Here is a 113,247-nt window from a genome sequence, read left to right as displayed (position 1 = left end):
AGCACCAGCTGTGGTTCCTCAAGCGCAGCGAAAGCGACGCCGACCAGGCCAAAATCAAGGCCGACTCGGAAAAGGCGATCAACGACCTCGAGTCGCGCACCGCCGACCTGCGCCGCATCGAATCCGAACTCGAAACCGTGCGCCAGGCCCACTACGCGGCCGGCGACCAGGTCAACCAGGCCCAGGGCAAGCTCTATGAAGCCAGTGCCGAAGTGGGCCGCCTCGAAGGCGAGATCCGCTTCGTGGTCGAAGGCCGCCAGCGCGTGGAGCAGCGACTGGTCCAATTGCGCGAGCAGATGGGCCAGTGGGGCCGCCGCCGCGAAGAGGCCGAGGCAGAGATCGAAACCCTGGCCGGCCAGGGCGTCGACGCCGAGGAGCAGGCCGTGCTGCTGGCCGCGCAGCTCGAGGAACACGACGCGCGCATGCCCGAGCTCGAGGAAGCCGTGCAGCGCGCCCAGGACGAGGCCAACGCCCAGCGCAGCACCGTCTCGCAGGTGCAGCAGCAGATCCAGGTGCTGGCCGCCGACCAGCGCAACATCGAAGAGCAGAGCCGGCAGCTCACGCAGCGCAGCGAACGCCTGCGCGCCGACCAGAACGCGCTGGCCGCGCCTGACGAAGCGCGCCTGCAAGCCCTGCAGGAAGAGCACGCGGCCGCGCAGGAAACCGCGAGCGAGGCCGACGCCCGCCTGCACGAGCTGCAGGAATCGGTGCCGCAGCTGGACGACGACCGCCGCGCGAAGCAGCAGGCCGTCAACACCGAAGGCGCGCGCCATGCCGAGCTCTCGGCGCGGCTTGAAGCGCTGCGTGCGCTGCAGGAAAAGGTCAAGACCGACGGCAAGCTGGCGCCCTGGCTCGCCAAGCACGGGCTCGAAGGCATGCAGGGGCTGTGGAGCCGCATCCACATCGAGCAGGGCTGGGAAAACGCGCTCGAAGCGGCGCTGCGCGAGCGCCTGGGCGCGCTCGAGGTCAGCCGGCTCGACATGGTGCGCGCCTTCGGCAACGATGCGCCGCCCGCCAAGCTCGCGTTCTACAGCCCGCCCGCGGCCGGCGTGCCGCAAGGCGCTGCCGCGCTGCCGCGCCTGTCGAGCCTGCTGCGCCTGAACGATGCGGGCCTGCAGGCCTTGCTGACCGACTGGCTGCACGGCTGCTACACCGCGCAGAGTTTCGAGGAGGCCCTCGCGCAGCGCGCAACGCTGCAGCCGGGCGAAGTCATCTATGTGCAGAGCGGCCACGCCGTGTTCTCGCACAGCGTGAATTTCTACGCCCCCGATTCTGAGCAGGCCGGCCTGCTGGCGCGCCAGCAGGAAATGGAAAACCTCGAGCGCCAGCTGCGCGCCCAGACGCTCATCAGCGAAGAGGCGCGCACCGCGCTGGTCCGCGCCGAAGCCGCCTACGCCGATGCTGCGCAGCGCCTTGTCACGGCGCGCCGCGAAGCCGCGGAGACGCAATCGCGTGCGCATGAACTGCAGGTCGAGACGCTGCGCATGACGCAGCTCGCCGAGCAGACGCGTGCGCGCAGCGAGCAGTTGGCCACCGACCTGGCCGAGGTCGACGCGCAGCTCGAGGAACTGCAGGAAAAGCGCATGGCCGCCGAAGGCCGCTTCGAAGAACTCGACATGCAGCTGGCCGACAGCCAGGAGCGCCACGCGCAGCTCGACGAACGCGTGATCGACGCCGGCCGCGCGCTGGCCGCGAGCCGCGAGCAGCACCGCAGCCTGGAGCGGCAGGCGCAGGAGGCCACCTTCTCGCAGCGCACGCTCGAAGCCCGTCGTGGCGAGCTGAACCGCGCGATCGAAACCGCATCGCAGCAGGTGCTGTCGCTCACCGACGAAGACGAGCGCGCCCGCGCCGAACTCGGCCGCCTCTCCGACGCGGCGGCCCAGGCCGGCCTGCAGGACGCGCTGGCGCTCAAGCTCGAGCGCGAAGCCGCGCTGGGTGCGGCGCGCAGCCAGTACGACGACCTCACGCTGAAGCTGCGCGCCAGCGACGAACGCCGGCTGCAGCTCGAGCGCGAACTCGATCCGCTGCGCCAGCGCATCACCGAATTCCAGCTCAAGGAGCAGGCCGCACGGCTGGGCGTCGAGCAATACCAGCAGCTGCTGGACGACGCCGGCGCCGACCTCGAAGCCGTTGCCCAGTCGATCGACGCCGACAAGGTCCGCCTCGCGGGCCTGCAAGGCGAGATCGATCGCCTGAACCGCGAAGTGGTCGCGCTGGGCGCGGTCAACCTGGCCGCACTCGACGAACTCGCCGTGGCCAGCGAGCGCAAGACCTTCCTCGATGCGCAGTCCGCCGACCTGAACGAGGCCATCGGCACGCTGGAAGACGCCATCCGCAAGATCGACGCCGAGACGCGCGACCTGCTGGGCGGCACCTTCAAGATCGTCAACGAGCACTTCAGCCGCATGTTCCCCGAACTGTTCGGCGGCGGCAATGCACGGCTCGTGATGACCGGCGACGAAATCCTCGATGCCGGCGTGCAGGTGCTGGCGCAGCCGCCCGGCAAGAAGAACCAGACCATCCACCTGCTCTCGGGCGGCGAGAAGGCGCTCACGGCCATTGCGCTGGTGTTCGCGATCTTCCAGCTCAACCCGGCGCCCTTCTGCCTGCTCGACGAAGTGGACGCGCCGCTGGACGACGCGAACACCGAACGCTATGCCAAACTCGTGACCGCCATGAGCCGCGAAACCCAGTTCCTCTTCATCAGCCACAACAAGATCGCCATGGAAATGGCCGAGCAGCTGATCGGCGTCACCATGCAGGAGCAGGGCGTCTCGCGGATCGTCGCGGTCGACATGGAAGCGGCCGCCTCCATGGTCGAAGCTGCTTGAACCGGGCAGCGCATGAGCAATCTCACTCTCGCCCTGGCCATCCTCGGCGGCCTCGTCCTCGCGGCCGTCGTTGCCTACAACACCCTGACCTCGCGCCGCAATGCGCCGCGCCAGCCCGACGCCGCTGAGCGCGACCTGTCCGAAGCGGGCCATCGGCCATCGTCCCCGTCCGACGGCGTGGAGCCGATGCTGCACATCGATCCGCACGCGACGCCGGGCCACGAACGCCACGAGCCCCTGTTCGACCCGGACCTGCCCGCGCCCAGTGGGAACCCGGTGCCGACAGCCGAGCGGCGCGGCGGGCTCGATCCGCTCATCGACGTGATTGCGCCGGTGTCGCTGGACGGGCTCGCATCGGGCGACGCCGCCATTGCCGCCATGCCGCCCACGCGCCGCGCCGGCAGCAAGCCCGTGGCCATCGAGGGCCTCAACGAACACACCGGCCAGTGGGAGCCGCCCGTGCCGGGCCAGCGCTACAGCGCCTTCCAGGTGGGCGTGCAGCTGGCCAACCGCACCGGGGCGCTCAACGAGATCGAGTATTCCGAATTCGTGGTCAAGGCGCAGGCCTTTGCCGATGCCGTCAATGGCGCGCTTGAATTCCCTGAAATGCTCGACGAGGTGGCGCGCGCCCGCGAGCTCGACCAGTTCGCCAGTGCGCACGACGCGCAGCTGGGCTTCGTGCTGCGCGCGCTGCACGCTGCCTGGAGTCCCGGCTACGTGCAGCAGAACGCGGCGCGGCTGGGCTTTGTGGCGGGCATCATTCCGGGGCGCATGGTGCTGCCGACCAGCGAGGCCGGGCTGCCGCCGATCCTCGGGCTTTCGTTCGACACGCAGGCCGCGCTGGCCGACGATCCGGCGCAATCGGCCATCCGCGAACTCAGCCTGAGCCTGGACGTGCCGCAGGTCGACCGCGCCGAGCAGCCGTTCCGCCGCATGCGCGAAGCCGCCGCCACGCTGGCGCGCGAGATGGACGGCGTGGTCACCGACAGCGACGGGCAACTGCTGCGCGAAGAAACCATGGACGTGATCGGTGCCGACCTCGAGCAGCTCTACGACACGCTCGAGTCGCGCGACCTGGCCGCCGGCTCGCCCTTGGCCCGCCGCCTTTTCAGCTGATCCGATCGTTCGGGAGACACCCATGACCACGCGCGACGAAGCGGCACGCGAAGCCGCCGCACTGAGCGAACAGCTCCACAAGCACGCCCATCTCTACTACGTGCTCGACGCACCCGAGTTGCCCGACGCCGAGTACGACCGGCTGTTCCAGCGGCTGCAGGCACTGGAAGCCGAATACCCCGAACTGCGCACGCCCGATTCGCCGACGCAGCGCGTCGGCGGCAAGGTGCTCGAAGGCTTCGTGAAGGTGCGCCACAAGGTGCCGATGCTGTCGATCCGCACCGAGACCGACATCTCGCCCGGCGGCGCCAGCGCCTTCGATGCCCGCGTGCGCAAGGAACTGGGCCTGGCCGAGGACGGACCGCAGGTCGCGTACGTCTGCGAACTCAAGTTCGACGGCCTGGCCATGAACCTGCGCTACGAGAACGGCGTGCTGGTGCAGGCCGCGACGCGCGGCGACGGCGAGATCGGCGAGGAAGTCACGCAGAACATCCGCACGGTGCGCGAGATTCCGCTGCGGCTCAACGGCAAGGCGCCGCCCGTGGTCGAGGTGCGCGGCGAGATCTACATGAAGCGCGCCGACTTCGAGGCACTCAACGAGCGCCAGCGCGAGAAGATCGCGGCCGGGCAGAAGAACGAGAAGGTCTTCGTCAACCCGCGCAATGCCGCGGCCGGCGCGGTGCGCCAGCTCGACCCGGCCATTGCGGCGGCGCGGCCGCTGAGCTTTTTTGCCTACGGCCTCGGCGAGGTCACGCCGGCCAGCGAGGGCGGGCCGGATTTTCCGACCCAGTTCGACTGGCTGCAGCAGTTCGATGCCTGGGGATTCCCGGTGGCCAAGCAGACTGCGCGTGCGACCGGCGCCATTGAACTGATTGCCTTCCACGAGAACATCGGGCGCCAGCGCGATGCCTTGCCCTACGACATCGACGGCGTGGTCTACAAGGTCGACAGCATCGAGCTGCAGCGGCGGCTGGGCTTCGTCTCGCGCGAGCCGCGCTGGGCCGTGGCGCACAAGTATCCGGCGCAGGAGCAGATCACCGAGGTGCTCGGCATCGAGGTGCAGGTCGGGCGCACCGGCAAGCTCACGCCGGTGGCCAAGCTCGCGCCGGTGTTCGTGGGCGGCGTGACCGTGACCAACGCCACGCTGCACAACGAGGACGAGGCGCGCCGCAAGGACGTGCGCGTGGGCGACAAGGTCATTGTGCGGCGTGCCGGCGACGTGATCCCCGAAGTGGTCGGCGTGGTGCCCGAAAGCCTCGTCAAGCCCGACAGCGAGCGGGGTCCGCTGTTCACCATGCCGCACCAATGCCCGGTGTGCGGATCGGAGGCGTTGCGCGAAGAGGGCGAAGTCGACTACCGCTGCACCGGCGGCCTGTTCTGCGCCGCCCAGCGCAAGGAGGCCATCCTGCACTTTGCAGCGCGGCGCGCGGTCGACATCGACGGGCTCGGCGACAAGCTGGTCGAGCAATTGGTCGATGCCAACCTGATCCGCACCTTGCCCGACCTCTACAGGCTCGGGTTCACCACCCTGGCGGGCCTGGACCGCATGGCCGACAAGTCGGCCAGGAATCTCGTCGATGCGCTCGAGGCCTCGAAGAAGACCACGCTGCCGCGCTTCCTGTTCGGGCTCGGCATCCGGCACGTGGGCGAGAGCACGGCCAAGGACCTCGCCAAGCACTTCGGCAAGCTCGACGCGATCATGGATGCGACCGAGGAGGAGCTGCTCGAGGTCAACGACGTCGGGCCGGTCGTTGCGCAGAGCCTGCGTACCTTCTTCGATCAGCCGCACAACCGCGAAGTGGTTGAGCAGCTGCGCGCATGCGGGCTGACCTGGGAAGAGGGCGAACCCGCCGCCCGGGCGCCCAAGCCACTGGCGGGGCTGACCTTCGTGATCACCGGTACCCTTCCTACGCTGAACCGGGACGAAGCGAAGGACAAACTGGAAGCAGCCGGTGCCAAGGTAGCGGGCTCCGTCAGCAAGAAGACCAGCTACCTGGTGGCCGGCGAGGAAGCCGGCAGCAAGCTCGATAAGGCGCGCGAGATCGGCGTGGACGTGATCGACGAGGCGCGTATGCTGGAGCTGCTCGCCAGCGGCGGGCCTGGTTGAAGGTTTGAAGGCGCTGTTCTTACCGGCGGTTACGCGACTTCACACCAGCGCAGTCAACAGGGCCTACAAGCTGGCGTTGAAAACGGAAGGCTGACAAGGAGTCCCTCATGCAGAAAATTCGTGTTCTCGGTATCTGTGTCGCCGTCGGCGGCTTCGCGCTGCTCGGCGGCTGCGTGGCCGTTCCTGGCGACCCCTACTACAGCGGGGGCTATTCGCAGCCGTACTACTCGGACCCGGTGGTCGTGAACCCGGCGCCGGTCTATATCCAGGGCGGCGGCTACTACGAAGGCGGACGCCGCTACTACGACCGGCCCTACTACGGCGGCAGGCCCTACTACGGGCGTCCTGGCTACCCGGCGGTGCGCCCGGTACCCGTGCCGGTGCCTGTGCCTTCTCGTCCCGGCTGGGGCGGCGGTGGACGGCCATCGGGCAGTGCCGGCGTGTCGCCGCTGCCGCAATACCGGTCGGATCCGCCGCGCGGCGCGTCGCGGCTGTGGTCGTCGCCGGATTCCAAGACGCCAAGCCAAACCCCTCCGTGACAGCGTGGCGGGGCCGCTCGCGATAATCCCCGCTATGGCCATCCGCGAAATCCTCAAGATGGGCGACCCCCGGCTGCTGCGCATTGCGCAGCCGGTGGCTGCCTTCGACACCGACGAGCTGCACCTGTTGGTGCGCGACATGTTCGAGACCATGCTGGCCGTCAACGGCGCCGGCCTGGCTGCACCGCAGATCGGTGTCGACCAGCAGCTCGTGATCTTCGGCACCGATGTCGCCAATCCCCGCTACCCCGACGCGCCGCCCGTGCCCCGCACCGTGCTGCTGAATCCGGTCATCACGCCGGTCGGCGACGAGGAGGAAGAGGGCTGGGAAGGCTGCCTCTCGGTGCCGGGCCTGCGCGGCGTGGTGCCGCGCTTCGCCAATGTCCGCTATACCGGCTTCGATCCCTACGGCGATCCGATCGACCGCGTCGCGAGCGGCTTTCATGCACGCGTGGTGCAGCATGAAGTCGACCACCTGCTGGGCAAGCTCTATCCGATGCGGGTGCGCGACTTCTCGCGCTTCGGCTATACCGACGTCCTGTTTCCAGGGCTGGACGCCAACGACGACGATTGATGAAAGAACGGCCGGTACATCACCGGCCGCTTGCTTTCTTTTATCTTTCTTCAGTTGTACTTGCCGCCCAGGCCGAACCGGCCGCCGCCGAAGAGCGCGATGGCAATCGCCGAGAACAGGAACATGCCCTGCAGTTCCAGCGCCCAGCCACCCTGGCCATTGAGTGCGCCCAGGTCCTTCATGTGCACGAGCCAGATGGCCACCAGCATGTTGAGGGCAACGATCAGCGCGGCCGGACGGGTGAACAGGCCCACGATCAGCAGCACCGGCGCAAGGATCTCGCCAACATAGACCAGGTAGGCCATGGCCGCGGGCAAGCCGTGGGATGCCAGCATGCCGCCGATGCCGTCGACGCCTTTGCCGACCTTCGCAATGCCGTGCAGCAGGATGAGGATACCGAGCGCGACGCGCAGAACGAGCTTGCCGGTGTCATCGGATTTGGTCATGTGCAGATTCCTGGTGAAGTTGTTGGAGGCCCGTATGTTAGTGAATGCGGCGGGCTAGAAAAACCCGACGCAGCCGCTGCGCCCGGCATATGCATTCAACTGCTGGTTCCTTGGCAGGGCGGCGCGCGGCCCCGTACACTGCCTTTTGCTTGTTGTTGAGGAGAACACACGAATGAAGAACCGATTCCGTCCCGTGCTGGCGCTTGCCGCAGCCGTTGCCGCTTTCGCCGTCGCCGCCCCGGCCCTTGCCGGCAAGACCCTCGATGCCGTCAAGCAGCGCGGCACCGTCAAGTGCGGCGTGACCAATGGCGTGGCCGGCTTTTCCGCGCCCGACACGCAGGGCAACTGGTCGGGCCTGGACGTCGACACCTGCCGCGCCATTGCGGCGGCCGTGCTGGGCGATCCGAAGAAGGTCGACTTCGTGCCGCTCAATTCGCAGCAGCGCTTCTCGGCCCTGCAGGCCGGCGAGATCGACATCCTCGCGCGCAACACCACCTGGACGCTCACGCGCGATGCGTCGCTGGGCTTCAACTTCACCACCATCACCTACTACGACGGCCAGGGCTTCCTGGTGCCGAAAAAACTCAAGGTGACCAGCGCCAAGCAGCTCAAGAACGCAACCATCTGCACGCAGTCGGGCACCACCAACGAGAAGAACGTTTCCGACTACTTCCGCGCGCAGAATATCCCGGTCAAGACGGTGGTGTTCGAGAGCTTCGAGGCCTCGTTCAAGGCCTTCTTCTCGGGCCGGTGCCAGGCCTTCACCACCGATGCCTCGGCGCTCGCGGGCCTGCGCAACAAGGAGGCGCCGAACCCCGACGACTACCTGATCCTGCCCGAACTCATTTCCAAGGAGCCGCTCGCGCCACTGGTGCGTCGCGGCGACGACGAGTGGTTTGCCATTGCCAAATGGGTGCCCAACGCGCTCATCGAGGCCGAGGAATTCGGCGTCACGCAGGCCAATGCCGACGAGCTCAAGGCCAGCAGCAAGGACCCGGCGCAGCAGCGCCTGGTCGGCACCGGCGAAGACCTGGGCAAGCTGCTGGGCCTGGACAAGGACTGGTCGTTCCGCGCCATCAAGGCCGTGGGCAACTACGGCGAGATGTTCGAGCGCAACGTGGGCCCCAAGTCGGTCCTGAAGCTGCCGCGCGGCTCGAACAACCTCTGGAGCAAGGGCGGCCTGATCTACGCACCACCCGTTCGATGAGCAGTGGAGCCGCGCGCCGCGGCGCCTGGCTGGCCTGGATCGTCCAGGCGCTGCTGGTGCTGGCCGTCGTGGCCGGCGCGGCCTGGGTCGTGAACCATGCGCTCGAGGTCTTGCGCTCGCGCGGCGTCCGCTCGGGCTTCGACTTTCTCGCCGAGCCCGCGGGCTTCTCCATCAGCGAGGGCTGGCTCGACTTCGATGCCAGCCAGCCGTTCTGGCGCGCCTTTCTCGCGGGCTTGGTCAACACGGTGCGCGCCTCGGTGCCCGCCGCCATCTTTTCGGTCGTGCTCGGCACCCTGATCGGCATCGGCCGGCTCGCGCCGCATGTGCTGCTGCGCGGCATCTGCACCGCGTATGTCGAACTGCTGCGCAACGTGCCGTTGCTCGTGCAGCTGCTGATGCTGGCCTTTGCGATTGCCAACCTGCTGCCCGATCCCACCGAGCCCGTACGGCTGCTGCCGGGCGTGTGGCTCAGCAAGGGCGGCCTCAGCGTGCCCTGGCCGGCATCGGGCGAGGGCGGCGGCTGGTGGCCCACGCATTTCGAATGGCCCGAGCGCGGCGACTTCGGCGTGAGCGGCGGCGCGGCGCTGAGCCCGGAGTACGTGACCATCGTCGCGGGCCTGTCCTTCTATTCGGCCGCGTTCGTGGCAGAGATCGTGCGTGCCGGCATCCTCTCGGTGCCGCAGGGGCAGGTGCTTGCGGGCCAGGCGCTGGGCCTCGCGCCGGTGCAGCAGCTGCGCATCGTGATCCTGCCGCAGGCGCTCCGGGTGATCGTGCCTTCGCTCACCAACCAGCTGCTGAGCCTCGTCAAGAATTCATCGCTCGCGGTGGCCGTGGGCTATCCGGAGCTGGTGTCGGTGGCCAACACCACCATCGGCTCGAACGGCCGCGCCTTCGAGTGCATCGCCATCATCATGGCGGTCTACCTGCTGCTGTCGCTCGTGATCTCCTTCGGCATGAACCGTTACAACGCGCGCGTCGCGCTCAGGGGCTGGCGATGAGGAACGTCGCCCAGGGCCCGATCGCGTGGCGCAGCGAACTCTGGGGTTCGCCGCTGCGGGCGCTGGCCACCGTGCTGCTGCTCGCGCTGCTGGCGTGGGGCGGCTTCCACGCCATCGAATGGGGCGTGGTGCACGCGGTGTTCCGGCCTGACGCAGAAGCCTGCCGCGCGGTGCAGCATGGCGCCTGCTGGGGCGTGGTGGCCGAGAAATGGCGCCCGATGCTGTTCGGCCGCTTTCCCTACGAAGAGCAATGGCGCCCGGCCATTGCCGTGACCGTGCTGTCGGCCGTCACCATGCTGAGCGCCTGGCCGCGCAGCTGGCGCTGGTGGCTGGTGCCGCTCTGGGTTGCGGCGCTGCTGCTGTTCGTGCTGCTGATGCGCGGCGGCGTGGCGGGCCTCGCCCCCGTGCCGACCAGCCGCTGGGGCGGATTGCCGCTCACCATCGGCCTTGCGGTGGTGGGCCTGGCGCTGGCCTTTCCGCTCGCGCTGCTGCTCGCGCTCGGGCGCCGCTCGGACTGGCCGGTGGTACGCACGCTCTGCGCGAGCTACATCGAGCTGGTGCGCGGCGTGCCGCTGATCTCGGTGCTGTTCATGGCGTCGTTCCTGCTGCCGCTGCTGTGGCCTGCGGGTTGGCAGCCTGACGTGCTGGTGCGCGTGCTGGCGGGGCTCACGCTGTTCGTGGCGGCTTACCTGGCCGAGATCGTCCGCGGCGGACTGCAGGCCGTGCCGCGCGGCCAGACCGAAGTGGCGATGGCGCTGGGCTTCGGGCGCTGGCCGGTGCAGCGGGACATCGTGCTGCCGCAGGCCCTGCGGCTGGTGGTGCCGGCGCTGACCAACAGCGTGGTCGGCACGCTGAAGGACACCTCGCTGGTCACGGTGGTCGGCCTGTTCGAGCTGACCGGCGCGCTGGGCCTGGCGCTCGGCGGCGACCCGACCTGGCGGCCGTTCTACCTCGAGGGCTACCTCTTCATTGCGGCGGTGTACTGGGCGCTGTGCTTCGGGCTGTCGCGCTACAGCGTGTGGCTCGAGCGGCGGCTGGGAGAGGGCACGCGCTGAGCGGGGCCGGCCGAGGATGCATGCGATTGCGCCAGTGCCTCGAGAGTCTGGACCTGCCACGCGAATTCATCCTCGAAGGCCGTCGGGTCCGTGATCGCATAGCCGCCGTAGGCATAGACCGCCGCATAGGCTGCGTAGCTCGCGGCCTCGAGGGCCCGGCCGGCCAGGGCATTGGCCACCGCATACGTGGCGGAAACCGCCGCATGTGCCGAGCCATCGATCGAATTCGAGCCCCGGTGCCCGTTTGCCACGGCCGCCAGCTCCGCGCGGGCCGCCGCCAAGGCCGCTTCGTCAGCCTTGCCGTCGAGAAAGGCATGCGCCACCGCGAGGCCTTCGATGGCGCGCGGGTCTTCCAGCAGATGGCCGATGCGGTCTGCGCAAGCCAGGCCGAAAGCCAGGCGCAGCGATGCGTGCCCGGGATCGTTCAGGCCAAGCTCGGCGGCAAGACGCGACAGTTCGGTGTTCATGGCAGCGCCGGACGTTCGATGAAGCTTCTCAGCCCGCCGCCAGCGCCTTGTCGACCAGCTGCTGCGCTTCCTCGAGGATGCGGCCGAGGTGCTCGGCGCCGAGAAAGCTCTCGCCGTAGATCTTGTAGATGTTCTCCGTGCCCGAGGGCCGCGCGGCGAACCAGCCGTTCTCGGTGACCACCTTCACGCCGCCGATAGCCGCGCCGTTGCCGGGCGCGTGGCTCAGCACGTTCTGGATCTTCTCGCCGGCGAGCTCGGTGGACAGCACCTGCTTCGGCGACAGGCTCGAAAGCTTCTTCTTCTGCTCGACGGTGGCCGCCGCGTCCACGCGATTGGCCACGGGCTGCCCCAGCGCCTGCGCCAGTTCGGCAAAGCGTTCGCCGGGGTCGCGCCCGGTGCGCGCGGCAATCTCGGCCGAGAGCAGGGCGGGCACGATGCCGTCCTTGTCGGTGGTCCAGACCGAACCGTCGCGCCGCAGGAAGGTGGCGCCCGCGCTTTCCTCGCCGCCGAAGCCCAGCGACGAATCCACCAGCCCCTCGACGAACCACTTGAAGCCCACCGGCACCTCGTACAGCCTGCGGCCCAGCCGGGCGGCCACGCGGTCGATCATCTGGCTGCTGACCACCGTCTTGCCCACGGCCGCATGCGCCGCCCATTGCGGCCGGTGCGTGAAGAGGTAGTCAACCATCACCGCCAGGTAGTTGTTGGGCGGCAGCAGCCCCGCGCTTCGCGTGACGATGCCGTGGCGGTCATGGTCGGTGTCGCAGGCGAAGGCGATGCCGAAGCGCTCCCGCAGGCCGATCAGCTGGTGCATGGCATCGGGCGACGACGGGTCCATGCGGATGCGGCCGTCCCAGTCGAGCGACATGAAGCGGAAGGTGGGATCGACTTCCTGGCTCAGAACGTTGAGCCGCCCGAGCTTGTAGCGCTCGGCGATGGCCGGCCAGTAGCGCACGCCCGCGCCGCCCAGCGGGTCGACACCCAGGTCGATCTCGACGCCGCGGATGGCATCCATGTCGAGCACCTGCGCGAGGTCTTCGACATAGGTGTTCAGGTAGTCGTGGCGGTGCGTGGTCGAGGCGCGCAGCGCCTGGGCGAGCGGCAGCCGCTTCACGCCCTTGAGATCCGCCGCAAGAAAGGCATTGGCCGCGGCTTCGACCGCCGAGGTGATGTCGGTGCCCGCGGGGCCGCCGTTCGGCGGGTTGTACTTGAAGCCGCCGCTTTCGGGCGGATTGTGCGAAGGCGTGATCACGATGCCGTCGGCCAGCCCCGTCGTGCGTCCGCGGTTGTAGACCAGGATGGCGTGCGAGACGGCGGGCGTAGGCGTGTACTCGTCGTCCTTCGAGAGCATCAGCTCGACGCCGTTGGCCGCCAGCACTTCCACCGCGCTGTTGAAGGCGGGCGTCGAAAGCGCATGCGTGTCGATGCCGAGGAACAGCGGACCGTCGATGCCCTTCTGGCGCCGGTAGTCGGCAATGGCCTGGCTCATGGCCAGCACATGCCATTCGTTGAACGCGTCGTCGAAGGAAGAACCGCGGTGGCCCGAAGTTCCGAAGGCCACGCGCTGCGCAGGCACCGAGGGATCGGGGCGGCCCGCGTAATAGGCGGAGACGAGGCGCGGGACATTGACGAGCAGGTCCAGCGGTGCGGGCTGGCCCGCGAGGGGATTGGTTTTCTGGCTCATGTCGAGGGTTGCCGTTCGAGTTGAATCAAGAGTCGGCACCATCATGCCGCAGGATCCGCCCGCGGATGAAACAAGCGGCAAGCGCGCCTCAGGAGGCCAGCGCTTCCATCAGGTCGGTCTCGATGGCCAGCTGCGTCTTCTGGCCCTGCAGTTCGGGCCCGCTGATCAGGAAGGTGTCTTCCACGCGCTCGCCGAGCGTGGTGACCTTCGCGAGCTGCAGGTTCAGGTGATGCCGGGCGAGCACGCGCGCCACCGAGTAGAGCAGCCCGGCACGGTCGCTGGCCGAGATGTTGAGCAGCCAGCGCTGCGCCTTGTCGTCGGGCAGCAGGCTGATGCGCGGCTTGATCGGAAAGCTGCGTACGCGCCGCGACACGCGGCCCACGCTGGGCGGCGGCAGGGGGCCGGCTTCGGTCAGCGTCTGCGCCAGGCCCGACTCCACCATGCTGATGAGATCGCGGTAGTGGTCGGGCAGGAAGGTGGTCACCACCTGAAACGTGTCGAGCGCGTAGCCGTTGGTCGCGGTGTGTACTTTCGCATCGAGGATGCTGAACGAGGACTGGTCGAAGTAGCCGCAGATGCGCGCGAACAGGTCGGGCTGGTCGGGCGTGTAGACCACCACCTGCAGGCCTTCGCCCACCGGCGAAAGACGGGCCCGCACAATCGGCGGCGCCTTGGGGTCGACCGGCACGTTGGGCGGCGGCACGAAGCGCGAGAGCTGCTTGGCATGCCAGGCGATCTCGGTGGCTTCGTGGCGCATGAAGTAGCCGACGTCGAGCGTGGCCCACAGGGCCTTGTGGGCCTCGAAGGGCTGCGCGTGCAGGGCAAGCTGCACCAGCGCCTCGCGCTTGCGCGATTCAACCTCGGCGTCGGGGTCGGGCATGCGGCCGCCGAGCGCGCGCAGCGTGTAGCGGTACAGGTCTTCGAGCAGTTTTCCCTTCCAGGCATTCCACACGCGCGGCGAGGTGCCGCGGATGTCGGCCACCGTCAGCAGGTAGAGCGCCGTGAGGTAGCGCTCGTTGCCCACGCGCCTGGCGAAGGCGCCGATCACCTCGGGGTCGCTCAGGTCCTGCTTCTGCGCGACCTGGCTCATCACCAGGTGCTCGGCGACCAGGAATTCGATCAGCCTGGAATCCTCGCGCGCGATGCCGTGCTGCTTGCAGAAGCGCTGCACGTCGCGTGCGCCGAGCGTGGAATGGTCGCCGCCGCGTCCCTTGGCGATGTCGTGGAACAGCGCCGCTACGTAGAGGATCCACGGCTTGTCCCAGCCTGCCGCGAGCTGCGAGCAGAACGGGTATTCATGCGCATGCTCGGCAATGAAGAAGCGCCGCACGTTGCGCAGCACCATCAGGATGTGCTGGTCCACCGTGTACACGTGGAACAGGTCGTGCTGCATCTGCCCCACGATGCTGCGGAACACCCGCAGGTAGCGACCCAGCACCGAGGTCTGGTTCATGAGCCGGAACGCGTGCGTGATGCCGTAAGGCTGCAGCAGGATGCGCATGAAGGTCTGGTGGTTGACCGGGTCGTTGCGGAACTTGCTGTCCATCACGTGGCGCGCGTTGTAGAGCGCGCGCAGCGTGCGCGCCGACAGGCCCTTCACGCCGATGGTCTTCTGGTAGAGAAGGAAGGTCTCCAGAATGGCGTGCGGTTCGCGCTCGTAGAGGTCGTCGCTCGCAATCTCGATGAGGCCCGCGCGCTCGAAGAAGCGCTCGTTGATCGGCGTGTGCTGCTCGTCCACCGGCTGCAGCCGCTCCGCGATGTTCAGCAGCAGGATCTGGTTGAGCTGCGACACCGCCTTGGCCGCCCAGTAGTAGCGCCGCATCAGCGCCTCGCTGGACTTGCGCTGCGATTCGCTTTCATAGCCGAAGCTCGCGGCCACCGCGGTCTGCAGGTCGAACACCAGGCGGTCCTCGCGCCGGTTGGCGATCACGTGCAGGCGCGCGCGGATCAGCGAGAGCAGCGCTTCGTTGCGCTTGATCTGCTGCGCCTCGAAGGAGGTGGCCAGGCCGTTCTTGGCAAGGTCGTCCCAGCGGCTGCCGAAGCCGGCGGCCTTGGCCATCCAGAGGATGGTCTGCAGGTCGCGCAGGCCGCCCGGCGATTCCTTGCAATTGGGTTCGAGCGCGTAGGGCGTGTTGTCGAACTTCTGGTGGCGGTGGCGCATTTCCTGCGACTTGGCCACGAAGAAAGCCTGTGGATCGATGGCGCGTGCGAAGCGCCTGCGGAAGCCCACGAAGAGCTTCTTGTCGCCCGTGATCAGCCGCGATTCGAGCAGCGAGGTCTGGACCGTGACGTCCTTTTCGGCCTCTGCCAGGCATTCGTCGACGGTGCGCACGCTGGAGCCGATCTCGAGCCCCGCGTCCCAGCAGTGGCCGATGAAGGCCTCGATGCGGGCGGGATCGATCGCGCCGGCCTCGCCCTCGGGCGGCAGCAGCAGCAGCACGTCGACATCGGAGTAGGGAAACAGTTCGCCGCGGCCGAAGCCGCCCACGGCCACCAGCGCGAGCGCGTCGCCGAAATCGGCTTCGCGCCAGAGCGCGCACAGCGTCTGGTCGGCCAGGGCCGACAGCTGCCGCAGCACCGTGTGCACGCTGCGCGTGGGCGCGCGCGCAAAGCGCAGGGTGTCGAACAGCGCCAGCTTCCTGGCGCGATAGGCTTCGCGCAAGGTGGCGACATCGATCTTGGCGGGTTCGATCACGGCTGTGTCCGGGGCCGTGCGCCGCTCGCGCGGCTCACGTTTTCGTGGAAGTGACGAACGAGGGCAGGGGTGGGCTGCCTTCCGACAGCGTGAGCACCTCGTAGCCCGTTTCGGTGACCAGCACCGTGTGTTCCCATTGCGCCGACAGCGAATGGTCGCGGGTGACGATGGTCCAGCCGTCGTACTGGCCGCCCTTGAAGTCTTCCTTCACCTCTCGCTTGCCGGCGTTGATCATCGGCTCGATGGTGAAGATCATGCCGGGCTTGAGTTCTTCCAGCGTGCCCGGACGGCCGTAGTGCAGCACCTGCGGTTCTTCGTGAAAGCGCTGGCCCACGCCGTGGCCGCAGAATTCGCGCACCACCGAGAAGCCCTGGCCTTCGGCGAATTTCTGGATCGCATGGCCCACGTCGCCCAGGTGGGCGCCGGGTCGCACCTGCAGGATGCCGTGCCACATGGCCTCGAACGTGATGCTGCACAGGCGCTTGGCGGCAATGGAGGCATCGCCGATGATGAACATGCGGCTGTTGTCGCCGAACCAGCCGTCCTTGATGACGGTCACGTCGACGTTCATGATGTCGCCCTTCTTCAAGGGCTTGTCATTGGGAATGCCGTGGCAGACCACGTGGTTCACCGAGGTGCAGAGCGACTTCGGAAAGGGCACGCTGCTCGCGCCCATGTAGCCCACGGTGGCCGAGGTGGTGCCCTGCTTGACCATGTATTCGGCGGCCAGGCGGTCGACGTCGTTCGTGGTGATGCCGGGCTTGATGAGGGGCGTGAGGTAGTCCAGCACCTCGGAAGCCAGGCGGCAGGCGACGCGCATGGCTTCGATGCCTGCGGCGTCTTTGTAGGTAATGCTCATCCCGGAATTATCCCATTCAGCAGATGAACCTGCCCCCAACGCGGGGCACTTCGTGTCCCGCTGCCCCCCGAGGGGGACGGCCATCTTGGGGCGGCCCGGCGATGGCCTAAAATTCAGGGCTTACGCGGATGGCCCCAGTCAGCGGCCATCCGCCCAGATTTCTTGATTCCCAACGCGGCCCCAGGCCCATTCGACCGTGACGCAGCCCGCATCCCAAGCCCTTCCCGTCGTAACCTTTTTCGAGGGCGGCAGCGCACTCAGCGATTTCCGCGCGCGGCAGCTGCTGCCGAAGCTGCAGGCGATCGATGCGCGCATCGAGGGCGTCAGCGCCCGTTTCGTGCACCTGGTGGTCACCGACGCGGCGCTCGATGCGGCCGGCCAGGAGCGCTTCGCAGCGCTCCTGGCCTACGGCGAGCCCTTCGAGGCGCCGGCCAAGGCGGGCACCTCGGTGGTCGTCACGCCGCGCCTGGGCACCGTCTCGCCCTGGGCTTCCAAGGCCACCGACATCGCCCACAACTGCGGCCTGGCGCTGCGCCGGGTCGAGCGGGTCATCCAGTACCACCTGAAGCTCAAGGCCCCGCTGATCGGCAAGGCGCCCGTGCTCGAGGGCGACCTGCTGGCGGCAGTGGCCGGCCCGCTGCACGACCGCATGACCGAATCGGTGCTGGCCACGGTGGAGCAGGCCGCCAGCCTGTTCAGCGAGTTGCCGGCCCAGCCGATGGCGCTGGTCGACGTGCAGGGCGGCGGCCGCGCCGCGCTGGTGGCGGCCAACACGGGTTTCGGCCTGGCGCTGGCGGAAGACGAGATCGATTACCTGGTCGAAGCCTTCACCCGGCTCGGGCGCAACCCGAGCGACGTCGAGCTGATGATGTTCGCGCAGGCCAACAGCGAGCACTGCCGCCACAAGATCTTCAACGCCAGCTTCACCATCGACGGCCAGGCCCAGCCGCAGAGCCTGTTCTCGATGATCCGGCACACCGAGAAGCAGAACCCGCAGCACACCGTCATCGCCTATGCCGACAACGCCTCGGTGATGGAGGGCACGACGCTCGAGCGCTTCATTCCGGCTTCGGACTCGCAAAGCTATCAAAAAGATAGCGCGCTGAGCCATGTGCTGATGAAGGTCGAGACGCACAACCATCCGACCGCCATTTCTCCGTTCCCGGGCGCCTCGACCGGCGCGGGCGGCGAGATCCGCGACGAAGGCGCCACCGGCCGCGGCTCGAAGCCCAAGGCCGGCCTGACGGGCTTCACGGTGTCGAAGCTCTGGCCGGAAGAGGGCCATTACGGCAAGCCCGAGCACATTGCCAGCCCGCTGCAGATCATGACCGAGGGCCCGCTGGGCGGCGCCGCGTTCAACAACGAATTCGGCCGTCCCAACCTGCTGGGCTACTTCCGCGAATATGAACAGACCGTGGCGAGCAACGTCGACACGGTGCAGCGCGGCTATCACAAGCCCATCATGATCGCGGGCGGCCTTGGCAGCATCGACGCCACGCAGACCAAAAAGATCCAGTTCCCGGCCGGCTCGCTGCTGATCCAGCTCGGCGGCCCCGGCATGCGCATCGGCATGGGCGGCAGCGCCGCCAGCTCCATGGCCACGGGCGCCAACGCGGCCGAACTCGATTTCGACTCGGTGCAGCGCGGCAACCCCGAGATCGAGCGCCGTGCGCAGGAGGTCATCAACCACTGCTGGCAGCAGGGCGCGGCCAACCCGATCCTTGCGATCCACGATGTGGGCGCGGGCGGCCTGAGCAATGCCTTCCCCGAACTGACCAACGACGCCGGCCGCGGCGCGCGCTTCGACCTGCGCGCCGTGCCGCTCGAAGAATCGGGCATGGCGCCCAAGGAAATCTGGTGCAACGAAAGCCAGGAGCGCTACGTGCTGGCCATCGCGCCCGAATCACTCGAACAGTTCAAAGCCTTCTGCGAGCGCGAGCGCTGCCCGTTCTCGGTGGTGGGCGTGGCGACCGAGGAGCGCCAGCTGCTGGTGGCCGACGAAGGCACTGCGCGCAGCGAGGACACGCCGCAGCCCGTCGACATGCCAATGGACGTGCTGCTCGGCAAGCCGCCCAAGATGCACCGCGACGTGAAGAGCGTCGCCCGCACGTTCAAGCCGCTCGACCTCACGGGTGTCGACCTGCAGAAGGCCGCCATCGACGTGCTGTCGCACCCGACTGTGGCCTCCAAGCGTTTCCTCATCACCATCGGCGACCGCACCGTGGGCGGCCTGAGCCATCGCGACCAGATGGTCGGCCCCTGGCAGGTGCCGGTGGCCGACTGTGCCGTGACGCTGGCCGACTACAAGGGCTTTGCCGGCGAGGCGATGAGCATGGGCGAGCGCACGCCGCTGGCCGCACTCGACGCGCCGGCCTCGGGCCGCATGGCCGTGGCCGAGGCCATCACCAACCTGCTGGCTGCGCCGATCGAGCTTTCGCGCGTGAAGCTCTCGGCCAACTGGATGGCGGCCTGCGGCGAGCCCGGCGAAGATGCCGCGCTGTACGAGACCGTCAAGGCCGTGGGCCTGGAGCTGTGCCCGGCGCTGGGCGTGTCGATTCCGGTCGGCAAGGATTCGCTGTCGATGCGCACGCAGTGGAAAGACGGCGACGAAGCCAGGAAGGTCACCTCGCCCGTGAGCCTGATCGTGACCGCCTTCGCCACGCTGGCCGACGTGCGCGGCACGCTCACGCCGCAGCTCGACGCCACGGAGTCCGACACCACGCTGGTGCTGATCGACCTGGGTCGCGGCCAGCACCGCATGGCCGGCAGCATCCTGGCGCAGACGCTGAACCAGAGCGGCGACACCGTGCCCGACCTCGACGATCCGGCGCAGCTCGTCGCGCTGGTCAATGCCGTGAACGCGCTGCGCGCCGACGGCAAGATCCTGGCCATGCACGACCGCAGCGACGGCGGCCTGTTCGCCACCGCCTGCGAAATGGCCTTTGCCGGCCACGTGGGCGTGGCGCTCAACGTCGACATGCTGGTGACCGAAGGCGACGGCATCTCCGACAGCCGCATGGAAACCGGCGACGCCAAGAACTGGGCGCAGCAGGTCAGCGCGCGGCGCGAGGAGCTCACGCTCAAGGCGCTGTTCAACGAAGAGCTCGGCATGGTGCTGCAGGTGCGCACCGAAGAGCGCAACGACGTGATGCAGGTGCTGCGCGCCCACGGCCTCAGCGCCCACAGCCACTTCGTTGGCAAGACGCGGCCCGCCAGCTCCACGATGGATGCCGGCAAGGGCAAGCTCGAAGTCTGGCGCGATGCCAAGTCGGTGTTCAGCGCAACGCTGCAGGACCTGCACCAAGTGTGGGATTCGGTCAGCTGGAAGATCGCGCGCGAACGTGACAACCCGGCTTGCGCCGATGCAGAGCATGCCGCGGCCGGCGAGCCTTCAGACCCCGGCATGCACGTCTTCCTCCCTCTCCCTCCGGGAGAGGGCAGGGGTGAGGGCGGCGGCGTCAACGCCCCCGCGATCCTCCAATCACGCCCCAAGGTTGCGATCCTGCGCGAGCAGGGCGTCAATTCGCATGTCGAGATGGCCTACGCCTTCACCGAGGCCGGCTTCGAAGCCTTCGACGTCCACATGACGGACCTGCAGGCGGGCCGGGCGGACCTCGCCGACTTCAAGGGCGTGGTGGCCTGCGGCGGCTTCAGCTACGGCGACACGCTGGGCGCCGGCATCGGCTGGGCGCGCAGCATCACCTTCAACCCGAAGCTCGCCGAGCAGTTCAAGGCCTTCTTCGGCCGCGAAGACACCTTCGGCTTGGGCGTGTGCAACGGCTGCCAGATGTTCGCCGAGCTGGCCGACATCATTCCGGGCGCCGAGGCCTGGCCGCGCTTCACCACCAACCAGAGCGAACGCTTCGAGGCGCGCCTGTCGATGGTCGAGGTGCTCGAATCGCCGAGCATCTTCTTCGCGGGCATGGCGGGCACGCGACTGCCGATCGCGGTGGCGCACGGCGAGGGCTATGCCAACTTCAAGCACCGCGGCGACGCCGCCAAGGCCATTGCCGCCATGCGCTTCGTGGACAACCACGGCAACCCGACCGAGCAGTACCCGTTCAACCCGAACGGCAGCGCCGGTGGCCTGACTTCGGTGACCACGCCGGACGGCCGCTTCACCGCGGTGATGCCGCACCCCGAGCGCGTGTTCCGCAACATCCAGATGAGCTGGACCGGCGGCGACAGGAGCGAGCTGAGCCCCTGGATGCGCATCTGGCGCAATGCGCGCCGCTGGGTGGGCTGAAAGAAAAAGCCCGGAACGAAAAAGCGGCCCGCGGGCCGCTTTTTTCATGGGTCGGGAAAGCCGCGGGGCTTACTCGACCTTTGCCTTCGCGCGCAGCTCTTCCTGATACTTCTGCAGGCGCTGCTGCTGCAGCTGCTGGGTGATCTGCGGCTGCACTTCTTCCAGCTTCGGCAGTTGCGCCTGGCGGATGTCATCGACGCGGATGATGTGATAGCCGAACTGCGTCTTGACGGGGGCGGCCGTGGTCTCGCCCTTCTTGAGCTTGATCATCGCCTCGGAGAACTCGGGCACGAAGCTCGCGGGGTTGGCCCAGTCGAGATCGCCGCCGTTGGCGCCCGATCCCGGGTCCTTGCTCTGCTTCTTGGCGATGTCCTCGAACTTGGTGCCCTTCTTCAGGTCGGCCATGATCTTCTTGGCCTGGTCTTCGGTCTCGACCAGGATATGGCGCGCCTTGTATTCCTTGCCGCCATTGGCCGCCACGAACTTGTCGTACTCGGCCTTCACGTCGGCGTCCGAGACCGGGCTGGTCTTGCGGTAGTTCTCGAACAGTGCGCGGATCAGGATGGCCTGGCGGGCGAGTTCGAGCTGGTTCCTGTAGTCGTCGGTAGCGTCCAGGCCCTGCTTCTGCGCTTCCTGCATGAACACTTCGCGCGCGACGATTTCCTCGCGCAGCTGGCCCTGCATTTCCGGCGTGACCGGGCGGCCGGCCGCGGCCAGCTGCTGGGCCAGCACGTCCATGCGCGCCTTGGGCACGGGCTTGCCGTTGACGATGGCTGCGTTCTGCGCCACGGCCGCCAGAGGAATCGCACCGAGCAGCGCTGCGGCCGCAACGGCCTGCAAGAGTTGTTTTTTCATGAAATGAATATCAGGCTGGAGGGGAAATGCGCGTGTAGGAAAAGCGCGTGGAAAAAAGCGGAGGAGCGGGAAGAAAGGGGGCGGGGCTGCCGCGGCCGTATCGGCGCGTGCCGGCAATCGAACGACTCAGAGCACCTCGATGGCGATGGCGTGCAGACCCTGTGCGATAAAAACTTGGAGGGCATCATACACAAGGCGATGGCGCGCCACGCGGGGCTTCCCTTCGAACAGTGGGGAGGCAATGCGAACCCGGAAATGGGTGCCGTGGCCCTCGGCATTGGCACCGGCATGGCCCGCGTGGGCGCCGCTCTCGTCGATCACCTCGAGCGTGGTGGGCCGGAGCGCTTCACACAGCGCCGCTTCGAGGTCGCGTGCGGTCGGCAGGGGGTGGCTCAAGGCAGCACTCATGATGCGGGCTTGTCGTCGCCCTTGAGGTGCGGCGAGATGTAGAGGCCCTGCGCCACCAGGAACACGATCGGGAACACGTAGCCCCAGAGCTTGAAGTTGACCCATGCCTCGGTGGTGAAGTACGCCGCCACGTAGCCGTTGATGGCCGCCATGAAGAGGCAATAGCCGATCCACGCCACGTTCAGGCGCCCCCAGATGCGGTCTGGCAGCTGGAGCTGCGAGCCCAGCAGCATCTTGAGGAAGTTCTTCTTCAGCGCCCAGAGCGCCACCGCCAGGGCAATGGCCATGGCGCCGTAGAGCACCGTGGGCTTCCACTTGATGAAGCGGTCGTCATGCAGCACCAGCGTGAGCGTGCCGAACAGCAGGATCAGCACCAGCGTGGCCTTCTGCATGGCCTGCAGCTTGCGGTCCAGAGCGTAGATGATGCCCATCTGCAGCACGGTGGCGGCCATCAGCACGCCGGTGGCGGTGTAGATGTCGGCCAGCTTGTAGGCGCCGAAGAACAGCAGGATCGGAAAGAAGTCGAGGATCAGTTTCATTTTTTCTTGAAGTCGAGCGAGGCCGAGTTCATGCAGTAGCGCAGGCCGGTTTCGGTGGGGCCGTCGGGAAACACGTGGCCCAGGTGGGCGCCGCAATTGGCGCAGACGTTCTCGGTGCGCACCATGCCGTGCGAGCGGTCGACGATGTTCCTGATGGCGCCCGGCACGGCCTCCTCGGAAAAGCTGGGCCAGCCGCAGCCCGCGTCGAACTTGGTGCCCGATTCGAACAGCTTGGCGCCGCAGCAGATGCAATGGTAGGTGCCGTCATCCCAGTGCGCCTCGTACTTGCCGGTGAAGGGCCGTTCGGTGGCCGCGTGGCGCGTGACCTCGAAGGCCGCGGGCTCGGCGCCTTTTTCGGCAAGCAGGGCCTTCCATTCGGCGTCGGTTTTCTCGATGGGAGTGGTCATGATGAGCAGCTGATTTCGATCGTGGAGGCCCAGTCGGGCGGGAACCCGGCATAGGCTTCGGCGCCGGGATGTTCTTCAGATGGGGTTTCGAGCAGGGCCAACAAGGTTGCCACAGCCGAGAAGTCTTTCTGGCTCGCCGCTTCGATGGCTTGCTGGCCCAGGTGGTTCCGCAGCACGTACTTCGGATTCGACTTGAGCATCAGGTCCGCGGCTTGGGCGCGCGGCACCTGCGCGTGCCGCTGCGAAAAGGATAGCAGCCAGGCATCGAAGCCCGCGCGGTCCAGGAACAGGTCGCGCACCGGTTCGGCGTTGCCGCCGGCCAGGTGCTGCGAAAGGCGGCGCCAGAAGATGGTGTAGTCGACCTTTTCGGCGGCCAGCAGCTTCAGCACGCCCTCGATGAGCGCGCGGTCGCCTTCGGCGGGCTCCGCGAGGCCGAGCTTGGCGCGCATGCGGCCATCGAATTCGCGCGGGAAAACCGTCTTGTAGGACTCCAGCGCGGCGACGGCGATTTCCTGGTCGCCGATCAGCGGCAACAGCGCCTGCGCGAGGCAGAACAGGTTCCAGTAGGCCACGTTGGGCTGCTGGTTGAAGGCGTAGCGCCCGCTGGTGTCGCTGTGGTTGCAGATGTGGCGCGGATCGAAGCCGTCCAGGAACTGGAACGGCCCGTAGTCGATGGTGAGCCCGAGGATGCTCATGTTGTCGGTGTTCATCACGCCGTGGCAGAAGCCCACGGCCTGCCACTGCGCGAGCAGGGCGGCGGTGCGCTCGCTCACGGCTTCCAGGAACGCCGCGTAGGCATTGCCGTTGAAGCGCTCGGTGGTGCGGCAGGCCGGGTAGTAGCGGTCGATGACGTAGTCGGTCAGCGCGCGCAGTTCGGCATCGCGCTGGTTGGCCGCAAAGTGCTCGAAGTGGCCGAAGCGGATGAAGCTGGGCGCCACGCGGGTCACGACGGCGGCGGTTTCGGGCATTTCGCGGTACACGCGGGCGTCGGAGCCTGTGACGCAGAGGGCGCGGGTGGTTGGGATGCCCAGGCCGTGCATGGCCTCGCTACAGAGGAATTCGCGGATGCTGGAGCGCAGCACGGCACGGCCGTCGGCGCCGCGCGAGTAGGGGGTGCGGCCTGCGCCCTTGAGCTGCACTTCGAGGCCGCCCTCGGTTTCGCCGAGCATGATGGCGCGGCCGTCGCCGAGCTGGCCGGCCCAGACGCCGAACTGGTGGCCGCTGTACACGGTGGCGAAGGGTTGCGTGCCGGCGACGGGCAGGTTGCCGGTCAAGGCCGACAGCGTGCTGTCCGATTGCCGCCAATCGGCCGGCAGGCCGAGCATGCGCGCCGCTGCCTCGCTATGGCCCACCCAGTAGGGATCGGGCAGGGGCGTCGGCCGCAGCTCGGTGAGAAAGGCGGGGCCCAGCGCCCGGAATCCGGGTTTCCAGCGCAATCCCAGGTCCGCGGCGGCCGTGTCTTCAGCAAGCAAGCTCATGCCCGGATTGTCCGGCAGAGCGCGAGACCCCTGGCGATGCGGGCCATCGGGAGGTCAAGACCCGTTCAGTGGGCCAGCGCCGGCGTGTCCCAGATGCGCGCCCGGTACTGGGCGGGCGGCAGCCCGAACCAGCGCTTGCAGGCCCGGAAGAAGTTGCTGCTGTCGACGAAGCCGAGCATGTCGGCCACGTCGGTGAGCGTGTGGCGGTCTTCCGCCAGGTACTGCTGCGCCAGTTCGCGGCGGGTGCGGTCGAGCAGCGACTGGAACGACACCGACTCCTGCTGCAGCCTCCGCTGCAGCGTGCGCTCCGCGAGGCCGAGGCCGGCGGCCACGTCCTGCCGGCGCGGTTCGCCTTGCGGCAGCCGCCGTGCGATCTCGGCGCACACCAGGGTGCTGGTGGTGGTCTGGCCCAGCAGGTTCAGCTGGTCGTCCAGCAGGTGCTCCTGCATCTCGCCGAGCGCCGGGTGATGGGTGGGCAGCGGCATCGCCATGTCGGCCGCCGACAGCAGCAGCCGGTTGGCCGGCGCGTTGTAGCGGATGGCGCAGCCGAAGGCCTCGCGGTGCAGCCGGTCGTCGGCCGGCGGCGGATAGACGAATTCGAGCGCGAGCGGCTGCAGCTCGCGCCGCGTGAGCCACTGGCACTGCATGAAGACGGTCAGCAGGGCGTATTCGACGCGCTGGCGCGGAATCGGGAGGCTGCCGCCGGTGTGCTCCATCACCATCCAGCAGCCGCGCGCATCGCGCTGCAGCGAGAAAGCGGTCGCGTCGGAGATCACCGCCATGTAGCGCGTGAGCCGCACGAGCGCCGCGCCCAGGTCTGCACTGCAGGCCATGGCGTGGCCGACCGTGCCCAGCTTGCTGTGCGTGGCGGCCAGGTCGCGGGCGAGGCCCAGCGTGGGCTTGCCGGCGCGCGCCACCGCGAGTTGCCAGAGCACCGAGATCTCGTCGACCGGCACGCGCGCGTTCTGCCGGTGCAGCGAGTCGGGGTCGAAACCGGCGTCGCGCAGCAGCGAAGGCACGTCGAGCCCTTCGGCCTCGAACATCGAGAGCACGCCTTCGAGCCAGGCGGCCGAACTGGTCCGTAGCTCGGGCTGCTGCGCGCAGCCGGACCGGCGTTGCGGCCGGCGCTGGGCATGCGGCATGGAGGCTCCTGAAGTCATTGAATTGGCGCGCTTGCGATAGCGGCGGAAACGGCGTGCGTTCCTAGAATTTTTTAGGGGTTCGGCGGGCCGGAGTATGGCCACCGGACGCGCAGGCAGGAATTCCGATTAACCCGGTGTGGAGACAAAAAATGAATACGGCACTGACAGCAGCGGTACGCGCCCGGCCAGAAAACCAGGGCATGACGGCAACGACCACAGCGGCGCGGGCCCTGGCCGCGGCGGCCTGTCTGGCCCTTGCGGCCTGCGGCGGCGGCTCCTCGGGCTCGTCGTTCTCGTTCCTGCCGGCCGCGCCGCCTGCGTCGCCGCCACCACCACCGGCCGCGCCGCCACCGGCCGCCGATGGTCCCATGGTGCGCCAGACCACCGCCGGCAAGATCGAGGGCGTGGACGACAGCGCCAGCTCGGGCACCTGGTTCTGGAAGGGCATTCCCTTCGCGCAGCCGCCGGTCGGCGCGCTGCGCTGGCGTGCGCCGGTGGAACCCGAGGCTTGGAGCGGCATCCGCCCGGCCGCGAAGTTCGGCAATGCCTGCCTGCAGATCGGCCGCCTCTTCAGCCCCGGCGCCAACAACACCTACGACGCCTCCATCGGCACCATGCTGGGCAAGCCGGTCGGCAGCGAGGACTGCCTGTTCGTCAACATCTGGCGGCCCGCGACGGACGAGCGGAACCTGCCGGTGCTGCTGTTCGTGCACGGCGGCAGCAATATCTCGGGCTACACGGCCGATCCGCTCTACGACGGTGCCCGGCTCGCGAAGGCCGCCAACGCGGTGGTCATCACCGCCAGCTACCGCCTGGGCATCCTGGGCTTCCTGAACATGCCGCAGCTGCGCCCGGGCGGCAGCGCGGGCGACGACTCGGGCAACTTCGCGCTGCTCGACAACATGGCGGCGCTGCGCTTCATCAAGAACAACGTCGCGAGCTTCGGCGGCGATCCGGGCAACGTCACGCTGTCGGGCGAATCGGCCGGCGCCACCAACCTGCTGGCGGTGATGACCTCGCCGATGGCCAAGGGCCTGTTCCACAAGGCCTTCGAGATGAGCGGCGGCATCTCGCTCGCGAGCAACCTGCCGCCAGGCACGCTGCCGACGCTGGCGCCGGCATCGGCTTCGCTCGCGCAGGGGCAGGCGATCCTCGAGAAGCTGCTCGTGGCCGATGGCACCGCCGCCGACGCGGCCGCCGCCAAGGCCTACATCGGCACGCGCACGCCGGCGCAGATTGCCGAGTACCTGCGCGCCCAGGAGGGTGGGGCGATGCTGGCCACGGCGGTTGCCAACGGCCTGGGCAGCGTCGCGCCGATTCCCGACGGCACGGTGCTGCCCGTGGATCCGATCGGCGCCATTGCGGCCGGCAACTACGCCAAGGTGCCGATGCTCGCGGGCAACACGCGCGACGAGGGCAAGCTCTTCGCCTCGCTGCTGGGAACCATCGGCTTCCCGAAGCCGGGCTGGATCGTCACCGATGCCCAGCGCTTCTCGATGATGTTCGGCTTCGACCCCGACGCGCCGTCCACGCTCACGGTGGCCGACATCATCGATCCGTTCTACCTTCCGGTAGACACGCCCGTCACGGGCTACAACGCGGCGACCGCCGTCATCACGAAGGGCCTGTTCGAAGCCAACCGCGACAACCTGCTCAACACGATGAAGACGCAGCAGTCGAACATCTGGCACTACCGCCTCGACTGGGCGCAGGAGCCCTCGCCGTGGAACGACGTGTACGGGGCCTCGCATGCCTTCGACCTGCCCTTCGTGTTCGGCAACTTCGGCGGCTCGCTGCTCAGCAACGTGATGGGCGGCAAGGCCAACCAGCCGGGCCGGCTCGCCCTGTCCAACGCCGTCATGGCCAGCGTCGGCGCCTTCATGCGCAAGGGCGACCCGAACACGCCCGAACTTGGTGCAACCTGGGCGACATGGCCGTCGCAGCTGCGGCTCGACGCCACGGCCTCGGCGGCCGTGATCACACCGGTGCAGGCCGTGCCTTGAGCGCGGCTCCGATGAGCCGCTCCGTTCAATCCGGCAGTGCGGGTTTGTGTCATTGTGGAAGTGGCCGAAGCTTGCGTGAATCCGTTGTTCGCAAGCTTTCATGAAGTCATTTCAAAAAGGAGTCCGTAGATGCTGGGTTTGATGCAAGACCAACCGCTTTTGATCTCGTCGCTGATCGAGTTCGCCGAGCGCCACAACGGCGACGGCGAGATCGTCTCGCGCCGGGTCGAGGGCGACATCCACCGCACGACGTGGGGCGGTATCGCATCGCGCGCCCGGCAGGTGGCCAATGCGCTGGACGGCGAGCAATTGCTGTTCAGCGACCGCATCGCCACCCTGGCGTGGAACGGCTACCGGCATCTGGAGCTGTACTACGGCGTGAGCGGCAGCGGCCGCGTGCTGCACACCATCAATCCGCGCCTGCACCCCGACCAGATCGCCTGGATCGCCAACCACGCCGAAGACCAGATCCTGTGCTTCGACCTCAGCTTCCTGCCGCTGGTGCAGGCAGTGCATGCCAAGTGCCCCACGATTCGGAAATGGATTGCACTTTGTGATGTCGACAAGCTGCCGGCGGACAGCGGCGTGCCCAACCTCGTGAGCTACGAAAGCTGGATCGGCGGGCAGTCCACCGGCTACGACTGGCCCACCTTCGACGAGAACTCGGCCTCGAGCATGTGCTACACGAGCGGCACCACGGGCAACCCCAAGGCCGCGCTCTACAGCCACCGCTCGACCATGCTGCATGCCTACGCCGCGGCCCTGCCCGACGTCATGCGGCTGTCGGCGCGCGACTCGGTGCTGCCGGTGGTGCCGATGTTCCACGTCAACGCCTGGGGCATTCCGTACTCGGCCGCGCTGGTGGGCTGCAAGCTCGTGTTTCCCGGCCCGGCGCTTGATGGCAAGTCGGTGTACGAACTGATCGAATCGGAGGGCGTGACCTTCGCGGCCGGCGTGCCCACCGTGTGGCAGATGATGCTCGGCCACATGCAGTCCAACGGCCTGAAGTTCAGCAAGCTCAACCGCACCGTCATTGGCGGTTCGGCCTGCCCGCCGGCCATGATCACGGCGTTCCAGGAGAACTACAACGTCGAGGTGCTGCATGCCTGGGGCATGACCGAGATGAGCCCGCTGGGCACGCTGTGCACGCTCAAGAACAAGCACCTGTCGCTGCCGCCCGACGCGCAGCTGCAGATCCGCATGAAGCAGGGCCGCGCGATCTTCGGCGTCGACATGAAGATCGTCGACGGCGACGGCAAGGAACTGCCCTGGGACGGCAAGGCCTACGGCGACCTGTTGGTCAAGGGCCCGTGGATCGTGAAGGAATACTTCAAGGGCGAGGGCGGCGATCCGCTCATCCGCGACGAGCAGGGCCGCGGCTGGTTCCCCACCGGCGACGTTGCCACCATCGACGCCGAGGGCTACCTGCAGATCACCGACCGCAGCAAGGACGTGATCAAGTCCGGCGGCGAGTGGATCAGCTCCATCGAGATCGAGAACATCGCCGTCGCGCACCCGGCCGTCGCCATGGCCGCCTGCATCGGCGTGTACCACCCCAAGTGGGACGAGCGGCCGATCATCGCGGTGGTGAAGAAGCCCAACGCCGAGGTCGCGCGCGAGGAACTGCTGAAGTTCTACGAGGGCAAGACTGCCAAGTGGCAGATTCCGGACGACGTGGTTTTTGTCGAGGCGATCCCGATCGGTGCCACCGGCAAGATCCTCAAGACCCGGCTGCGCGAACTGCTCAAGGACTACAAGCTTCCCACCACCACCTGACCAAGCGCCAAAGCCCCGCTGCACTGTCGCGCATGCGATAGCAAGGCCGCTTCGGCGGCCTTGCTTCCGGGCAATCCCTGTGCGGCGAAGAAAAGGGCGCTTGTACGCTGGCATCCCGCCTTTCACTTCGGAGACTCTTCATGCAATTTGCCATCAAGTCAGCAGCCGCCTGTGCCATGTTGGTCGGCATGACGGCCGCATTCGCCCAGAAGGGCGAGACCGTCAAGATCGCCTGGCTCGATCCGCTGTCGGGCCTGATGGCGGCGGTGGGAACCAACCAGCTCAAGACCACGCAGTTCCTGGCTGAAGAGTTCAACAAGAAGAATGCCTCGGGCGTGAAGTTCGAGATCATTGCCATCGACAACAAGCTGAGTCCGCAAGAGACGACCGCGGCGCTGCGCTCGGCGCAGGACCAGGGGGCGCGCTACATCACCCAGGGCAATGGCTCCGGCCCGGCGCTGGCAATCATCGATGCCGTCGAGAAGAACAACGCGCGCAATCCGGGCAAGGAGCTGCTCTACCTGAACTATGCGGCGGTCGATCCAGACCTCACCAACAGCAAATGCAGCTACTGGCACTTTCGCTTGGACGCCGACACCTCTATGAAGATGGAGGCGCTGACCACCTGGATGAAGGACCAGGCCGATATCAAGAAGGTCTACATCATCGGGCAGAACTATGCGCACGGCGTGCAGGTGTCGAAGTTCGCCAAAGAGAACCTCAAGACCAAGCGCCCCGATATCCAGATCGTGGGCGACGACCTGCACCCGCTCGCCCAGGTGCGCGACTTCTCGCCCTACATCGCCAAGATCAAGGCATCGGGTGCGGACACCGTCATTACCGGCAACTGGGGTTCCGACCTGTCGCTGCTCATCAAGGCGGCCAACGACTCGGGCCTGGACGTCAAGTTCCTCACCTACTACGCATTCGGCACCGGCACCCCAACGGCCATGGGCGCCACCTCCGCCGGCAAGATCTACACGGTGGCCTATGGCCACTACAACATGGGCGGCGAGATCCAGAAGCTGCTCGCCGGCTACAAGAAGAAGATGAACGACGACCTGACGCAATCGTCGATCTATCACACGTTCGCGCTGCTTGACGCCGCCTTCGTGCAGACCAGGTCGACCGATCCGGTCAAGGTGGCCGCGGCGCTCGAAGGCATGAAGATCAAGAGCTTCAACGGCGAGGTCGAGGTGCGCAAGGCCGACCACCAGCTGCAGCAGGGCCTCTACATCTCGCGCTGGGAAAAGGCCAGCGCCAAGTACCCCTACGACGCCGAGAACACCGGCTACACCAATGTCCCCGTGAAGTACTACGAGTCGTATGTGGCCAGCACGCCGACGACTTGCCAGATGAAGCGCCCTTGAGCGTCTTTGTGAACGCATTTCCTACTCGTGGGTAGAAGCTGTTTACCCTTAGGTAGAAATTGGAGAAATGCGCTGTCGCCTGCGCGATAGAAACGGGCCTTTGCGGCCGCCCCCTTCGGGCATTCCCTGAGGGGAGGGGCAGTGAACGCTTGTACGCTCGTGCAAGTCTTTTTGATTCGGTTTGACCAGGAGATATAGATCGTGAAGTTCGCTCTGAAAATCGCTACCGCAGCCATCCTTGCCGCAAGTGCCGCCGGCGCACTGGCCCAGAAGGGTGAAACCGTCAAAATCGCGTGGCTCGACCCGCTGTCGGGCCTGATGGCCGCGGTCGGCACCAACCAGCTCAAGACCTTCCAGTTCCTGGCCGAGGAGTTCAACAAGAAGAACGCGGCCGGCGTGAAGTTCGAAGTCATCGCCATCGACAACAAGCTCAGCCCGCAGGAAACCACCAGCGCCCTGCGCTCGGCCATGGACCAGGGTGCGCGCTACGTGGTGCAGGGCAACGGCTCCGGGCCGGCGCTGGCCATCATCGACGCGCTCGAGAAGCACAACGCCCGCAACCCGGGCAAGGAAGTGCTCTACATCAACTACGCGGCCGTCGACCCCGACCTCACCAACAGCAAGTGCAGCTACTGGCACTTCCGCCTCGATGCCGACACCTCCATGAAGATGGAAGCGCTGACCGCCTTCATGAAGGAGCAGCCCGACATCAAAAAGGTCTACCTCATCAACCAGAACTACTCGCACGGCCAGCAGGTCTCCAAGTTCGCCAAGCAGAACCTCAAGGACAAGCGGCCCGATGTCGAGATCGTGGGCGACGACCTGCATCCGTTGGCCCAGGTGCGCGACTTCTCGCCCTATATCGCCAAGATCAAGGCCTCGGGTGCCGACACCGTCATCACCGGCAACTGGGGTTCCGACCTGGCACTGCTCATCAAGTCGGCCAACGACTCGGGCCTGAACGTCAAGTTCTACACCTACTATGCCGTGACCAACGGCACGCCCACCGCCATGGGCGCGGCTTCGGACGGCAAGGTCTACCAGGTGGGCTACAGCCACTACAACGCGCCCGGCCCCGTGCAGCCGCTGATGAACGAGTTCAAGAAGAAGTTCAACGACGACATGTACACCACCGACATCTACACGGTGTACGCCATGCTCAGCGAAGCCTTCGTGCGAACCAAGTCGACCGAGCCCGTCAAGGTGGCGGCCGCGATGGAAGGCATGAAGTTCAAGAGCTTCAACGGCGATGTCGAGATGCGCAAGTCCGACCACCAGCTGCAGCAGGGCCTGTGGATCACGCGCTGGCAGAAGGCCGACGCCAAGAACCCCTACAGCCCGGAGAACACCGGCTACACGCTGGCGCCCGTCAAGTTCTACGAAGCCTACGTTGCGAGCACGCCCACCACGTGCCAGATGAAGCGGCCCAACAACTCGTGATCGCCTGATCGCGCGCCGACCGGTCGAGGCCCGACTTCAACACTCGGGCCTTTTTCTTTTCTTACCTGACACGAAAGACCGATGAACGTCGAATTCTTCGTCATCTCGCTGCTCAACGGCGTCAGCTACGGGCTGCTGCTGTTCATGCTGAGCTCCGGCCTTACGCTGATCTTCAGCATGATGGGCGTGCTCAACTTCGCGCACGCCAGCTTCTACATGCTGGGCGCCTACATCGCCTACACGCTGTCGGGCATCGTCGGCTTCTGGCCGGCGCTGTTCATCGCGCCGCTGCTGGTGGGCCTCCTGGGCGCGGCCTTCGAGCGCTACAGCCTGCGCCGGGTCCACAAGTTCGGCCATGTGCCGGAGCTTTTGGTGACCTTCGGGCTTTCGTACCTCATCCTGGAGCTGGTGCAGCTCGCCTGGGGGCGCTCGACGGTGCCCTACGGCCTGCCGCCGCAGCTGCAGGGGCCGCTGTTCTCGCTGTACGGCACGCAGTTTCCCAAGTCGCGCTCGTTCATCATGCTGGTGGCGGTGCTGATGCTCATCTCGGTGTGGCTGCTGCTCACGCGCACGCGCATCGGCCTGGTGATCCAGGCGGCGCTCAAGCACCCCGACATGGTCGAGGCGCTGGGCCACAACGTGCCGCGCGTCTTCATGCTGGTCTTCGGCGGCGGTGCCGCGCTCGCGGGTCTTGCGGGCGTGGTGGGCGGCAACACCTATGTCACCGAGCCTGCGATGGCGGCTTCGGTCGGCTCGATCATCTTCGTGGTGGTGGTGGTCGGCGGCATGGGCTCGCTGGCCGGCGCATTCCTGGCGTCGCTCTTGATCGGCATCATCCAGACCTTCGCGGTGGCCATGGACCAGTCGTTCGCCGGCGGCCTGCAGATGCTGGGCTTTACCGTGACCGACCAGACCTTCGGCTACGAGCTGCTCAAGCTCACGATCTCGCAGGTCGCGCCGATCCTGCCGTACCTGTTCCTGGTGCTGATTCTCATCTTCAGGCCCAAGGGTCTTCTTGGCACCCGGGAGGACTGAAACCATGACAAGCACAACCACCACGACCACTGCGATCACCACGCAGTACTACCGCTTCAAGCCCTGGAACATCGGCCGCTTCCTGATCTGGTCGCTGTTCGCGATCGTGCTGATCGTCTCGCCGATGCTGTTCAAGAGCAGCCTGGCGCTCACCATGCTCTCGCAGATGGGCTACCTGATCGTCATCTGCCTGAGCTACAACATCCTGCTGGGGCAGGGCGGCATGCTGAGCTTCGGGCATGCCGTGTATGTCGGGCTCGGTTCCTTCCTTGCCATCCACGTGATGAACATGGGCGACAAGGGCGGGCTGCAGATTCCGCTGGTGGCCATTCCGTTGGTGGGCGGCCTGGCCGGCATGTTCTTTGCCATTCTGCTGGGCTTCGTCACGACGAAGAAGTCGGGCACCACCTTCGCGATGATCACGCTGGGCATCGGCGAGCTGGTGGCCTCCATGGCGCTGATGTTCCCGAGCTTCTTCGGCGGCGAGGGGGGCATCACCACCAACCGCGTGTACGGCCCGACCTTCTTCGGCTTCAACTTCGGCCCGCAGATCCAGGTGTACTACCTGATCGCCGCCTACTGCTTCGTCTGCACAGCGCTCATGTATGCCTTCACCGGCACGCCGCTCGGGCGCATGCTGAACGCGGTGCGCGACAACCCGGAGCGCGTGGAGTTCATCGGCTACAACACGCAGCGCGTGCGCTACTTTGCCTTCATCATCGCGGGCTTCTTCGCAGGCATTGGCGGTGGGCTGGCGTCGATCAACTTCGAGATCGTGAACGCGGCCGACAGCCTGAGCGCCATCCGTTCGGGCGGCTACCTGCTGTTCACCTTCCTGGGCGGCGCGGTGTTCTTCTTCGGGCCGATCATCGGCGCGGTGCTGCTGGTGTTCGCCTCGATCCTGCTGTCGGAGCTCTCGAAGGCCTGGCAGCTCTACTTCGGCCTGGTGTTCGTGTTCATGGTGATGTTCGCACCCGGCGGCATCGCCAGCCTGGTGATGATGAACCTGCGGGTCGCCAAGTTCGGCAAGTTCAACCGTTTCTGGCTGCTGTACATCGCGCTGGCCGTGGCGCTGGTGCCGGTGGTGGTGGGCGCCGCCGCGCTGATCGAGATGATCTATCACATCCAGCTCAATGCGGCGCTCGGGCCTAACCTGAACTTCTTCGGCATGGCGCTGGACACCTCGGGTGCGACCAGCTGGCTCGGCGCCGCCGCGATCCTGGCCGTGGGCCTGGCTGCGCTGGAGGTGGCGCGCCGCCGCTTCGTGCGTGTCTGGGGCCAGGCGCAGGAAGAGATCGAAGCAGAAATCAAGCGCCGGGAGGCTGCGTAATGAGCGCGCAATTCGCATTGGAACTGAAGTCGCTGCGCAAGAATTTCGGCAAGACCGAGATCATCCGCGGCGTGGACCTGGCCGTGAGGGCCGGGGAACGCGTGGCCATCATCGGCCCGAACGGGGCGGGCAAGTCGACGCTGTTCAACCTGATCAGCGGGCGGCTCGCACCCACCAGCGGCGAGGTGCTGCTGAACGGCCAGCGCATCGACGGCAAGAAGCCCTACGAGATCAACCGGCTGGGCCTGTCGCGCAGCTTCCAGATCACCAACATCTTCCCAAAGCTCAGCGTGTTCGAGAACCTGCGCTGCGGGGTGCTGTGGAGCCTGGGCTACCGCTACACCTTCCTGCGCTTTCTCTCGAACCTGGACGACGCCAATGCGCGCACCGAAGAGCTCATGAAGCAGATCGGCCTGCAGCGCAAGCGCGACGTGCACGCGGTGAACCTCACCTATGCGGAGCAGCGCGCGCTGGAGATCGGCGTGACCATCGCGGGCGGCGCCGGCGTCATTCTTCTGGACGAGCCCACGGCCGGCATGAGCAAGACCGAGACGGCGCACTTCATCTCGCTGATCAAGCACGTGACGGTCGGCAAGACGCTGCTGACGGTGGAGCACGACATGGGCGTGGTCTTCGGGCTGGCCGACAAGATCGCGGTGGTGGTGTATGGCGAGGTCATCGCCTTCGACACGCCGGCCGCGGTTCGTGCCAATGCGCGCGTTCAGGAGGCGTATCTGGGGTCTTCGGTCGCCGATGCACAAGGGGCGGGGCACTGATGACAATCCGCTCTTCTTTGCGTCGCGTTGTTCGTCGTTCGGGGCGCGATCCCGCCGACGGGGTGCCTTGCTCCGCGAATGTCCCCCGGCCTTCGGCCTCCTCCTTGATTTCGCTGCGCAAGGCACCCCATCGGCGTGATCGTTGGTCAGAGCGGCGGGTAATCAGCCGCACACCAGCCGCGTATCCCAGTGCACAGGGCATCGGGTGCTCCCCGCAGCGAAATAAAGGAGGAGGCGAAGCCGGGGGACATTCGCGGAGGGGAGTGCCCGGTGGCCTGTGCACGCGCCCTGAGCAACAGCGCTCGAACACACGCAATCCGCAACAACAACGTGCCGCGAGCCAACTGACATGCTGAAGCTTCACGACATCCACGCCTACTACGGCAAGAGCCATGTGCTGCATGGCGTTTCCTTCAACGTCGGCGCCGGTGAAATCGTCGCGCTGCTGGGCCGCAACGGCTCGGGCCGCTCGACCACCGCCAAGGCCATCATGGGCCTGGTGCACGCCGAGGGCACGCTGCGCTGGAAGGACCAGGACATCCTGCGCAGGAAGGCCTACGAGATCGCGCACCTGGGCATCGGCTACGTGCCCGAGAACCGCGAGATCTTTCCCAAGCTCACGGTGCACCAGAACCTGCTCTTGGGCCAGAAGGGCTCGGGCAAGGGAAGCCGCTGGTCCTTCGACGACATGTACGGCATGTTCCCGCGCCTGAAGGAGCGCCAGCACACCGAGGCCGGAGTGCTTTCGGGCGGCGAACAGCAGATGCTCACGCTGTGCCGCACACTCATGGGCGACCCCGACCTGATCATCATCGACGAGCCCACCGAAGGCCTCGCGCCCAAGATCGTCGAGCTGGTGGGGCAGTACCTGAAGACGCTCAAGGACAAGGGCATCTCGGTGCTGCTGATCGAGCAGAAGCTGACCATCGCGATGCAGATCTCGGACCGTGCGCTCGTCATGGGCCACGGCAGCATCGTGTTCGACGGCACGCCGGACAGCCTGCGTGCGGACGCAACTACTCGCAAAGAGTGGCTCGAGGTCTGAAGAAGCCCTCCAGGGATCCGGGCCGCGCCCCGGATCCTCTTGTCCCAACAGCGACTGCGTGCCATTGTTGAGCCACGCCAAACGCCTAGAATCTCTCGAAAAAGAACACTCGTGCTTTTTCTTCTTTTTCTTCACACACCAAGGAACGCAGCATGACGGCTGAATACAAAGTGCTCGGCGATGTCGCCGTGATCACACTGACCAACCCGCCGGTCAACGGTCTCGGTTTCTCGACCCGCATCGGCATCACCGATGGGCTCGCGAAGGCCAACGCCGATGATGCCGTCAAGGCCATCGTCATCACCGGCGCCGGCAAGGCGTTCTCGGGCGGTGCGGACATCAAGGAATTCGGCACGCCCAAGGCGCTGCAGGAGCCCAACCTGCTGAGCGTGATCCTCGCGCTCGAGGCTTCGCCCAAGCCGATCGTCGCGGCGATCCATTCGGTCTGCATGGGCGGCGGGCTCGAACTGGCGCTCGGCTGCCACTACCGCGTGGCGGCGCCCGGCACCAGCATTGCGCTGCCCGAGGTCAAGCTGGGCCTGATTCCCGGCGCCGGCGGCACGCAGCGCCTGCCGCGTGTGCTGGGCGTGGAAACCGCGCTCAACATGATCGTGAGCGGCGAGCCCGTCAAGAGCGAACTGCTCGCCAGCCTGCCGGGCCAGAAGCTGTTCGACAAGCTCGCGGCCTCGCCCGAATCGGTGTTCGAGGAGGCCGTTGCATTCGCCAAGAGCGTCGCGGGCAAGACCGGCGAAGCGCTGCCGCTGGTGCGCAACCTGCCGTGCAAGCACCCGCAGGGCGATGCCTACTTCCAGTTCGCAAAGAACATGGTCGGCGGCATGTCGAAGAACTACCCGGCGCCGCTCAAGTGCGTCGATGCGGTGCAGGCCGCCACCAAGGTGAAGTTCGACGAAGGCATGGCCGAGGAGCGCCGGATCTTTACCGCGCTGATGTTCACGCCCGAATCGCTGGCGCTGCGCCACCTGTTCATGGCTGAGCGCGCGGCCTCGAAGATCCCCGACGTGCCCGAAGACACGCCCAAGCGCGAGATCAGGTCGGTCGGCGTGATCGGCGCCGGCACCATGGGCGGCGGCATTTCGATGAACTTCCTGAACGCAGGCATCCCCGTCAAGATGCTCGAGATGAAGCAGGAGGCGCTCGACCGCGGCATTGCCACCATCAAGAAGAACTACGAATCCCAGGTCAAGAAGGGCAAGCTCAAGCAGGACAAGTACGAGCAGCGCATGGCGCTCTTGAGCACCACGCTCGACTACAACGATCTGAAGGATGCCGACCTGATCATCGAAGCCGTGTTCGAGGAACTCGGCGTGAAGGAGAAGGTGTTCAAGGAACTCGACCGCGTGGCGAAGAAGGGTGCCATCCTGGCTTCCAACACTTCGACGCTCGACGTCGACAAGATCGCATCGTTCACCCAACGCCCGCAGGACGTGGTTGGCATGCACTTCTTCAGCCCGGCCAACGTGATGAAGCTGCTCGAGGTGGTGCGCGGCAAGGAAACGGCCAAGGATGTTCTCGCCACCGTCATGGACATCGGCAAGAAGATCAGGAAGACGGCCGTGGTCTCGGGCGTGTGCGACGGCTTCATCGGCAACCGCATGATCGAGCAGTACTCGCGCCAGGCGGGCTTCCTGCTGGACGAGGGCGCCACGCCGCAGCAGGTCGACAAGGCGGTCGAGAAGTTCGGCTTTGCCATGGGCCCGTTCCGCATGGGCGACCTGGCCGGCAACGACATCGGCTGGGCCATTCGCAAGCGGCGCGCCGTGGAGCATCCAGACATGAAGTACAGCCGCACGGCCGACAAGCTCTGCGAACTGGGCCGCTTCGGCCAGAAGACCGGGGCAGGGTGGTACGACTACCAGGCCGGCAAGCGCGATGCGATTCCATCGGAGCTGGTCAACAAGATGATCGAGGACCACCGCAAGGAACTGGGCATCACGCCGCGCAAGATTTCCGATGAAGAGATCGTGCAGCGCCTGGTCTATGCACTGATCAATGAAGGCGCGCACATCCTGGAGGATGGCATTGCCTCGAAGTCCGGCGACATCGACATGGTGTACCTCACCGGCTATGGCTTTCCGATCTGGCGCGGCGGCCCGATGCACTACGCGTCGCAGGTCGGCCTGTACAACGTGGCCGAAACCATGAAGCGCTTTGCGAAGAATCCGCGCGACGATGCCGAGTTCTGGCAGCCCGCGCCGCTGATCCAGAAGCTGGTCGCCGAAGGCAAGCAGTTCGGCTGATCGCGACGGGACACCGACCGCCCATGTTGAAACGCATCTTTCTCGGGCTGCTGCTGGTGCTGCTGGCACTGGCGGCGGCCGTGGCGGTCAAGACCTGGACCACGCCATCGCAGCAGCTGGCGGTGGCATCCGCACCCAAGCTGGACATCGACCTGCAGGCGGCCGCGAAGCGGCTGTCCGCGGGGATCACGTTCCGCACGGTGTCCAGCCTCGACGACCCGGCCGCGAATCTGGCCGAGTTCGACAGGCTGCATGCCTACCTCGCGCAGCAGTTCCCCAAGCTCCACGCCACCCTCAAGAAGGAAGTGGTCGGCAACAGGGCGCTGCTCTACACATGGGCCGGCAGCGATCCGCAGGCCAAGCCCGTCGCACTCATGGCGCACCAGGACATGGTGCCGATCGCCCCGGGCACCGAGAAGGCCTGGGCGGTCGACCCCTTCGCGGGCGAGATCAAGGACGGCTTCGTCTGGGGCCGCGGGACGCTCGACAACAAGAGCAACCTGTTCGCGCAGATGGAGGCCATCGAGCTGCTGGTCGCGAGCGGCTTCCAGCCGAGGCAGACCGTCTACCTCGTGATGGGCGACGACGAAGAGGTGAGTGGCCTGCGCGGCGCGCAGCCCATTGCCGAGCTGCTCAAGTCGCGCAACGTGCGGCTCGACTGGGTGCTCGACGAGGGCCTCCTGATCCTCGACGGCGTGCTGCCCGGCCTGTCGAAGCCCGCGGCGCTCATCGGCCTGGCCGAGAAGGGCTACGGCACCTTCTTTCTCTCGCTCGACACCGCGCCCGGCCATTCGTCGATGCCGCCGCAGCGCAGCGCCATCGGCAGCATGAGCGCGGCGCTTGCGCGGCTCGAAGCCAACCCGATGCCCGGCGGCATCAAGGGCGTGGCCGCACAGATGTTCGGCGCGCTCGCACCCGAGATGGGCGGCGTCAACCGCGTGATGCTCTCCAACCTGTGGCTCACCGAGCCGCTGGTGCGCGGCCAGCTCGAAAAAAGCCCAAGCAGCAACGCGATGCTGCGCACGACCACCGCGCTCACCATCGTGCGCGCCGGCAACAAGGACAACGTGCTGCCCGGCCGCGCCGAGGCGGCGGTCAACTTCCGCATCCTGCCGGGCGACACCATCGACAGCGTGGAAGCCCACTTGCGCAAGACGCTCGGCAACGACGAGATCAAGATCAAGCGCTATCCGGGCAACTCGGAGCCGTCGCCCGTCTCGCCGATCGACAGCACGGGCTACCGCGCGATCCAGCAGGCGGTGCGGCAGTCGTTTCCCGATGTCGTGGTCGCGCCCGGCCTCATGACGGCCGCCACCGACTCGCGCCACTTCAGCCTGGTGAGCGACGCGGTCTTCCGCTTCTCGCCGTTGCGCATGAAGGGCGAGGACCTCGCGCGCTTCCACGGCAACAACGAGCGCGTCTCCATCGCCAACTACGGCGAGATGATCGGCTTCTATCACCAGCTCCTGCGCAACGGCAATGCTGCGCCGGCGCAATAACGACCACAACCCTCTTTCCCTTCCATCTTCAAAGGACCTCACCATGACCAGCGCCGTCATCGTTTCCACCGCCCGCACGCCGCTCGCGAAGAGTTGGAAGGGTGCCTTCAACATGACGCACGGCGCCACGCTCGGCGGCCATGCCGTGCAGCACGCCATCGCGCGCGCCGGCATCGAAGCCGCCGAGGTCGACGACGTCATCATGGGCTGCGCCACGCCCGAAGGCGCCACCGGCTCCAACATCGCGCGCCAGATCGCGCTGCGCGCCGGCTGCCCGGTCACCACCTCGGGCATGACGATCAACCGCTTCTGCTCGTCGGGCCTGCAGACCATCGCCACCGCCGCCCAGCGCATCATCGCGGGCGAGGGCGAGGTGTACGTGGCCGGCGGCGTGGAGAGCATCTCCTGCGTGCAGAACGAAGCCAACAAGCACATGCTGGCCGACCCCTGGCTCGTGAAGCACAAGCCCGAGATCTACTGGAACATGCTGCAGACGGCCGAGCAGGTGGCCAAGCGCTACAACATCGGCCGCGACGCCATGGACGAGTACGGCGCCGCCAGCCAGCAGAAGGCCACCGCCGCGCTCGAGGCCGGCCGCTTCAAGGACGAGATCGCGCCGATCACCGTGCTGGCCGGCGTGGCCGACCCCGTGATGGGCCTGCGCACCAAGGAAGTCACCGTCGAGAACGACGAAGGCATCCGCCCCGGCACCACCAAGGAAGGCATCAGCGGCATCCGCCCGGCCATTCCCGGCGGCCTCATTTCGGCCGGCAATGCCAGCCAGTTCTCCGACGGCGGCGGCGCCTGCGTGGTGGTCGACGAGAAGTATGCGCAGCAGAAGGGCCTGAAGCCGCTCGGCCGCTTCCTCGGCTTTGCCGTGGCTGGCTGCGAGCCCGACGAAATGGGCATCGGCCCGGTGTTCGCGATTCCGAAGGTGCTCAAGCGACTGGGCCTCACGGTCAACGACATCGACCTGTGGGAGCTCAACGAGGCCTTCGCGGTGCAGGTGATCTACTGCCGTGACAAGCTCGGCATTCCAGGCGATCGCCTGAACGTGGACGGCGGCGCCATTGCCGTGGGCCACCCGTACGGCGTGAGCGGCCAGCGTCTCACGGGCCACGCGCTCATCGAAGGCAAGCGCCGCGGCGCCAAGAAGGTGCTGGTCACGATGTGCATCGGCGGCGGCATGGGTGCTGCGGGCGTGTTCGAAATCATCTGACTCTCCCCCAGTCTGCGGCGCACTTCGTGTCGCCTCCGCCAACCCCCTTCCGGGGGCAACACCGGCGGACCGGCTGAGCCGGTTCCGCGGTGTTTCACGAACGGGCCTGGCTTTGCCGGCCGACGAGTGCTACCGGTCGAAGCCGGTAGCCTCAACATCACGATTCGATCATGAGCCTGCGTCCCACACTCGACTTCCTGCTTTATGACTGGCTCGACGCGGAATCGCTGAGCCAGCGCGAGCGTTTCTCAGACCACTCGCGCGAAACCTTCGATGCGGTGCTCGACACCTGCGAGCGCATTGCGCGCGAGAAGTACGCGCCGGCCAATCGCATCGTCGACACGCAGGAGCCGCACTTCGATGGCGAGAAGGTCGTGCTGCCGCAGGCCACGCATGATGCGCACAAGGCCTTTGTCGAATCGGGAATGATGAGCGCGGCGCAGGACTACGACATCGGCGGCATGCAACTGCCCTACACGCTGCAGGCCGCGGCCAACAGCTTCTTCGCGATGGCCTCGGTCAGCATCGGCTCCAACATGCTCACGAGCGGCAACGCCAACCTGCTGATGGTGCATGGCACCGAGATGCAGAAGGAAGTGTTCGCCAAGAACGAATTCTCGGGGCGCTGGGCCGGCACCATGTGCCTGTCCGAGCCGCAGGCCGGCTCGTCGCTGAGCGACGTGGCCACGCGCGCCGTGCCCGATGGCGACGACTACCAGGGCGATCCGCTCGGGCCGCGCTATCGGCTCACCGGCAACAAGATGTGGATCTCGGCGGGCGACCACGAGCTCACCGAGAACATCGTGCACATCGTGCTCGCGAAGATTCCGGACGCGAACGGCAAGCTGGTGCCGGGCACGCGCGGGATTTCGCTGTTCATCGTGCCGAAGCGCATGGTGAATACCCAAGGCGAGCTGACCGGCGAGCGCAACGACGTCGCATTGGCAGGCCTCAACCACAAGCTCGGCTGGCGCGGCACCACCAACACGCTGCTGAACTTCGGCGAAGGCAAGTACCCGGTCGGCGGCAAGGCTGGTGCGGTAGGCTACCTGGTCGGCGAGCCCGGCAAGGGGCTGCACTGCATGTTCCACATGATGAACGAGGCGCGCATCGGCGTCGGCACGGCCGCCACCATGCTGGGCATGGCGGGCTACCACGCCTCGCTCGATTATGCGAAGACGCGGCCGCAGGGCCGGCTCGTGAAGAAGGCGCAGCAGCCCGGCACGGCGGTCGCCAAGGACTCGGCCAGCCCGCAGGTGCGCATCATCGAGCATGCCGATGTGCGCCGCATGCTGCTCGCGCAGAAGGCGTACTGCGAAGGCGCGCTGGCGTTGGAGCTGTACTGCGCGCGGCTGGTCGACGAACAGAAGACCGGCAACGCGCAGGCCGCGGACGACGCGCGCCTTTTGCTCGAAGTGCTCACGCCCATTGCCAAGAGCTGGCCCAGCGAGTGGTGCCTGGAGGCCAATTCGCTGGCCATCCAGGTGCATGGCGGCTACGGCTACACGCGCGATTTTCCGGTGGAGCAGTACTGGCGCGACAACCGCCTGAACATGATCCACGAGGGCACGCACGGCATCCAGGCGGCCGACCTGCTGGGCCGCAAGGTGCTGATGGAAAAGGGCCGCGGCCTGCAGCTGCTGGGCGGGCGCATTGCCGAAACCATCGGCCACGCGGCCAAGGTGCCCGCGCTCGCGGCGCATGCCAGGGCGCTGGAGGCCGCATGGCAGCGCATCGTCAGCGCCACCGAGGCCGCCTGGTCCACCGGCGACCCGGCCGACGCGCTGGCCAACGCCGTGCCCTACATGCAAGCCTTCGGCCACACCGTGCTGGCCTGGATCTGGCTGGACGTGGCGCGGCGGGCGCTCGAGATCGATGCGGACAAGGCGAGGGCGGTAACAGCTGGCAAGATAGGCGCCACGGACTACTTCTTCCACTACGAGCTGCCGAAAATCGGTGCCTGGCTCAACGTGGTCGAGAGCCGCGACCCTACCTGTACCGCATTGCCCGAGGACGCTTTTTGACAATGGCCAACGCCGCTCCCAACAACACGCCCAATCCCGTCAAGCCGCCGAAGCCGCATGCGCGGCTCGAAAAGTGGATATGGATCCTGATCTACGGCGGCCTGTTTCTCGTGATTCTCGGCATTGCCACGGGCCGCACCGAGCCGGCGCTCGGCTGGTCGATGGCCGTGCCTGGCGCCGTGGTCGCACTGGTGGGCTTCGTGCTCATCTACGTGCGCTCGCGCCTCGACGACAAGTAGGCAGGAAGCGCCTGGCCCATGAAGCCTGAACCCCGCGCGCCCGACGCCAAGGCCTCGCCGGCCGACCGGCGCGCATTCGGCCGCGCACAGCGTGCCCGTTGCGCGCTCGACCAATGGGCGGATGCGCCCAAGCCCGACGCGGCCGGCCGCGATCCGCTCGGATGGCTGAAGACCTCCAATCGCGGCCGGGTGCCCGAACTGGTGCCGGTGCGCCACGGCCGCATGCTGGCCACTCCGTTCACCTTCTACCGCGGCGCCGCCAGCCTGATGGCCAACGACCTGGCAAGGCTGCCGCACAGCGGCATCGCGACGCAGCTGTGCGGCGATGCGCACCTCGCGAACTTCGGCTTCTTCGCCAGCCCCGAGCGCTCCCTCGTCTTCGACATCAACGACTTCGACGAAACCCTGCAGGGTCCCTTCGACTGGGATGTGCGCCGGCTCGCCACCTCGTTCGTCGTGGCTGCGCGCGATCTGGGCTTCAAGCCGCGCGTCGGGCGCGACGCGGTGCGGCAAATGGCCGAGGCGTACCGCGATCGCATGCGCCGCTTTGCGCGGATGGATACGCTGGATGCCTGGTACGCACGCCTCACCTCGCAAACGCTGCTGAAGCTCGGGGCCGAGGATGCGACCGAGCTCGCGGTCATCAAGAAGGCCCGGCGCAGCACCTCGCGCGTGTTTGCCGAAGAGGCGACCGAGATGGTTCAGGGCCGTCTCATGGTGCGCGACCGGCCGCCGTTCGTGTACCACGACGCCAAGGCCACCGCGCGAGAGATCGGCCGCTTTCGCGCCGGGTTGCCGGCGTTCCTGGCGCAATACCGCGCAAGCCTGGCGCCCGAGCGCCAGCGGCTGTTCGACCGCTACGAGCTGCACGACGTTGCGGTGCTGACGCCCGGTATCGGCTCGGTGGGCCGGCGCTGCTTCCTGTTGCTGCTGGTGGCCGACCAGATCCACCCCCTGTTCCTTCAGTGCAAGGAAGCCGGCGAATCGGTGCTGCAAGCCCACCTGGGCGTGGCGCCGGATACAGGCTCGCCGGGCCAGCGCGTGGTGCAGGGGCAGCGACTGGCGCAAGCCGCCAGCGACGTTTTCCTCGGCTGGGTCGAGGCGCAGCAGGGCGGACGCGGCTTCTATGTGCGCCAGTTGCGCGACATGAAGGCTTCCTACAAGGTCGAAGACTTCAAGCCGGTCGACCTCGCCGAGTTTGCCGAAGCCTGCGGCTACAGCCTGGCGCGCGCGCACGCCAAGGGTGGCGACGCCTGGGCCATCGCCGGCTACCTCGGGCGCTCCAGGACCTTCAATACTGCGCTTGCGGACTTTGCCGAGGCCTATGCCGATGTCAACCTGGCTGACTGGCGCCTGCTGAAAAAAGCAGTGGCGTCGGGCAAGGTCGCGGCGGTCGAGGCCGCCAGCGCCGATTTGTAGCGGCCTCGGACCGCGAACCTTCTTTTCCATCGACTCCGGAGACACAGACATGACACCCCGCACCACCAGGCAACTCTTCGACCTCAGCGGCAAGACCGCCCTCATCACCGGCGGCTCGCGCGGCCTGGGCCTGCAGATGGCGCATGCGCTCGGCGAGGCCGGCGCGAAGATCATGCTGAGCTCGCGCAAGGCTGACGACCTGGAGCAGGCCGCGGCCGAACTGCAATCGGCCGGCATCGACGCGCGCTGGATCGCGGCCGACTGCTCGAAGGAAGAAGACACGCGCCGCCTGGCCGACGAGATGCTGCAGCGCATGGGCGCGATCGACATCCTCGTGAACAACGCGGGCGCCAGCTGGGGCGCGCCGGCCGAGAGCCATCCGGTCGAGGCCTGGGACAAGGTGATGAACCTCAATGTGCGCGGCTATTTCATCCTGTCGCAGCATGTCGCCAACGGCTACATGATCCCGAAGAAGACGGGCCGCATCATCAACATCGCGTCGATCGCGGGCCTCAACGGCAACCCGCCCGAGATGCAGACGCTGGCCTACAACACCTCGAAGACGGCAGTGATCGGCTTCACGCGCACGCTGGCCGCCGAATGGGGCAAGTACAACATCAACGTGAACGCGATCTGCCCGGGCTTCTTCATGACCAAGATGGCGGCCGGCCTGATCAAGTCGCTCGGGGAGGAAAAGATGGCCTCGCATGCGCCGCTCGGGCGGCTTGGCGACGACGAAGACCTGAAGGGGCTCACGCTGCTGTACGCGAGCGATGCCGGCAAGCACATCACGGGGCAGTGGCTGGCTGTGGACGGCGGCGTGAGCGTGGTCCTCGGTGCATGAAATGACTGAAGATTCCAGCGACCTCAACATCCGCTCCTACACGAGCCAGATCCCGTTCGCGCGGCACCTGGGCTTCGAGCTCACGAAGTTCGAGGGCGGCGAGTCCGAGATCATCTACACCGCCAAGCCCGAACACCTCAACACCTTCGACGTGACGCACGGCGGCGCCTGCATGACGCTGCTCGACATCACCATGGCAGCAGCGGCACGCAGCGTGGCGCCCGAGACGGGCGTGGTCACCATCGAGATGAAGACCAGCTTCATGCAGCCCTCGGTCGGGCCGCTGCATGCGCGCGGCACGCTGATCCACCGCACTGCGACGCTGGCCTTCACCGAAGCCAAGATCTACGACGAACTGGAGCGCGTGTGCGCGCACGCCACTGGCACCTTCAAGTACGTGAAGCGCCGCCTGCCCACAGGCCCCGCGAGCGCCAACGCGATGCGCCCGCCTTCCACCGATTAATTGCATTCCTCCGGAGACACCCATGCCTGCCAACAAACAGATCCACCTCGACAACCGCCCCGATGGCGAAGCCGTTGCCGGCAACTTCAAGCTGGTGACCGCCGAGACGCCCGCGCTCAAGGACAACCAGGTGCTGGTGCGCCACCACTACATGAGCCTCGACCCGTACATGCGCGGGCGCATGAACGATTCCAAGAGCTACGCCCAGCCACAGCCGCTGGGCCAGGTCATGCAGGGCGGCACGGCCGGCGAAGTGGTGGAGAGCAAGCACCCCAAGTACGCGGTCGGCGACAAGGTGGTGGGCTTCGGCGGCTGGCAGGAATACAGCGTGGTCGATGCCTCGCAGCCCGGTGCGCTCAAGAAGGTCGACACCACGCAGGTGCCGCTGTCGCACTACCTCGGCGCTGTCGGCATGCCGGGCGTTACGGCCTGGTACGGCCTCGTGAAGATCATCGCGCCGAAGGCTGGCGAGACGATGGTCGTCACGGCCGCCAGCGGCGCGGTCGGCAGCGCGTTCGGTGCATTGGCCAAGGCGCGCGGCTGCCGCGTGGTGGGCATCGCGGGCGGGCCGGACAAGTGCAAGTACGTGACCGACGAGCTCGGCTTCGATGCCTGCATCGACTACCGCCAGCATCCCGACGTGAAGAGCATGAGCGCCGCGCTCAAGGAAGCCTGCCCTGACGGCATCGACGGCTACTTCGAGAACGTGGGCGGCTACATCTTCGACGCCGTGCTGCTGCGCGCCAACGCCTTCTCGCGCGTGGCGCTGTGCGGAATGATCGCGGGCTACGACGGCCAGCCGCTGCCGCTTGCGAACCCGGCGCTGATCCTCATCAACCGCATGAAGATCGAAGGCTTCATCGTGAGCGAGCACATGGAGGTGTGGCCCGAGGCGCTGGCCGAGCTCGGTGCGCTGGTGGCCAGCGGCAAGCTCAGGCCGCGCGAGTCGGTGGCGCAAGGCATCGAGGCTGCCCCTGAGGCCTTCCTGGGTTTGCTCAAGGGCAAGAATTTCGGCAAGCAGTTGGTCAAGCTGATCTGAATGCGCTGAACGCGCGGCAAAGGAGCCGGCCATGGAAACGACGCACGAGGTGTTCAACCAGCCCGAGCCGCTGGTGGGCTACAACCTCTTCGAAACCAACCGGCCCCTGCGCGATGCGTTGAAGTTCAATGCGCCGCAACTGCAGGTGGCGCAGTTGCAGGAGCTGGGGGGTACACTCGGCTCGGCCGAGATGCAGGCGCATGCGCGGCTCGCCAACGTCCACCCGCCTGAACTGCGCACGCACGACCGCTTCGGGCGACGCATCGACGAGGTGGAGTTTCATCCGAGCTATCACGTGCTCATGGCCGCCGCTGTGGGCGCGGGCCTGCACGGTACGCCCTGGACAGGCACTTCCGCTTCCCCGCACGTGCTGCGGGCGGCAGGCTTCATGCTCTTCACCGAGCTGGAGCCATCGATCCTTTGCCCGGTCTCGATGACCTACGCGGCCACGCCCGCGCTGCGCGGCAATGCCGCCGTGTACGCCGATTGGGGCCCGAAGCTCGGCAGCCTCTGGTACGACCCGGCGCTTGTGTTGTTCAAGGACAAGCCCGGCCTGACCATGGGCATGGGCATGACCGAGAAGCAGGGCGGCTCCGACGTGCGCGCCAACACCACCAAGGCGGTGCACGATGGCAGCGACGCCTGGGGCGAGCGCTACGCGATCACCGGCCACAAGTGGTTCTTCTCGGCGCCGATGTGCGATGCCTTCCTCGTGCTCGCGCAGGCGCCCGCCGGCCTGAGCTGCTTCTTCCTGCCGCGCGTGCTGCCCGACGGAACGCGCAACGCCATCCACATCCAGCGCCTGAAGGACAAGCTCGGCAACAAGGCCAACGCGAGCTCCGAGGTCGAGTTCCACGGCGCCAGCGCATGGCTCGTGGGCGAAGAGGGGCGCGGCATTCCGCAGATCCTCGAGATGGGCACCATGACCCGGCTCGACTGCGCGCTGGGCACCAGCGGCCTGATGCGGCAGGCGCTGGGCATCGCGCTCAACCACGCGAGCCAGCGCATGGCCTTCGGCAAGCCGCTGATCGAGCAGCCGCTCATGAAGAGCGTGCTGGCCGACCTTGCGCTCGAAAGCGAGGCCTCCACGGCGCTGGCCATTCGCCTCGCGCACGCCTTCGACCAGCAGGCCGACGAGCACGAGCGCCTGATGGCGCGCCTGCTCACGCCGGTCGCCAAGTTCTGGATCTGCAAGCGCGGCAGCCACTTCGCCCAGGAAGCCATGGAATGCCTCGGCGGCAACGGCTATGTGGAAGAGGGCGGCGAAGGCATCATGGCCCGCATCTACCGCGAGATGCCGCTCAACTCGATCTGGGAAGGTGCCGGCAACATCATGGCGCTCGACCTGTTGCGCGGCCTGCGCAAGGGCGATGCGGTGGCGGCACTCGCGAAAGAGCTGGCGCCCGCGCGCGGCCAGCATGCGGCGCTCGACCGCCTGGCCGGCGCGCTGCCGGCACGCATCGAAGCCATGGCTTCCGAGGCCGAGGCGCGACGCCTCGCGCAGGACGTGGCCCTGGCGGTGCAGGCGGCATTGCTTGCACAGACCGCGCCGCCGGCCGTCGTGGGCGCCTTCTGCGCATCGCGGTTGGGCGGCGACTGGGGCAATGCCTTCGGCACGCTGGGCGCGGGCACCGATTTCGACTCGATCATCGAGCGTGCGCAGCCGCGCTGAACTCCGCTCCACAACACTTCATCCACGGGAAACCAGCACATGGCCGAACTCATCCTGCACCACTACAACACCTCGCCGTTCTCCGAGAAGGTGCGGCTCATCCTCGGCGCCAAGAAGCTGGCGTGGAAGTCCGTGCTCATTCCTCCCGTCATGCCCAAGCCCGATGTGGAGGTGCTCACGGGCGGCTACCGCAAGACGCCGTTCCTGCAGATCGGCGCCGACATCTACTGCGACAGCGCGCTGATCGCCGATGTGCTCGAGCACCTGCAGCCTGAAGCCACGCTCTACCCCGAGCCCGAGAAGGGCATGTCGCGCATCCTCGCGCAATGGGCCGACACCACCCTGTTCTGGGCCGCCATGGCGTGGAGCATGCAGCCCCGGGGCGCGGCCGAGATTTTTGCCAAGGCGCCGCCTGAGGCCGCCAAGGCCTTCGGCGAAGACCGCGCGAAGATGAGCACGGGCAACATGACGCGGCTGCGCCCGGCCGACGCCACCAGCGCCTACAAGTCGTACCTGCGCCGCCTGTCCGACATGCTCGACGACAAGCCCTACCTGCTCGGCGAGGTGCCGTGCATTGCCGACTTCTCGGCCTACCACCCGCTCTGGTACACGCGCCGCATCGACTCGGTGCGCGGCATCCTCGATCTCACGCCCGCGGTCATCGACTGGATGGACCGCATGGCCGCCATCGGCCATGGCACAACCGAAAAATCCAGCTCGGACGAAGCCATCGCCATCGCCAAGGCCGGCACGCCGCACACGCTGCTGACCGACAGCACCTTCCAGGATGACCACGGCATTGCACTGGGCAGCGCGGTCACCGTTCGCGCCGAGAGTTTTGGCCTGGAGGAAACCCCCGGCACGCTGGTGGCCGCCACGCGCACGCACTACACGCTGGAGCGCAGCCACGAGCGCGTAGGCACGGTGCACGTGCACTTCCCGCGCATCGGCTACGTGCTGAAGAAAGCAGAGGCCTGAAGAAGAAGCAAAAGCGCCGGCATGGGGCACCTTCGTGACTGCGCCGCGGCGCGTTCCGTATTTCAATAGCGGCTCCAACCTCGGTCAGAGACATTCAACGCAAGAAGGACACCGGCAAATGATTCAGGACTTCAAGGGCAAGACGGCCGTACTCACCGGCGCGGGTTCGGGCTTCGGCCTCGAGTGCGCGCGCATCGGCGCTGCGCGCGGCATGAACCTCGTGCTGGTCGACGTGCAGCAGGACGCGCTAGACAAGGCCCGCGCCGAGATGGAAGCCGCGGGCGCGCAGGTGCTGGCTCGCAAGGTCGACGTGTCGGACGCCGCGCAGATGGAGGCCCTGGCCCTTGCCGTGAAGGAACGCTTCGGCGCGCCGCACTTCGTGTTCAACAACGCCGGCGTGGGCGCGGGCGGACTGGTGTGGGAGAACACCGTGGCCGACTGGGAGTGGGTGCTGGGCGTGGACCTGTGGGGCGTGATCCACGGCGTGCGCCTGTTCACGCCGATGATGCTCGAGGCCGCTGCGAAAGACCCGGCCTACCGCGGCCACATCACCAACACCGCCAGCATGGCCGGTCTGCTCACGCCGCCCAACATGGGCATCTACAACGCCGCCAAGGCTGCGGTGGTGAGCCTGACCGAGACGCTGTACCAGGACCTGACACTGGTCACCGACCAGATCGGTGCGAGCCTCCTGTGCCCGTACTTCGTGCCGACCGGCATTACCAGCAGCGAGCGCAACCGGCCGAATGCGCCCAAGGAAACCGAGCTCACCAGGAGCCAGCTGATCGGCCAGGCCATGAGCAACAAGGCGGTGAGCAGCGGCAAGATCACGGCGGCCGAGGTGGCGGCAAAGGTGTTCGATGCCATCAGCGACAACCAGTTCTACGTGTTCAGCCATCCGAAGGCGCTGGGCAACGTGAGAAGCCGCATGGAGAACATCGTGGCGGTCAAGAACCCGGCCGATCCGTTTCTCGAGCGGCCGGAGATCGGGCAGAAATTGCGGGAGCAGTTGCGCGGGGCGTGAGAGGCTGGCGCCGGGGACGCGCGCGGGTTGGTTTCAGGCCTTCGCAGCCTGCGACGCAATCCACTCCCACACGGCGCGCACGGCTGGCTCCCCTTCATGCCCGGCAGCCACCGCGAGAAAGTAGCTGCCCGTGTCGAGCGCCGGGCCGAAGGGCTGCACCAGCGCGCCACTGCGCAGTTCCTCGGCCGCGAGCGTGAGGCTCAGGAGCGCTACGCCATGGCCGGCGAGCGCGGCAAGGATGGCATGGGTCTCGTCCGAGAACGACAGGCCCGCGGCCTTCATCGACCGGCCCCGCGGCGGCGTGAGGCCGGCTTCCTTGAACCAGCGCGGCCACAGCGCGGGCGCCGCGGCGCCGGGCTGCCAGTCGCAATGGATCAGCTCGTGCTTCGGCAGATCGGCCGCGCGCTTCAGGCCCAGCATCGGGCTGCACAGCGGCGCGTAGCGCTCGGGCATCAGTTCGCGCGACACCAGGCCCGGCCAGTTGCCGCTGCCTGACCGCACGGCAATGTCGGCGCCGCCGCGGGCCAGGTCGACCAGTGTGTCGCTCGCATGCAGTCGCAGCTCGATGCCCGGGCAGGCCTTGCGAAAGGCCGCCATGCGCGGCAGCACCCAGCGGGCCGCGAAGGCGGTGTTGGTGGTGAGCGTGACGGCCTGCGCGGCCGATGGCTGGCGCAGCCTTTCGACGCCGGCCTCCAGCGCGTCGAAGCCCGCGCGCAGGTCGTCGAAGAGCCGCTCGCCCGCAGGCGTCAGCGCGAGCTGCCGCGTGAGCCGGCGAAACAGCGGCCGGCCCAGCGTGTCTTCGAGCGCGCGCACCTGGTGGCTGATGGCCGAGGGCGTGACCGAAAGTTCGAGCGCCGCGCGCTGGAAGCTCAGGTGCGCGGCCGCCGCCTCGAAGGCCCGCAGAGAGAGCAGGGGAGGCAGGCGCCGGGGGCGCCGAACGGATGAGCCAATCTCGTTCATCGATGGAGAAATGATCGTTTGTCGTTAGCTGAGCGCGTCTCTAGATTAGAGACCTGTGCCGCCATTGTGGCAGTGCAAGACAGAACAGAGAAATTCATCCATGAACACAACGAACCTTCTTCACATCGACGCCAGTGCCCGCCCGGGCCGCTCCGGCATCGATCCCCATGGCTCGCACACGCGTCGGCTGTCCGCGCGTTTTGTCGAGCGCTGGCGCGAGGCGCGGCCGAACGACCGCGTTGACTACCTGGACGTGGGCCAGCACCCGCCCGCGCATGTCGATGCCCGCTGGATTCACGCCGCGTTCACCGCGCCCGCCGAGCGCGAACCCTGGATGGCCGACGCGCTGGCCGAGAGCGACCGGCTGGTCGACCAGCTCGTGGCCGCCGACCTGATCGTGGTGGGCCTGCCGATGTACAACTTCAGCGTGCCCGCGCAGTTCAAGGCCTGGATCGACAACATCGTGCGCGTGGGCCGCACCTTCGGCTTCGACCGTGCGCGCGGCGCGGTGCCGTACTGGCCGATGCTCGCCGATGCGGGCAAGCGCATGGTGCTGCTTGGCGCGCGCGGCGACCACGGCTACGACCCGGGTGGACGCATCGCGCACCTGAACCATGCCGAGCGCACGGTGCGGTCGGTGTTCGGCTACATCGGCATCACCGAGGTGTTTGAGGCCGCGGCGGAATGCGACGAGTTCGGCGGCGAGCTGCTGGCCGAGTCGCTGCGGCAGGCCGAGCAGAAGGTCGACGGCCTGGTGGACCAGCTCGCGGCCGAGCCGCGGTCAGCTCAAACGGCCACCGGGCTGCGCTCGGCGAACTGACCGTTCCAGTACGGGTAGTAAGGATAGGGCGGCGTCACCGCGCTGGCCGCATCGAGCCGCTTGATCTGCTCCGCGCTGAGCTGCCAGCCGAGCGCGCCGAGGTTCTGCCTGAGCTGCTCCTCGTTGCGCGCGCCGATCAGCACGCTCGACACGGTGGGCCGCTGCAGCAGCCAGTTGAGCGCGATCTGCGGCAAGGTCTTGCCGGTTTCCTCGGCCACCTGGTCCATCGCATCGACCACGCGGTACAGGCGCTCGTCGTCCACGGGCGGCGCGAAGCCGGCTGTTTCATGCAGGCGGCTGCCGGCGGGCAGCGGCTGGCCGCGGCGAACCTTGCCGGTCAGCCGGCCCCAGCCGAGCGGGCTCCAGACGATGGCGCCCAGGCCCTGGTCCAGGCCCAGCGGCATCAGCTCGAATTCGTAGTCGCGGCCGATCAGCGAGTAGTAGGTCTGGTTGGCCACGAAGCGCTGCAGCCCGAGCCGGTCGGAGGCCGAGAGCGATTTCATCAGCTGCCAGCCCGAGAAGTTGGACGCGCCGATCAGCCGCACCTTGCCCGCGCGCACCAGGTCGTCGAGCGTGTCGAGCACCATCTCGACCGGCGTCATCGCATCGAAGGCGTGCAGCTGCAGGATGTCGATGTAGTCGGTGCCCAGGCGCTTGAGCGCGGCATCGGTCGCGGCGATCAGGTGGTGGCGCGAGGCGCCGACGTCGTTCGGCCCGTCGCCGGCGCGCAGCGCGAGCTTGGTCGAGATGATGGCCTTGTCGCGCCGGCCCTTGAGCGCGGCGCCGAGGATCGATTCCGAAGCGCCGTTCGAATACACGTCGGCCGTGTCGAACAGCGTCACGCCGGCGTCCAGCGCGAGGTCGACGATGCTGCGTGCGCCTTCGACGTCGGTGTTGCCCCAGGCGCTGAAGAGCGGGCCTTGTCCGCCGAAGGTGCCGGCGCCGAAGCCGAGTGCGGGGACCTTGAAGCCGGAGCGGCCGAGAAAGCGTTGTTCCATGATGTTTGTCTTTATGGTCGTTGAAAAAGATGGGGAGTTCAGGCCTGTGCCGACGCGCAATCGGCCGCCTCGGCATTGCGGTTTTCGCGCCGGTCGAGCGAACGACTCCAGAGTGCGATCGCCAGCCCGACGAGCGTGAGCAGCGCGGCCACCCAGCCGAGCGCACGCAGGCCTGGGCCATGGTCGATGACCACACCGCCCACCCAGGCGCCGAGCGCATTGCCCAGGTTGAAGGCCGCGATGTTGAGGCTCGACGCCAGGTTCTGGCCCGCGCCCGAGGCCTTCTCGAGCACGCGCAGCTGCATCGGCGCCACGGTGGCAAACGAAGCGATGCCGAGCAGGCCCACGAACACCACCGCCGCGAACGGCGTTCCGATGGTGAACTGCATCGTGCCGAGCACCGCGGCCAGCGCCACCAGCGTGCCGAGCACGGCGGGCATCGTCGACCTGTCGGCCAGCCTGCCGCCGAGGATGTTGCCCACGGCCAGGCCACCGCCGAACACCAGCAGGATCGGCGACACCGCCGATTCGGACAGGCCCGTGACCTGCGTCAGCAAGGGCTGGATGTAGGTGAACACCGCGAACACGCCCGCAAAACCGAGCACCGTCATCGCCAGGCCGAGCAGCACCTGCGGCCGCGCGAGCACCGCGAGCTCCTCGCGCAGCGGCGCCGGCCTGGCTTCGCCCTTGACGCGGGGCACGAACACGGCAAGCACCGCAAAGGCCAGCACGCCGATCAGCGTCACCGCCCAGAAGGTGGCGCGCCAGCCGTACTGCAGCCCCAGCCAGGCACCGGCCGGCACGCCCAGCAGCGTGGCGGCCGTGAGGCCGGTGAACATGATGGCAATGGCCGAAGCCCGCCGCTCTGGCGCGACGAGCCCGGTGGCCACCACCGAGCCCACGCCGAAGAAGGTGCCGTGCGCGAGCGAGGTGACCACGCGCGCGGCCATCAGCAGCTCGTAGCTGGGCGCGAGCGCACAGGCCAGGTTGCCGAGCGTGAAGATCGCCATCAGCGCGAGCAGCACGGTCTTGCGCGGCAGCTTGCGGGTGGCGATGGTGAGGATCGGTGCGCCCACGGCCACCCCGAGCGCATAGCCCGAAATCAGCAGGCCGGCAGCCGTGATGGAGACGTGCAGATCCGCCGAGACCTGCATCAGCAGGCCCATGATGACGAATTCGGTGGTACCTATTCCGAAGGCACCGGCGGTAAGGGCGAGTAGAGCGATTGGCATGATGCCCTGTACTGTGCGGGCATCCGGACTTGATGACTAGAATGCCGCTGCTACACGCACTTGTGAATTGAAGTCATAAACAAGGACGCCCACCATGCCGCGTATCGATGTCAACCGCTCCGGCGAAATGGAAGCCTTCGTGCAGGTGGTCGAAGCCGGCGGCTTTTCCGCGGCGGCGCGCCTGCTCGACATGACGCCCTCGGCTGTGAGCAAGCTGGTCGCGCGGCTCGAGTTGCGGCTGGGCATCCAGCTGGTGTACCGCTCCACGCGCAAGCTGCAGCTCACGCCCGAAGGCCTGCATTTCTACGAGCGCAGCACGCGCGTGTTGGCCGACATGGACGAGGCGGAGCGCTGCGCCGCCGCGGGTGCTGCGCCGCGCGGGCGCGTGAGCATCAACGCGAGCGTGTCCTTCGGGCACCACAAGCTGGCGCCACTGGTGCCGCGCCTGCTCGAGCTGCATCCGCAGATCACGCTGGACATCGCGCTCACCGACCGTATCGTCGACCTGATGGACGAGCGCGCCGACATCGCGATCCGCTGGGGCCAGCTGCCGCCGTCCGACCTGGTGGCCCGGCGCCTGGGCGAGACCAGCCAGTCCATCGTGGCCTCGCCGGGCTACCTTGCGAAGTACGGCACGCCGCACACGCCGCAGGAACTGGAGGCGCACAACCGGCTGGGCTGGTCCTACCGGCGCAACACGCCCGACTGGCCCTTGCGCGTGGATGGACGAATGATTGCGCTGCCCGTGGCCGGGCCGGTGCGCGCGGGCGACGGCGAAACCCTGCGCCAGCTGGCCCTTGCCGGCGCGGGCGTGGCGCGGCTGTCGCTGTACCACATCCAGCACGACATCGATGCCGGCCGGCTGGTGCCGCTGCTCGAGGAATTCAACCCTGGCGAGGTGGAGCCGATCCACGCGGTGTACATCGGCAAGGCGGGCACCCTGCCGGCGCGCGTGCGCGCGGTGCTCGACTTCCTGGTGGCGTACTCGGGCGTGGGAGGAGGGCGCTACACGCTCAGGCGCAGCGCGCCGATGCCGGCGAACTCCACCGTCACCTGATCGCCGCGGCGGCAGGGCACGATGCCGACCCACGAGCCGGTGGTGACCACGGTGCCGGCCGGCGCCGTCTGCCCGTGCCGCGTGACGTGGCGCAACCAGATCGGCAGCAGCCACGCCGGATCGGCCAGCGGATGGGTGCCTTCACGCACCACGGTGTCGGCGCTGCCGACCTTCGTTTCGCAGCGCTGCGAAGCCCAGTCGACCGCCGCATAGGGCTGCCACTCGCCGATGGCAAGCGCGCCATGCACCTGCGAATCGGCCAGGCGCAACAAGGCGGGCGTGGCGGCCAGGTCCTGCCAGCGCGAATCGACGATTTCCACCGAGACGGCCATGGCATCGATGAGCGAAGCCGCATCGCCATGGTCGAGCTGCGCGGCTTGCGCGGGCGTCACGTCCTGTCCGAGGCGCAGCGCGATCTCGGCCTCGATGCCGGGCACGTGAAAGGCAAGGTCGCCAAAATCCGCCTGGCTCGTGCGCACGCCGGCCGGGGGCAGCGGCGCATGCGTGAGCGTGGCGCTGCGCGAGGCGCCGCCGGATTTCCAGGCGCGGGGCACGGTTTCGTCGCTGAACCAGGCCAGCGCCGAGGCAACGGCATCCTGCACTTCATAGGCTTGCTCGGCCGTCTCCAGCGTGTTGAGCCAGGGCGTGGTATCGAGCGTCTGGTTGGTTTGGCGGGCCTGGATCAGGGCGTTGGCGAGGGCTGTCATCGAAGGGGTCATGGAGGGATTGTCTTCGCTGCTTTTGTGTTTTGTTCGGGAGGTTTTTGTTCGGGGCGCTGCTGTTCAGGGCGCGTGCACAGGCCACCGGGTACTCCCCTCCGCGAATGTCCCCCGTCGGCGGGAGCGCACCCCGAACAACAGCGTTTGAGTCAAGTATCCACATGCACCTTGCCGTCCTTCACCACCTTCGCCCACTTGGCGATCTCGGTCGAGATGAACTGCTTGAACTTGTCCTGCGACCCGCCGCCGTCCTCGGCGCCGTAGGTGTCGAGCTTTTCCTGCACGTCGGGCATCGCGAGCACGGTGTTGACGTCGCGGTTCACCTTCTCGGCAATGCCCTGCGGCAGCTTGCCCGGGCCCGCGAGCCCGTACCACGTGGTGGCCTCGAAACCCGCGAAGCCCTGCTCCTGCATCGTCGGCACGTTCGGATGTCCCTTGGCGCGCTTGCCGCGCGTTTGCGCCACGGCCAGCACGCGGCCGCTCTTCACGTGCGGCGTGGCCGCAGTCATGGTCTCGAAGCTGTACTGGATCTGGCCGCCCATCAGGTCGGCCAGCAGCGGGCCGCTGCCCTTGTAGGGCACATGCATTGCATCGACCCGGGCCTGCAGCTTGAACATCTCCAGCGCCAGGTGCTGCGCCGAGCCCGCGCCCGCTGAGCCGAAGCTCACCGTGCCGGGCGAGGCCTTGCAGGCGGCCACGATGTCGTTCACCGTGAGCGCCTTCTGCGCCGGGCTCGCGATCAGCAGGTTGGGCGTGACGCCCACCAGCACGATTGGCACGAAGTCGCGCTCCACGCTGTAGCGCAGCTTGGGCTGCAGGCTGGGCGCGAGCGCATGGCTGTTGATGTGCGCCATGAGCAGCGTGCTGCCGTCGCTGGGCTGCTGCGACACGTATTCGGCCGCCAGCACACCGGCCACGCCGCCCTTGTTCTCGACGATGACCTGCTGGTTCCACATCACCGTGAGCTTCTGCGCCACCACGCGCGCGAGCGCATCGGTGCCGCCGCCGGGCGGAAAGCCCACCACGATGCGCACCGGCCCCGAAGGCCACTCCTGCGCGAAGAGCCGGGGCACGCCCAGCGTTGCGGCCGCGGCACCCGCGGCCTGGATCAGCGAACGTCTCTGCATCATCTTTGTCTCCAGTGGTGGTGGGTCCGATGCGTGCCGGGCTCGAAAGGCCAGCCGGTGTTTTCTTGCGGCTACGCGGCCTTCTGCAAGCCGGCATGCGCCGCGGCATGGCTCGCGAAATGGTCCATCGCGGCCTGCACGCCGCTGCCCGCGAGCTTGATGCCGCTGAGCTTCATGCCCATCTCGACGCCCGCCACCATGGCCACCAGCGTCAGGTCGTTGCTGTCGCCCAGGTGGCCCATGCGGAACATGCGGCCCTTGAGCTTGCCCAGGCCCGTGCCCAGCGAAAGGTCGAAGCGCTGGTGGATGAGCCGGCGCAGCGCATCGGCATCCACGCCTTCGGGCGTGATCACGCCGGTGAGCACGGGCGAATACACGGCCGGGTCGGCGCACTGGATCGGCAGGCCCCAGGCATCGACCGCCGCGCGCACGCCGGCGGCCCAGCGCTGGTGGCGTGCGAACACGTTGTCCAGCCCCTCGCCCAGCAGCATGTCGAGCGATTCCGACAGGCCGTAGAGCAGGTTGGTGTTGGGCGTATAGGGCCAGTAGCCGTCCTTGTTCATCTCCACGATCTCGTCCCAGGCCCAGAACGCGCGCGGCAGCTTCGCGCCCTTGGAGGCTTCGAGCGCGCGCGGCGAGAGCGCGTTGAAGCTGATCCCGGGCGGCAGCATCAGGCCCTTCTGCGAGCCGCTGATGGTGACGTCCACGCCCCATTCGTCGTGCCGGAAATCGGCGCTCGCCAGGCCCGAGATGCTGTCGACCATCAGCAGGGCAGGGTGGCCTGCTGCGTCGATGGCCTTGCGCACCAAGGCGATGTCGGAAGTGACGCCGGTGGAGGTTTCGTTGTGCACCACGCACACGGCCTTGATCTTCCTTTCGGTGTCCTTGCGCAGGCGCGCCTCGATGAGGTCTGCCTGCACGCCGCGGCGCCAGCTGGGCGCGGCAGGCAGCTGCTCGTCCTTGCCGGACCAGGCGAGGAATTCGGTCGACAGGCCGAGGCGCGTGGCCATCTTCTGCCACAGCGATGCGAAGTGGCCGGTCTCGTACATCAGCACGTGGTCGCCCGGGCTCAGCGTGTTCGCGAGCGCAGCCTCCCAGGCGCCGGTGCCGGAAGCGGGGTAGATCGCGACCGGATGCTTCGTCTTGAAGATCTGCCTGATGCCGCCGAGCACCTTGAGCCCCAGCGTGCCGAACTCGGGCCCGCGGTGGTCGATGGTCGGCAGGCTCATGGCCCGCAGGATGCGGTCGGGCACCGGGCTCGGGCCGGGGATCTGGAGGAAGTGGCGGCCGGTGGGATGGATGTCGAGTTGCAGCATGGACTGTCCTTTCGCTTTCAGTTTTGCATTCAAAACTGATTTAGACATGATGGTTTACCCGTATTCAATAGGATTGCGGCTGTGGTTTTTTGCATTCAAAATGCATTCAAGGGAAACAGAAATGACCGCAGACATCATCGAAATCTCGCGCCTCGCGCTGCACGACCAGGTCGCTTCGCGCCTGCGCACGATGCTGGTCGAAGGGCACATCGCGCCCGGAGCCAAGCTCAACGAGCGCGAGCTCTGCCTCCAGCTGCGCGTCTCGCGCACGCCGCTGCGCGAGGCCATCAAGCTGCTGGCGGCCGAAGGGCTGGTCGACCTGCTGCCCAACCGCGGCGCGGTGGCGGTGAAGCTCACCGAAGCCGACGTGCTCAACACCTTCGAGGTGCTGGCCATGCTCGAAGGCATGTCGGGCGAGCTCGCGGCCAAGCGCATCACCGACGAAGAACTGGCCGAGGTGCGCGCGCTGCACTACGAAATGATGGCCTGCTTCGCGCGGCACGATCTCTCGGGCTACTACCGCCTCAACGCGCGCATCCACACCGCCATCAACGACGCGGCGGCGAACCCGGTGCTATCGAGCACCTACCGTTCGATCAATGCGCGCGTGCAGTCGCTGCGCTTTCGCACCAACCAGGACGAGGCCAAGTGGAAGAGCGCGGTCGAGGAGCACGAACAGATGATCGAGGCGCTGGCCGCTCGCGATGCGCCGGCAATGCGCAAGGTGCTGGTCGCGCACCTGACGCGCAAGCGAGACACCGTGCTGGCGCTGCTGCGTGCCGGCGAAATCTATCCCCAGGCCCACAAGGCGAGCTGAGCTCCACCACAACACCATGCGCGTCGATCCCGCCAGCCACATCCAGCCCGCCGGAACCGTTCTTCCGCCCAGCGACACCTGCGAGCTGCTCGCACGCCGGCTGCGCGCCGAGACCGAGGGCGAAGTGCTGTTCGACGCCGGTTCGCGCGGCCGCTATGCCACCGATGCGTCGATCTATCAGATCACGCCGGTCGGCGCCTTCGTGCCGACGAATGAACGCGACATTGCCACGGCCATCGACATCGCGCGCGACCTGAAGGTGCCGGTGCTCGCGCGTGGCGGCGGCACCAGCCAGTGCGGCCAGACCACGGGCGCCGCGCTGGTGATCGACAACAGCAAGCATTTCCGCCGCGTGCTCGATGTGAACGTGGAGGAGGGCACCGCCACCGTCGAGCCCGGCCTGGTGCTCGACCATCTCAATGCGCAGCTCAAGACGCACGGCCTGTGGTACCCCGTGGACGTGTCGACCAGCGCGCAGGCCACGCTGGGCGGCATGGCGGGCAACAACTCCTGCGGCTCGCGCTCCATCGCCTACGGCAACATGGTGCACAACGTGCTGGGCGCGAGTGCCTGGCTCTCGAGCGGCGAGCTGGTGGAGTTCGGGCCGCAATCCACGCTGGGCGCCCGTGCGGCGGGCATCGCGAAGTTCGTGCACGGGCTCGCGCTGGCGCACCGCGAGCAGATTCACGCCCACTGGCCCAAGGTGCTGCGCCGCGTGGCCGGCTACAACCTCGACATCTTCGACAACCAGAGCGAGCGCCCCTACACCGCCGACGGCAGCGTGAATCTCGCGCACCTCCTGATCGGCGCCGAGGGCACGCTGGCCTACACGAGGAGCCTCAAGCTCAAGCTCGCGCCGCTGCCGCGCGCCAAGGTGCTGGGCATCGTCAACTTCCCGACCTTCCATGCGGCCATGGATGCGGCGCAGCACATCGTGAAGCTGGGCCCTACGGCGGTGGAACTGGTCGACCGCACGATGATCGAGCTGAGCCTCGCCAACCCGGCCTTCAAGCCCACGGTGGAAACCGCGCTGATCGGCAAGCCCGCGGCCATCCTGCTGGTCGAGTTTGCCGGCGCCGACAAGGCCGCTTTGCTGCCGCAGCTCAGGCAACTGGTCGAGCTGATGGGCGACCTCGGCCTGCCCGGCAGCGTGGTCGAAATGCCCGACGACGCGCGCCAGAAGAACCTCTGGGAAGTGCGCAAGGCCGGCCTCAACATCATGATGAGCCTGAAGGGCGACGGCAAGCCGGTGAGCTTCATCGAGGACTGCGCCGTGCCGCTCGAGCACCTGGCCGAATACACCGATGCATTGACCGAGGTGTTTGCGAGGTACGGCAGCCGCGGCACCTGGTATGCGCATGCCTCGGTCGGCACGCTGCACGTGCGGCCGATCCTGGACATGCGCACCGACGGCGGCGCCAAGATGCGCGCCATTGCGGAAGAAGCCGCCGCGCTGGTGCGCAAGTACAAGGGCGCCTTCAGCGGCGAGCATGGCGACGGCCTGTGCCGCGGCGAGTGGATCGAATGGCAGTTCGGCCCGGCCATCAACGAGGCCTTCCGCGCCGTCAAGCGCGAACTCGATCCGGCCAACCTGTTCAACCCCGGCAAGATCGTCGATACGCCGCGCATGGACGACGCCTCGCTGCTGCGCTTTGCGCCGCCCACCGCGCCCAGGCCCTACCGGCGCATCGAACTCAAGCCCGTGCTCGACTGGTCGGCCTGGAACGTCAATGCCGACCCGGTGACCGAGCAGACCACCGCGCCCGGTACCGGCGGCGACAGCACCGGCGGCCTCGCCAAGGCCGTGGAGATGTGCAACAACAACGGCCACTGCCGCAAGTTCGACGCCGGCACCATGTGCCCGAGCTACCGCGTGACGCGCGACGAGCAGCACCTCACGCGCGGACGCGCCAACACGCTGCGGCTGGCGCTGTCGGGCCAGCTCGGCGCCGATGCCTTCACCGGCGAAGAGATGCACGAGACCATGGACCTGTGCGTCGGCTGCAAGGGCTGCAAGCGCGATTGCCCGACCGGCGTCGACATGGCGAAGATGAAGATCGAGTTCCTCGACCACTACAAGAAGCGCCACGGCCATTCGCTCAAGGACAAGCTCGTGGCGCACATGCCCGACTATGCGCACCGCGCGAGCCGCGTGCCGTGGCTCATGAACCTGCGCAACACCTTGCCCGGCGCGGCCTGGCTGGGCGAGAAGCTGCTGGGCTTTTCGGCGCGCCGGTCGCTGCCGGAATGGCGCTCCGATACTTTCTGGCGCGCCAAGGCCGACCTGCACGGCATGTTCGCCAGCCGCGAGGCCGTGCTGTCGGTGCAGGCGAACGGCGGCCGCGCCGCGGTGCTTTTCGTCGACACCTTCAACGGCACCTTCGAAAGCGAGAACGCGCTGGCGGCGGCCCGCGTGCTCAAGGCCGCGGGCTACACGCTGCACACGGTCGAGAAGAGCGGCGGGCACCACTGCTGCGGCCGCACCTTCCTGGCGAGCGGCATGGTGGGCGAGGCCAAGCGCCGTGCGGAAGCATTGATCGACGCGCTCCGGCCGCTGGCCGAGGCCGGTGTTCCCATCGTCGGGCTCGAGCCCTCGTGCCTGCTCACGCTGCGCGACGAGACCCTGGTGATGGGCTTCGGCAAGAAGGCCGAAACCGTGGCGAAGCAGGCTTTGCTGTTCGAGGAGTTCATTGCGCGCGAACTGAAGGCAGGCCGCTTCAAGCTCGCGCTCACGCCGGCCACGGCGCCGATCCTGCTGCACGGCCACTGCCACCAGAAGGCCTTCGGCGCGGTGAGCCCGATATTGGACGTGCTGCGGCTCATTCCCGGTGCCGAGCCCGAGCTGATCGAAAGCTCCTGCTGCGGCATGGCGGGCAGCTTCGGCTACGAAGCGCGGCACATCGACGTGTCGATGCAGATGGCCGAGGCCAGCCTGCTGCCCGCGATCCGCGCGCGGCCCGACGCCATCGTCGTGGCCGACGGCACCAGTTGCCGCCACCAGATCGCGGACGGCGCGCAGCGCGAGGCGGTGCATGTGGCGGTGCTGCTGGAACGGCACCTCGCGCCGCCAACCCTGTCGCCCGAGCAGGCTTAGCGGCTGGCACAAAATGGCGCGATGAATGCAGCATCGAGCAGCACCAGCAGCGAAACCATCGAGCCGGGCTTTGCCTTGTTCGAAACCGCGATAGGTACCTGCGCGCTGGCCTGGGGGCCGCGCGGAATCATCGGCGTGCAGCTGCCGGAAGAAAACGGCGAAGCCGCCACGCGGGCGCGCATGCGGCGCCGCTTTGCGGACCTCAATGAAGCCGAGCCGCCCGAAGGCGCGCGGCATGCGATCGCGGCCGTCCAGGGCCTGCTGAACGGCGAGTCCGACGACCTCAGCGACATCGTGCTCGACATGAGCGCCGTGTCGGAATTCCATCAGCGCATCTATGCGATTGCACGGCGCATTCCGCCCGGGCAGACGCGCACCTATGGCGAGATCGCGGCCGAGCTCGGCGACAAGGGCCTGTCGCGCGCGGTGGGCCAGGCCATGGGCCACAACCCGTTCGCGCCGGTGGTGCCGTGCCATCGCGTGCTGGCCGCGGGCAACAAGCCTGGCGGCTTTTCGGCCGGCGGCGGTGCGCTGACGAAGCTGCGCATGCTCGACATCGAAGGCGCGCGGCCGAACGGAATGGCTTCGCTTTTCTAGCAGCCCCAGAGGCAGTCACGCCACCGCAACCGGCAGCCGGTGCAGCCCCGCGATGCGCGAGGCAAAAATGATTCCCGCCTGCAGCATGAAGCCCGCCAGCGTGAGCAGCAGGCAGGCCGGCTCGCCCCATGCGGCACCCACCGCGCCGCCCAGCGCAGCGCCGACCGGCCGGGCGCCTGCATTGATCGTGAGGAACACCGCCGACACCCGGCCCAGCATCGCCGAGGCCGTAACGCTCTGCCGCAGCGTGGTGGTGGTGATGGTCCAGACCATCGGCCCGGCACCGAACAGAAAGAACGACAACGCGGCCAGCGACGCGGCCGGCACCACCAGCGTGGCCGCCATGGCCGCCGCAGCCACCATCGCCACCGCGGGCCCGACCTGGATCGCACGGCCGAACGGCAGGCGCACCACCACGCGCGATGTCAGCAGCGCACCCGCCACCATGCCCGCGCCGTACATGGCCAGCGTGAAGCCGACCGCCTGCGCGCCGAGGCCCAGAACCCGCACCGCATACGACACGTAGCCGGCCTGCAGCACGAACCACGAGATGTTGAAGACTGCGCCCGTCATCAGCATGGGACGCAGCAATTCATGCCGCCAGACAAAGCGCGCGCCATCGCGCACGTCGAGCAGCGGATGGCGCCGCGATGCAGCCGGGCGCGGCGCCTCGGCCAGGCGCAGCAGCAGGCCCACCGCCGACATCGAAAGCACGGCCGCCAGCACGAAGGCCGTCGAAGCGCCCGCCCACGCGACCAGCGCGCCCGCCAGCGCAGGCCCGCCCGTGAATGCGGCACTGCGCGCAAGCTCCAGCCGGCCGTTGGCGGCGGCCAAGGCATCGCGCGGCACGAGTGCCGGCACCAGCGCGGGTGCCGCGACGCTGAAGCCCACGGTGCCGACCGCGCCCAGGAACCCGAGCACCGCCAGCCAGCCGATGCCGAGCTTCGACGCCAGCACCATGGCCAGCAGCACCAGCAGCGAGACGGTGCGCAGCCCCTCGGATGCGACCATCAACCGCTGCCGCGACATGCGATCGGCCAGCACGCCCAACGGCATCGACAACAGCAGAAAAGGCAGTGTCTGAATGGCGGCAAGAAAGCCGATCTCGCCCGGCCCGGCGCCGAGCACGAGCACCGCGACCAGCGGCACCGCCGCAAGGCTCAGCTGCTCGGCGGACTGTGCCGCGAGGTTGGACCACGCAAGGTAGGCAAAGGGGCGGGGAAGGGCGGCTTTCATGCTGGAGGTGCTTTGTGCGAGGAAGCCTCCATGCTGCTGGCGCGCGCCGCCCGGCGCTGGCCGTTTACGGACCTGCGAGCGTCATCACGCCTTGCGAGTCCGAGGCCATCATTTCCTCGAACCATTGCGCGACGTACGCGGCTTCCGGCGCGGCGTCGGGCGCGAGGCCGTAGTAGTAGCGGTTCAGCGCCATGCGCAGCGCGGGGAGCGGCGACTGCAGCCGGCCCGAGGCCAGGTCGTGCGCCACCAGCGAGGTCGGCGCCAGCGCGATGCCGAGCCCGTCGACCGCGGCCTGCAGCACGAAGTGCAGGTGGTCGAACTGCAGCCGCCCCGCCGGCTTGGCGCGCGGTGCGCCGACGTGCTTCTTCCAGGCGTCCCAGTCTTCCTTGCGCGTGCGGGCCGACAGCTGCACGTGCGAGGCCAGCGCGCGCAGGTCCGCGAGCGGATGCGCCTTGAACAGCGCCGGCGCGCCGACCACCAGCACCTCGTCTTCGAGGAAGGGGCGCACCTCGATGGAAGGCGGCCAGCCTTCGAGCCCGCGGCGCACTGCGATGTCGAAGCTGCCTGCGGCCTGCTCGGGCATGACCGTGCTCGTGACCACCTGCGGCTCGATTTCGGGGTAGTGCTCGACGAACGAAGGCAGGCGCGGAATGAGCCACCGCACCGCGAAGGAAGGCCGCACGTTGATCCTGACGGCACGGGCCGGACCTTGCGCCTGCAGCGCACGCGCCGCCGCATGGATCTGCGCGATGGCCGGGCCTGCCTCAGCGAAGAACTGCTGTCCTTCGGCGGTCAAGGCGACCTGGCGGATGCGGCGCTCGAACAGCGCGACGCCCAGGCATTGCTCGAGGCTCTTGATCTGCCGGCTCACCGCGCTGTGCGTCACGTGAAGCTCGATGGCCGCCCGCGTGAAGCTCTGGTGGCGGGCTGCGGCGACGAAGGCGCGCACGGCATTGAGGGGCGGTTCTCGAAGCGGCATGTGTGCAATTTTCTCACGCATGGCAGGCGTTAATGTCGTTTGTCGGCATGCCCAGCCACGGCGCACCATGCGGGCTCGATGTTTCGCACACAGCCCGCTCCAGCCCTCGCCGCCACCGACCTGAACTCCCGCCACGCCGCCATTGCGCTCGGGCTTTCGCTGCCGGCCGACGTCGTGCTCTACCTGCTGCTCCCGATGTATGCCGGGCAGTTCGGCGTCACGCTGGCGGAGGCCGGCATGCTGCTTGCGGCCAACCGGCTCGTTCGCATTGCAGGCTATGGCGCGGTGGGGCGCTTCTACGCGCGCAATGGCGACCGGCTCACCTGCACCATCGCGGTGGTGGCGGCTGCCTTCTGCGGACTCGGCTACGCCACGCTCTCGGGCTTCTGGGCGCTGCTGCCGCTGCGGCTCGTGTGGGGCCTGTGCTTTGCCGCGCTCAACCTGTCGACGCAGTCGCTGGCCACGGCCGAACTGCTTGGTGCGGCGCGCCGCAGCGGACGTTCGCGCGCGCTCATCGCGATGGGGCCGGTGCTCGCATTGCCGCTGGGCGCGCTGCTGGCGCTGTGGGCCGGACCGCGCATCATCTTCTGCATTCTTGCGGCGTTCTCGCTGGTGGCGGTGCTGGCCACGCGGCGCCTGCCTTCGGTGCCGCACGGCAGCGCACACAGCAGGCCCATGCGCCGCTTCAAGCGGCCCAACAGCCTCGATGCCTGGTCGTTCATGGAAGGGCTCACGCTCGACGGGCTCTTCATCGTCGGCCTGTCCTACCTGGGCAAGGACCTGATGCCGGGCGGCGCGGTGGTGGTGGCCGGTTCGCTGATGGCGCTGCGCTACCTCGCGGAAATCCTGCTGAGCCCGGTCGGCGGCCACATGGCGGAGCGCTTCGGTGCCGAGCGGCTGCTGGTGGGCCTCTCGCTCGTGACCGCGATCGCGCTGGTCGGCTTCGGGCTGGGCTGGCTGTGGAGCTGCGCGGCACTGATCGTGGTGCTGCGCGCCTTGCAGCTGCCCTTGCTGCCGCCCATCGTGGCACGCCGCACACCGGGGCCGGAGCGCATGCACGCGCTGGCCGCGCGGGCCGTGTGGCGCGACGTCGGCGCCGGCATCGGGCCGCTGCTGGCCGGGCTCCTGCTGCCGGTCGTGGCATCGTCATGGCTTTACGGCACTTGCGCGCTGCTGCTGGCCGCGGCGGCGCTGGCCTGCGGCAGGAACCCGTCGGCATCGCCGGACAAGCAACAAGGAGTGATCCCATGACCCATGCCATCGACACCATCGAGCAGCTCGAAGCGCTGTTCGGCGAAGCCGGCGAGGCCTCGCTCAAGAAGGAGGTGCCCTGGCTGCACCCGAGCTACCAGGCGCTGATTGCCGCTTCTCCTTTCGCGGTGCTGGCCACCACCGGGCCCGGCGGCCTCGACGCCTCGCCGCGCGGCGACCCGCCCGGCTTCGTGGCGGTGCAGGACGAGAAGACGCTGCTGCTGCCCGAGCGCCGCGGCAACAACCGCATCGACAGCCTGCGCAACATCGTGGCCGATCCGCGCGTGGCGCTGCTGTTCCTGATTCCCGGCGTGGGCGAGACCTTGCGCGTGAACGGCAGGGCGCGCATCACGACCGCGCCCGAACTCATGGCGCGCTTCGCGATGGAGGGCAAGCTGCCGCAGTGCGTGATCGAGATCCGGGTGGAATCGGTTTTCTTCCAGTGCGCGCGCGCCATCCAGCGCTCGAAGCTGTGGGCGCCGCTGCCCGCGGAATCGCGGCGCGAGGTGCCCACGCCCGGCGCCATCCTGTCGGCCCTCACCGATGCCGCCTTCGACGGCGAGACCTACGACCGCGAACTGCCTGAGAGGCAACGAAGAACGCTGTACTGAGGCGGTGCAGCGCTCCGGCCGTGTGAATACGAAGGTCATACATGCAAAGGTCATGACGGCATTTCTTTTGCCTGAATGAGCACCGCCTCGCTCTCCAACCCCACGCCTGCATCGATTGCCGCGCTTGGCGACAATCGCTCCAATGCGTCCTTCGTCTCCCTTCTTCAAGATGGCCCTGCTGCTGGGCCTGCTCTCCGCCATCGGGCCCTTCGCCATCGACATGTACCTGCCGGCGCTGCCGGCCATCGGGCAGGCGCTGCGTGCCGACATCGGCGCGGTGCAGATGAGCCTCACGGCGTTCTTCCTTTCGCTGGGCGCAGGCCAGCTGCTGTACGGGCCGGTCTCGGACATGGTCGGGCGCAAGCCGCCGCTCTACGCCGGACTGGTGCTGTTCGCGCTGGCGAGCGTGGGCTGCGCGCTGGCCACCGACATCCACACGCTGATCGCGCTGCGCTTCGTGCAGGGCCTGGGCGCGGCGGCCGGCATGGCGATTCCGCGCGCGGTGGTGCGCGACCTGCACACCGGCACCGATGCGGCGCGGCTCATGTCGCTGCTGATCCTGGTGTTCAGCGTGTCGCCGATCCTCGCGCCGCTGGTGGGCAGCGCCGTGATCGCGGTGGCGGGCTGGCGCGGCGTGTTCTGGGCCGTGACCATCGCCGCAGTGGCGGGCCTCGCGATGATGGTCACGCAGCTGCGCGAAACGCGGCCGCCCTCGCAGCGCGTCGAGAGCAGCCTCGGCAGTGCCTTGTCGGCCTACTGGCTGCTGCTGCGCGACTGGCACTACCTCGGGCTGGTGTTCATCGGCGGCTTCGCGATGGCGGGCTTCTTCACCTACCTGGCGAATTCGTCGTTCGTGATGATCGACCACTACGGCCTGTCGCCGGCGCTGTACAGCGTGGCCTTCGGCGTGAACGCGGCGGCCTTCATCGGCGCCTCGCAGCTCACGGGTTCGCTGGGCGAGCGCTTCGGCCTGGTGGGCCTCGTCAAGTTCGGCGTGGTGGCCTCGGGCATTGCGATGCTGGCCATGTTCGCGTACTTCGCGGCGGGTGGCGACAGCCTCTGGGTGCTGATCGTGCTGTACTTCATCGCCTCCGGCTTCATGGGCCTGGTGATTCCGACCACCGGCGTGCTGGCGCTGGAGATGCACGGCGCCATCGCGGGCACGGCCTCGGCGCTGCTCGGCACGCTGCAGATGCTGACCGGCGCACTGGCCATGGCGGTGGTGGGCCTCTTCACCGACGGCCGCCCGCTGCCGATGGTGACCGGCATGGCGGGCGGCGCGCTGATCGCGCTGGTGCTGACCTGGCTCACGCTGGGCAGCGTGCGGTCCGAACCCACGCGCAGGACGCAGCAGGCGTGAGCGGCACGGCGCACATGGAAGCCCCGGCATCCGTGGACGGCAAGGCCGCGCAGCCCGTCGACGGACTGGACCAGCCCGCGCGCCAGCGCGCAATGCTGGTGATCATTCTCGGCATCATGGTGGCCGTACTCGACGGCACCATCGTCAACCTGGCGCTGCCGGGCATTGCGCGCGAACTGCAGGCCAGCCCCTCGCATGCCATCTGGGTGGTGAATGCCTACCAGATCGCCACGCTGGTCATGCTGCTGCCGCTGGCGTCGCTGGGCGACCTGGTCGGCTACCGGCGGGTCTACCTGGTGGGCATGGCGGTGTTCACGGTGTCCTCCATCGGCGCCACCTTTGCCAATTCGCTGGCCACTCTGATCGCCGCGCGCACCTTCCAGGGCCTGGGCGCGGCCGGCATCATGAGCGTGAACGCGGCGCTGGTGCGGCTGACCTTTCCCTCGGCGCTGCTGGGGCGCGGCATGGCGATCAACTCGATGGTGGTGGCCACGTCCTCGGTGGCCGGGCCCTCGGTGGCGGCCGCCATTCTTTCGGTGGCTTCGTGGCCGTGGCTGTTTGCCATCAACGTGCCGCTGGGCGCCATCACGCTGGCGCTGGGCCTGCGGGCGCTGCCGTTCAACCGCGTGGCGCCGGCGGCAGGCCTGCGCTTTTCGCCGGTCGACGTGGCGCTCAACGTGCTGATGTTCTCGCTGGTGTTCCTGGGCGTCGACCGCCTGGGCGTGCGCGAGGGCGGCGGCGGCTCGCAGCAGTCGGCCTGGGCCATCCTGCTGGCCGGTGTGGCGGTGGGCTTCGTCTACCTGCGGCGGCAGCGCACGCTGGCGGTGCCGCTGTTTCCGATCGACCTGCTGCGCATTCCGGTGTTCGCGCTTTCCATGGGCACGTCGGTGGCGGCCTTCTGCGCGCAGATGCTGGCCTACATTGCGCTGCCGTTCCTGCTGCTCGAGGTCTACGGCCGCAGCCACATCGAGGCCGGGCTGCTCATCACCGCCTGGCCGCTCGCCATCGTGGCCATGGCGCCCATCGCGGGCCGGCTGATCGGGCGCTATCCGGACGGGCTGCTCGGCGGCATCGGGCTGGGCCTGCTCGCCACCGGCCTGGCGCTGCTGGCGGCACTGCCGGCGCATCCGGGCAATGCCGACATCGCCTGGCGCATGGCGCTGTGCGGGCTGGGCTTTGGCCTGTTCCAGTCGCCCAACAACCACACCATCGTCACCTCGCCGCCGTCGCACCGCAGCGGCGCGGCCAGCGGCATGCTGGGCACTGCGCGGCTCACGGGGCAGACGCTGGGCGCGGTGGTGCTGGCCGGCGTGTTCAGCGTCTGGAGCCCGCATGGCGGCCACGGGCCGGTGGTGGCGCTGGTGCTGGCGGCCTGCTGCGCGGGCCTGGCGGCGGTCTTCAGCAGCCTGCGGCTGAAGACGACAGGGCAGGGCGGCTGAATAGGTTAGGGTACGCCCCTATGACGGAAGTACCTGAAACCGTGGTTTGTCCGGGCTGCGACGCGGTCTTCAGCCGCGCGCGCCTGAAGCCGCGCGAGGTGTCGCGCTGCGCCCGCTGCGGCACCGAGCTCTACCGCCACGCGGGCGACCAGCAGCGCCGCATCCTGCCGCTGACGGTGGCCTCGCTGATCATGTTCGCCATTGCCAACCTGTTCCCGATCGTCGAGATCGAGCTGCAGGGCCTGCGCAGCCAGACCACGCTGGCCGGCGCGGTGCTGGTGCTGAGCCGCGAGGGCATGTCGGTGGTGGCGCTGCTGGTGCTGGCCACGACGCTGCTCTTTCCGCTGATGCAGCTGTGCATCCTGGCCTACCTGCTGGTGCCGCTCAGCCGCGAGCACCGGCCGGCCGGCTTTGCGATCCTGGTGCGCGCCATGCAGATGCTGCGGCCCTGGGGAATGATCGAGGTGTTCCTGCTCGGCGTGCTGGTGGCGATCGTCAAGCTCTCGAGCATGGCGAGCGTGGTGGCGGGGCCGGCGCTGTGGGCCTTCGTGGCGCTCACGGTGCTGCTCACCGCCGTGCTCTCGTTCAATCCCAATGCCTTCTGGGAAATGACCTTTCGCCCGCCCGGCGAGCCCGACAGGGAGGCCGCGTGAGCGCTGGCGAATTCCACGCCCGGGACGAGGGCGAAGCGCCGGTGGCCACGGCCCGCGCGATGGGCCTCGTGGCCTGCCCGCATTGCGATGCCGTCTGGCGCGACGCGGCCGAGGGCGAGCCCTGCGGGCGCTGCGGCACGCACCTGCACACGCGCAAGCCCCACAGCCTGAGCCGCACCTGGGCCTTCCTGATCGCGGCGTGCATCATGTACATCCCGGCCAACCTGCTGCCGGTGATGATCACGCGCACCCTCTTTGGCGCGCAGTACGACACCATCCTGAGCGGGGTCATCTATTTCTGGGTGTCGGGCGGCTACGGGCTCGCGGCCATCATCTTCATTGCGAGCTTCCTGGTGCCGCTGTTCAAGCTCACGGCACTGATACTGCTTGCCTTGCTGGCGCAGCGTGGCAGCAGCTGGCGCCGGCCCGAGCGGGCCAGGCTTTATCACATCATCGAGATCATCGGCCGCTGGTCGATGCTCGACGTGTTCGTGGTGTCGCTGCTCACCGGGCTGGTGCAGATCCAGGGCTTTGCGGTCATCAACGCGGGCGTGGGCATTGCGGCCTTCGGATCGGTGGTGGTGCTGACGATGCTGGCTTCGCTGAGCTTCGACCCCAGGCTCACCTGGGACAGCAGGCAGGAGCAGCAGCAGGAAGCCAAACGGGAACGCCGGGAACCGGCACGCGACAACAGGGAACACAAGCCAGCATGAGCGACGACGAAGCCAGACCCAACAACGATCCATCGCCCCCGCCCGGGCTTTCTCCGCCGCGCGTGGTGCGCCGGCGCGAATGGCTGCCCTCGCTGATCTGGCTGATCCCCATCGTTGCCGCGCTGGTCGGCGTGATGCTGGTGGTCCGGATCCTGATGGAGCGCGGGCCCGAGATCGTGCTCACCTTCAACACGGCCGAAGGCCTGGAAGCCGGCAAGACGGCCGTCAAGTACAAGGACGTGCAGATCGGCACGGTGCAGAGCCTGCGGCTCGCTCGCGACCGCTCGCATGTGCGCGTGACCGTGCAGCTCAGCAAGGAAGCCGAGAGCTTCACCGCCGAGGATTCGCGCTTCTGGGTGGTACGGCCGCGGCTCGACACCTCCGGCATCTCGGGCCTGGGCACCTTGCTGTCGGGCGCCTACATCGGCGCCGATGCGGGCGTGTCGAAGGAGACCGCGAGCGAGTTCAAGGGGCTGGAGGTGCCGCCCATCGTCACGCGCGATGCCTCGGGCCAGCAGTTCCTGCTGCGCGCCACCGACGTGGGCTCGCTCGACGTGGGCTCGCCGGTGTATTTCCGGCGCATCAAGGTCGGCCAGGTGGCGGCCTACGAGCTCGACGGCGACGGCCGTGGCGTGACGCTGCGCATCTTCGTGAATGCGCCCTACGACAAGTTCGTGGGCGTCAACACGCGCTTCTGGCAGGCCAGCGGCATCGACGCACAACTGAGCGCCAGCGGCTTCACGCTGCGCACGCAGTCGCTCGCCACCATCCTGCTCGGCGGCATTGCGTTCAAGGCGCCGGACGATGCCATGGGGCCGCTGGCCAAGGAGAACACGGCCTTCACGCTCGCCGAGGACGAGACCACGGCCATGAAGGAACCCGACGGTCCGCCGCAGACGCTGCTGATGTACTTCAACCAGTCGCTGCGCGGCCTCACGCCGGGCGCGCCGGTCGATTTCCGCGGCGTCGTGATCGGCGAGGTCAAGTCGATCGGCGTGGAGTTCGACCGCGCCGAGCGCGAGTTCCGCATGCCGGTGCTGGTGCAGGTCTATCCGGACCGGCTGCGCCGCCGCGCGGGCGAAAGCGGCGTGGAGTCGCGCGCCACCCAGCAGGAGCGGCTGCGCTTCCTGGCCGAGAAGGGCCTGCGCGCGCAGCTGCGCAACGGCAACCTGCTGACCGGTTCGGTGTACGTCGCCCTCGACTTCTTCCCCAAGGCGCCACCGGCGAAGATCGATCTCGAGAAGAACCCGATCGAGCTGCCCACCATTGCCAACAGCCTCGACGAGATCCAGTCGCAGGTGCAGGAGATCGCAAGCAAGCTCAACAAGGTGCCCTACGAGCAGATCGCGGCCGACCTGCGCACCACGCTCGCCTCGCTCAACAAGACGCTGGCGAGCACCGAGCAGGCGGTGAGCCGCATCAACACCGACCTGACGCCCGAGCTGGCCGCCGCCATGAAGGACGTGCGCAAGACGGTCAACAGCGCCGAGCGCACGCTGGCCGACGACTCGCCGCTGCAGCAGGACATGCGCCAGACGCTGCGCGAACTCACGCGCGCCGCGGGCTCGGTGCGCGTGCTGACCGACTACCTCGAGCGCCATCCCGAGTCGCTGCTGCGCGGCAAACCGGACGACAAGAAATGAAGCAGAAAAAACCGCTCTTGCTCGCTGCCACTGCAGCAGCGCTGATGGTCCTCGCAGGTTGCGCGAGCAAGCCCGACAGCTACTACACACTGGCCAGCGCGGTGCCGGCCGCGGAAGCGGCCCCATCGACCCTCGGCACCGCCGCGCCGCTCTACATCGAGCTGGCGCCGGTGGCGGTGCCCGAGCGGCTCGCGCGGCCGCAGATGGTGGTGGGCCGGGCGAACGGCAGCGTGCAGGTCGATGTGCTCGAGCAGCACCGCTGGGCCGCATCGTTCGAGAACGAGCTGCAGGATGCGCTGGCCAGCGGCATCGCGGCGCGGCTCGGCGCGCTCGATGTCACCAAGGGCGGCCGCCAGTCTGCGCAGCCCGTGTGGCGCATCGCGGTGCAGGTGCGCCAGTTCGACGCGGTCGATGGAGGCCGCGTGGACGCGGGCTTCAACTGGACGCTGCGGCGCTCCGACGAGCCTCGCACGGTGGCGTGCCAGCTGAACGTGGGTGAAGCGGTGGCGGGCGGCATCGATGCGGTGGCGCAGGGCGCGCAGCGCGTCACTGCCGCGGCGGCCGCGGCCATTGCGCGCAGCGTGAGTGCAGCGCGCGCGAATCCGGCGGCGGCCGCATGCCCGGCCTGATTCTCTCTCCCTCCCCTTCCGGGGGAGGGCAGGGGTGGGGGCACGACGGCGGTCATCGACGCATGGCGCGCAGTTGCAGGCAGCCCCCATCCCAACCTTCCCCCGGAAGGGGAAGGGGCAAGACAGGCATCTGCTTCTGGAAGATGGATCGGAGGTCACCATGGCACAGATCGGCAAGGCACCCTGCGATAACGCACTGATCCTGCATGGCGCCAAGACGCAGGAGGGTGCCTGTCCCGAAGCCTCCAAGCCCTGGGTGCTGGCCGCGGCCATCGTCGGCTCGAGCATGGCCTTCATCGACGGCACGGTGGTCAACGTGGCGCTGCCGGCCATCCAGGCCGACCTGCGGGCCACGGCGTTCCAGGCGCAATGGGTGGTCGAGTCCTATGCCTTGCTGCTGGCGGCGCTGCTGCTGGTGGGCGGCGCGCTCGGCGACCACTTCGGGCGGCGCCGCATCTTCGCGATCGGCGTCGGCATCTTCGCCATTGCTTCGGTGGCCTGCGGGCTCGCCGGCAGCGTGCAGCAGCTGATTGCCGCGCGCGCGGTGCAGGGCATCGGCGGGGCCTTGCTGGTGCCCGGCAGCCTGGCGCTCATCAGCGCCGCATTTCCCGAGAAGGAGCGCGGCAAGGCCATCGGCATCTGGTCGGGCTTCAGCGGCATCACGGCGGCCGCGGGGCCGGTGCTCGGCGGCTTCCTGGTCGATCATTTCTCCTGGGCCTGGGCTTTCCTCATCAACGTGCCGATGGCGCTGCTCGTGCTGTGGATCGCGTGGCGCCACGTGCCAGAGAGCCGCGGTTCATCGGCCAGCGGCGGGCTCGATCTGGTCGGCGCGCTGCTGGCCACCGCCGGTCTCGGCGGCATCGTCTACGCATTCATCGAGGCGCCGACGCGGCACTGGAGTTCGCCCGCGGTGCTGGCGGCGCTGGGCATCGGCCTCGTCGGCTGCGCGGGCTTCATTGCCGCCGAGCGCAGGGCACGCACGCCGATGCTGCCGCTCGCGCTGCTGCGCATCGGCAACTTCAGCGGCGCCAACCTGCTGACCCTGCTGCTGTACGCGGCGCTCGGCGGCGGGCTGTATTTCTTCCCGCTCAACCTGATCCAGGTGCAGGGCTACTCCGCCACCGTGGCGGGCGCGGCGCTGCTGCCGTTCATCCTCATCATGTTCGCGCTCTCGGGCTGGGCCGGCCAGCTGGTCGATCGCTTCGGCCCTCGGTTGCCGCTGGTGATCGGTCCTGCGATTGCCGCGGTGGGCTTTGCACTGTTCGCGGTGCCCGGCGCAGAAGCGAGCTATTGGCGCGGCTTCTTTCCCGCGGTGGTGGTGCTGGGCTTCGGCATGACCGTGACCGTGGCGCCGCTCACCACCACGGTGATGAACGCGGTGGGGCCGGAGCAGGCGGGCGTGGCCTCGGGCGTCAACAACGCGGTGTCGCGCGCGGCCGCGGTGCTGGCCATCGCGGTGTTCGGCGTGGTCATGGCCTGGGCTTTCGACGGCGCCCTGGCCGAGAGCCTGCGCGGCATGGGGGCTTCGCCCGAGGCGACGGCATTTCTCGAAGGCGAGCGCAGCAAGCTGGCTGGCGCAGCGCTGCCGCCGGGCGTCGATGCGGCCACCGCCGCGGCCTTGAAGAAAGCCGTGGCCGAATCCTTCGTCGCGGGCTTTCGCTGGGTGATGCTGCTGAGCGCCGGGCTGGCCGTGCTCAGCGCCTTGAGCGCCTGGCTGATAATTAGGGGCGGGGCGGCGCCGGCAGATGCCGCCCCCGACAGGCACCGCGCGGGTTGACAAGTGCTTCGCATTGCTTCGATACTGAACCTTCAGGTTCATTATCAAGGACTCAGGAGATTCCCATGCAGAAGATCGTTCCCTGCCTCTGGTTCGACGGCAATGGCGAAGACGCGCTCAAGTTCTACAGTTCGATCTTTCCGAACTCGCGCGTCACCGACAGGCTGTTCTGGGGCGACACCAATCCGAGCCTCAAGGGTTCATTGCTGACCGCCACCTTCGAGCTCGACGGGCAGGCGTTCATGGTGCTCAACGGCGGGCCGCAGTACAAGTTCACGCCGGCCATCTCGATGCTCGTGCAGTGCGAGACACAGGCCGAAGTGGACCACTACTGGGACAGGCTGCTCGAGGGCGGCGGCCAGCCGGTGCAGTGCGGCTGGCTCACCGACCGCTACGGCGTGTCGTGGCAGGTCGTGCCCATGGCGATGGTCCGGATGTTCCAGGACAAGGATCCGGCCAAGGCCGCCCGCGCGATGCAGGCGATGATGAAGATGATCAAGCTCGACCTCGCCGCGGCGCAGAAAGCCTTCGACGGCGAGTGAGCAAGCGCCGGCCCTACACCAGCCGCCGGATCGCCTTCTTGCGCCACACCAGCCGGTAGTAGGCCGTCTGCAGCAGCAGCATCGCGCCGAAGGTCACGGGGTAGGCCCACCAGATGCCGTTGAGCCCGATGCGGTGGCTCATGAACCAGGCCACGGGCACCTCGATGCCGATCAGGCAGAGGATCGAGATGGCCGTGGGCACCAGCACCGAGCCGCTGGCGCGCATGATCCCCGAGATGGCCGAGGCCATGCCGAAGATCACGAGGCTCCACAGCATGATGTGCAGCAGCGTCTGCGCGATCTCGATCACCGGCGCGCTGGTGATGAAGAAGCCCATGAGGTGGCGCGAGAACAGGTAGCCCAGCAGCACCAGCCCGCCGGTCAGCACCAGGTTCATGAGCAGCGCGGTCCTGGCGATGGCGCCCAGCCGGTCGGCCCGGCCCGCGCCGATGGCCTGCGCGCCAAGAATGGACGCCGTGATGGCGATCGAGATGGCCGGGAACTGCACGTAGGCCACCACCTGGTTCACCGCGCCATAGGCCGCGGTGGCGCTGGAGCCATAGCTGTTGACCAGCGAGAGCAGCGCCACCTCGGCCAGCGCCACCACGATCATCTGCACGCCCGTGGGTATGCCCACCTTGAGCACGGCCTTCAGCAGCGTGGGGTCGATGCGCAGGTGGCGGATGAACTCCGCATCGGGCGCGAGCGGACTGCCGCGGCGGCGCAGGCGCCAGCCCAGCCACAGCGTGGCGAGTACGAAGGCCAGCACCGAGGCCCAGGCGGCGCTCGCGACGCCGAGTTGCGGCAGGCCGCCCCAGCCGCGGATGAGCGCGGGCGTGACGATGAGGCCGGTCGCGGTGGAGATCAGCAGCGTGAGCAGGGGAGTGACCGTATCGCCGACGCCGCGCAGCATGGCGGTAGAGAGCAGGAACACGAACAGTCCCGGCATCGCGATCAGCATGATGCGCGCATAGCGCGTGGAGTCGGCCAGCACGTCGGGCGGCGTGCCCAGGAAGGCCAGCAGCGGCGTTGTGAAGGCGCCGCCGAACACGGCCACCGCCAGCCCGAGCAGGATGCCCACTGACAGCGCGGTGCCCGCGATGGCCTTGGCCTTGGCGGCATCGCGCGCGCCCCAGGCCTGGCCGATCAGCACCGAGGCGCCGGCGCCCAGCCCGATGACGAAGGCGATGAAGAAGAACATCACCGGAAAGAAGCTCGACACGGCCGCGAGCGCGCCGACGCCGATCATCTGGCCGATGTAGATGTTGTTGATGGTGCCCGACATCGATTGCAGGATATTGCTGAGCAGCATCGGCGCGAGGAAGAACAGGAAGGTCTTCCACAGCGCGCGCGGCGCACCCACGGGCGCTACCGGCGTTCCGTGCAGGCCGCTCTGGCCGGTGGCTGCGCTTTCAGGGCTTGCTCTCATGCGGTGGTGCTCCAGCCGGCGGCGGACAATTTTTGAAGGTGGATGCGCAGGTCCGCAGGCCAGGAGCCGATCAGCGCCTCGAAGCGGGTGCGCTCGCCGGCGAACAGCGCGCGCGTGGCCTCCTCGAAGCCGGGCAGGGCACCGGCGATCGCGGTCATGAAGCGGTAGGCGGCTTCGCGCGATGCGCGCACGGCGTCGCGGTCGGCGTTGACGCGGCTCGCTTCCTGGACCAGCCGCCGCAGTGCGACCGAGGCGCCGCCGGGCTGGCGGTTGAGCCAGTCCCAGTGGCGCGGCAGCAGGGTGACTTCGCGCGCGACCACGCCGAGCTTGGGGCGGCCTACGCCGCGCGGGGTTTCCTCGGGGGTTTCGGCGCTGGCCGCATGCGCCACGGCGCCGGCCCGGTTGTGCACGTCGAAGTCGAGCTGTTCACCGGTCTGTTCGTTGAACACCAGGTAGGGCGTGTCGTCCTTGCGCTCGCGCAACTGTGCGAGCACGTCGGCGGTGCTTCCCTGGGCGATGCACTTGAAGGCGGCAAAAACTATCAGGTTGCCGGGTGGCGCGTCGGATGGCATGTCGGATTTCTTTGTTCTTCGGGGGGCGGTCGAAACGGGGTGCGCAAGTAATCTACCCGTTGAACCGCTCAGTCGTACGGCGTTCCGTCGTGGCAAAGCGCAAGGAGCGCAACGTTGATCTGCGACAGGCTTTCCGGAGCCAGCGATTTCACCGTATCGGCACAGATTGCTTCGGCGGTCGTGACGGCAGCTTGCATCAATTTTCTGCCGCCGGGGCGAATGGTTGCGTGGCGGCCGTCTCCCTTCGCGCCGGCCGTGCGTTCGGCCAGTCCCGATTTTTCGAGCAGGACCATTTTGCGAATCAACGCAGAGACCGGCAACCCCAGCGATCGCGCAAGCTCGGCAGCCGGCATGCGGCCGCCTTCGGCGCCCAGCAGCCGATGAAGCAGCGTGAAGTCTTCGTAGTTCAGGCCATGGAAAGCGCCCAGCTCCTCCTGGAGCTTCAGGTTCAGGTCGGCGTGGGCACGGCCGATGTTGAGGCACAGGTCCAGCGGATCGATGCTCATGGCGCGTCGTAGCCCCGGTCGCCGTGGCACTGAAGCTCCTCGCGCCAGAGCACAAGGAGTTTTTCGAGCTCCGCGGCGCGGTCGAAGGCCGGATCGTCGCGCTCCTTGACGCGGTCGATCACCTCGAAGCTGAAGTTCGCCGCACCGTGCGCGGCCCAGTCGCGCACCAGCGCCTTGTTGCGGTGCGAGCGCAGGCCGAGTTCGAAGCGGGCGCGGTTCATCGCTCCCTCCACATCCAGACTGCCGGCCACGTAGAGGCGGTCGCTGAGCGTATTGCGGATGGCGAAGATGCCCGCAGGGCGGATCGTTTCCTTGTATTTCCTGGCGAGGGCGCGCCTCGTCTCCTGGGGTATGTTCATGCGCCATATATTACCCGGGTAAAAATAAAACGCAATATACCCGGGTAAAAATAGGCAATCACCCCTCGCGCATCCGCCGCCATCCCCGTGCGAGCCGGCGGTTGAGGGCCCGCACCACGCGCCATGGCCGGCTCTCGCGAACGAGTGTCAGCACATGATCTTTCCAGGCTTTCCAGCGCGGATACCAGCGGGCGAACAGCGGAATGCGCATGAGCGCGGGTTCGACCAACTGGAAGATGCGCGCGACGAAGGCGGTGCCGATCAGCTTGGCGGCGACCAGCACCGTCACGCCGCTTGCGGCATGGCCGCGGCCGAACAGGAACAGCGCGAGCACCTTCACCGGCAGCAGCATGAGCACCGGCAGCAGGAAGGCCAGCAGCGCGCCCCAGGGCGGGAGTTCGCGCAGCCGGTTTTCGAGCCGCGCCCACAGCGGCAACCGGGCCAGGCGGCGCGCCAGCGCGGCGAGCGGCTCCCAGCCCCATTCCTCGAACAGCAGGATGGGGACGAGCAGCGCCGCGGCAAGGGCGCGCAGGAAGCGGGTGAAGAGGCGCATGGCCACGGCATTGTGACCGCGGGCCGATGCGCGTTTGTTCAAGCCTGATCGGCCAGCGTTTTGTGTACGCCCAGTTCGCGCAGCGCACGCAGCTGCGCGGCCACGGCCGAGACGAAGCGCGGGTCGCTCCCCAGGTCGTTGCCGAACACCGGCGCGAAAGCCGCGAACACGGCCATGCGCGCCTCGTCGGCCTGTGCTGGCTCGGCAGCGGCTGCCGCGCGTTCGGCCGCTGCGCAGCGTTCGGCCAGCGCATCGGCGAGCGGGTCCTGGATCTCGTAACGTCGGCCCAGTTCGTCGATGCCGCGCAGGTAGTGCAGCCAGGCCGCGATGGCGAGTGCGAGGCGGTCGATCGAAGCGCCCGCGGCCAGGCGCTCGCGCACCGTGCCCAGCAGGCGCTGCGGCAGCTTCTGCGAACCGTCCATCGCGATCTGCGCGGTGCGGTGCGCGAGCGCCGGGTTGGCGAAGCGATCGAGCAGGCGCCGGCGGTAGGCATCGAGATCGAGGCCGGGCAGCGCCGGCAGCGTGGGTGCGATCTCCTCCTGCATCAGACGGTCGAGGTAGCGGTGCAGGGCGGGCGTGGCGACAGCGCGATCCACGGTGTCGAGGCCCGCCATGGCGCCCAGGTATGCAAGCGCCGAATGCGCGCCGTTGACCATGCGCAGCTTCAGCGTCTCGAAGGGGCGCGCGTCGGGCACGAAGCGCGCGCCGCCGGCGTCCCAGGCCGGTCGGTCGGCCGCGAAGTCATCCTCCACCACCCATTCGAGAAAGCGCTCGCCGACCACCGGCCAGGCGTCCTCCAGCCCGAGCGGGGCGTTCACCTGCGCGCGGTCGGCGTCGGTGGTGCGCGGCACGATGCGGTCCACCATCGAGCAAGGAAAGCTGCAGTGTTCGGCAATCCAGCGTGCCAGCTGCGGATCGACGCGCTGCGCAAAGTCGAGCACCAGGCCGCGCAGCAGGTGGCCGTTGGAGGGCAGGTTGTCGAGCGAGAGCAGCGTGACCGGCGCGAGGCCGCGCAGCTGCCGCAGGCGCAGGCCCGAGACAAGGAAGCCGAGCGTGCCGCGCGGTGCGTCGGGGCGCGCGAGGTCGTGCAGCACGTCGGGATGGTCGGCGCGCAGCGCACCGGTGGCCGGATCGTGGCAGTAGCCCTTTTCCGTGACGGTGAGGCTCACGATGCGGGTGGCCGGATGCGCGATGCGCGCGAGCACCGCAGCCGGGTCTTCGGGCGCGACCTGCACGCCGAGCAGGCAGCCGATGACCTGCAGCGACGCGCGCGGCGTGCCGGCCTCGTCCACGTCGCGCAGCGCGAGCGTGTAGAGGCCGTCCTGCGGCGCGAGCGCATCGCGCGTCTCGGCGCTGCGCAGCGACACGCCCGCAATGCCCCAGCGCAGGTCGCCGCTCGCATGCAGTGCGGCTTCGTTGACGGCGGCCAGGTGCCCGCGCTGGAACGCGCCGACACCCAGGTGAACGATGCCGGCCTCGAGTGCGGCGCGGTCGTAGGCGGGGCGCGCCACCGCGGGCGGCAGCGCGGCCAGGGTCTCGGCATTCAGCCTGTGCATGGCGCTCACCAGTTCCACAGCGTGCCGTCGTGCTGCAGGCGGTTCACCGGCAGGTAGGCGCGCTTGTAGGGGTACTTCGCGGCCAGCGCCTCGTCGATCTCCACGCCATGGCCGGGCACGTCGCCGGGGTAGAGCATGCCCTGGTCGAAGGTGTAGGCGTGCGGGAACACCGCGTCGGTTTCCTCGGTGTGGCGCATGTATTCCTGGATGCCGAAGTTCGGCACCCACAGGTCGAAGTGCAGCGCCGCGCCCATGCACACCGGCGACAGGTCGGTGGCGCCGTGGCAGCCGGTGCGCACCTGGTAGAGCGAGGCCAGGTCGGCGATGCGGCGCAGGTGCGTGATGCCGCCGGCATGGACCACGGTGGCGCGCACGTAGTCGATCAGCTGGTTCTCGATCAGCGCCTTGCAGTCCCAGATGGAGTTGAAGATCTCGCCCACCGCGAGCGGCGTGGTGGTGTGCTGGCGGATCAGGCGGAAGGCGTCCTGGTTCTCGGCAGGCGTCGCGTCCTCCATCCAGAAGAGGCTGAAGGGCTCCAGCGCCTTGCCCAGGCGCCCGGCCTCGATCGGTGTCAGGCGGTGGTGCACGTCATGCAGCAGGTGGTGCTCGAAGCCGAGCTTCTCACGGATGCGCTCGAACAGCTTGGGCGTGTGGCGCAGGTACTTTTCGGTAGACCAGTCGTGCTCGGAGGGCAGGTCCGCATCGGCCGGCTCGTAGAACAGCGTGCCCTTGCCGACGCCGTAGACCTTCTCCAGCCCCGGCACGCCGCTCTGCGCGCGGATGGCCTTGTAGCCGGCATCCGCATAGCGCAGCACCTCGTCCACCGTGTGCTCGATGTCGCTGCCGTTGGCATGGCCGTAGACCATCACGCCCGTGCGGCTCTTGCCGCCCAGCAGCTGGTACAGCGGCAGGCCGGCGGCCTTGGCCTTGATGTCCCACAGGGCGGTGTCCACCGCCGCGATGGCGGTCATGGTGACCGGGCCGCGGCGCCAGTAGGCGCCCTTGTAGAGGTACTGCCAGATGTCCTCGATCTGGTGCGCGTCGCGCCCGATCAGGCAGGGAATGACATGCTCGGTGAGGTAGGCGGCCACGGAGAGTTCGCGCCCGTTGAGCGTGGCGTCGCCGATGCCGGTCAGGCCCTCGTCGGTTTCGATCTTGAGGGTGACGAAGTTGCGGCCGGGGCTGCAGACGATGACGCGGGCGTTGGTGATTTTCATGGTTGAAGCGAGAGAGATGGCGGATGCGGCGGCGTTCGTGCGTCAGCCGTTCCAGCCGAGGTGGCCGAGGAAGTCGCGCGTGCGTTCCACGGTGGGGTGCTCGAAGATCTGCGCCGGCGGGCCCTGTTCGATGATGGCGCCGGACTCGAACACCACCACCCAGTCGGCCACGCGCCGCGCAAAGCCCATTTCATGCGTGACCACGATCATGGTCATGCCCTCCTGCGCGAGCTTCTGCATCACGCTGAGCACTTCGCCCACAGTCTCGGGGTCGAGCGCGGAGGTGGGCTCGTCGAACAGCATCACCTCCGGCTCCATGGCGAGTGCGCGGGCGATCGCCACACGCTGCTGCTGGCCACCCGAGAGGTTGGCCGGGAAGCTGCCGGCCTTGGCCGACAGGCCGACCTTCTCGAGCAGCGCCATGGCGCGCGCCTTGGCCTCGGACTCGCGCATGCCCAGCACGGTGATCGGGCCCATGGCCACGTTGTCGAGCGCCGACTTGTGCGGGAACAGCTCGAAGCTCTGGAACACCATGCCCATGCGCTGGCGCACCTTGCGCACCGCCGACTCCTGCACGGGCAGCGGCACGCCGTCGATCAGCACGCGCCCGCCGTTGATCGTCTCCAGCGCATTGGTACAGCGCAGCAGGGTCGACTTGCCCGAGCCCGAAGGGCCGATCAGGCACATCACCTCGCCCTTGTGGACCTGCAGCGAGACGCCATTGAGCGCCACGAAGTCGCCATAGAGCTTGCGCACCTCTTCGTAGACCAGCACCGGCGGCTGGTCGGCGTTCCTGCGCGCGGGGGCGCGGGCGATGTCGTTCATTCCTTGACTCCATATTTGCGGTGGATCCAGTCCACCAGCTTGGCTTGCGGGTAGCCCATCAGCCAGTAGAGGGCGGCCATGGCGGTGAGCATCTCCAGCACGCGGAAGGTCTGCGCGCGGATCTGCATTGCCGAATAGGCCAGTTCGCTCACGGCGATGACGGACACCAGCGAGGTGTCCTTGAAGAGCGAGACCCAGGTGCTCGCGATCACCGGCAGGATGCGGCGCCCCGCCTGCGGGATGACCACCTTGAACATGGCCTGGCGGCGCGACATGCCCATGGCGAGCGCCGCCTCCAGCTGCCCCTTGCGGATCGAATTGATGCCGGCGCGGAAGGTCTCGGCGTTGTAGGCCGAGATGTTGAGCACCAGGGCCACCAGCGCGGTGACGAGCGGGGAGAGCTGGAACTCGACCGCCATCGGCATCACGTAGAAAACCCAGTAGATCACCAGGATCAGCGGCAGGTTGCGGAAGAACTCCACGAAGGCGAGCGACGCGGATTGCAGCAGCCTGTTGGACGACAGCCGCATCAGCGCCAGCATGATGCCGCCCGGCACGGCCAGCAGCATGGTCAGCACCGTCAGCCCGACGGTGAGCGCCGCGCCTTCGAGCAGGGCCTGGCGGTGCGTCCAGATCACGGACCAGTCGAAAGTCATGGGATGGCCCTCTTCATCATGAACGTCCCAGGTGCGCGACGCGGTGGTACAGCCTGTCGATGCCGCGCGTGACCGGGAACAGGATGACGAAGTACGCCACCATCACCGCGGTGAAGACTTCCACCGGCCGGTAGCTCTGGCCTGCGACGGTCTCGGCGCGGTGCATCAGCTCGGGCACCGCGATCACGGTGGCAATGGCCGTGTCCTTGATGGCGATGGTGAGGATCGAGCCGAAGGCCGGCAGCATGCGGATGGTGGCCTGCGGCAGCAGCACCTTGCGCAGCAGCTGCGCGCGCGACATGCCCAGTGCCAATGCGGCACGCGTCTGGCCTGGCCGGATCGACTCGATGCCCGCGCGGATCACCTCGGCCGCATAGGCCGCGATGTGCAGCGTCAGCGCGATCACCGCGGCCCAGAACGGCGCGAAGGTAAAGCCCACGAGCAGCGGGAACGCGAAGTACATCCACACCAGCACCACCAGCACCGGAATGGCGCGCATGGAGTCGATGTAGAAGACGAGCAGCGGGCGCAGCCAGCCGGGGCCGTACAGGCGCAGCAGCGCGATCGCCAGGCCCGCCAGGATGCTGGTGACTGCGCTGATGAGGCTGAGTGCGACCGTCACGCCCAGGCCGCTGGCGAAGAAGCGCCAGTTGTCGGCAATCGGGGAAAAGTCGAATTCCATGGAAGCTCCGCGAGAGAGAGAAGGGCAGCGGGATCAGACGATCCCGCGGTCAGAACGTGACGAGCACCTTCATCGCGCGGTGCCGGTCCGCCGCCAGCGCGAAGGCGTCGTGCACGCGCGCCACCGGCACCGCCTCGGTCAGGAGCGGCGACACGTCGAGCAGGCCGCGGCTCAGGTAGTCCACCGCCCAGGCGTATTCGTCGACGAAGCGGAAGCTGCCCACCAGGTGCAGGCTCTTGACCATGATCTGGTTGAACGGGCAGCCCTCGCTGTTGCCGCCGAGCGTGCCGACCTGCACGATGGTGCCGTGTGGGCGCGTCGACCGGATGCAGTGGGCCAGGCCGTCGTAGTGGCCCGAGACCTCGAAGCTCGCATCGACCTGTCCCTTGTCCGCGGCCAGCGCCAGCAGCGCGTCGGGATCATTGGCCGCGTTGATGGTGCGCGTCGCGCCGACGCGGGTGCAGGCCGCGAGCGTCTCGTCGACGATGTCCACCGCAATCAGCTGGCTCGCGCCCGCGAGCTTCGCGGCCATGAGGATCAGCGCGCCGATCGGGCCGGCGCCCACCACCATCACCGTCTTGCCGAGCAGCGAGCCGGCCTCCTGCACCGCATGCAGCGCCACGGCCAGCGGCTCGCCGAAGGCGGCCAGCTCGAACGACAGCGTGTCGGGCACGGCCAGGCACTGCGTGGCCTCCACCACCACCTGCTCGCGCATCGCGCCCTGCATGTGGGGCCAGCGGCTGGCGCTGCCGAAGAAGTGCACGTTCTCGCAGTGGTTGGAAGCGCCCGCGCGGCAGAAGCGGCAGACGCCGCAGGTGCGCGACGGATTGAGGGCCACGCGGTCGCCCGGCTTCACCGAGTTCACCTGCGCGCCCACTTCAATGACCTGGCCCGAGGCCTCGTGCCCCGGCGTCAGCGGCGCGCGGATCACGAAGTCGCCGACGCGGCCGTGGCGGTAGTAGTGCAGGTCGGAGCCGCAGATGCCCACCGCCTTGACGGCCACGCGCACCTGGGTGGGCGCCAGCGGTTCGGCCGGGCGTTCGGCAAGGCGCAGGTCGAGCGCGCCGTGGATTTCGCAGTTCAGCATGGCGTTACTTCAGGTTCTGCGTCATGCGGCGCTCTTCTTCGCTGAGTGCGGGCTGCATGCGCTGGGCCACGGCGCGCAGCCAGTCGAGGTACACCTGCTGGTCCTTCGCCACGCCCATGCCGGTCTGGATCTGGAAGATCTTGCTGTCCTGGCAGTCGTTCTCCTTGGGGAACACGGCCAGGCCCTTGACCTTCTTGCTGATGTTGGGCCACAGCATGCGGTTGAGCGGCGCCACGTCGGAGCGGCCGGCCATCACCTCTTCAATCGGCGCGACCGAACCGGAGTTGGCCACGCCGCGCAGCTTGGCCTTCGCGAACTGCTGGCGCACCAGCGGCTCCTCGCCGGCGCCCGAGAAATAGGCCATGGTGATCTCGGGCTTGTTGAAGTCTTCCAGCGTGCGCGCGCCAGTGAACTTCGGGTTGTCGGCGCGGCCGAACATGCACACGCCGGTGCTCGAGAAGGTGACGAAGTCGATGATCTTGGCGCGCTCCGCAGTCTCGTTCAGCGGCCCGATCATGATGTCCATCTGGTTGGCCGTGAGCGCCGGCACCTTGGTTTCGTGGCTCACCGGCACGAGCTCCACCTTCACACCCAGCAGCTTGGCGAACTCCTTGCCCAGCGTCCACGACGGGCCGGACCACGGGTCGCCATCGCCCGCGGTGTTCTGCGCGAGCCAGGGCGGGTTGTTGACCACGCCCACGCGCAGCACGCCGGCCTTGCGGATGGCGTCGATGCGCGGGCTTGCGCCGGGTGGTGGCGGCGTCTGGGCCAGTGCGCCGATGCAGGTGCCGGCCAGGGCGGCCGCGAGTGCTGCGCGGCCCAGCCTGCGGCCGAGGAAAGTGCGGGGGATGTGTGGCATGAAGGTCTCCGGTTCTTCTCTGTTGACTTGATGTGTGACTTGTTTGCTTATTTCAGTGCGCCGATCACGCGGGCCTCGTCGGCGTCGAGCTGCGCCTTCCGGGCCTTGGCGACCTGCCGCAGCCATTCGAGGTAGGCGGCTTGGTTCTTGTCGATGGCCAAGCCGACCGGCGAGGCTTTTTCGGTGCTGCCCTGGCAGTTGTTTTCCTTCGGCAGCACCGCGAGGCCCTTGACCTTCTGCTGCAGCCCGACCCATGGCACGCGGTTGATCGGTGCCGCATCGGCGCGGCGCGCCATGATTTCTTCCACCGGCGCGGTGGCGCCGGAACTGGCGACGGCGCGCAGCCTGGCCTTGGGGAAGCGTTCCTTGACCCAGCCTTCCTCGGCGCCGCCGGTGAAGTAGGCGATCGTCACCTCGGGCCGGTTGAGGTCGTCGACCGAGGTCGCCTTGGCGAGCCTGGCGTTGTCGGCGCGGCCGAACATGCACACGCTGGTGGCGGAATAGACGACGAAGTCGACCACCTTCAAGCGCTCGGGCGTTTCACCCAGCGGGCTGATGGTCATGTCGACCTGGTTCGATGCCAGCACCGGCACCTTGGTCTCGTGCGACACCGGCACCGTGCTGAGCTTGACGCCGAGCAGGCGGGCGTACTCCTTGGCCAGCAGCCAGGCCGGGCCGCTCCATGGTTCGCCGTTGCCGGTGGTGTTCTCGATCAGCCAGGGCGCGTTCTGCAGCACGCCGACGCGCAGCTCGCCGGCCTTGCGGATGGCGTCGATGCGCGGGCTCGCGCCGGGGGCGGGTGGTTCCTGCGCGTGGACGGCGCCGAAGGTGCCTGCGAGCAGCAGTGCGGCCAGGCCGCGGGCGAGGTTGGGCTTCATGGTTCGTGTCTCCGTCTTTTTTGAAAGGGTCAAGCGCGCCGGGGCAGCCGCGCGCGGGGCAGGGCGCCTAGCGCCAGCTCTGGGCGAATTCGCCGATCACGCGTTCCAGGTGCGCGCGCATGGCCAGCCGCGCGGCATCGGCATCGCCCGAGACGATCGCGGCGAAGATGCGCTGGTGGTCGTCCTGCGACTGGAGGCGCAGTGCGGGCGAATGGAAGTGCTGCTCGATCTGCGTCCAGATCGGGCCCTTGGCCTGGTCCCAGAGATTCGTCACCGTCTGCAGCAGCACGCTGTTGCCGGTGGATTCGGCAATGTGCAGGTGGTACATGCGGTCGGCCGCCTCGTTGGCTTCCTTGTCGTGCATCTGCTCGCGCATGGTGGCGAGCGCGCCGAACATCTTGTCGAGGTCGGCGTCCTTGCGCGTGGTGGCCGCCAGCGAGGCGATCTCGGATTCGATCAGGCAGCGCGCGCGCAGCAGCTCGAAGGGGCCGGCACCGGTTTCCTGCACCACCGGCAGCCGCGTGGGCGCGTCCTGCGGCTGGCAGATGTAGATGCCCGAGCCGCCGCGCACCTCAACCACGCCCTGCAGCTCCAGCGCAATGATGGCCTCGCGCACCGAGGTGCGGCTGACGTCGAAGCGCTCTGCCAGCGCCCGTTCGGAGGGCAGCCTCTGGCCAACCAGAAATTCACCCTGTTTGACCAATTCATGAATATTGGCAGCCAGGCGCTGATACGGCTTTTCCATTGGAGGTTGGCCGATTTTCGACATCGCTTCGGAGGATGGATGAATGAGCTTGAGTGCCATGGCGGGTCAAAGTGGTTAGACCACATTTTGCGTGGCATACCAATTCCACCCATAGTGGTTTACCACTAGCGCAGGCATTTCCGGGGGCGCTGGTGGCCATGGGCCGGCCGCGCCCTATGGCAAACTTCCGCGCTTTATCCGCAAGGCGTCCGAACGGCGTCGCCAGTTCCAGGGATCCTCTCCGACATGCAAAAAATCATTCGCCAGCTCGCCGCCGAGATCAAGGTAGGCGAGCACCAGGTGAAGGCGGCCATCGAACTGCTCGATGGCGGTGCCACGGTTCCGTTCATTGCCCGCTACCGCAAGGAAGTGACCGACGGCCTCGACGACATCCAATTGCGCGAGCTCGAGGCGCGCCTTTCGTACCTGCGCGAACTCGAAGACCGCCGCGCCGCGGTATTGAAGAGCATCGACGAGCAGGGCAAGCTCACGCCCGAACTGCGCGCCGCGATCGAGTTCGCGCCGACCAAGCAGGAGCTCGAGGACCTGTACCTGCCGTTCAAGCAGAAGCGCCGCACCAAGGGCCAGATCGCGCGCGAGTTCGGCATCGAGCCACTCGCGGACAAGCTGCTGGCCGACCCCGCGCTCGACCCCGCCGTGGAGGCCAAGGCCTTCCTGCAGCCCGCCACCACGCTCGACGACGGCAAGCCGGGCCCCGATTTCTCGACCGTTCCCGCCGTGCTCGATGGCGTGCGTGACATCCTCTCCGAGCGCTGGGCCGAAGATGCCGCGCTGGTGCAGAGCCTGCGCGAATGGCTCTGGAACGAAGGCCTGCTCAAGTCCACGCTGATGGCCGGCAAGGACGAGAACAACGCCGACATCGCCAAGTTCCGCGATTACTTCGACTACGACGAGCCCATCGGCCGCGTGCCCTCGCACCGCGCACTGGCGGTGTTCCGCGGCCGCGCGCTCGACATCCTCGACGCCAAGCTGGTGCTGCCGGTGGAGCCCGAGCCGGGCAAGCCCAGCATTGCCGAAGGCCGCATCGCGCTGCACCTGGGCTGGAGCCACGCGGGCCGCGCGGCCGACGACCTGATCCGCAAATGCGTGGCCTGGACCTGGCGCGTGAAGCTTGCGCTTTCCACCGAGCGCGACCTGTTCACCCGCCTGCGCGAAGAGGCCGAGAAGGTCGCGATCAAGGTGTTTGCCGACAACCTGCGCGACCTGCTGCTGGCCGCGCCCGCGGGCCCTCGCGTCGTGATGGGCCTCGACCCCGGCATCCGCACCGGCGTGAAGGTGGCCGTGGTCGATGCCACCGGCAAGCTGGTCGAAACCGCCACCGTGTTCCCCCACGAACCGCGCAAGGACTGGGAAGGCTCGCTGCACACGCTCGGCAAGCTCTGCGCCAAGCACGGCGTGAACCTGATCGCCATCGGCAACGGCACCGCCAGCCGCGAGACCGACAAGCTGGCCGCCGACCTCATCAAGCTGCTGGCCAAGATGGCCGCGCAGGCTGGCGCGCCCGAGATGACGGTCGACAAGGTGGTGGTCAGCGAAGCCGGCGCTTCTGTCTATTCGGCCAGCGAATTCGCCTCGCAGGAAATGCCCGATGTCGACGTGAGCCTGCGCGGCGCGGCCAGCATTGCGCGCCGCCTGCAAGACCCGTTGGCCGAGCTCGTGAAGATCGATCCCAAGAGCATCGGCGTGGGCCAGTACCAGCACGACGTGAACCAGAGCGAACTCGCTCGCACCCTCCAAGCTGTGGTCGAAGACTGCGTGAACTCCGTGGGAGTGGACCTCAACACAGCGAGCGTGCCGCTCCTGAGCCGCGTCTCGGGCCTGTCGGCCAGCGTGGCCAAGGCCGTGGTGCGCTGGCGCGAAGCCAACGGTGCGTTCTCCACGCGCAAGCAACTGCTCGACGTGAGCGGCTTCGGCCCCAAGGCCTTCGAGCAGAGCGCGGGCTTTTTGCGCATCCGCGGCGGCGCCGACCCGCTCGACGTGACGGGCGTGCACCCCGAGACCTATCCGCTGGTGGAGCAGATCATCGTCAAGACCGGCAAGCCGATTGCCGAGCTGATGGGCCGCGCCGAGATGCTCAAGACGCTGAAGCCCGAGCTGTTCGCCAACGAGAAGTTCGGCGTCATCACGGTGAAGGACATCCTGGGCGAACTCGAGAAGCCCGGCCGCGACCCGCGCCCCGACTTCAAGGTGGCGCGCTTCAACGACGGCGTGGACGACATCGCCGACCTGAAGGAAGGCATGGTGCTCGAAGGCACCGTGAGCAACGTGGCGCAGTTCGGCGCCTTCGTCGACCTGGGCGTGCACCAGGACGGTCTGGTGCACGTGAGCCAGCTGAGCCACAAGTTCGTGAACGATGCGCGCGAGGTCGTGAAGACCGGCGACATCGTCAAGGTGAAGGTGATGGAGGTGGACGTGGCGCGCAAGCGCATCGGCCTGTCGATGAAGCTCGACGCAGCGCCTGCGCGCCGCGACGGCCCGCGCGACAACCGCTTCGAAGGCGCCGGGCGCGGCCAGCAGCAGGGTGCGCGCCGCGACAACTCGCCGCAGCCCGCGGGGCAGATGGCGAGTGCGTTTGCGAAGCTGCAGGGGTTGCGCAAGTAGAGGGCACTGCTGATTTGCGGCCGGCCTGTTAAACTAGTCAGCACACTAGTCTGATGGGAGACTGCAAATGAAAACCTGGCCCGTGCAAGACGCGAAGGCGCGCTTCAGCGAATTTCTGGAGGCTTGCTTGGTAGAGGGACCGCAAATGGTCACCAAGCGGGGCACCGAAGCCGCCGTGCTCGTGCCGGCGGCAGAGTGGCGGCGATTGCACGCCACGGCCAAGCCCTCCCTCAAGGAGTTGCTGCTCTCGGCGGAGGCGCGCACGGAATTTCTCGTTCCGCAGCGCGGCGCAGCGCGGCGGCGGCGCATCACGCCAATTCGCTGAGCAGCGGCATGTACCTGCTGGACACCAATGTCATCTCGGAACTGCGCCGGCCTCGTCCGCACGGTGCGGTCGTCGCATGGCTTGCGCCGATTGCCGACAGTGACCTGCACCTTTCCGCGGTGACGATCGGCGAGATCCAGGCCGGCATCGAAATCACGCGTGAGCAGGATGCCGCCAAGGCCGATGAGATCGAGCAATGGGCCACCCTGGTGGCCGCCTCGTACAACGTCCTGCCCATGGATGCAGAAACGTTCAGGCTGTGGGCCCGGCTGATGCATCGCAGTTCGAACACGCTCTATGAAGATGCCATGATCGCCGCCACGGCAAAGCAGCATGGACTGACGATCGTGACGCGCAACGTCGGCGACTTCGCCAGCTTCGGTGTCGAAATCTTCAATCCGTTCGGCGCGGCATGAGGGAATGAAAGCCCTGCGCATCTACGCCGGCCCCGCCGCCCGCAAGCACATCGAACAGCACGGCCTGCGCCCGCAGGACGTGCGCACGATTCCCGGCGCGGCGGGCGGCCCCAAAGGCCTGATCCTCGGGCCGCTCGACCGCTTCATCTTCGGGCGCTGGCTCTCGCAGTCGAGCCAGCCGGTGCACTTGGTGGGCGCCTCGATCGGCGCATGGCGGCTGGCCACGGCCTGCCTCGCGGATCCGCAGAAAGCCTTCGCGCGCTTCGAGCATGACTACGTGCGCCAGCAGTTCGAGGTGCCGCCGGGGCAGAAGCGGCTGAGCCCGCAGCAGCTCAGCGCGCGCTTTGCCGACAGCCTGGCCGACTTCTACGGCGGGCGCATCGGCGAGGTGCTGGGCCACGCGCGCTACCGGCTTCATGTTGTGACTTCGCGTGGCCGCCACATCCTCGGACGCGAGGGCAGGGCGCGCACGCCGGTCGGCTACCTGGGCGCCTTTGCCACCAACAGCCTGCATCGCAAGGGGCTGGGCGCATGGCTCGAACGCTGCGTGTTTTCCACGCCCGGCGCGGCCTTGCCCTTTGGCACAAGAGACTTCCGCACGCGCCAGCACGCGCTCAGCGAAGAGAACTTCAATCTGGTGCTGCAGGCCTCGTGCTCCATTCCGTTCCTGTTGGCGGCGGTGCACGACATTCCCGGTGCGCCGCGCGGCGCGTACTGGGACGGTGGCATCACCGACTACCACCTGCACCTGGACTACCAGCCGGCCGACGAAGGCATCGTGCTGTACCCGCATTTCCAGCGTGCGGTGGTGCCGGGCTGGCTCGACAAAGGCCTGCGCTGGCGCCACAGGTCCACCAGCTTCCTGGACCGCATGGTGGTGCTCGCGCCCGATGCCGACTGGGTGCGCTCGCTGCCCAACGGCAAGCTGCCCGACCGCAAGGACTTCATCCACTTTGCAAACGAACCTCAGGCCCGCGTCACTGCATGGAGCAGGGCCACGCGCGAGGCAGAGCGGCTTTCCGACGAGTTCGAGGCCTGGCTCGCAACCGGCAGTCGCACACGCGACATCCTGCCGCTCTGAACAGGCTCCGCCGGGGCAAACCCCGAGGGGCTGCCCGCGCAGCGCCTTCGAGAATGGCCAGCTCACTCTTCTCAGAGAAAGCCGCCACTCATGCCGCAGGTCCCCATTTCACGCCGCCGATTCACCCTTGCCGCCGTCGCCGCCGCGACCGTTCCGATGCCCGTGCTGGCACAAGGCACCTGGCCCGGCAAGCCGATCCGCATCATCGTGCCCTACACGCCGGGCGGGTTCACCGACCAGATGGCGCGGCTGGTGCAGGTCGGCCTGCAGGCGCGGCTCGGCCAGCCGGTGCTGGTAGACAACAAGCCCGGCGCCAACAGCCTGATCGGTGTCGATGCCATTGCCAAGGCGCCGCCCGACGGCAGCACCTTCGGCGTCGTGATCGCGGCCTATGCGGCCAACACCACGCTGTATCCCAAGCTGCCCTACGACCCGCAAAAGGACCTGACGGGTGTTTCGCTGATGGGCATTTCGCCGCTGCTGGCGGCGGTCAACATCGATGCGCCGTTCAAGACCGCGCGCGAACTCATCGACTACGCGCGTGCGAATCCTGGCAAGGTGAGCTTCGGCTCGTCGGGCAACGGCTCGGCCGCGCACCTGACGACCGAGCTGTGGAAGTCGCTCACGCAGACCTACATGATCCACATTCCGTACCGCGGCGCGGTGCCCGCGCTCACGGACCTGATGGGCGGGCAGATCCAGCTGTTCTTCGATGCGCCTACCGGCCTCATCAACCAGGCCAAGGCCGGCAAGGTGCGGCTCATCGGCGTGGCGGGCGACAAGCGGCTGGCCGCCGCGCCCGATGTGCCGACCTTCATCGAGCAGGGTTTCGCGGGCTTCACCGGCAGCACCTGGGCCGGCATGCTGGCGCCGGCGGGTACGCCGCGCGACATCGTCAAGCGCATGTCGGAAGAGGTGGCGCGCATCATCAAGAGCGAAGAGACGCGCGTCAAGCTGGACGCCATGGGCACCATTCCGGCGGGCAGCACGCCCGAGGAGTTCGATGCCTTCATCAAGGCCGAAACGGCCAAATGGGGCAAGGTCATCCGCACGGCGGGCGTGAAGGCGGAATAAGAAGACCTCAGGCTGCCAGCACCAGCACCTTGAACTGGCTCGGCACGATCCGCATGCCGACGATGTTGCAGCGGTTCTGCACCGACAGGCTGGTCATGCGCGTGCAGGGGGTGCCCTTGAGCAGCACGGTGAACGCGCCGGTGATGTGGCGCGACGGCCCCATGACGGTCTGCGACACCACCCCCATCAGCACGCCCGCGTTGTCGCCGTTGGTGATCGGCGTGACGGTGGCCAGGTTGTGGGCCGGCGCGCCGCCGAAGAGGATGTTCCAGGCGTTGGGGATGGCCGTGGGTCCGAGCGCGATGTTGGGGTAGGGAATGGGCAGCGCCGGCGGCGTCTTGCAGACGTCGGGGAAGGCGAGATCGAGGCCCATCATCTGGCAGTTGGCGAACATGCGGTGCTCCTTTTTTTCAGCCCATGTGGATCTGCTCGGCATCGACCTTGACCAGCCCCTTGCTGGTCAGCAGCGTGTTCTTCGAATGCAGGCGCAAGGTCTGCTCGGCCTGAATGTCGATCTGGCCGGCACGCACCTGTTCCATCTCCTCGGTCAGGCGGAAGCTCGAGCGGGTGAGCAGGTTGAGGCGATCCAGTACCACCTCGCAGGTGCGGCCGACGAAGCGCGACACCAGCACGCTGAAGCGGATGCGGGCGCCCTGGTAGTCCATCTCCCCGATCTCGCAATGGGCCCGCCGGGCCTGCGCGCGCCACTCGGGCGACTGCATGGCGATCGAGGTGTCCGACTCCAGCGCCATCGGGCCGGCGCTGCGCGCGCGGATGCCACCCGAGCGCGACACCAGCGTCAGGTCGCCGTCCACGGCCAGCGTCGCCTGCCGGGGGTCGGCCTGGACGACCACCGCGATGACGAAGCTGTCGCCCCGGCGAGTCGAGGTGATCAGCACCGTGTCGCCCGGCGCAGGCAGCAGCAGGCAGCTGGCGACGCGTCGGCAGCGCAGCGATCCCTGGCCGTCGTCGAGCTCGACCTCGAACCAGAGGTCGCCATCGCTGGCGGTCACCGTGGCGGTTCGCGTGCCGGAGTCCGCGCGGGCCGCATGCGAAGGGCGCTGCATGAGCGGATCCAGCACGCCTTGCGTTGCATGGCGTGCGGTGGCGATCGTGTCGCCGGCCGTGTTCCGGGTGGAGGTCATGGGCTTTCTTTCTTGGGGCGGCGGCCATGGACGTCGCGGTCCAGGCGGGATGGGCGCTCGGGTTGCTGGAGCGCCACCTTCTCGGCTTCGTGCAGCGCAGGGTCCCGGTCCAGCGTACCCAGGCGGGTACTGAACCTGGCGCCGTGCAAGTCGGCGCGGTGAAACACGGTGCGCAGGAAAGCGGCATCGCGGAAGTCGGCCTGGACCAGCGAGGCGTAGGAAAAATCGGCGTAGTCCAGGCGGCTGCCGGCGAATGCGGTCTGCCCGCAGTGCGCGCGATGGAAGACGCCTTGCTCGAGTTGCGCCTGAGAGAAGTCTGCGCCGTCGAGATGGGCGTCGACCCAGATGCTCTGCTGGAAGTGGCCGCGCCGCGCATCGACGCCGCGCAGGTCGGCCTCGGGAAACAGGCACTGCATGGCCTGTGCCCCTGCCAGCACCGCATTGCGCAGGTCGGCACCCTTGAAGTTGCACTGCGTGAGGCGCGCATCGCGGAATCGGCACGCCGCCAGCACCGCATCGATGAACTGGCAGAGGTGGAACTGCTGCCCGGAGAAGTCCTGCCCCGCAAGATCCGCCTCGCTGAAAATCGCGTTCGTGAAGCTGGCTCCGGCGTAGCGCGTGCCCGTCAGCGCTGCACGAAAGAAGATGGTCGACGAGAAGGCCACCGCATTGAAGGACGCGCCCGTCAAGTCGCACTCGGAGAACACGGCTTTGTCGAGGCTGGCACGGTCCAGGCAGGCGTTGCGCAGCTCGCTTTGATGGAAGTTCGCCTGGTCCATGAAGGCCTCTTCCAGCCGAATGCCCCACAGCGTGCAGCCGCTGAACACCGAATGCGGCATGGAGGCCGCATCCAGCACCGCATCCTGCAGGCTGCACTCGTGGAAGGCGGCGCGCGTCAGCTCCGCCGCCGGCAACTGCGCCTGGTCGAAGCGGCATTTCTCGAAGAGGGATTCGCCCATACGCGCGGCGTCGGCCTGGACGCCCCGGAAGCTGCATTCGCTGAACACGCCGCCGCGCAGGTCGATGCCCCTCATGTCCATGTTGCTGAAGTCCTTCTCGCGGATCGGCTCGCCGTTGCGGACCTGGGCTGCCAGCGTCTCGGCGTTCACGCGCTGCCCGCCTCGGGGCGCCGGGGCAGTGTCTTCATCTGGTCGATGTGGGCACCCAGGGTGATCGTGCCGGGGGCGATGAGGATCTGGGCGACATCGGCACGGAACAGGTTGGCCTCGCCCAGGTCGGCATCGACCAGGCAGGCCTTCTGAAGGTTGGCATTCATGAGATTGGCGAGCCGCAGGGAGGCACGCGTGAAATCGGCGCGGATGAAGAGGCTGTCGGGCGCCGCCGCCGCGCGCAGGTCCGCGCCCTTGAGCGACGCGGAGGAGAAATCGCAGGTATCGAGCGTAGCCCGCCTGAAGTTCGCGCCATCGAGAGGCAGCTCGCGCAGGGTGCAATGCACCAGCGTGGCATCCTCGAAGTCGGCCCCGCGAAGATCCGTGGTGCCGACGAAGCTGGTGGTCTTGAGCATGGCATGCCGAAACCGGATGCCCTTGTGCAGCGGAGTGTGGGCCCAGCTGCAGGCTTCGACGGTGGCGCCGGAAAAATCCACCGACTCGAATTCGGCCTGGACGAACAGCACCTTTTCCAGGCGTGCCTCGCCGAAGTCGCAGCGCGCCAGCCGGCAGTGTTCGGCCATGCTCACGTAGCTCAGGTCGGCGCGCCGCAGGCTGCAATCCGCGAGCTCGATTCCCTGCAGCAACAGATGGCTCCACTTCGCTTCGTCGAGGCAGCAGCTGTCGAGGCGCAGCTTTTCCATCTGCGTGCGCTCGAAGCGGGCCTGCGCGAAGTTGGTGTTTTCGCAGCGGGCGAGGCTGAGGTTGGCACGCTCCAGGTTGCAGCCCGTCAACGAAGCCTGGCGCAGGTCGGCGCGCACCAGCACCGATTGGCTCAGGTCGGCGCCATCCAGGCGGGTGCCCTGGAGGCGGGCGCCTTCGAGCAAGGTCTGGTGCATGCGGGCGCCCCGCAGATCGAGGCCCGACAGGTCGCAGCCCGTCAGATCCATGGCGGACAGGTCGCGGTCCGCGGCCATGGCGGCGAGTGCGCGTTCGCGCGCCTGCGTATTCTGTTGGGCGGCCATCGGATCGGCAGCGGCCTGGTGGTGGGCCCCCATGCGGTACAGCGCCAGCATGCCCTGGCGGCCCCACTGTCCGACGGACTGCAGCTCTGCGTGCTCGGCGGCGCTCATGGCCGGAGTACCGGTGGCCGCGGCGATGCCGGCCAGCCCCTTGACGATCGTCTCGGCCTCGAATTTCGGCGGGCCCTTGAGCTGCGCGTTCTGGCTTTCCTCGATGATCCGACTGCTGTCGAAGCCCGCCTTGCGCGATTCGGATGCGTTGTCCCGGGCCGCCTTTGCGACCTCCTGCCTGGCTTCCTCCAGCTTGCGTTCCTGTTCGCGCTGGTAGGCGCGTGTCTTCTCGATGAACTCGGGCAGTTCGGCCAGCGTGGGCATCTTGTCGAAAGGCTTCGGCAGGGGCCGTTCCCGGAAATGGCGCGCCTTGTGGCCGGCCTCCAGGCCGCGCGCCGTCAGTTCGGCGCGCAGGCGCTCGCCCTTGTCCTTGATGTTCCTTGCCAGGATCGATTCGCGCGCGTCGATCTGGTCCAGCCAGGGGCCGATGGCCGAGGCCGGCAGCAGTTCCTCGTCGAGGAGCGCATGGATCGCACCTTTCTCCAGGTTGCAGCGATTCTCGAAGACCTTCTCGTAGTGGGAGAGGGGGCGCAGCGGGCTGTCTGCCGCCTCTATCGCCGGCATGACATGCGTGATATCCGCGGCATCGTCCTCGACGATGAGCGTCTCGCCGTGAAAAATCAGCATGACCTGCGCCATGTGCGGGAAGAACCAGGCGGTGGTCAGCCGCAGCGGCACCTCTTCCAGCGCCAGGGGCAGTGCAGACTTTCTCGCCACGAAGCCGCGTGCGCGCAGATCCGGAAGCCGTCCGCGCAGCACCGCATGTTGCGGGTGCATGTTCCAGATCTCGTAGGGCGCGGCTGCGGGAATGGACAGTTCGTCGTTCCAGCGTTGTTCCGCAGCCGCGGCATTGAAGAACTGCCAGTCCATGTCGCGCGCAAAGCCGGGGTAAAGCGTCTCGCGCCACTGGTCGCCGTAGTCCGTTCCGAGCAGCTTCAGGCGTTCGGGCAGATCGACGTCCATCGCACCCGGGCAGGCCGGGACCGGTCTTCGGTCGGGGCGGTCCATGCCATCGCCCGGGCGTTCGACATTGGGAAGCCGCTGCACCAGCAGGCCATTGACCATCTCGGGTGCGTACCCGATGCCCGCGGGGTTGGCGGCAAAGCCGGGGCCACCGAATGCGTGTCGCCAGTCCAGGCGCATGGTGTCGAAAGCCTGCGGCTCGGTGGCGCGGCCATCCAGCCAGTAGCGGTCGCCCGAAACGAGGAACTGGCGTCGCAAGGTGCCGACGCGCAGGTCGACCGCGCAGCGTGTCTTGTCCTGCTGGTGGCAGGTGTAGGCCTGGCCGCTGACCAGGAATTCGGGCCGCAGCTTGGGAATGCCGAGATCGATCGCGGACTGGTTTCCCAGTTCGGCAGAGACGGTCTTCCAGAGCTCCGTCTCCGGCAGCAGCACGCCCCCTTCGCCGAGGGTGTGCATGCCGATCACGGTGAGCGCGAGACGCTGGCTTTGCGCGCGCAGGAAGGGCCGAGTCAGGACGCTCAGGCGCAGGGGCTTGATGGTTTTCACGGGGTGATCAGCGCCCTGCGCCGCGGATCACCAGCGGGGTGTGCCTGCGGTCGATGGCCAGCCGCGACGGGTCTTGCGGGTCCTGCAGCAGATGAATGTCGGGCCGGCCCGCGGAGAAATGGGCCAGCAGGTCCTCGTCGATGAGTGTGCGCAAGGTGGCCTGCTGCTCGATGCCGTCGGCATCGACGTAGGCGACGCCCAGCTGCACGGCTGTCATGCGCTGCCCGACGGGGCCGCGCCGGGAGTAGCCGCTGGGCGAGCGCACCAGGGAAACCGCGACGCCCTGCAGCGGACGCCCGCTGGCCTGCAGCTGCTGCCACAGCCGGCCTTCCTCAGCATAGGCGCGATGGCTCATCAGCGACACCGCGAGCACGATTGCGGCGAGCGCGATCACGCCCAGGCTGACGATGCCGAACACCCCCCACAGCACGATCTCGAGCACGTTTTCCACGCTTCAGAGCAGGATCTTGAGCGCCTGGATGCCGGCGCGCAGGCCGCCCGTCTTGATCTCCGTGCCCACGAGCTGGATGAGCGCACCGGCATCCCCCAGCGACATTGCCTTGTTCTTCCAGTCCACGCCCACAGCCTCCAGCTTCACGCCGATCGCCTGCGCCTGCACGCCGATGGCCATCGAACGCACGGCCACCACGCCCAGCGAAATGCCCGACACGTCCATGTTCAGGCCGGTGCCGCCCAGGCGGAACCACCTCCAGTCGCTGCTCTTGGAGTAGTTGTTGGTGTAGGTGGCGGAGTTGTTGGTGTAGTTGACCGTCAGGTTGTTGTAGGTGTTCGACGTCGTGTTGTAGACGTTGGTATTGATGACGTGCTGCGTCGTGTTGTGGATGTGGTTCGTCGTGTTGAAGGTCACATCCGGGGAGGTGTGCACCGTCGGACCGGTCACCGTGGTGTTCGAGGGGCCGTTGACCAGCACGGTGTTCGAGGTGTCGATGGTGTCATTGCGTCCGCCGCTCACGAAGCGGATCTCCTGTCCATCGATGGTGCCGTGGAAGCCGCCGGTGATCGCAAGGTTGACGCCGCCCGAGATCGTGTCGTTCAGCCCGCCGCTGAGCGTGCGCTTCTTGCCGCCCGAAATGGTCTGCGTGACGCCGCCGCTGACCGTTTCGCTGAAGCCGCCGGTCACATCGCGCGTGTCGCCGCCGGCAATGGTTTCTTTCGCGCCCGCGGTGATGTCGCGCGTCTCGCCGCTCTGGTAGGTGGCCGACTCGTGGCCCTTGACGAGGGTGGTGCGGGTGCCGCCGGTGGTGTGCGTTTCGTCGGCTTCCACCTCGACGTCGAGGTTGCGCTCGGCATGCAGCAGGATCTGCTCGGCGCCGCTGCGGTCTTCGAAGCGCAGCATGTTGGCCTGGTTGGCCGCGCCGCCCGTGCTCGATCGCGTGAGGATGCCGCTGGCCGTGGCGTTGGCCGGAAGTTCCCATGGCGGCATCTGGTCGTTGTTGTAGACGCGGCCGGTGATGATGGGGCGGTCGGGTTCGCCGCCGATGAAATCGACGATCACTTCCTGGCCCACGCGCGGCATGTGCATGGTGCCGTAGTTGGCGCCGGCCCAGTTGCTCGACACGCGCACCCAGCACGAGCTGTTCTCGTCCGACTGACCGTAGCGGTCCCAGCGGAATTGCAGCTTCACGCGGCCGAAGCGGTCGGTCCAGATCTCTTCGGGGCCGACCACGGTGGCGGTCTGCGGGCCGTTGGTGCGCGGCTTGGGCGTCTTGCGCGCGGGGCGGTAGGGCACGCTGGAGGGCAGCACGGTGAAGTCGAACTCGCACACCGATTCGGCCGTGCCGCCGGTGGAGTACTCGGGCTCCTGCAGTTCGTAGCGGGTCTGGGTGACGAGGTATTCGCGGTTGTCGGCCTCGCGCGGGCAGTGCGTCATCTGGAACAGGTAGCCCGGCGCCATGCCCGCCACGTTGGTGTGGCCCGTGGCCAGCTCGTGCGCGCACTGCAGCTCCTGCAGGCGGATCTTCGCGTAGCTGTCGCCCTGGTCGTTCTCGCTGTAGCCGCCCAGCCATTCATAGACTTCGTAGCTCGAATGGTCGTGGCCCTTCGGGTCCTGCTGCACGCTCTGGAGCGAGGCCCGCGACTTCCTGAAGTCGAAGTCGTCGAGCATCACGCGGCCCGAGGTGATCTGCTCCGAGATGCGCCACTGGTCGATGCACGGCTCCATGGCGTTCACCACGCGGTCGCGCGGACGGTAGGCGATGGTGGCGTGGCCCGGCAGGGTGTTGTAGCCGCCGATGTCGTCGGCCAGCACCAGCAGGTGCGAGCCGTTGCGGTGCTCGAAGTGGTAGGCGATGCCCTCGTGCTCCATGAGGCGGCACACGAAGGCGAAGTCGCTCTCCTGGTACTGCACGCAGTATTCCCACGGGCGGTAGCTGCCTGAGAGGCGCTTCTCGTATTCGAAGCCGTATTTGCCGAGCACTTCGTCGAGCACGTCGGGCACGCTCTTGTTCTGGAAGATGCGGCAGTCGGTGGTGCGCGTGAGGTACCAGAGCCAGGGCTGCACCAGCGCGCGGTAGACGTAGTGGCGGCCGGTTTCGTTGGCGCGGCCCACCAGCTCGAAGCGCACCACGGTGCCGTTGAGAAAGCGCGATGCGCCGTCGTCCTGCAGTTCGAGCGTGAGCGAAGTGCCCAGCAGCGTCTTCAGGTCGAGGTTGAAGCTCGGGCTGACCATGTCGACCTCGAACTCGAACAGCTGCGAGAGGCCTTCCTGTCCCCGCATCGCGCGGAACTTCAGCTGCTCGGCGTTGAGTACGGTGTGAACCTGGACGGTACGTGGCATTCGAAATTTCCCTGGCCCTTGGGGCTTCTGCGGATGCGAAGCCTTCGATTGCCAGTCTAGAAATTCCTTATGTCATATACATGACGTGCGCTTCTGTTGCAGGGCGTTCAGGGCGTGTGCACAGATCACCGGGTACTCCCCTCCGCGAATGTCCCCCGTCGGCGTGATCGCGCCCCGAACAACTGCGCCCAACCTGCCTCAGATGGACGGCCCCTTACATCGAGGCCTCAAGCATCGCCTTGTAGTCATCGCGCGAAGCCAGCCGCGGGTTGGTCTTGTGGCAGTGGTCGGCCATGGCGCCGTCGATGATCTGCTCGAACAGGGCGGGCGTGACGCCCACTTCGGCCAGGCCATTGGGCAGCCCCAGGCGCGCGTTCATGTCGCGGATCGCGTCGCCCAGGTCGCCGGGCGAATCGAGGTGCATGGCCCGCGCCATGCGCTGCAGCCGCTGCTCCTTCTGCACCGACTCGGCACCGGCGTTGAAATGGATCACGGCCGGCAGGAAGAGGGCGTTGAGCGTGCCGTGGTGCAGGCGCGGGTCGACGCCGCCCAGGCTGTGGCTCAGCGAGTGCACGCAGCCCAGGCCTTTCTGGAACGCCATGGCGCCCTGCATCGACGCGCTCATGAGATTGAGGCGCGCCTCGCGGTCGCTGCCGTCCTTGGTGGCGCGCTCGATGTGCAGCCAGGCGCGCTCCAGGCCGTCCAGGCCGATGCCGTCGGCCGGCGGATTGAAGGCGGCCGACATGAAGGTTTCCATGCAGTGCGCAATCGCGTCCATGCCGGTGGCGGCCGTGAGCCGTGGCGGCAGGCCGAGCGTGAGTTCTGGGTCGCAGATGGCGGCCTTGGGCATCAGGAACCAGCTGTGGAAGCCGAGCTTGCGGTGGTCGTCGACGATCACGATGGCGCCGCGCGCCACCTCGCTACCGGTGCCGCTGGTGGTGGGTACCGCAATGAGCGGTACTGCGCGATCGGTGATCTTTGGCGAGCCGCCTTCGATGGTGGCGTAAGTCTTGAGAGGACCTTCGTGCGTGGCGGCAATTGCCACGCCCTTGGCGCAGTCGATGGCGGAGCCGCCGCCCACGGCAATGAGCCCGTCGCAGCGGCCGCTGCGGTACAGCTCGACGGCTGCGCGCACGGCAGCCTCGGTGGGGTTGGACGGCGTCTGGTCGAACACCGCCACCTCGAGGTCGGCGATGGCATCGAGCGCCTTCTGCAGCACGCCGGCCGCGCGCACGCCCGCATCGGTCACGATCAGCGGCCGGCTGATGCCGATGCGCGCGCATTCGCTGGACAGCAGCTGGATGGCGCCGAATTCGAACTGGATCTGGGTGAGGTATTGGATGAGGGCCATGAGGTGGGTTTGCCTGGGGCAGTACGATTGCAGACCACCCAAATCTAACAAGCAGGGACAGTCTTGCACATGAACAAAACCCTTGCCGCTGTCGCGCCCGGCACATGGCAGCCTCCGCTCACCGCGAAGATGGCCGGCGTGGTCGAGCGCATGGCGCGGGCCGGCCATCCCTCGCTCGACCAGCTCACGCCCGACGAGGCCAAGGCCTCCTACGAGAAGGGTGCGGGCGTGCTCGAAGTGCAAAAGCCCGCGCTGGAGCGCGTCGACGACTTCACGATTCCGGCGCGCGATGGCTTCGCGATTCCGGCGCGGCTCTACGCGCCGTCGACAACGGCGATGCTGCCGGCGCTGGTGTATTTTCACGGCGGCGGCTTCACGGTCGGCAACATCCGCACGCACGACACGCTGTGCCGGGTGCTGAGCAGCAAGAGCGGCTGCGCGGTAGTGTCGGTCGATTACCGGCTGGCGCCCGCGTTCAGGTTTCCGACGGCATCGAACGATGCATGGGATGCCTTCGCCTTCCTCGCCCATGAAGGCGGCCGCATCGGCATCGACATCGAGCGCCTGGCCGTGGGCGGCGACAGCGCCGGCGGCACGCTGGCCGCGGTGTGTGCCATCCTCGCGCGCGACGCGGGCCTGCCGCTCGCGCTGCAGATGCTCATCTATCCCGGCACCGCGGCGCACCAGGACACGGCCTCGCACCGGCGCTACGCCCATGGCCCGCTGCTCACCAAGGCGCTGATCGACTATTTCTTCGACCAGTACGTGCGCACGCCGGCCGACCGCGACGACTGGCGCTTTGCGCCGCTGCTGGCCGACGACGTCGACGGCGTGGCGCCCGCATGGATCGGCCTGGCCGAATGCGATCCGGTGGTGGACGAGGGCATTGCCTACGCCGACAAGCTTCGCGCCGCGGGGGTGGCGGTCGACCTGGAAATCTACCGCGGGGTGATCCACGAATTTCTGAAAATGGGCCGCGCCATCCCCGAGGCGCTGCAGGCGCAGGACGATGCGGCCCGCGCACTCAAGGAAGCACTGAACCCATGAACGACAAGACCGTACCCCTACGAAAAGACTTCCGCTTCTTTCACCGCCTGCGCGTGCGCTGGGCCGAAGTCGACATGCAGAAGATCGTTTTCAACGCGCACTACCTGATGTACTTCGACACCGCCGTTGCCGACTATTGGCGCGCGCTCGCGCTGCCTTACGAGGAAGCGATGCATGCGCTGGGCGGCGACCTGTACGTGCGCAAGGCCACGGTGGACTTTCGCGCCTCGGCGCGCATGGACGACGTGATCGACGTGGCCATGAAGTGCGCGCGCGTCGGCAACTCGTCCATCGTCTTCGAGGGTGCGCTGTTCCGGCAGGACCAGTACCTGGTGGGCTGCGAGCTCGTCTATGTGTTTGCCGACCCGGCCACGCAGACCTCGAAGCCGGTGCCCGCGGCCCTGCGCGAAATCCTTACGGGCTTCGAGGCCGGCGAGCCGATGCGCACGGTGGAAACGGGCGACTGGAAAACGCTGGGTGAAGGCGCGGGTGCGCTGCGCCGCGCGGTCTTCATCGAGGAACAGAACATTCCCAAGGAATTGGAGTGGGACGCGCACGATGCCGTGGTGCTGCATGCGGTGGTCCGCAACCGGCTCGGCCAGGTGATTGCGACCGGCCGGCTGCTCGATGCGGTCGACGGCACGGCCATGCTCGGCCGCATGGCAGTGCACCGCGCGCTGCGCAGCGGCGGCCACGGCGCCGCCGTGATGCAGGCGCTGGAGGCCGCAGCCAAGGCGCGCGGCGACCGCGAGATCGGCCTGCACGCGCAGCGCAGCGCGGAGCGTTTCTATGCGCGCCTGGGCTACGCCGTGCATGGCGAGCCGTTCGAGGAAGCCGGCATCCCGCATATCGAGATGCGCCGCGCGCTGGCCTGAGCACGCGGCGCTCGACAGGGTTCAGTAGCGCGCCGGCGGATCGGGCACGTAGCCCATCTCCGAACCCGGAAAGGCGGACGGGCCTTCGGGACGCGGCCTGCGCGCGGGCGGCGGCACCGGGATCACACCCGCGGCGATGAGGTTCTCGCGGCTGTCGTAGCGGATACGCAGGACTTCGTCAGGCGTGGACTGCGCGCGCTCGAAGCCGGTGTGGACTACATGGGATGTCTCGCGCCGGCCGTGGGCGGTGCCGAGGCTCGGGCTGGGCGGCGCTGGCCGGGACAGGCTGCCTTTCGCCGATGCGGCCGCCTCAGCGCCCAGGGCGCTGTCGGCCGAGCGGGCCTGCGCGGCCGGTGCGGCTTCGGCCGTGGCCGATGGCGCCTCGCTGCGGCGCTCCATCTCGCGCGTGCTGCCGTCGCGGCGCGGAAAGGCGATGGGCGGCGCGGGAGGCTGCTCGGGCACGCGCTCGCGGAACATCGCGACGCCGATCACGCCCACGTCGTCCGGCCGGCCGGTGCGGCTTGCATACGAATTGCCGATGGAGGTGAATTCGAAGGCGGCAATCTGCGAATCGCTCTTGCGCCAGCCCGTGATGTCGCTGCGCTCGCCGCCGGAAAACACATAGCCGTTCTGCAGCACGCCCGCGGTCTCGCCGGTCACGATGTTGACGCCGTCCACCGACATCACGGCCATGACGCGTTCGCCTATCGCATTGCGCGCGCGGATCGCGTAGCGCGTGCCGGGCCGGCCGGCCACCCAGTATTCGCCGCGGTGGCGGTAGATGGGCAGTTCGCGGCCGCTCGCGCGATCAACCACGCTGAGCTGCATCAGCGAACCGATGCGGTTGGAGGTCGAAGGCGGCCGCATCGGGCTTTCGGCGCAAGCGGGGAGCACGCCCAGCGCGGTCCATGCGAGGGCGGTCGAGAAGAGGAGTCTGCGCTTCATGATGGTCTTTCCTTGCCAGGAGTGGATCGGTACGGCTTCTACGCAGCAGCACCGGCGGCAGGGTTAAACGCGCGCGCAAAAAAAATGGCGCCGCCTCTTTCGGGACGGCGCAGGCGTCCGTTTCTAAAGTCTAGATGTCTTCGAGCAGCGGATACGGCAGCGGCTCGACCGTGAGCGCCGGCCCGCCGGCGCTGCCTGCATGCAGGCCGCCGGTCTCGAGCGCCGAGATCTGGATCGAGATCAGCGCGGCCCAGCCGCCGCCGGGCGCCGGCGCGGCCTGCGCCACCGTGCCCACGGGCTGCTCGGCATCACCGGCCGCGAACACTTCCTGGCCGGCGCTGAGGGAGGCATCGGCCTGCACGAGGTAGGTGCGCCGCTTCAAGGTGCCGCGGAACTGGCTGCGCGCCACGATTTCCTGGCCCGGGTAGCAGCCCTTCTTGAAGTTCACGCCGCCCACGGATTCGTAGTTGATCATCTGCGGCACGAAGGCCTCGACCACCGGCGTGGTCACGGTCACGATCCCGCTGCGGACCTCGCTCCACTGCCACAGTTGCGCATCGAGCGCGGGGCCCGAGGGCGCCGGGCTGCCGGCCGGCGCGATCCACATGGCGCGCGGCACGCCGTCGGCCGGGTACAGCGACACCGCGCTGATGTCTTGGCCGATGGCGGTGCGCTGGCCGGGCAGGGCGCCTGCATCGAGGCCGTTGGCGGCCAGCGCCGTGCCGGCAAGGCCGTACAGCGCGAACTGCTCCGTGGCGTCGGTGAGCTTGGCCTTGGCGCGCAGCACGTACATCGACAGCCGCTTGAGCGTGGCGGCCAGGATGTCGCGGCTGCACACCAGCAGCACCAGCTCCGGCTGCGGCCGGATGCCGACGAAGCTGGCGATCACGCGGCCCTTGGCGGTGCAAAGCGCGGCCAGGCGGGCTTCGGTGGCGCCCAGCAGCGCGAAATCCTGGGTGAGCTGGCCGTGCAGGAAGCTGGCGGCATCGGGTCCCTCGGCGCGGATCACGCCAAGGTCGGAAAGAGCGGTAACACCATTGAGAACGACAGTAGTCATCGCTGAATTATCATGGTCGGAGCCGTTCCGTCGGGTCCGCAGGGAATCCCGCCCCGGTTCCCGCAGGGCCACCGGCTTTTCGTGCTGATTCGTTTTCTTCTCTCCGCTAAATCATCGGACCCGTGCGCCGCTTCTTCCTCACGCTTTTCCTGCTCGCCGCCCTGGCTGCGCTCGGCCTCGGCGCCGCCGGCCTCTGGTGGGTGCACCAGCCGCTCAAGCTGCCCGCGCCCAGCGTCGATCTTTCCGTGGAGCCCGGTACCACGCCACGCGGCGTCGCGCAGGCGGTGGCCGATACCGGCACCGACGTGCAGCCGCAGATGCTCTATTTCTGGTTCCGCATTTCGGGGCAGGACCGCCAGATCCGCGCCGGCAGCTACGAACTGGAGCGCGGCATCACGCCCAAGATGCTGCTCAACGTGCTGGTGCGCGGCGAGGAAGCCACCCGCAGCCTCGTGCTGGTCGAGGGCTGGAACATCCGCCAGGTGCGCGCCGCGCTCGCCAAGGCCGAACAGCTCAAGCCCGAAACCGTCGGCCTGCCCGACGACGCGCTGATGGCCAGGCTGGGCCGGCCCGGCGTGCATCCCGAGGGCCGCTTCTTCCCCGATACCTACACCTATTCGAAGGGCTCGACCGACATCGCGCTGCTGCAGCGCGCCATGCGGGCCATGGACAAGAAGCTCGAAGCCGCGTGGGCCGCCCGGGCGGCCGATTTGCCACTCCAGTCGGCGGATCAGGCGCTGATCCTGGCCAGCATTGTCGAAAAGGAGACAGGAAAAGCCAAGGACCGCTCCGAGATCGCCGCCGTCTTCGTCAATCGGCTGCGCGCCGGCATGCCGCTGCAGACCGATCCGACCGTGATCTACGGCCTGGGCGCCGCCTTCGACGGCAACCTGCGCAAGAAGGACCTCCTGGCCGACACCCCCTGGAACACCTACACGCGCGGCGGCCTGCCGCCCACGCCCATCGCCATGCCGGGCAAGGCGGCGCTGCTGGCGGCGGTGCAGCCGGCGCAGAGCAAGTCGCTCTACTTCGTGTCGCGTGGCGACGGCACCAGCCAGTTCAGCAGTTCGCTCGACGACCACAACCGCGCGGTCAACCGCTACCAGCGCGGCGGCACCGAACCCAAACCGAAAGTTGCGCAATGAGTGACGGCTTGTTTCTGACGCTCGAGGGCATCGATGGCGCCGGCAAGTCGAGCCATCTCGACGCGATGGAGGCGCTCTTCAAGGCCCGCGGCCGCACGGTCGTGCGCACGCGCGAGCCCGGTGGCACGCCGCTCGCCGAAACCCTGCGCGGCCTTGTCCTCGAGCAGGCGATGGACCCGCTGACCGAATCGCTGCTGGTGTTCGCAGCGCGGCGCGACCACGTCGTGCAGGTCATCGAGCCGGCGCTGGCGCGCGGTGACGTGGTGCTGTGCGACCGCTTCACCGACGCCACCTTCGCCTATCAGGGCGCGGGCCGCGATTTCGATGCGCAGGTGCTGTCGACGCTGGAGCAATGGGTGCAGGGGGGCAGGGGAGCGGCGGGGCTGCTTCAGCCACACATCACGCTCTGGTTCGACCTGGCGCCCGAGATTGCCGCCCAGCGGCTGGCGGGCGCACGCTTGCCCGACAAGTTCGAATCGCAGCCGGTCGAATTCTTCCGGCGCGTCGCGGCGGGCTATGCGGCCCGCGCGGCGGCCGATGCGCCGCGCTTCGTGCGCATCGACGCCAGCCAGACGCGCGACCAGGTCTGGCAACAGGTCGAGACCGCGCTCGTTGCGCGCGGCGCGCTGGCACCCGCAGGCGGAGCGGCACCATGAACACGTCCGCGCTCTCGCCCTGGCTGCATCGGCCGCTCGCGGAACTGCTGCGCCAGCGCGGCCATGCCTGGCTGCTGCAGGGGCCTTCCGGCCTGGGCCAATACGAACTCGCGCTCGCGCTTGCCGCGGCCTGGCTGTGCGAACAGCCCAACAAGGAGGAGGGCGGCACCGCCTGCGGCCATTGCCCGAGTTGCCATGCCATCGAGGTGCGCACCCATGCCGATCTTTGCGTGCTGATGCCCGAGGTCGCCATGCAGGAGCTGGGCTGGCCGCTCGACGAAAAGGCGCAGGCCGACATCGACGACAAGAAGCGCAAGCCCAGCCGTGAGATCCGCGTCGAGGCCATGCGCGACGCCGTCGGCTTTGCCCAGCGCACCAGCGCGCGCGGGCGCGGCAAGGTGGTGCTGGTGTACCCCGCCGAGCGCATGAACACCATCACCGCCAATGCGCTGCTCAAGACGCTCGAGGAGCCGGTCGGCGATGTTCGCTTCGTGCTGGCCAGCGAGGCGGCGTGGCAATTGCTGCCGACCATCCGCAGCCGCTGCCTGGGCTTCACGCTGCCCTGGCCCGAGACGGCCGAGGCCGAAGCCTGGCTGGCCGCGCAGGACGTGCCCGCCGCCGATGCCACCGCATTGCTGCGCGCCGCCGGCGGGCGGCCCAGCGATGCCTTGCGGCTCGCGCGCTCCGGCCAGTCGCCCAAGGCCTGGTCGCTCTTGCCCAAGGCCGTTTCGCGCGGCGACGTGGCTGCGCTTGCGGACCAGTCGCCCTCGCAGGCCATCGGCTCGCTGCAGAAGCTCTGCCACGACCTGATGGCCATTGGCAGCGGCGCCGCGCCGCGTTTCTTCGATGCCGCCGACTTGCCGTCCGCAGTGCCTTCGCACCTGGCGCTCGCGCGCTGGTCGAGGTCGCTCGCGAACGCGGCCAGGACCGCCGAACACCCCTTCAATGCGGGCCTGATGCTGGAAGCGCTTGTGAGCGAAGCGCGAACCACCCTAAACTCTGCTGCTCGCCGCCCATGAACCAACCAGCCTCACCCGCACCCGCCGCCCCGGCGCCTCAACGGCCGAGCGTGATCCAGCTCGCCATCAAGGAAAAGGGCGCGCTCTATGCTGCCTACATTCCGCTCTTTGCCGAAGGCGGCATCTTCATTCCGACCACGCGCGAATACCGCTTGGGCGACGATGTCTACGTGCTGCTGACGCTCCCTGAAGACCCGCAGCGCTATCCAGTGGCCGGCAAGGTCGCCTGGATCACACCGCAGCGCGCCGCTGGCAATCGGGCACCGGGCGTGGGCATCCGCTTTCCGTCGGACGAGAAATCACGCCAGCTCAAGGCCCGCATCGAAGCGGCGCTCGGCGGCTCGATGGCTTCCGACCGCCCGACACAAACTATTTAAGCTCGCCCCCAGGCTGCGCGCACTTCGTGTCGCTACGCCCACCCCCTACCGGGGGCGACACCAGAGGCCCGGCAAAGCCGGTTCCTCGGTGTCCCTGGCATAAGCCAGACAATCAGCGCCATGTTCACCGATTCCCACTGCCACCTCACTTTCCCCGAGTTCGCGGACCAGATGCCGCAGATCCGCGCCGCCATGGCCGCGGCGCAGGTCGACCGGGCCTTGTGCATCTGCACCAAGCTCGAGGAGTTCGACGATGTGCAGGCGCTGGCCGCGCGCTACGACAACTTCTGGGCGAGCGTGGGCGTGCACCCCGACAACGAGGACATCGCCGAACCCACGGTGGAGGATCTGGTGCGCCGCGCGGCCTTGCCCCGCGTGGTGGCCATCGGCGAAACCGGGCTCGACTACTACCAGATGGAAGAGCGCAAGGGCGGGCGCAGCATTGCCGACATGGAGTGGCAGCGCGATCGCTTCCGCGTGCACATCCGCGCGGCGCAGCAAACCCGCATGCCGCTGGTCATCCACACGCGCGAAGCCTCGGCCGACACGCTGGCCATCCTCAAGGAGGAGGGCGAAGACGGCGCCGGCAAGGCCGCGGGCGGCGTGTTCCATTGCTTCACCGAAACTGCCGAAGTGGCGCGCGCGGCGCTCGACCTGGGCTTCTACATTTCCTTTTCCGGCATCCTGACCTTCAAGAAGGCGCAGGACCTGCGCGACGTGGCGGCCTTCGTGCCGCTCGACCGCATGCTGATCGAAACCGACAGCCCGTACCTGGCGCCGGTGCCGTACCGCGGCAAGACCAACAATCCCTCCTACGTGCCCTTTGTGGCCAAGCAGATCGCCGAACTGCGCAAGCTGCCGCTCGAAGCCGTGGCCGAGGCCACCAGCAACAACTTCGAAACGCTGTTCAAGGGAGTAAAAACAACATGAAGAAATACATCAAGAAGTTCTTGTATCTTGCTGTCGTAATAGCAACTTTTACCGCGCACGCGGGCTCGTTCGAAGATTTCTTCCGGGCCGTGCGCGGAGACAATCCCAGCGGCGTGCGCACCCTGCTGAACCGCGGTTTCGACCCCAACACGCGCGACGAGCACGGCCAGACCGGCCTGATCATCGCGCTGCGCGAACCATCGCCCAAGGTGGTCCAGGTGCTGCTCGAATCACCGCAGACCGATGTCGACCTGGCCAACGCCAAGGACGAAACCCCGCTGATGCTGGCCGCCATCAAGGGCCAGCAGGACGTGGTCGCGCAGCTGCTCAAGCGCGACGCCGCCGTCAACAAGACCGGCTGGACGCCGCTGCATTACGCCGCCAGCAGCGGCCAGCTGAGCATCATGAAGGTGCTGCTCGACAACTTTGCCTTCATCGATGCGCAATCGCCCAACGGCACCACGCCGCTCATGATGGCCGCGATGTACGGCTCGACCGAGGCCGTGAAGCTCCTGCTGGCCGAAGGCGCGGACACGGCAATGAAGAACCAGCTCGGCATGACGGCCGTCGACTTCGCGAACAAGGCCAACCGCCCGGAGGCTGCGCAGCTGATCGCGGCCGCGGCCGGCGCCAAGGCCGACCCCAAGGCCATTCCGAAGGACGGCAAATGGTGAGCTTCCATACGCTCCATTGAGCACCGGATCCGCCGCATCGGCAGGCCCGGGAAAACGCCAAAAAGAGGGCGCCCGCGCCTCGTGCGAGACTCTGCGCTGAAGGAGAAGCAGAGATGAATACGTTCCTATTCATAATCTTTTTGCTGGCCATTGGACTGCTTGTGCTCGCAGCGGTCGCCAAAAAGAGGTCGGCACAAAACAGCAGCGGTTTCGTCGACAAGCCCAAGGCACGCCCGCCGCTCACGGCGCGCGAGCAAGCCATGTACAACCGGCTCGTGCAGACGCTGCCGGATCTCGTGGTGCTGCCGCAGGTCAGCTTCGGTGCTTTGCTCACGGCCCGCACGCGGGCGGCGCGAAGCTCGTTCAGCCGGAAGATCGCCGACTTCGTCGTGTGCGACCGCTCGTTCAAGGTCGTGGCCGTGGTGGCGTTCGGCGGCGACAAGAGCAGCAAGGAGAAGTCGCAGCGCGACCTGGACCGCGAGGCGCTGCTGGTGGAGGCCGGCTACCGCGTGCTGCGCTATCCACGGGTGCCGGATGTGGGCCGCGTGGAGGCAGACTTCGATCCGACGCTGGCGTCGGTGAGTCCCATGGGGTCCTGAGGGAGGGCTTTGGTTTTGCCTGGATTGGCGTTCGGTCAGCCCATCCAAAAGGAACACAATGTGCATTATGTTAAATGACATGACCATCAGCATGGACGCCCGTTCCAGCAACACCACCCTGCAGGACCTCGGGTGATGCTCAGCCAGGCAAGCACCACGCTCGACTTCGACACCGATGGCCGGGGCCTTCTGGAAATCACACGCGCCGTGGCGCAATGGGTGGAACGCACTGGCTATCGAACCGGGCTGCTGACGCTCTTCATCCGCCATACCTCGGCCAGCCTGCTGGTGCAGGAGAACGCGGATCCGGAGGTGCAGGCAGACCTCAACCGCTTTCTTGCGCGCCTGGTGCCCGATGGCGACCCGCTGTTCCGGCATCGCGACGAAGGGCCGGACGACATGCCGGCCCATGTCCGTTCGGCGCTGACCGCGGTCCAGCTGTCGATTCCGGTGACGAACGGGCGCATGGCGCTGGGCATCTGGCAGGGCATCTATCTGTGGGAGCACCGGTCGAGGCCGCATCGAAGGCAGGTGGCCTTGCACCTGATCGGCTCGTAAACAGCGCGGCGCCCTGCCCTGCGCCCCCGTCGCGCGCTCACTCGAGCGTGAAGCCCATCTTCACCGTCACCTGCCAGTGCGCGATCTTGCCGTCCACCACATGGCCGCGCGTCTCGGTGACGTTGAACCATTGGATGTTGCGAACCGTCTCGTGCGCCTTGGCAATGGCGGTCTGCACGGCGTCCTCGATGCTGATGGGCGAG

At 67.7% G+C, this 113,247-nt stretch carries 102 protein-coding genes (2 of these 102 running past the window's edge); 59 read left to right on the top strand and 43 right to left on the bottom strand.

Features of this window, described 5'->3' with window-relative positions; all coding sequences use genetic code 11:
- From smc to def, 5 genes are all read left to right on the top strand, one after another.
- Window positions 1-2,831, top strand: the 3' portion of a protein-coding gene (gene smc, locus L1081_RS08205; RefSeq protein ID WP_489415987.1) for a chromosome segregation protein SMC. 685 nt of this gene lie to the left of the window's left edge; 2,831 of the gene's 3,516 nt are visible here — the last part of the coding sequence; its start codon lies off the left edge, out of view; its stop codon occupies window positions 2,829-2,831.
- A gap of 12 nt (window positions 2,832-2,843) precedes the next feature.
- Window positions 2,844-3,947, top strand: a complete 1,104-nt coding sequence (locus tag L1081_RS08200; RefSeq protein WP_489415986.1) for a cell division protein ZipA C-terminal FtsZ-binding domain-containing protein — start codon at window positions 2,844-2,846, stop codon at window positions 3,945-3,947.
- A gap of 22 nt (window positions 3,948-3,969) precedes the next feature.
- Entirely contained in the window at window positions 3,970-6,054 is a 2,085-nt protein-coding gene (gene ligA / locus L1081_RS08195; RefSeq protein WP_489415985.1) for an NAD-dependent DNA ligase LigA, read from the top strand.
- 173 nt (window positions 6,055-6,227) lie between these two features.
- Window positions 6,228-6,593 (top strand): hypothetical protein, encoded by a 366-nt coding sequence (locus tag L1081_RS08190; protein ID WP_489415984.1) that lies wholly within the window; start codon window positions 6,228-6,230, stop codon window positions 6,591-6,593.
- 34 nt (window positions 6,594-6,627) lie between these two features.
- Window positions 6,628-7,167, top strand: a complete 540-nt coding sequence (gene def, locus L1081_RS08185; RefSeq protein ID WP_489415983.1) for a peptide deformylase — start codon at window positions 6,628-6,630, stop codon at window positions 7,165-7,167.
- 50 nt (window positions 7,168-7,217) lie between these two features.
- On the opposite strand, the gene L1081_RS08180 is transcribed toward def, so the two are convergent.
- The gene (locus L1081_RS08180) at window positions 7,218-7,613 is read right to left on the bottom strand and encodes a DoxX family membrane protein (RefSeq protein ID WP_489415982.1); all 396 of its coding nucleotides are present in this window, start codon (window positions 7,611-7,613) and stop codon (window positions 7,218-7,220) included.
- Between the two features lie 172 nt (window positions 7,614-7,785).
- On the opposite strand from L1081_RS08180, the gene L1081_RS08175 reads away from it, so the two are divergent.
- The 3 genes from L1081_RS08175 to L1081_RS08165 are packed head-to-tail and all read left to right on the top strand — an operon-like array spanning window position 7,786 to window position 10,873.
- Window positions 7,786-8,820, top strand: a complete 1,035-nt coding sequence (locus tag L1081_RS08175; RefSeq protein ID WP_489415981.1) for a transporter substrate-binding domain-containing protein — start codon at window positions 7,786-7,788, stop codon at window positions 8,818-8,820.
- Window positions 8,817-9,818 (top strand): ABC transporter permease subunit, encoded by a 1,002-nt coding sequence (locus L1081_RS08170; RefSeq protein ID WP_489415980.1) that lies wholly within the window; start codon window positions 8,817-8,819, stop codon window positions 9,816-9,818. Before L1081_RS08175 ends, L1081_RS08170 begins: the two co-directional genes overlap by 4 nt.
- Window positions 9,815-10,873 (top strand): ABC transporter permease subunit, encoded by a 1,059-nt coding sequence (locus L1081_RS08165; RefSeq protein ID WP_489415979.1) that lies wholly within the window; start codon window positions 9,815-9,817, stop codon window positions 10,871-10,873. Before L1081_RS08170 ends, L1081_RS08165 begins: the two co-directional genes overlap by 4 nt.
- On the opposite strand, the gene L1081_RS08160 is transcribed toward L1081_RS08165, so the two are convergent.
- The 4 genes from L1081_RS08160 to map all read right to left on the bottom strand — a co-directional run bounded on the left by L1081_RS08160 (window position 10,828) and on the right by map (window position 16,578).
- Window positions 10,828-11,340, bottom strand: a complete 513-nt coding sequence (locus L1081_RS08160; protein ID WP_489415978.1) for a hypothetical protein — start codon at window positions 11,338-11,340, stop codon at window positions 10,828-10,830. The genes L1081_RS08165 and L1081_RS08160 overlap by 46 nt on opposite strands.
- A 28-nt stretch (window positions 11,341-11,368) precedes the next feature.
- Window positions 11,369-13,024: a phosphoglucomutase (alpha-D-glucose-1,6-bisphosphate-dependent) gene (pgm, locus tag L1081_RS08155; RefSeq protein ID WP_489415977.1), complete on the bottom strand. Its 1,656-nt coding sequence runs from the start codon at window positions 13,022-13,024 to the stop codon at window positions 11,369-11,371.
- Between the two features lie 88 nt (window positions 13,025-13,112).
- Complete coding sequence (locus tag L1081_RS08150) at window positions 13,113-15,719, bottom strand: [protein-PII] uridylyltransferase (RefSeq protein WP_489415976.1); 2,607 nt, start codon at window positions 15,717-15,719, stop codon at window positions 13,113-13,115.
- Window positions 15,720-15,753: 34 nt separating this feature from the next.
- On the bottom strand, window positions 15,754-16,578 hold the full coding sequence (gene map / locus L1081_RS08145) for a type I methionyl aminopeptidase (protein ID WP_489415975.1): 825 nt from the start codon (window positions 16,576-16,578) through the stop codon (window positions 15,754-15,756).
- A 196-nt stretch (window positions 16,579-16,774) separates the two neighbouring features.
- Here map and purL point away from each other — a divergent pair, with 196 nt between their 5' ends.
- Entirely contained in the window at window positions 16,775-20,824 is a 4,050-nt protein-coding gene (gene purL / locus L1081_RS08140) for a phosphoribosylformylglycinamidine synthase (protein WP_489415974.1), read from the top strand.
- A gap of 69 nt (window positions 20,825-20,893) precedes the next feature.
- On the opposite strand, the gene L1081_RS08135 is transcribed toward purL, so the two are convergent.
- The 6 genes from L1081_RS08135 to L1081_RS08110 form a co-directional block, all read right to left on the bottom strand.
- Entirely contained in the window at window positions 20,894-21,679 is a 786-nt protein-coding gene (locus L1081_RS08135) for a peptidylprolyl isomerase (RefSeq protein ID WP_021007205.1), read from the bottom strand.
- A gap of 126 nt (window positions 21,680-21,805) precedes the next feature.
- Complete coding sequence (locus tag L1081_RS08130) at window positions 21,806-22,087, bottom strand: BolA/IbaG family iron-sulfur metabolism protein (protein WP_489415973.1); 282 nt, start codon at window positions 22,085-22,087, stop codon at window positions 21,806-21,808.
- The gene (locus L1081_RS08125) at window positions 22,084-22,626 is read right to left on the bottom strand and encodes a septation protein A (protein WP_021007207.1); all 543 of its coding nucleotides are present in this window, start codon (window positions 22,624-22,626) and stop codon (window positions 22,084-22,086) included. Before L1081_RS08125 ends, L1081_RS08130 begins: the two co-directional genes overlap by 4 nt.
- On the bottom strand, window positions 22,623-23,033 hold the full coding sequence (gene msrB / locus L1081_RS08120) for a peptide-methionine (R)-S-oxide reductase MsrB (protein WP_124957863.1): 411 nt from the start codon (window positions 23,031-23,033) through the stop codon (window positions 22,623-22,625). The genes L1081_RS08125 and msrB overlap by 4 nt, the downstream gene beginning before the upstream one ends.
- The gene (locus tag L1081_RS08115; RefSeq protein ID WP_489415972.1) at window positions 23,030-24,511 is read right to left on the bottom strand and encodes a protein adenylyltransferase SelO family protein; all 1,482 of its coding nucleotides are present in this window, start codon (window positions 24,509-24,511) and stop codon (window positions 23,030-23,032) included. The genes msrB and L1081_RS08115 overlap by 4 nt, the downstream gene beginning before the upstream one ends.
- 65 nt (window positions 24,512-24,576) lie before the next feature.
- On the bottom strand, window positions 24,577-25,653 hold the full coding sequence (locus tag L1081_RS08110) for an AraC family transcriptional regulator ligand-binding domain-containing protein (protein ID WP_489415971.1): 1,077 nt from the start codon (window positions 25,651-25,653) through the stop codon (window positions 24,577-24,579).
- A gap of 200 nt (window positions 25,654-25,853) precedes the next feature.
- Here L1081_RS08110 and L1081_RS08105 point away from each other — a divergent pair, with 200 nt between their 5' ends.
- From L1081_RS08105 to L1081_RS08010, 20 genes are all read left to right on the top strand, one after another.
- Window positions 25,854-27,656 carry a carboxylesterase family protein gene (locus L1081_RS08105; protein ID WP_489415970.1) on the top strand — a complete coding sequence of 601 codons (1,803 nt, stop codon included), beginning with the start codon at window positions 25,854-25,856 and terminating at the stop codon, window positions 27,654-27,656.
- 129 nt (window positions 27,657-27,785) lie between these two features.
- Window positions 27,786-29,432 carry a 3-(methylthio)propionyl-CoA ligase gene (locus L1081_RS08100; RefSeq protein WP_489415969.1) on the top strand — a complete coding sequence of 549 codons (1,647 nt, stop codon included), beginning with the start codon at window positions 27,786-27,788 and terminating at the stop codon, window positions 29,430-29,432.
- Window positions 29,433-29,572: 140 nt separating this feature from the next.
- Window positions 29,573-30,802, top strand: a complete 1,230-nt coding sequence (locus tag L1081_RS08095) for an ABC transporter substrate-binding protein (protein ID WP_489415968.1) — start codon at window positions 29,573-29,575, stop codon at window positions 30,800-30,802.
- 201 nt (window positions 30,803-31,003) lie between these two features.
- Complete coding sequence (locus tag L1081_RS08090) at window positions 31,004-32,242, top strand: ABC transporter substrate-binding protein (protein WP_489415967.1); 1,239 nt, start codon at window positions 31,004-31,006, stop codon at window positions 32,240-32,242.
- 81 nt (window positions 32,243-32,323) lie between these two features.
- Complete coding sequence (locus tag L1081_RS08085; RefSeq protein WP_012748031.1) at window positions 32,324-33,277, top strand: branched-chain amino acid ABC transporter permease; 954 nt, start codon at window positions 32,324-32,326, stop codon at window positions 33,275-33,277.
- A 4-nt stretch (window positions 33,278-33,281) separates the two neighbouring features.
- Window positions 33,282-34,607 (top strand): ABC transporter permease subunit, encoded by a 1,326-nt coding sequence (locus tag L1081_RS08080; RefSeq protein WP_489415966.1) that lies wholly within the window; start codon window positions 33,282-33,284, stop codon window positions 34,605-34,607.
- Window positions 34,607-35,383, top strand: coding sequence for an ATP-binding cassette domain-containing protein (locus tag L1081_RS08075; protein ID WP_489415965.1), 777 nt, complete (start codon window positions 34,607-34,609; stop codon window positions 35,381-35,383). The genes L1081_RS08080 and L1081_RS08075 overlap by 1 nt, the downstream gene beginning before the upstream one ends.
- 349 nt (window positions 35,384-35,732) lie before the next feature.
- A complete protein-coding gene (locus L1081_RS08070) occupies window positions 35,733-36,428 on the top strand; it encodes an ATP-binding cassette domain-containing protein (protein WP_489415964.1) in 696 nt (231 codons plus the stop codon).
- Window positions 36,429-36,580: 152 nt separating this feature from the next.
- Window positions 36,581-38,686, top strand: a complete 2,106-nt coding sequence (locus L1081_RS08065) for a 3-hydroxyacyl-CoA dehydrogenase NAD-binding domain-containing protein (protein ID WP_489415963.1) — start codon at window positions 36,581-36,583, stop codon at window positions 38,684-38,686.
- Between the two features lie 23 nt (window positions 38,687-38,709).
- Window positions 38,710-40,185, top strand: coding sequence for a M20 family peptidase (locus L1081_RS08060; protein WP_489415962.1), 1,476 nt, complete (start codon window positions 38,710-38,712; stop codon window positions 40,183-40,185).
- Between the two features lie 43 nt (window positions 40,186-40,228).
- Window positions 40,229-41,404: an acetyl-CoA C-acyltransferase gene (locus L1081_RS08055; protein WP_489415961.1), complete on the top strand. Its 1,176-nt coding sequence runs from the start codon at window positions 40,229-40,231 to the stop codon at window positions 41,402-41,404.
- 170 nt (window positions 41,405-41,574) lie between these two features.
- Window positions 41,575-43,428 carry an acyl-CoA dehydrogenase C-terminal domain-containing protein gene (locus L1081_RS08050; protein ID WP_489415960.1) on the top strand — a complete coding sequence of 618 codons (1,854 nt, stop codon included), beginning with the start codon at window positions 41,575-41,577 and terminating at the stop codon, window positions 43,426-43,428.
- Window positions 43,429-43,430: 2 nt separating this feature from the next.
- Entirely contained in the window at window positions 43,431-43,667 is a 237-nt protein-coding gene (locus L1081_RS08045; protein WP_319432532.1) for a hypothetical protein, read from the top strand.
- 18 nt (window positions 43,668-43,685) lie between these two features.
- Window positions 43,686-45,086, top strand: coding sequence for a DUF2252 family protein (locus tag L1081_RS08040; protein ID WP_489415959.1), 1,401 nt, complete (start codon window positions 43,686-43,688; stop codon window positions 45,084-45,086).
- 49 nt (window positions 45,087-45,135) lie between these two features.
- Window positions 45,136-45,930: an SDR family NAD(P)-dependent oxidoreductase gene (locus L1081_RS08035; protein ID WP_489415958.1), complete on the top strand. Its 795-nt coding sequence runs from the start codon at window positions 45,136-45,138 to the stop codon at window positions 45,928-45,930.
- Between the two features lies 1 nt (window position 45,931).
- Window positions 45,932-46,393: a hotdog fold thioesterase gene (locus L1081_RS08030; protein WP_489415957.1), complete on the top strand. Its 462-nt coding sequence runs from the start codon at window positions 45,932-45,934 to the stop codon at window positions 46,391-46,393.
- A gap of 22 nt (window positions 46,394-46,415) precedes the next feature.
- On the top strand, window positions 46,416-47,432 hold the full coding sequence (locus L1081_RS08025; RefSeq protein WP_489415956.1) for a zinc-binding dehydrogenase: 1,017 nt from the start codon (window positions 46,416-46,418) through the stop codon (window positions 47,430-47,432).
- A gap of 31 nt (window positions 47,433-47,463) precedes the next feature.
- Window positions 47,464-49,104, top strand: a complete 1,641-nt coding sequence (locus tag L1081_RS08020) for an isovaleryl-CoA dehydrogenase (protein WP_489415955.1) — start codon at window positions 47,464-47,466, stop codon at window positions 49,102-49,104.
- A gap of 39 nt (window positions 49,105-49,143) precedes the next feature.
- Window positions 49,144-50,082, top strand: a complete 939-nt coding sequence (locus L1081_RS08015; RefSeq protein ID WP_489415954.1) for a glutathione S-transferase N-terminal domain-containing protein — start codon at window positions 49,144-49,146, stop codon at window positions 50,080-50,082.
- A 118-nt stretch (window positions 50,083-50,200) separates the two neighbouring features.
- A complete protein-coding gene (locus L1081_RS08010) occupies window positions 50,201-51,106 on the top strand; it encodes an SDR family NAD(P)-dependent oxidoreductase (RefSeq protein WP_489415953.1) in 906 nt (301 codons plus the stop codon).
- A gap of 33 nt (window positions 51,107-51,139) precedes the next feature.
- Here L1081_RS08010 and L1081_RS08005 read toward each other — a convergent pair whose 3' ends face one another.
- The gene (locus L1081_RS08005; protein WP_489415952.1) at window positions 51,140-52,066 is read right to left on the bottom strand and encodes a LysR substrate-binding domain-containing protein; all 927 of its coding nucleotides are present in this window, start codon (window positions 52,064-52,066) and stop codon (window positions 51,140-51,142) included.
- 100 nt (window positions 52,067-52,166) lie between these two features.
- Between L1081_RS08005 and L1081_RS08000 the strand changes: the two genes are divergently transcribed.
- The gene (locus L1081_RS08000) at window positions 52,167-52,886 is read left to right on the top strand and encodes an NAD(P)H-dependent oxidoreductase (RefSeq protein ID WP_489415951.1); all 720 of its coding nucleotides are present in this window, start codon (window positions 52,167-52,169) and stop codon (window positions 52,884-52,886) included.
- On the opposite strand, the gene L1081_RS07995 is transcribed toward L1081_RS08000, so the two are convergent.
- Window positions 52,853-53,884, bottom strand: coding sequence for an aldo/keto reductase (locus L1081_RS07995; RefSeq protein ID WP_489415950.1), 1,032 nt, complete (start codon window positions 53,882-53,884; stop codon window positions 52,853-52,855). The two genes, L1081_RS08000 and L1081_RS07995, sit on opposite strands and share 34 nt — an antisense overlap.
- Window positions 53,885-53,922: 38 nt before the next feature.
- Complete coding sequence (locus L1081_RS07990) at window positions 53,923-55,116, bottom strand: MFS transporter (RefSeq protein WP_489415949.1); 1,194 nt, start codon at window positions 55,114-55,116, stop codon at window positions 53,923-53,925.
- A 94-nt stretch (window positions 55,117-55,210) separates the two neighbouring features.
- Here L1081_RS07990 and L1081_RS07985 point away from each other — a divergent pair, with 94 nt between their 5' ends.
- Window positions 55,211-56,173, top strand: coding sequence for a LysR substrate-binding domain-containing protein (locus tag L1081_RS07985; protein ID WP_489415948.1), 963 nt, complete (start codon window positions 55,211-55,213; stop codon window positions 56,171-56,173).
- Here the strand turns inward: L1081_RS07985 and L1081_RS07980 are convergent.
- The 3 genes from L1081_RS07980 to L1081_RS07970 form a co-directional block, all read right to left on the bottom strand.
- Window positions 56,122-56,892 (bottom strand): fumarylacetoacetate hydrolase family protein, encoded by a 771-nt coding sequence (locus tag L1081_RS07980; RefSeq protein WP_489415947.1) that lies wholly within the window; start codon window positions 56,890-56,892, stop codon window positions 56,122-56,124. The genes L1081_RS07985 and L1081_RS07980 overlap by 52 nt on opposite strands.
- Window positions 56,893-57,041: 149 nt before the next feature.
- Window positions 57,042-58,019 carry a tripartite tricarboxylate transporter substrate-binding protein gene (locus L1081_RS07975; RefSeq protein WP_489416753.1) on the bottom strand — a complete coding sequence of 326 codons (978 nt, stop codon included), beginning with the start codon at window positions 58,017-58,019 and terminating at the stop codon, window positions 57,042-57,044.
- 71 nt (window positions 58,020-58,090) lie between these two features.
- The gene (locus L1081_RS07970) at window positions 58,091-59,335 is read right to left on the bottom strand and encodes an aminotransferase class V-fold PLP-dependent enzyme (protein ID WP_489415946.1); all 1,245 of its coding nucleotides are present in this window, start codon (window positions 59,333-59,335) and stop codon (window positions 58,091-58,093) included.
- A 121-nt stretch (window positions 59,336-59,456) separates the two neighbouring features.
- Here L1081_RS07970 and L1081_RS07965 point away from each other — a divergent pair, with 121 nt between their 5' ends.
- The 3 genes from L1081_RS07965 to L1081_RS07955 are packed head-to-tail and all read left to right on the top strand — an operon-like array spanning window position 59,457 to window position 63,843.
- Window positions 59,457-60,152 carry an FCD domain-containing protein gene (locus tag L1081_RS07965; RefSeq protein ID WP_489415945.1) on the top strand — a complete coding sequence of 232 codons (696 nt, stop codon included), beginning with the start codon at window positions 59,457-59,459 and terminating at the stop codon, window positions 60,150-60,152.
- 16 nt (window positions 60,153-60,168) lie between these two features.
- Window positions 60,169-63,246 carry an FAD-linked oxidase C-terminal domain-containing protein gene (locus L1081_RS07960; protein ID WP_489415944.1) on the top strand — a complete coding sequence of 1,026 codons (3,078 nt, stop codon included), beginning with the start codon at window positions 60,169-60,171 and terminating at the stop codon, window positions 63,244-63,246.
- Between the two features lie 21 nt (window positions 63,247-63,267).
- Entirely contained in the window at window positions 63,268-63,843 is a 576-nt protein-coding gene (locus L1081_RS07955) for a methylated-DNA--[protein]-cysteine S-methyltransferase (RefSeq protein WP_489415943.1), read from the top strand.
- Between the two features lie 15 nt (window positions 63,844-63,858).
- Here L1081_RS07955 and L1081_RS07950 read toward each other — a convergent pair whose 3' ends face one another.
- Together L1081_RS07950 and L1081_RS07945 are read right to left on the bottom strand one after the other, a co-directional pair.
- On the bottom strand, window positions 63,859-65,079 hold the full coding sequence (locus tag L1081_RS07950; RefSeq protein WP_489415942.1) for an MFS transporter: 1,221 nt from the start codon (window positions 65,077-65,079) through the stop codon (window positions 63,859-63,861).
- Between the two features lie 64 nt (window positions 65,080-65,143).
- Complete coding sequence (locus tag L1081_RS07945) at window positions 65,144-66,058, bottom strand: LysR substrate-binding domain-containing protein (RefSeq protein ID WP_489415941.1); 915 nt, start codon at window positions 66,056-66,058, stop codon at window positions 65,144-65,146.
- A gap of 78 nt (window positions 66,059-66,136) precedes the next feature.
- Between L1081_RS07945 and L1081_RS07940 the strand changes: the two genes are divergently transcribed.
- The 10 genes from L1081_RS07940 (at window position 66,137) to L1081_RS07895 (ending at window position 76,676) form a co-directional block, all read left to right on the top strand.
- Window positions 66,137-67,309: an MFS transporter gene (locus L1081_RS07940; protein ID WP_489415940.1), complete on the top strand. Its 1,173-nt coding sequence runs from the start codon at window positions 66,137-66,139 to the stop codon at window positions 67,307-67,309.
- Window positions 67,306-67,920, top strand: a complete 615-nt coding sequence (locus L1081_RS07935; RefSeq protein ID WP_489415939.1) for an MSMEG_1061 family FMN-dependent PPOX-type flavoprotein — start codon at window positions 67,306-67,308, stop codon at window positions 67,918-67,920. The genes L1081_RS07940 and L1081_RS07935 overlap by 4 nt, the downstream gene beginning before the upstream one ends.
- Window positions 67,921-68,089: 169 nt before the next feature.
- Window positions 68,090-69,280, top strand: a complete 1,191-nt coding sequence (locus tag L1081_RS07930; RefSeq protein WP_489416752.1) for a Bcr/CflA family efflux MFS transporter — start codon at window positions 68,090-68,092, stop codon at window positions 69,278-69,280.
- Window positions 69,281-69,294: 14 nt separating this feature from the next.
- Window positions 69,295-70,719 (top strand): MFS transporter, encoded by a 1,425-nt coding sequence (locus L1081_RS07925; protein WP_489416751.1) that lies wholly within the window; start codon window positions 69,295-69,297, stop codon window positions 70,717-70,719.
- A 20-nt stretch (window positions 70,720-70,739) separates the two neighbouring features.
- Window positions 70,740-71,372 (top strand): paraquat-inducible protein A, encoded by a 633-nt coding sequence (locus tag L1081_RS07920; protein ID WP_489415938.1) that lies wholly within the window; start codon window positions 70,740-70,742, stop codon window positions 71,370-71,372.
- Window positions 71,369-72,085 carry a paraquat-inducible protein A gene (locus tag L1081_RS07915; RefSeq protein WP_489415937.1) on the top strand — a complete coding sequence of 239 codons (717 nt, stop codon included), beginning with the start codon at window positions 71,369-71,371 and terminating at the stop codon, window positions 72,083-72,085. Before L1081_RS07920 ends, L1081_RS07915 begins: the two co-directional genes overlap by 4 nt.
- The gene (locus tag L1081_RS07910) at window positions 72,082-73,728 is read left to right on the top strand and encodes an MlaD family protein (RefSeq protein ID WP_489415936.1); all 1,647 of its coding nucleotides are present in this window, start codon (window positions 72,082-72,084) and stop codon (window positions 73,726-73,728) included. The genes L1081_RS07915 and L1081_RS07910 overlap by 4 nt, the downstream gene beginning before the upstream one ends.
- Window positions 73,725-74,357, top strand: coding sequence for an ABC-type transport auxiliary lipoprotein family protein (locus L1081_RS07905; protein ID WP_489415935.1), 633 nt, complete (start codon window positions 73,725-73,727; stop codon window positions 74,355-74,357). The genes L1081_RS07910 and L1081_RS07905 overlap by 4 nt, the downstream gene beginning before the upstream one ends.
- A 160-nt stretch (window positions 74,358-74,517) precedes the next feature.
- Window positions 74,518-76,134, top strand: a complete 1,617-nt coding sequence (locus L1081_RS07900; RefSeq protein ID WP_489415934.1) for a DHA2 family efflux MFS transporter permease subunit — start codon at window positions 74,518-74,520, stop codon at window positions 76,132-76,134.
- A gap of 65 nt (window positions 76,135-76,199) precedes the next feature.
- Window positions 76,200-76,676 carry a VOC family protein gene (locus tag L1081_RS07895; protein WP_489415933.1) on the top strand — a complete coding sequence of 159 codons (477 nt, stop codon included), beginning with the start codon at window positions 76,200-76,202 and terminating at the stop codon, window positions 76,674-76,676.
- Between the two features lie 13 nt (window positions 76,677-76,689).
- On the opposite strand, the gene L1081_RS07890 is transcribed toward L1081_RS07895, so the two are convergent.
- The 14 genes from L1081_RS07890 to L1081_RS07825 all read right to left on the bottom strand — a co-directional run bounded on the left by L1081_RS07890 (window position 76,690) and on the right by L1081_RS07825 (window position 88,660).
- A complete protein-coding gene (locus tag L1081_RS07890; RefSeq protein ID WP_489415932.1) occupies window positions 76,690-78,105 on the bottom strand; it encodes an MATE family efflux transporter in 1,416 nt (471 codons plus the stop codon).
- On the bottom strand, window positions 78,102-78,677 hold the full coding sequence (locus tag L1081_RS07885; RefSeq protein ID WP_489415931.1) for a DUF2239 family protein: 576 nt from the start codon (window positions 78,675-78,677) through the stop codon (window positions 78,102-78,104). The genes L1081_RS07890 and L1081_RS07885 overlap by 4 nt, the downstream gene beginning before the upstream one ends.
- Before the next feature lie 68 nt (window positions 78,678-78,745).
- On the bottom strand, window positions 78,746-79,183 hold the full coding sequence (locus L1081_RS07880) for a MarR family winged helix-turn-helix transcriptional regulator (protein WP_489415930.1): 438 nt from the start codon (window positions 79,181-79,183) through the stop codon (window positions 78,746-78,748).
- A complete protein-coding gene (locus L1081_RS07875; protein ID WP_489415929.1) occupies window positions 79,180-79,542 on the bottom strand; it encodes a GIY-YIG nuclease family protein in 363 nt (120 codons plus the stop codon). The genes L1081_RS07880 and L1081_RS07875 overlap by 4 nt, the downstream gene beginning before the upstream one ends.
- 58 nt (window positions 79,543-79,600) lie before the next feature.
- Entirely contained in the window at window positions 79,601-80,095 is a 495-nt protein-coding gene (locus L1081_RS07870) for a hypothetical protein (RefSeq protein WP_489415928.1), read from the bottom strand.
- 38 nt (window positions 80,096-80,133) lie between these two features.
- The gene (locus L1081_RS07865; protein WP_489415927.1) at window positions 80,134-81,651 is read right to left on the bottom strand and encodes a mannitol dehydrogenase family protein; all 1,518 of its coding nucleotides are present in this window, start codon (window positions 81,649-81,651) and stop codon (window positions 80,134-80,136) included.
- A 5-nt stretch (window positions 81,652-81,656) separates the two neighbouring features.
- Window positions 81,657-82,868, bottom strand: coding sequence for a D-mannonate dehydratase ManD (gene manD / locus L1081_RS07860; RefSeq protein WP_489415926.1), 1,212 nt, complete (start codon window positions 82,866-82,868; stop codon window positions 81,657-81,659).
- A 42-nt stretch (window positions 82,869-82,910) separates the two neighbouring features.
- The gene (locus L1081_RS07855) at window positions 82,911-83,693 is read right to left on the bottom strand and encodes an ATP-binding cassette domain-containing protein (protein ID WP_489415925.1); all 783 of its coding nucleotides are present in this window, start codon (window positions 83,691-83,693) and stop codon (window positions 82,911-82,913) included.
- Window positions 83,690-84,349 carry an ABC transporter permease subunit gene (locus L1081_RS07850; protein WP_489415924.1) on the bottom strand — a complete coding sequence of 220 codons (660 nt, stop codon included), beginning with the start codon at window positions 84,347-84,349 and terminating at the stop codon, window positions 83,690-83,692. The genes L1081_RS07855 and L1081_RS07850 overlap by 4 nt, the downstream gene beginning before the upstream one ends.
- A 16-nt stretch (window positions 84,350-84,365) precedes the next feature.
- Window positions 84,366-85,031 carry an amino acid ABC transporter permease gene (locus L1081_RS07845; protein ID WP_126746337.1) on the bottom strand — a complete coding sequence of 222 codons (666 nt, stop codon included), beginning with the start codon at window positions 85,029-85,031 and terminating at the stop codon, window positions 84,366-84,368.
- Between the two features lie 49 nt (window positions 85,032-85,080).
- Complete coding sequence (locus tag L1081_RS07840; RefSeq protein ID WP_489415923.1) at window positions 85,081-86,118, bottom strand: alcohol dehydrogenase catalytic domain-containing protein; 1,038 nt, start codon at window positions 86,116-86,118, stop codon at window positions 85,081-85,083.
- A gap of 4 nt (window positions 86,119-86,122) precedes the next feature.
- Window positions 86,123-86,977, bottom strand: coding sequence for a transporter substrate-binding domain-containing protein (locus L1081_RS07835; protein WP_489415922.1), 855 nt, complete (start codon window positions 86,975-86,977; stop codon window positions 86,123-86,125).
- A gap of 47 nt (window positions 86,978-87,024) precedes the next feature.
- Window positions 87,025-87,855 carry a transporter substrate-binding domain-containing protein gene (locus L1081_RS07830; protein WP_489415921.1) on the bottom strand — a complete coding sequence of 277 codons (831 nt, stop codon included), beginning with the start codon at window positions 87,853-87,855 and terminating at the stop codon, window positions 87,025-87,027.
- 67 nt (window positions 87,856-87,922) lie between these two features.
- Window positions 87,923-88,660, bottom strand: coding sequence for a FadR/GntR family transcriptional regulator (locus L1081_RS07825; protein ID WP_319432616.1), 738 nt, complete (start codon window positions 88,658-88,660; stop codon window positions 87,923-87,925).
- Window positions 88,661-88,846: 186 nt separating this feature from the next.
- On the opposite strand from L1081_RS07825, the gene L1081_RS07820 reads away from it, so the two are divergent.
- The 5 genes from L1081_RS07820 (at window position 88,847) to L1081_RS07800 (ending at window position 94,118) form a co-directional block, all read left to right on the top strand.
- Complete coding sequence (locus tag L1081_RS07820) at window positions 88,847-91,222, top strand: Tex-like N-terminal domain-containing protein (RefSeq protein WP_489415920.1); 2,376 nt, start codon at window positions 88,847-88,849, stop codon at window positions 91,220-91,222.
- A gap of 67 nt (window positions 91,223-91,289) precedes the next feature.
- The gene (locus tag L1081_RS07815) at window positions 91,290-91,547 is read left to right on the top strand and encodes a type II toxin-antitoxin system Phd/YefM family antitoxin (protein ID WP_124957910.1); all 258 of its coding nucleotides are present in this window, start codon (window positions 91,290-91,292) and stop codon (window positions 91,545-91,547) included.
- Between the two features lie 8 nt (window positions 91,548-91,555).
- Window positions 91,556-91,963: a type II toxin-antitoxin system VapC family toxin gene (locus L1081_RS07810; RefSeq protein ID WP_489415919.1), complete on the top strand. Its 408-nt coding sequence runs from the start codon at window positions 91,556-91,558 to the stop codon at window positions 91,961-91,963.
- 4 nt (window positions 91,964-91,967) lie between these two features.
- Entirely contained in the window at window positions 91,968-93,044 is a 1,077-nt protein-coding gene (locus L1081_RS07805) for a patatin-like phospholipase family protein (protein ID WP_489415918.1), read from the top strand.
- A 90-nt stretch (window positions 93,045-93,134) separates the two neighbouring features.
- Window positions 93,135-94,118, top strand: coding sequence for a tripartite tricarboxylate transporter substrate-binding protein (locus L1081_RS07800; RefSeq protein WP_489415917.1), 984 nt, complete (start codon window positions 93,135-93,137; stop codon window positions 94,116-94,118).
- 7 nt (window positions 94,119-94,125) lie between these two features.
- Here L1081_RS07800 and L1081_RS07795 read toward each other — a convergent pair whose 3' ends face one another.
- The 7 genes from L1081_RS07795 to gbd all read right to left on the bottom strand — a co-directional run bounded on the left by L1081_RS07795 (window position 94,126) and on the right by gbd (window position 103,162).
- Window positions 94,126-94,512 (bottom strand): PAAR-like domain-containing protein, encoded by a 387-nt coding sequence (locus L1081_RS07795; protein ID WP_489415916.1) that lies wholly within the window; start codon window positions 94,510-94,512, stop codon window positions 94,126-94,128.
- A gap of 16 nt (window positions 94,513-94,528) precedes the next feature.
- Window positions 94,529-95,263 (bottom strand): DUF3540 domain-containing protein, encoded by a 735-nt coding sequence (locus L1081_RS07790; protein WP_489415915.1) that lies wholly within the window; start codon window positions 95,261-95,263, stop codon window positions 94,529-94,531.
- Window positions 95,260-96,372: a pentapeptide repeat-containing protein gene (locus L1081_RS07785; RefSeq protein WP_489415914.1), complete on the bottom strand. Its 1,113-nt coding sequence runs from the start codon at window positions 96,370-96,372 to the stop codon at window positions 95,260-95,262. Before L1081_RS07785 ends, L1081_RS07790 begins: the two co-directional genes overlap by 4 nt.
- Entirely contained in the window at window positions 96,369-99,014 is a 2,646-nt protein-coding gene (locus L1081_RS07780; protein ID WP_489415913.1) for a DUF2169 domain-containing protein, read from the bottom strand. Before L1081_RS07780 ends, L1081_RS07785 begins: the two co-directional genes overlap by 4 nt.
- Window positions 99,015-99,021: 7 nt before the next feature.
- Window positions 99,022-99,465 carry a hypothetical protein gene (locus tag L1081_RS07775; RefSeq protein WP_489415912.1) on the bottom strand — a complete coding sequence of 148 codons (444 nt, stop codon included), beginning with the start codon at window positions 99,463-99,465 and terminating at the stop codon, window positions 99,022-99,024.
- 3 nt (window positions 99,466-99,468) lie between these two features.
- On the bottom strand, window positions 99,469-101,811 hold the full coding sequence (tssI, locus tag L1081_RS07770) for a type VI secretion system tip protein TssI/VgrG (protein WP_489415911.1): 2,343 nt from the start codon (window positions 101,809-101,811) through the stop codon (window positions 99,469-99,471).
- A 214-nt stretch (window positions 101,812-102,025) separates the two neighbouring features.
- On the bottom strand, window positions 102,026-103,162 hold the full coding sequence (gene gbd, locus L1081_RS07765) for a 4-hydroxybutyrate dehydrogenase (protein WP_489415910.1): 1,137 nt from the start codon (window positions 103,160-103,162) through the stop codon (window positions 102,026-102,028).
- A gap of 69 nt (window positions 103,163-103,231) precedes the next feature.
- Between gbd and L1081_RS07760 the strand changes: the two genes are divergently transcribed.
- Both L1081_RS07760 and L1081_RS07755 read left to right on the top strand, forming a co-directional pair.
- Window positions 103,232-104,209, top strand: coding sequence for an alpha/beta hydrolase fold domain-containing protein (locus tag L1081_RS07760; protein ID WP_489415909.1), 978 nt, complete (start codon window positions 103,232-103,234; stop codon window positions 104,207-104,209).
- Window positions 104,206-105,084, top strand: a complete 879-nt coding sequence (locus tag L1081_RS07755) for a YbgC/FadM family acyl-CoA thioesterase (RefSeq protein ID WP_489415908.1) — start codon at window positions 104,206-104,208, stop codon at window positions 105,082-105,084. The genes L1081_RS07760 and L1081_RS07755 overlap by 4 nt, the downstream gene beginning before the upstream one ends.
- A 21-nt stretch (window positions 105,085-105,105) precedes the next feature.
- Here L1081_RS07755 and L1081_RS07750 read toward each other — a convergent pair whose 3' ends face one another.
- Window positions 105,106-106,029, bottom strand: a complete 924-nt coding sequence (locus L1081_RS07750) for a hypothetical protein (RefSeq protein ID WP_489415907.1) — start codon at window positions 106,027-106,029, stop codon at window positions 105,106-105,108.
- A 130-nt stretch (window positions 106,030-106,159) separates the two neighbouring features.
- Window positions 106,160-107,086 (bottom strand): CAF17-like 4Fe-4S cluster assembly/insertion protein YgfZ, encoded by a 927-nt coding sequence (gene ygfZ, locus L1081_RS07745; RefSeq protein WP_489415906.1) that lies wholly within the window; start codon window positions 107,084-107,086, stop codon window positions 106,160-106,162.
- Window positions 107,087-107,208: 122 nt separating this feature from the next.
- On the opposite strand from ygfZ, the gene mltG reads away from it, so the two are divergent.
- The 8 genes from mltG (at window position 107,209) to L1081_RS07705 (ending at window position 113,044) form a co-directional block, all read left to right on the top strand.
- Window positions 107,209-108,231, top strand: coding sequence for an endolytic transglycosylase MltG (gene mltG, locus L1081_RS07740; protein ID WP_489415905.1), 1,023 nt, complete (start codon window positions 107,209-107,211; stop codon window positions 108,229-108,231).
- Window positions 108,228-108,887 carry a dTMP kinase gene (gene tmk, locus L1081_RS07735; RefSeq protein WP_489415904.1) on the top strand — a complete coding sequence of 220 codons (660 nt, stop codon included), beginning with the start codon at window positions 108,228-108,230 and terminating at the stop codon, window positions 108,885-108,887. Before mltG ends, tmk begins: the two co-directional genes overlap by 4 nt.
- Window positions 108,884-109,906 (top strand): DNA polymerase III delta subunit-related protein, encoded by a 1,023-nt coding sequence (locus L1081_RS07730; RefSeq protein WP_489415903.1) that lies wholly within the window; start codon window positions 108,884-108,886, stop codon window positions 109,904-109,906. Before tmk ends, L1081_RS07730 begins: the two co-directional genes overlap by 4 nt.
- Window positions 109,903-110,283, top strand: a complete 381-nt coding sequence (locus tag L1081_RS07725; RefSeq protein ID WP_489415902.1) for a PilZ domain-containing protein — start codon at window positions 109,903-109,905, stop codon at window positions 110,281-110,283. The genes L1081_RS07730 and L1081_RS07725 overlap by 4 nt, the downstream gene beginning before the upstream one ends.
- A gap of 120 nt (window positions 110,284-110,403) precedes the next feature.
- On the top strand, window positions 110,404-111,213 hold the full coding sequence (locus L1081_RS07720) for a YchF/TatD family DNA exonuclease (RefSeq protein WP_489415901.1): 810 nt from the start codon (window positions 110,404-110,406) through the stop codon (window positions 111,211-111,213).
- Window positions 111,210-111,887, top strand: coding sequence for an ankyrin repeat domain-containing protein (locus L1081_RS07715; RefSeq protein ID WP_489415900.1), 678 nt, complete (start codon window positions 111,210-111,212; stop codon window positions 111,885-111,887). The genes L1081_RS07720 and L1081_RS07715 overlap by 4 nt, the downstream gene beginning before the upstream one ends.
- A 113-nt stretch (window positions 111,888-112,000) precedes the next feature.
- Window positions 112,001-112,486, top strand: coding sequence for a DUF2726 domain-containing protein (locus L1081_RS07710; RefSeq protein ID WP_489415899.1), 486 nt, complete (start codon window positions 112,001-112,003; stop codon window positions 112,484-112,486).
- Window positions 112,487-112,621: 135 nt separating this feature from the next.
- Window positions 112,622-113,044 carry a secondary thiamine-phosphate synthase enzyme YjbQ gene (locus L1081_RS07705; protein ID WP_489415898.1) on the top strand — a complete coding sequence of 141 codons (423 nt, stop codon included), beginning with the start codon at window positions 112,622-112,624 and terminating at the stop codon, window positions 113,042-113,044.
- Between the two features lie 37 nt (window positions 113,045-113,081).
- On the opposite strand, the gene L1081_RS07700 is transcribed toward L1081_RS07705, so the two are convergent.
- Window positions 113,082-113,247: the 3' portion of a dodecin gene (locus L1081_RS07700; RefSeq protein ID WP_489415897.1), read on the bottom strand. It continues 41 nt past the right edge of the window; 166 of the gene's 207 nt are visible here — the last part of the coding sequence; its start codon lies beyond the right edge, outside the window — the gene reads right to left on this strand; the stop codon is at window positions 113,082-113,084.

The sequence above is a fragment of the Variovorax sp. MSC1_012 genome (genome assembly GCF_023667525.1).
Classification (GTDB): domain Bacteria; phylum Pseudomonadota; class Gammaproteobacteria; order Burkholderiales; family Burkholderiaceae_C; genus Variovorax; species Variovorax beijingensis_B.
This window is presented reverse-complemented; position numbering and strand designations above follow the sequence as displayed.

Bases quoted from the DNA above. Each gene is read 5' to 3' on its own strand.
- L1081_RS08200 (WP_489415986.1), top strand. From the start codon at position 2,844: ATGAGCAATCTCACTCTCGCCCTGGCCATCCTCGGCGGCCTCGTCCTC.
- ligA (WP_489415985.1), top strand. From the start codon at position 3,970: ATGACCACGCGCGACGAAGCGGCACGCGAAGCCGCCGCACTGAGCGAA.
- def (WP_489415983.1), top strand. From the start codon at position 6,628: ATGGCCATCCGCGAAATCCTCAAGATGGGCGACCCCCGGCTGCTGCGC.
- L1081_RS08180 (WP_489415982.1), bottom strand. From the start codon at position 7,613: ATGACCAAATCCGATGACACCGGCAAGCTCGTTCTGCGCGTCGCGCTC.
- L1081_RS08175 (WP_489415981.1), top strand. From the start codon at position 7,786: ATGAAGAACCGATTCCGTCCCGTGCTGGCGCTTGCCGCAGCCGTTGCC.
- L1081_RS08170 (WP_489415980.1), top strand. From the start codon at position 8,817: ATGAGCAGTGGAGCCGCGCGCCGCGGCGCCTGGCTGGCCTGGATCGTC.
- L1081_RS08165 (WP_489415979.1), top strand. From the start codon at position 9,815: ATGAGGAACGTCGCCCAGGGCCCGATCGCGTGGCGCAGCGAACTCTGG.
- L1081_RS08160 (WP_489415978.1), bottom strand. From the start codon at position 11,340: ATGAACACCGAACTGTCGCGTCTTGCCGCCGAGCTTGGCCTGAACGAT.
- pgm (WP_489415977.1), bottom strand. From the start codon at position 13,024: ATGAGCCAGAAAACCAATCCCCTCGCGGGCCAGCCCGCACCGCTGGAC.
- map (WP_489415975.1), bottom strand. From the start codon at position 16,578: ATGAGCATTACCTACAAAGACGCCGCAGGCATCGAAGCCATGCGCGTC.
- L1081_RS08135 (WP_021007205.1), bottom strand. From the start codon at position 21,679: ATGAAAAAACAACTCTTGCAGGCCGTTGCGGCCGCAGCGCTGCTCGGT.
- L1081_RS08130 (WP_489415973.1), bottom strand. From the start codon at position 22,087: ATGAGTGCTGCCTTGAGCCACCCCCTGCCGACCGCACGCGACCTCGAA.
- L1081_RS08125 (WP_021007207.1), bottom strand. From the start codon at position 22,626: ATGAAACTGATCCTCGACTTCTTTCCGATCCTGCTGTTCTTCGGCGCC.
- msrB (WP_124957863.1), bottom strand. From the start codon at position 23,033: ATGACCACTCCCATCGAGAAAACCGACGCCGAATGGAAGGCCCTGCTT.
- L1081_RS08115 (WP_489415972.1), bottom strand. From the start codon at position 24,511: ATGAGCTTGCTTGCTGAAGACACGGCCGCCGCGGACCTGGGATTGCGC.
- L1081_RS08110 (WP_489415971.1), bottom strand. From the start codon at position 25,653: ATGCCGCATGCCCAGCGCCGGCCGCAACGCCGGTCCGGCTGCGCGCAG.
- L1081_RS08105 (WP_489415970.1), top strand. From the start codon at position 25,854: ATGACGGCAACGACCACAGCGGCGCGGGCCCTGGCCGCGGCGGCCTGT.
- L1081_RS08100 (WP_489415969.1), top strand. From the start codon at position 27,786: ATGCTGGGTTTGATGCAAGACCAACCGCTTTTGATCTCGTCGCTGATC.
- L1081_RS08095 (WP_489415968.1), top strand. From the start codon at position 29,573: ATGCAATTTGCCATCAAGTCAGCAGCCGCCTGTGCCATGTTGGTCGGC.
- L1081_RS08085 (WP_012748031.1), top strand. From the start codon at position 32,324: ATGAACGTCGAATTCTTCGTCATCTCGCTGCTCAACGGCGTCAGCTAC.
- L1081_RS08080 (WP_489415966.1), top strand. From the start codon at position 33,282: ATGACAAGCACAACCACCACGACCACTGCGATCACCACGCAGTACTAC.
- L1081_RS08075 (WP_489415965.1), top strand. From the start codon at position 34,607: ATGAGCGCGCAATTCGCATTGGAACTGAAGTCGCTGCGCAAGAATTTC.
- L1081_RS08070 (WP_489415964.1), top strand. From the start codon at position 35,733: ATGCTGAAGCTTCACGACATCCACGCCTACTACGGCAAGAGCCATGTG.
- L1081_RS08065 (WP_489415963.1), top strand. From the start codon at position 36,581: ATGACGGCTGAATACAAAGTGCTCGGCGATGTCGCCGTGATCACACTG.
- L1081_RS08060 (WP_489415962.1), top strand. From the start codon at position 38,710: ATGTTGAAACGCATCTTTCTCGGGCTGCTGCTGGTGCTGCTGGCACTG.
- L1081_RS08055 (WP_489415961.1), top strand. From the start codon at position 40,229: ATGACCAGCGCCGTCATCGTTTCCACCGCCCGCACGCCGCTCGCGAAG.
- L1081_RS08050 (WP_489415960.1), top strand. From the start codon at position 41,575: ATGAGCCTGCGTCCCACACTCGACTTCCTGCTTTATGACTGGCTCGAC.
- L1081_RS08045 (WP_319432532.1), top strand. From the start codon at position 43,431: ATGGCCAACGCCGCTCCCAACAACACGCCCAATCCCGTCAAGCCGCCG.
- L1081_RS08040 (WP_489415959.1), top strand. From the start codon at position 43,686: ATGAAGCCTGAACCCCGCGCGCCCGACGCCAAGGCCTCGCCGGCCGAC.
- L1081_RS08035 (WP_489415958.1), top strand. From the start codon at position 45,136: ATGACACCCCGCACCACCAGGCAACTCTTCGACCTCAGCGGCAAGACC.
- L1081_RS08030 (WP_489415957.1), top strand. From the start codon at position 45,932: ATGACTGAAGATTCCAGCGACCTCAACATCCGCTCCTACACGAGCCAG.
- L1081_RS08025 (WP_489415956.1), top strand. From the start codon at position 46,416: ATGCCTGCCAACAAACAGATCCACCTCGACAACCGCCCCGATGGCGAA.
- L1081_RS08020 (WP_489415955.1), top strand. From the start codon at position 47,464: ATGGAAACGACGCACGAGGTGTTCAACCAGCCCGAGCCGCTGGTGGGC.
- L1081_RS08015 (WP_489415954.1), top strand. From the start codon at position 49,144: ATGGCCGAACTCATCCTGCACCACTACAACACCTCGCCGTTCTCCGAG.
- L1081_RS08010 (WP_489415953.1), top strand. From the start codon at position 50,201: ATGATTCAGGACTTCAAGGGCAAGACGGCCGTACTCACCGGCGCGGGT.
- L1081_RS08005 (WP_489415952.1), bottom strand. From the start codon at position 52,066: ATGAACGAGATTGGCTCATCCGTTCGGCGCCCCCGGCGCCTGCCTCCC.
- L1081_RS08000 (WP_489415951.1), top strand. From the start codon at position 52,167: ATGAACACAACGAACCTTCTTCACATCGACGCCAGTGCCCGCCCGGGC.
- L1081_RS07995 (WP_489415950.1), bottom strand. From the start codon at position 53,884: ATGGAACAACGCTTTCTCGGCCGCTCCGGCTTCAAGGTCCCCGCACTC.
- L1081_RS07990 (WP_489415949.1), bottom strand. From the start codon at position 55,116: ATGCCAATCGCTCTACTCGCCCTTACCGCCGGTGCCTTCGGAATAGGT.
- L1081_RS07985 (WP_489415948.1), top strand. From the start codon at position 55,211: ATGCCGCGTATCGATGTCAACCGCTCCGGCGAAATGGAAGCCTTCGTG.
- L1081_RS07980 (WP_489415947.1), bottom strand. From the start codon at position 56,892: ATGACCCCTTCGATGACAGCCCTCGCCAACGCCCTGATCCAGGCCCGC.
- L1081_RS07975 (WP_489416753.1), bottom strand. From the start codon at position 58,019: ATGCAGAGACGTTCGCTGATCCAGGCCGCGGGTGCCGCGGCCGCAACG.
- L1081_RS07970 (WP_489415946.1), bottom strand. From the start codon at position 59,335: ATGCTGCAACTCGACATCCATCCCACCGGCCGCCACTTCCTCCAGATC.
- L1081_RS07965 (WP_489415945.1), top strand. From the start codon at position 59,457: ATGACCGCAGACATCATCGAAATCTCGCGCCTCGCGCTGCACGACCAG.
- L1081_RS07960 (WP_489415944.1), top strand. From the start codon at position 60,169: ATGCGCGTCGATCCCGCCAGCCACATCCAGCCCGCCGGAACCGTTCTT.
- L1081_RS07955 (WP_489415943.1), top strand. From the start codon at position 63,268: ATGAATGCAGCATCGAGCAGCACCAGCAGCGAAACCATCGAGCCGGGC.
- L1081_RS07950 (WP_489415942.1), bottom strand. From the start codon at position 65,079: ATGAAAGCCGCCCTTCCCCGCCCCTTTGCCTACCTTGCGTGGTCCAAC.
- L1081_RS07945 (WP_489415941.1), bottom strand. From the start codon at position 66,058: ATGCCGCTTCGAGAACCGCCCCTCAATGCCGTGCGCGCCTTCGTCGCC.
- L1081_RS07940 (WP_489415940.1), top strand. From the start codon at position 66,137: ATGTTTCGCACACAGCCCGCTCCAGCCCTCGCCGCCACCGACCTGAAC.
- L1081_RS07935 (WP_489415939.1), top strand. From the start codon at position 67,306: ATGACCCATGCCATCGACACCATCGAGCAGCTCGAAGCGCTGTTCGGC.
- L1081_RS07930 (WP_489416752.1), top strand. From the start codon at position 68,090: ATGGCCCTGCTGCTGGGCCTGCTCTCCGCCATCGGGCCCTTCGCCATC.
- L1081_RS07925 (WP_489416751.1), top strand. From the start codon at position 69,295: ATGGAAGCCCCGGCATCCGTGGACGGCAAGGCCGCGCAGCCCGTCGAC.
- L1081_RS07920 (WP_489415938.1), top strand. From the start codon at position 70,740: ATGACGGAAGTACCTGAAACCGTGGTTTGTCCGGGCTGCGACGCGGTC.
- L1081_RS07910 (WP_489415936.1), top strand. From the start codon at position 72,082: ATGAGCGACGACGAAGCCAGACCCAACAACGATCCATCGCCCCCGCCC.
- L1081_RS07905 (WP_489415935.1), top strand. From the start codon at position 73,725: ATGAAGCAGAAAAAACCGCTCTTGCTCGCTGCCACTGCAGCAGCGCTG.
- L1081_RS07900 (WP_489415934.1), top strand. From the start codon at position 74,518: ATGGCACAGATCGGCAAGGCACCCTGCGATAACGCACTGATCCTGCAT.
- L1081_RS07895 (WP_489415933.1), top strand. From the start codon at position 76,200: ATGCAGAAGATCGTTCCCTGCCTCTGGTTCGACGGCAATGGCGAAGAC.
- L1081_RS07890 (WP_489415932.1), bottom strand. From the start codon at position 78,105: ATGAGAGCAAGCCCTGAAAGCGCAGCCACCGGCCAGAGCGGCCTGCAC.
- L1081_RS07885 (WP_489415931.1), bottom strand. From the start codon at position 78,677: ATGCCATCCGACGCGCCACCCGGCAACCTGATAGTTTTTGCCGCCTTC.
- L1081_RS07880 (WP_489415930.1), bottom strand. From the start codon at position 79,183: ATGAGCATCGATCCGCTGGACCTGTGCCTCAACATCGGCCGTGCCCAC.
- L1081_RS07875 (WP_489415929.1), bottom strand. From the start codon at position 79,542: ATGAACATACCCCAGGAGACGAGGCGCGCCCTCGCCAGGAAATACAAG.
- L1081_RS07870 (WP_489415928.1), bottom strand. From the start codon at position 80,095: ATGCGCCTCTTCACCCGCTTCCTGCGCGCCCTTGCCGCGGCGCTGCTC.
- L1081_RS07865 (WP_489415927.1), bottom strand. From the start codon at position 81,651: ATGCACAGGCTGAATGCCGAGACCCTGGCCGCGCTGCCGCCCGCGGTG.
- manD (WP_489415926.1), bottom strand. From the start codon at position 82,868: ATGAAAATCACCAACGCCCGCGTCATCGTCTGCAGCCCCGGCCGCAAC.
- L1081_RS07855 (WP_489415925.1), bottom strand. From the start codon at position 83,693: ATGAACGACATCGCCCGCGCCCCCGCGCGCAGGAACGCCGACCAGCCG.
- L1081_RS07850 (WP_489415924.1), bottom strand. From the start codon at position 84,349: ATGACTTTCGACTGGTCCGTGATCTGGACGCACCGCCAGGCCCTGCTC.
- L1081_RS07845 (WP_126746337.1), bottom strand. From the start codon at position 85,031: ATGGAATTCGACTTTTCCCCGATTGCCGACAACTGGCGCTTCTTCGCC.
- L1081_RS07840 (WP_489415923.1), bottom strand. From the start codon at position 86,118: ATGCTGAACTGCGAAATCCACGGCGCGCTCGACCTGCGCCTTGCCGAA.
- L1081_RS07835 (WP_489415922.1), bottom strand. From the start codon at position 86,977: ATGCCACACATCCCCCGCACTTTCCTCGGCCGCAGGCTGGGCCGCGCA.
- L1081_RS07830 (WP_489415921.1), bottom strand. From the start codon at position 87,855: ATGAAGCCCAACCTCGCCCGCGGCCTGGCCGCACTGCTGCTCGCAGGC.
- L1081_RS07825 (WP_319432616.1), bottom strand. From the start codon at position 88,660: ATGGCACTCAAGCTCATTCATCCATCCTCCGAAGCGATGTCGAAAATC.
- L1081_RS07820 (WP_489415920.1), top strand. From the start codon at position 88,847: ATGCAAAAAATCATTCGCCAGCTCGCCGCCGAGATCAAGGTAGGCGAG.
- L1081_RS07815 (WP_124957910.1), top strand. From the start codon at position 91,290: ATGAAAACCTGGCCCGTGCAAGACGCGAAGGCGCGCTTCAGCGAATTT.
- L1081_RS07810 (WP_489415919.1), top strand. From the start codon at position 91,556: ATGTACCTGCTGGACACCAATGTCATCTCGGAACTGCGCCGGCCTCGT.
- L1081_RS07805 (WP_489415918.1), top strand. From the start codon at position 91,968: ATGAAAGCCCTGCGCATCTACGCCGGCCCCGCCGCCCGCAAGCACATC.
- L1081_RS07800 (WP_489415917.1), top strand. From the start codon at position 93,135: ATGCCGCAGGTCCCCATTTCACGCCGCCGATTCACCCTTGCCGCCGTC.
- L1081_RS07795 (WP_489415916.1), bottom strand. From the start codon at position 94,512: ATGTTCGCCAACTGCCAGATGATGGGCCTCGATCTCGCCTTCCCCGAC.
- L1081_RS07790 (WP_489415915.1), bottom strand. From the start codon at position 95,263: ATGACCTCCACCCGGAACACGGCCGGCGACACGATCGCCACCGCACGC.
- tssI (WP_489415911.1), bottom strand. From the start codon at position 101,811: ATGCCACGTACCGTCCAGGTTCACACCGTACTCAACGCCGAGCAGCTG.
- gbd (WP_489415910.1), bottom strand. From the start codon at position 103,162: ATGGCCCTCATCCAATACCTCACCCAGATCCAGTTCGAATTCGGCGCC.
- L1081_RS07760 (WP_489415909.1), top strand. From the start codon at position 103,232: ATGAACAAAACCCTTGCCGCTGTCGCGCCCGGCACATGGCAGCCTCCG.
- L1081_RS07755 (WP_489415908.1), top strand. From the start codon at position 104,206: ATGAACGACAAGACCGTACCCCTACGAAAAGACTTCCGCTTCTTTCAC.
- L1081_RS07750 (WP_489415907.1), bottom strand. From the start codon at position 106,029: ATGAAGCGCAGACTCCTCTTCTCGACCGCCCTCGCATGGACCGCGCTG.
- ygfZ (WP_489415906.1), bottom strand. From the start codon at position 107,086: ATGACTACTGTCGTTCTCAATGGTGTTACCGCTCTTTCCGACCTTGGC.
- tmk (WP_489415904.1), top strand. From the start codon at position 108,228: ATGAGTGACGGCTTGTTTCTGACGCTCGAGGGCATCGATGGCGCCGGC.
- L1081_RS07730 (WP_489415903.1), top strand. From the start codon at position 108,884: ATGAACACGTCCGCGCTCTCGCCCTGGCTGCATCGGCCGCTCGCGGAA.
- L1081_RS07725 (WP_489415902.1), top strand. From the start codon at position 109,903: ATGAACCAACCAGCCTCACCCGCACCCGCCGCCCCGGCGCCTCAACGG.
- L1081_RS07720 (WP_489415901.1), top strand. From the start codon at position 110,404: ATGTTCACCGATTCCCACTGCCACCTCACTTTCCCCGAGTTCGCGGAC.
- L1081_RS07715 (WP_489415900.1), top strand. From the start codon at position 111,210: ATGAAGAAATACATCAAGAAGTTCTTGTATCTTGCTGTCGTAATAGCA.
- L1081_RS07710 (WP_489415899.1), top strand. From the start codon at position 112,001: ATGAATACGTTCCTATTCATAATCTTTTTGCTGGCCATTGGACTGCTT.
- L1081_RS07705 (WP_489415898.1), top strand. From the start codon at position 112,622: ATGCTCAGCCAGGCAAGCACCACGCTCGACTTCGACACCGATGGCCGG.